The organism is Streptomyces sp. NPDC028368, from assembly GCF_055565615.1.
In genome coordinates this window covers 1-100226 of the sequence record NZ_JBVHTY010000025.1, presented here as the reverse complement: position 1 = coordinate 100226, position 100226 = coordinate 1, and the positions used below count along the sequence as shown (strand labels likewise).

78 protein-coding genes and 17 pseudogenes are annotated in these 100226 nt (G+C 68.8%); 40 read left to right on the top strand and 55 right to left on the bottom strand.

The window, feature by feature from the left end; genetic code table 11:
* Positions 1 to 790: 790 nt before the first annotated feature.
* From ACZ4S3_RS37580 to ACZ4S3_RS37565, 4 genes and pseudogenes are all read left to right on the top strand, one after another.
* Positions 791 to 1792: a hypothetical protein gene (locus ACZ4S3_RS37580; RefSeq protein ID WP_467942981.1), complete on the top strand. Its 1002-nt coding sequence runs from the start codon at positions 791 to 793 to the stop codon at positions 1790 to 1792.
* Positions 1789 to 1971: a hypothetical protein gene (locus tag ACZ4S3_RS37575; RefSeq protein WP_467942979.1), complete on the top strand. Its 183-nt coding sequence runs from the start codon at positions 1789 to 1791 to the stop codon at positions 1969 to 1971. Before ACZ4S3_RS37580 ends, ACZ4S3_RS37575 begins: the two co-directional genes overlap by 4 nt.
* A 365-nt stretch (positions 1972 to 2336) precedes the next feature.
* Positions 2337 to 3038, top strand: a pseudogene (locus ACZ4S3_RS37570) (pentapeptide repeat-containing protein); the annotation flags it as partial.
* Between the two features lie 409 nt (positions 3039 to 3447).
* Positions 3448 to 3711, top strand: a complete 264-nt coding sequence (locus tag ACZ4S3_RS37565) for a helicase associated domain-containing protein (RefSeq protein ID WP_467942976.1) — start codon at positions 3448 to 3450, stop codon at positions 3709 to 3711.
* A 549-nt stretch (positions 3712 to 4260) separates the two neighbouring features.
* Here ACZ4S3_RS37565 and ACZ4S3_RS37560 read toward each other — a convergent pair.
* Positions 4261 to 5364, bottom strand: a complete 1104-nt coding sequence (locus ACZ4S3_RS37560; RefSeq protein WP_467942974.1) for a ligand-gated ion channel — start codon at positions 5362 to 5364, stop codon at positions 4261 to 4263.
* A 205-nt stretch (positions 5365 to 5569) separates the two neighbouring features.
* Positions 5570 to 6259, bottom strand: a complete 690-nt coding sequence (locus ACZ4S3_RS37555) for a hypothetical protein (protein ID WP_467942972.1) — start codon at positions 6257 to 6259, stop codon at positions 5570 to 5572.
* A 509-nt stretch (positions 6260 to 6768) separates the two neighbouring features.
* On the opposite strand from ACZ4S3_RS37555, the gene ACZ4S3_RS37550 reads away from it, so the two are divergent.
* The 5 genes from ACZ4S3_RS37550 (at position 6769) to ACZ4S3_RS37530 (ending at position 10975) form a co-directional block, all read left to right on the top strand.
* A complete protein-coding gene (locus tag ACZ4S3_RS37550; RefSeq protein ID WP_467942970.1) occupies positions 6769 to 7212 on the top strand; it encodes a BlaI/MecI/CopY family transcriptional regulator in 444 nt (147 codons plus the stop codon).
* Positions 7209 to 8144 (top strand): M48 family metalloprotease, encoded by a 936-nt coding sequence (locus ACZ4S3_RS37545; protein WP_467942968.1) that lies wholly within the window; start codon positions 7209 to 7211, stop codon positions 8142 to 8144. The genes ACZ4S3_RS37550 and ACZ4S3_RS37545 overlap by 4 nt, the downstream gene beginning before the upstream one ends.
* A 142-nt stretch (positions 8145 to 8286) precedes the next feature.
* Complete coding sequence (locus ACZ4S3_RS37540) at positions 8287 to 9000, top strand: ATP-binding cassette domain-containing protein (protein WP_467942966.1); 714 nt, start codon at positions 8287 to 8289, stop codon at positions 8998 to 9000.
* Positions 8997 to 10529, top strand: coding sequence for an ABC-2 family transporter permease (locus tag ACZ4S3_RS37535; protein ID WP_467942964.1), 1533 nt, complete (start codon positions 8997 to 8999; stop codon positions 10527 to 10529). Before ACZ4S3_RS37540 ends, ACZ4S3_RS37535 begins: the two co-directional genes overlap by 4 nt.
* A 95-nt stretch (positions 10530 to 10624) precedes the next feature.
* Positions 10625 to 10975 carry a hypothetical protein gene (locus tag ACZ4S3_RS37530; RefSeq protein WP_467942962.1) on the top strand — a complete coding sequence of 117 codons (351 nt, stop codon included), beginning with the start codon at positions 10625 to 10627 and terminating at the stop codon, positions 10973 to 10975.
* Here ACZ4S3_RS37530 and ACZ4S3_RS37525 read toward each other — a convergent pair.
* The 4 genes and pseudogenes from ACZ4S3_RS37525 to snpA all read right to left on the bottom strand — a co-directional run bounded on the left by ACZ4S3_RS37525 (position 10967) and on the right by snpA (position 14253).
* Positions 10967 to 11443: a hypothetical protein gene (locus tag ACZ4S3_RS37525; RefSeq protein ID WP_467942960.1), complete on the bottom strand. Its 477-nt coding sequence runs from the start codon at positions 11441 to 11443 to the stop codon at positions 10967 to 10969. The two genes, ACZ4S3_RS37530 and ACZ4S3_RS37525, sit on opposite strands and share 9 nt — an antisense overlap.
* 475 nt (positions 11444 to 11918) lie before the next feature.
* Positions 11919 to 12323 (bottom strand): annotated as a pseudogene (locus ACZ4S3_RS37520) (serine hydrolase); the annotation flags it as partial.
* A gap of 286 nt (positions 12324 to 12609) precedes the next feature.
* On the bottom strand, positions 12610 to 13146 hold the full coding sequence (locus ACZ4S3_RS37515) for a hypothetical protein (RefSeq protein WP_467942958.1): 537 nt from the start codon (positions 13144 to 13146) through the stop codon (positions 12610 to 12612).
* A gap of 366 nt (positions 13147 to 13512) precedes the next feature.
* Complete coding sequence (snpA, locus tag ACZ4S3_RS37510) at positions 13513 to 14253, bottom strand: snapalysin (RefSeq protein WP_467942956.1); 741 nt, start codon at positions 14251 to 14253, stop codon at positions 13513 to 13515.
* 540 nt (positions 14254 to 14793) lie between these two features.
* Here snpA and ACZ4S3_RS37505 point away from each other — a divergent pair.
* Together ACZ4S3_RS37505 and ACZ4S3_RS37500 are read left to right on the top strand one after the other, a co-directional pair.
* Positions 14794 to 14982, top strand: a pseudogene (locus ACZ4S3_RS37505) (cold shock domain-containing protein); the annotation flags it as partial.
* Between the two features lie 360 nt (positions 14983 to 15342).
* Positions 15343 to 15633, top strand: coding sequence for a hypothetical protein (locus ACZ4S3_RS37500; RefSeq protein WP_467942954.1), 291 nt, complete (start codon positions 15343 to 15345; stop codon positions 15631 to 15633).
* A gap of 366 nt (positions 15634 to 15999) precedes the next feature.
* Here ACZ4S3_RS37500 and cspE read toward each other — a convergent pair whose 3' ends face one another.
* From cspE to ACZ4S3_RS37485, 3 genes are all read right to left on the bottom strand, one after another.
* A complete protein-coding gene (gene cspE, locus ACZ4S3_RS37495; RefSeq protein ID WP_467942952.1) occupies positions 16000 to 16209 on the bottom strand; it encodes a transcription antiterminator/RNA stability regulator CspE in 210 nt (69 codons plus the stop codon).
* A 182-nt stretch (positions 16210 to 16391) separates the two neighbouring features.
* Complete coding sequence (locus tag ACZ4S3_RS37490; RefSeq protein WP_467942993.1) at positions 16392 to 17267, bottom strand: IS5 family transposase; 876 nt, start codon at positions 17265 to 17267, stop codon at positions 16392 to 16394.
* 60 nt (positions 17268 to 17327) lie between these two features.
* Positions 17328 to 17996, bottom strand: a complete 669-nt coding sequence (locus ACZ4S3_RS37485) for a class I SAM-dependent methyltransferase (RefSeq protein ID WP_467942950.1) — start codon at positions 17994 to 17996, stop codon at positions 17328 to 17330.
* 375 nt (positions 17997 to 18371) lie between these two features.
* On the opposite strand from ACZ4S3_RS37485, the gene ACZ4S3_RS37480 reads away from it, so the two are divergent.
* Together ACZ4S3_RS37480 and ACZ4S3_RS37475 are read left to right on the top strand one after the other, a co-directional pair.
* On the top strand, positions 18372 to 19010 hold the full coding sequence (locus ACZ4S3_RS37480) for a hypothetical protein (protein WP_467942948.1): 639 nt from the start codon (positions 18372 to 18374) through the stop codon (positions 19008 to 19010).
* A gap of 402 nt (positions 19011 to 19412) precedes the next feature.
* A pseudogene (locus tag ACZ4S3_RS37475) lies at positions 19413 to 19721 on the top strand (Tn3 family transposase); the annotation flags it as partial.
* Positions 19722 to 19910: 189 nt separating this feature from the next.
* On the opposite strand, the gene ACZ4S3_RS37470 reads toward ACZ4S3_RS37475, so the two are convergent.
* Positions 19911 to 20489, bottom strand: coding sequence for a TetR/AcrR family transcriptional regulator (locus ACZ4S3_RS37470; RefSeq protein WP_467942946.1), 579 nt, complete (start codon positions 20487 to 20489; stop codon positions 19911 to 19913).
* Positions 20490 to 20579: 90 nt separating this feature from the next.
* On the opposite strand from ACZ4S3_RS37470, the gene ACZ4S3_RS37465 reads away from it, so the two are divergent.
* On the top strand, positions 20580 to 21026 hold the full coding sequence (locus tag ACZ4S3_RS37465) for an anthrone oxygenase family protein (protein ID WP_467942944.1): 447 nt from the start codon (positions 20580 to 20582) through the stop codon (positions 21024 to 21026).
* A 122-nt stretch (positions 21027 to 21148) separates the two neighbouring features.
* The gene (locus tag ACZ4S3_RS37460; protein ID WP_467942942.1) at positions 21149 to 21499 is read left to right on the top strand and encodes an antibiotic biosynthesis monooxygenase family protein; all 351 of its coding nucleotides are present in this window, start codon (positions 21149 to 21151) and stop codon (positions 21497 to 21499) included.
* Between the two features lie 480 nt (positions 21500 to 21979).
* Here ACZ4S3_RS37460 and ACZ4S3_RS37455 read toward each other — a convergent pair.
* A pseudogene (locus tag ACZ4S3_RS37455) lies at positions 21980 to 22309 on the bottom strand (transposase); the annotation flags it as partial.
* Here ACZ4S3_RS37455 and ACZ4S3_RS37450 point away from each other — a divergent pair.
* The 4 genes and pseudogenes from ACZ4S3_RS37450 to ACZ4S3_RS37435 all read left to right on the top strand — a co-directional run bounded on the left by ACZ4S3_RS37450 (position 22266) and on the right by ACZ4S3_RS37435 (position 24413).
* Positions 22266 to 22523 carry a hemerythrin domain-containing protein gene (locus ACZ4S3_RS37450; protein WP_467942997.1) on the top strand — a complete coding sequence of 86 codons (258 nt, stop codon included), beginning with the start codon at positions 22266 to 22268 and terminating at the stop codon, positions 22521 to 22523. The pseudogene ACZ4S3_RS37455 and the gene ACZ4S3_RS37450 sit on opposite strands and share 44 nt — an antisense overlap.
* Positions 22524 to 22595: 72 nt before the next feature.
* Positions 22596 to 22763, top strand: a complete 168-nt coding sequence (locus ACZ4S3_RS37445) for a hypothetical protein (RefSeq protein WP_467942940.1) — start codon at positions 22596 to 22598, stop codon at positions 22761 to 22763.
* 61 nt (positions 22764 to 22824) lie between these two features.
* Positions 22825 to 23250, top strand: a complete 426-nt coding sequence (locus tag ACZ4S3_RS37440; protein WP_467942938.1) for a DUF4267 domain-containing protein — start codon at positions 22825 to 22827, stop codon at positions 23248 to 23250.
* Positions 23251 to 23532: 282 nt separating this feature from the next.
* Positions 23533 to 24413, top strand: a pseudogene (locus tag ACZ4S3_RS37435) (hypothetical protein).
* Between the two features lie 337 nt (positions 24414 to 24750).
* On the opposite strand, the gene ACZ4S3_RS37430 reads toward ACZ4S3_RS37435, so the two are convergent.
* The gene (locus ACZ4S3_RS37430; protein ID WP_467942936.1) at positions 24751 to 25179 is read right to left on the bottom strand and encodes a Tn3 family transposase; all 429 of its coding nucleotides are present in this window, start codon (positions 25177 to 25179) and stop codon (positions 24751 to 24753) included.
* A gap of 16 nt (positions 25180 to 25195) precedes the next feature.
* Here ACZ4S3_RS37430 and ACZ4S3_RS37425 point away from each other — a divergent pair.
* A pseudogene (locus tag ACZ4S3_RS37425) lies at positions 25196 to 25417 on the top strand (transposase family protein); the annotation flags it as partial.
* Between the two features lie 60 nt (positions 25418 to 25477).
* Here ACZ4S3_RS37425 and ACZ4S3_RS37420 read toward each other — a convergent pair.
* Both ACZ4S3_RS37420 and ACZ4S3_RS37415 read right to left on the bottom strand, forming a co-directional pair.
* Positions 25478 to 25552 (bottom strand): annotated as a pseudogene (locus tag ACZ4S3_RS37420) (LysR family transcriptional regulator); the annotation flags it as partial.
* Between the two features lie 289 nt (positions 25553 to 25841).
* Complete coding sequence (locus tag ACZ4S3_RS37415) at positions 25842 to 27029, bottom strand: alpha/beta fold hydrolase (protein ID WP_467942935.1); 1188 nt, start codon at positions 27027 to 27029, stop codon at positions 25842 to 25844.
* Between the two features lie 533 nt (positions 27030 to 27562).
* Here ACZ4S3_RS37415 and ACZ4S3_RS37410 point away from each other — a divergent pair.
* Complete coding sequence (locus tag ACZ4S3_RS37410) at positions 27563 to 27904, top strand: DUF4333 domain-containing protein (protein WP_467942933.1); 342 nt, start codon at positions 27563 to 27565, stop codon at positions 27902 to 27904.
* Between the two features lie 439 nt (positions 27905 to 28343).
* On the opposite strand, the gene ACZ4S3_RS37405 is transcribed toward ACZ4S3_RS37410, so the two are convergent.
* The 5 genes and pseudogenes from ACZ4S3_RS37405 to ACZ4S3_RS37385 all read right to left on the bottom strand — a co-directional run bounded on the left by ACZ4S3_RS37405 (position 28344) and on the right by ACZ4S3_RS37385 (position 32319).
* Entirely contained in the window at positions 28344 to 29618 is a 1275-nt protein-coding gene (locus tag ACZ4S3_RS37405) for an APC family permease (protein ID WP_467942931.1), read from the bottom strand.
* A gap of 88 nt (positions 29619 to 29706) precedes the next feature.
* Positions 29707 to 30066: an MFS transporter gene (locus tag ACZ4S3_RS37400; protein WP_467942991.1), complete on the bottom strand. Its 360-nt coding sequence runs from the start codon at positions 30064 to 30066 to the stop codon at positions 29707 to 29709.
* A 210-nt stretch (positions 30067 to 30276) separates the two neighbouring features.
* A pseudogene (locus tag ACZ4S3_RS37395) lies at positions 30277 to 30555 on the bottom strand (hypothetical protein); the annotation flags it as partial.
* A 116-nt stretch (positions 30556 to 30671) separates the two neighbouring features.
* Positions 30672 to 30821 (bottom strand): annotated as a pseudogene (locus ACZ4S3_RS37390) (ArsR family transcriptional regulator); the annotation flags it as partial.
* A gap of 670 nt (positions 30822 to 31491) precedes the next feature.
* Positions 31492 to 32319: a helix-turn-helix domain-containing protein gene (locus ACZ4S3_RS37385; RefSeq protein WP_467942989.1), complete on the bottom strand. Its 828-nt coding sequence runs from the start codon at positions 32317 to 32319 to the stop codon at positions 31492 to 31494.
* Positions 32320 to 32430: 111 nt separating this feature from the next.
* Here ACZ4S3_RS37385 and ACZ4S3_RS37380 point away from each other — a divergent pair, with 111 nt between their 5' ends.
* A complete protein-coding gene (locus tag ACZ4S3_RS37380) occupies positions 32431 to 33144 on the top strand; it encodes an SDR family oxidoreductase (RefSeq protein ID WP_467942929.1) in 714 nt (237 codons plus the stop codon).
* 160 nt (positions 33145 to 33304) lie between these two features.
* Here the strand turns inward: ACZ4S3_RS37380 and ACZ4S3_RS37375 are convergent, their stop codons facing one another.
* Positions 33305 to 33907 carry a TetR/AcrR family transcriptional regulator gene (locus tag ACZ4S3_RS37375; RefSeq protein WP_467942927.1) on the bottom strand — a complete coding sequence of 201 codons (603 nt, stop codon included), beginning with the start codon at positions 33905 to 33907 and terminating at the stop codon, positions 33305 to 33307.
* Between the two features lie 126 nt (positions 33908 to 34033).
* Between ACZ4S3_RS37375 and ACZ4S3_RS37370 the strand changes: the two genes are divergently transcribed.
* Entirely contained in the window at positions 34034 to 34780 is a 747-nt protein-coding gene (locus tag ACZ4S3_RS37370; RefSeq protein WP_467942925.1) for an SDR family oxidoreductase, read from the top strand.
* 272 nt (positions 34781 to 35052) lie between these two features.
* Here the strand turns inward: ACZ4S3_RS37370 and ACZ4S3_RS37365 are convergent.
* Positions 35053 to 35307: pseudogene (locus ACZ4S3_RS37365) on the bottom strand (transposase); the annotation flags it as partial.
* A 25-nt stretch (positions 35308 to 35332) separates the two neighbouring features.
* Here ACZ4S3_RS37365 and ACZ4S3_RS37360 point away from each other — a divergent pair.
* Positions 35333 to 35428: pseudogene (locus ACZ4S3_RS37360) on the top strand (ATP/GTP-binding protein); the annotation flags it as partial.
* A 251-nt stretch (positions 35429 to 35679) separates the two neighbouring features.
* Here ACZ4S3_RS37360 and ACZ4S3_RS37355 read toward each other — a convergent pair.
* From ACZ4S3_RS37355 to ACZ4S3_RS37305, 11 genes and pseudogenes are all read right to left on the bottom strand, one after another.
* On the bottom strand, positions 35680 to 36903 hold the full coding sequence (locus ACZ4S3_RS37355) for a cytochrome P450 (RefSeq protein WP_467942923.1): 1224 nt from the start codon (positions 36901 to 36903) through the stop codon (positions 35680 to 35682).
* Complete coding sequence (locus ACZ4S3_RS37350; RefSeq protein WP_467942921.1) at positions 36900 to 40739, bottom strand: type I polyketide synthase; 3840 nt, start codon at positions 40737 to 40739, stop codon at positions 36900 to 36902. The genes ACZ4S3_RS37355 and ACZ4S3_RS37350 overlap by 4 nt, the downstream gene beginning before the upstream one ends.
* The gene (locus tag ACZ4S3_RS37345; RefSeq protein ID WP_467942919.1) at positions 40732 to 46299 is read right to left on the bottom strand and encodes a type I polyketide synthase; all 5568 of its coding nucleotides are present in this window, start codon (positions 46297 to 46299) and stop codon (positions 40732 to 40734) included. Before ACZ4S3_RS37345 ends, ACZ4S3_RS37350 begins: the two co-directional genes overlap by 8 nt.
* A gap of 27 nt (positions 46300 to 46326) precedes the next feature.
* Positions 46327 to 47589 carry a cytochrome P450 gene (locus tag ACZ4S3_RS37340; protein ID WP_467942918.1) on the bottom strand — a complete coding sequence of 421 codons (1263 nt, stop codon included), beginning with the start codon at positions 47587 to 47589 and terminating at the stop codon, positions 46327 to 46329.
* Between the two features lie 3 nt (positions 47590 to 47592).
* Entirely contained in the window at positions 47593 to 57114 is a 9522-nt protein-coding gene (locus ACZ4S3_RS37335; protein WP_467942987.1) for an SDR family NAD(P)-dependent oxidoreductase, read from the bottom strand.
* Between the two features lie 639 nt (positions 57115 to 57753).
* A complete protein-coding gene (locus ACZ4S3_RS37330; RefSeq protein WP_467942917.1) occupies positions 57754 to 58920 on the bottom strand; it encodes a cytochrome P450 in 1167 nt (388 codons plus the stop codon).
* 256 nt (positions 58921 to 59176) lie between these two features.
* Positions 59177 to 59500: pseudogene (locus tag ACZ4S3_RS37325) on the bottom strand (DNA polymerase III subunit alpha); the annotation flags it as partial.
* A 126-nt stretch (positions 59501 to 59626) separates the two neighbouring features.
* Positions 59627 to 60184 carry a hypothetical protein gene (locus ACZ4S3_RS37320; RefSeq protein ID WP_467942916.1) on the bottom strand — a complete coding sequence of 186 codons (558 nt, stop codon included), beginning with the start codon at positions 60182 to 60184 and terminating at the stop codon, positions 59627 to 59629.
* A gap of 290 nt (positions 60185 to 60474) precedes the next feature.
* Positions 60475 to 60882, bottom strand: a complete 408-nt coding sequence (locus ACZ4S3_RS37315) for a hypothetical protein (RefSeq protein WP_467942914.1) — start codon at positions 60880 to 60882, stop codon at positions 60475 to 60477.
* Between the two features lie 176 nt (positions 60883 to 61058).
* Positions 61059 to 63410, bottom strand: coding sequence for a hypothetical protein (locus tag ACZ4S3_RS37310; protein ID WP_467942913.1), 2352 nt, complete (start codon positions 63408 to 63410; stop codon positions 61059 to 61061).
* An 89-nt stretch (positions 63411 to 63499) separates the two neighbouring features.
* Positions 63500 to 63718: pseudogene (locus ACZ4S3_RS37305) on the bottom strand (helicase associated domain-containing protein); the annotation flags it as partial.
* Between the two features lie 21 nt (positions 63719 to 63739).
* Here ACZ4S3_RS37305 and ACZ4S3_RS37300 point away from each other — a divergent pair.
* Both ACZ4S3_RS37300 and ACZ4S3_RS37295 read left to right on the top strand, forming a co-directional pair.
* Positions 63740 to 64051: a hypothetical protein gene (locus tag ACZ4S3_RS37300; RefSeq protein ID WP_467942912.1), complete on the top strand. Its 312-nt coding sequence runs from the start codon at positions 63740 to 63742 to the stop codon at positions 64049 to 64051.
* A complete protein-coding gene (locus tag ACZ4S3_RS37295) occupies positions 63996 to 64394 on the top strand; it encodes a transposase (protein ID WP_467942910.1) in 399 nt (132 codons plus the stop codon). The genes ACZ4S3_RS37300 and ACZ4S3_RS37295 overlap by 56 nt, the downstream gene beginning before the upstream one ends.
* A 332-nt stretch (positions 64395 to 64726) precedes the next feature.
* Here the strand turns inward: ACZ4S3_RS37295 and ACZ4S3_RS37290 are convergent, their stop codons facing one another.
* The 5 genes and pseudogenes from ACZ4S3_RS37290 to ACZ4S3_RS37270 form a co-directional block, all read right to left on the bottom strand.
* The gene (locus tag ACZ4S3_RS37290; protein WP_467942908.1) at positions 64727 to 65434 is read right to left on the bottom strand and encodes a DUF6262 family protein; all 708 of its coding nucleotides are present in this window, start codon (positions 65432 to 65434) and stop codon (positions 64727 to 64729) included.
* A gap of 8 nt (positions 65435 to 65442) precedes the next feature.
* Positions 65443 to 68142, bottom strand: coding sequence for a tyrosine-type recombinase/integrase (locus tag ACZ4S3_RS37285; protein ID WP_467942907.1), 2700 nt, complete (start codon positions 68140 to 68142; stop codon positions 65443 to 65445).
* A complete protein-coding gene (locus ACZ4S3_RS37280) occupies positions 68139 to 69407 on the bottom strand; it encodes a tyrosine-type recombinase/integrase (RefSeq protein WP_467942905.1) in 1269 nt (422 codons plus the stop codon). Before ACZ4S3_RS37280 ends, ACZ4S3_RS37285 begins: the two co-directional genes overlap by 4 nt.
* A gap of 37 nt (positions 69408 to 69444) precedes the next feature.
* A pseudogene (locus ACZ4S3_RS37275) lies at positions 69445 to 70147 on the bottom strand (DNA polymerase III subunit alpha); the annotation flags it as partial.
* Positions 70148 to 70304: 157 nt separating this feature from the next.
* Complete coding sequence (locus ACZ4S3_RS37270; RefSeq protein WP_467942903.1) at positions 70305 to 71255, bottom strand: TIGR03620 family F420-dependent LLM class oxidoreductase; 951 nt, start codon at positions 71253 to 71255, stop codon at positions 70305 to 70307.
* Positions 71256 to 71362: 107 nt separating this feature from the next.
* Here ACZ4S3_RS37270 and ACZ4S3_RS37265 point away from each other — a divergent pair, with 107 nt between their 5' ends.
* Complete coding sequence (locus ACZ4S3_RS37265) at positions 71363 to 71953, top strand: TetR/AcrR family transcriptional regulator (protein ID WP_467942902.1); 591 nt, start codon at positions 71363 to 71365, stop codon at positions 71951 to 71953.
* A gap of 882 nt (positions 71954 to 72835) precedes the next feature.
* Here the strand turns inward: ACZ4S3_RS37265 and ACZ4S3_RS37260 are convergent.
* Positions 72836 to 74305 carry a UDP-N-acetylmuramoyl-L-alanyl-D-glutamate--2,6-diaminopimelate ligase gene (locus ACZ4S3_RS37260; RefSeq protein ID WP_467942900.1) on the bottom strand — a complete coding sequence of 490 codons (1470 nt, stop codon included), beginning with the start codon at positions 74303 to 74305 and terminating at the stop codon, positions 72836 to 72838.
* Between the two features lie 811 nt (positions 74306 to 75116).
* On the opposite strand from ACZ4S3_RS37260, the gene ACZ4S3_RS37255 reads away from it, so the two are divergent.
* Entirely contained in the window at positions 75117 to 75368 is a 252-nt protein-coding gene (locus tag ACZ4S3_RS37255; RefSeq protein WP_467942898.1) for a hypothetical protein, read from the top strand.
* 740 nt (positions 75369 to 76108) lie between these two features.
* Here ACZ4S3_RS37255 and ACZ4S3_RS37250 read toward each other — a convergent pair.
* The 5 genes and pseudogenes from ACZ4S3_RS37250 to ACZ4S3_RS37230 form a co-directional block, all read right to left on the bottom strand.
* Positions 76109 to 76540, bottom strand: coding sequence for an RNA polymerase sigma factor (locus ACZ4S3_RS37250; RefSeq protein WP_467942985.1), 432 nt, complete (start codon positions 76538 to 76540; stop codon positions 76109 to 76111).
* Positions 76468 to 77242: pseudogene (locus tag ACZ4S3_RS37245) on the bottom strand (UvrD-helicase domain-containing protein); the annotation flags it as partial. The gene ACZ4S3_RS37250 and the pseudogene ACZ4S3_RS37245, both read right to left, overlap by 73 nt.
* 194 nt (positions 77243 to 77436) lie before the next feature.
* Positions 77437 to 77586, bottom strand: coding sequence for a GNAT family N-acetyltransferase (locus ACZ4S3_RS37240; protein WP_467942897.1), 150 nt, complete (start codon positions 77584 to 77586; stop codon positions 77437 to 77439).
* Positions 77587 to 78136: 550 nt separating this feature from the next.
* Positions 78137 to 78508, bottom strand: a complete 372-nt coding sequence (locus tag ACZ4S3_RS37235) for a GntR family transcriptional regulator (protein WP_467942895.1) — start codon at positions 78506 to 78508, stop codon at positions 78137 to 78139.
* A complete protein-coding gene (locus ACZ4S3_RS37230; RefSeq protein ID WP_467942894.1) occupies positions 78505 to 79293 on the bottom strand; it encodes a hypothetical protein in 789 nt (262 codons plus the stop codon). Before ACZ4S3_RS37230 ends, ACZ4S3_RS37235 begins: the two co-directional genes overlap by 4 nt.
* A 1218-nt stretch (positions 79294 to 80511) precedes the next feature.
* Here ACZ4S3_RS37230 and ACZ4S3_RS37225 point away from each other — a divergent pair.
* A complete protein-coding gene (locus ACZ4S3_RS37225; RefSeq protein ID WP_467942892.1) occupies positions 80512 to 80985 on the top strand; it encodes a hypothetical protein in 474 nt (157 codons plus the stop codon).
* Here ACZ4S3_RS37225 and ACZ4S3_RS37220 read toward each other — a convergent pair.
* From ACZ4S3_RS37220 to ACZ4S3_RS37210, 3 genes are all read right to left on the bottom strand, one after another.
* Complete coding sequence (locus ACZ4S3_RS37220; protein WP_467942995.1) at positions 80979 to 81434, bottom strand: hypothetical protein; 456 nt, start codon at positions 81432 to 81434, stop codon at positions 80979 to 80981. The genes ACZ4S3_RS37225 and ACZ4S3_RS37220 overlap by 7 nt on opposite strands.
* A gap of 442 nt (positions 81435 to 81876) precedes the next feature.
* Positions 81877 to 82296 (bottom strand): hypothetical protein, encoded by a 420-nt coding sequence (locus tag ACZ4S3_RS37215; RefSeq protein WP_467942890.1) that lies wholly within the window; start codon positions 82294 to 82296, stop codon positions 81877 to 81879.
* Between the two features lie 39 nt (positions 82297 to 82335).
* On the bottom strand, positions 82336 to 82794 hold the full coding sequence (locus ACZ4S3_RS37210) for a hypothetical protein (protein WP_467942888.1): 459 nt from the start codon (positions 82792 to 82794) through the stop codon (positions 82336 to 82338).
* 1099 nt (positions 82795 to 83893) lie between these two features.
* Here ACZ4S3_RS37210 and ACZ4S3_RS37205 point away from each other — a divergent pair.
* Positions 83894 to 84702, top strand: a protein-coding gene (locus ACZ4S3_RS37205; protein ID WP_467942886.1) for an IS5 family transposase whose coding sequence is annotated in 2 segments (ribosomal slippage) — positions 83894 to 84211 and positions 84214 to 84702 — 807 coding nt in all. Because the reading frame shifts where the segments join, the coding sequence is not laid out codon by codon here.
* Between the two features lie 51 nt (positions 84703 to 84753).
* Here ACZ4S3_RS37205 and ACZ4S3_RS37200 read toward each other — a convergent pair.
* Positions 84754 to 85197: a MarR family winged helix-turn-helix transcriptional regulator gene (locus ACZ4S3_RS37200; protein ID WP_467942884.1), complete on the bottom strand. Its 444-nt coding sequence runs from the start codon at positions 85195 to 85197 to the stop codon at positions 84754 to 84756.
* Between the two features lie 95 nt (positions 85198 to 85292).
* Here ACZ4S3_RS37200 and ACZ4S3_RS37195 point away from each other — a divergent pair, with 95 nt between their 5' ends.
* The 3 genes from ACZ4S3_RS37195 (at position 85293) to ACZ4S3_RS37185 (ending at position 87729) form a co-directional block, all read left to right on the top strand.
* Complete coding sequence (locus tag ACZ4S3_RS37195; protein ID WP_467942882.1) at positions 85293 to 85541, top strand: hypothetical protein; 249 nt, start codon at positions 85293 to 85295, stop codon at positions 85539 to 85541.
* Complete coding sequence (locus tag ACZ4S3_RS37190) at positions 85535 to 86995, top strand: MFS transporter (protein WP_467942881.1); 1461 nt, start codon at positions 85535 to 85537, stop codon at positions 86993 to 86995. Before ACZ4S3_RS37195 ends, ACZ4S3_RS37190 begins: the two co-directional genes overlap by 7 nt.
* Positions 86996 to 87117: 122 nt before the next feature.
* The gene (locus tag ACZ4S3_RS37185) at positions 87118 to 87729 is read left to right on the top strand and encodes a transposase (RefSeq protein WP_467942879.1); all 612 of its coding nucleotides are present in this window, start codon (positions 87118 to 87120) and stop codon (positions 87727 to 87729) included.
* 33 nt (positions 87730 to 87762) lie between these two features.
* Here the strand turns inward: ACZ4S3_RS37185 and ACZ4S3_RS37180 are convergent, their stop codons facing one another.
* Entirely contained in the window at positions 87763 to 88224 is a 462-nt protein-coding gene (locus tag ACZ4S3_RS37180) for a pyridoxamine 5'-phosphate oxidase family protein (RefSeq protein WP_467942877.1), read from the bottom strand.
* 310 nt (positions 88225 to 88534) lie between these two features.
* Here ACZ4S3_RS37180 and ACZ4S3_RS37175 point away from each other — a divergent pair.
* From ACZ4S3_RS37175 to ACZ4S3_RS37165, 3 genes and pseudogenes are all read left to right on the top strand, one after another.
* Positions 88535 to 88720 (top strand): annotated as a pseudogene (locus ACZ4S3_RS37175) (transposase); the annotation flags it as partial.
* Between the two features lie 177 nt (positions 88721 to 88897).
* The gene (locus ACZ4S3_RS37170; RefSeq protein WP_467942875.1) at positions 88898 to 89143 is read left to right on the top strand and encodes a hypothetical protein; all 246 of its coding nucleotides are present in this window, start codon (positions 88898 to 88900) and stop codon (positions 89141 to 89143) included.
* A gap of 122 nt (positions 89144 to 89265) precedes the next feature.
* On the top strand, positions 89266 to 89925 hold the full coding sequence (locus tag ACZ4S3_RS37165; RefSeq protein WP_467942874.1) for a hypothetical protein: 660 nt from the start codon (positions 89266 to 89268) through the stop codon (positions 89923 to 89925).
* Positions 89926 to 90042: 117 nt separating this feature from the next.
* Here ACZ4S3_RS37165 and ACZ4S3_RS37160 read toward each other — a convergent pair whose 3' ends face one another.
* Both ACZ4S3_RS37160 and ACZ4S3_RS37155 read right to left on the bottom strand, forming a co-directional pair.
* Complete coding sequence (locus tag ACZ4S3_RS37160; protein ID WP_467942872.1) at positions 90043 to 92001, bottom strand: hypothetical protein; 1959 nt, start codon at positions 91999 to 92001, stop codon at positions 90043 to 90045.
* Positions 92002 to 92681: 680 nt separating this feature from the next.
* On the bottom strand, positions 92682 to 93584 hold the full coding sequence (locus ACZ4S3_RS37155; protein ID WP_467942870.1) for a LysR family transcriptional regulator: 903 nt from the start codon (positions 93582 to 93584) through the stop codon (positions 92682 to 92684).
* A gap of 188 nt (positions 93585 to 93772) precedes the next feature.
* Here ACZ4S3_RS37155 and ACZ4S3_RS37150 point away from each other — a divergent pair, with 188 nt between their 5' ends.
* Together ACZ4S3_RS37150 and ACZ4S3_RS37145 are read left to right on the top strand one after the other, a co-directional pair.
* Positions 93773 to 94078 (top strand): DUF1330 domain-containing protein, encoded by a 306-nt coding sequence (locus tag ACZ4S3_RS37150; RefSeq protein WP_365020092.1) that lies wholly within the window; start codon positions 93773 to 93775, stop codon positions 94076 to 94078.
* Between the two features lie 544 nt (positions 94079 to 94622).
* Positions 94623 to 94781, top strand: a complete 159-nt coding sequence (locus ACZ4S3_RS37145; protein ID WP_467942868.1) for a hypothetical protein — start codon at positions 94623 to 94625, stop codon at positions 94779 to 94781.
* A gap of 760 nt (positions 94782 to 95541) precedes the next feature.
* On the opposite strand, the gene ACZ4S3_RS37140 is transcribed toward ACZ4S3_RS37145, so the two are convergent.
* On the bottom strand, positions 95542 to 96219 hold the full coding sequence (locus ACZ4S3_RS37140) for a response regulator (RefSeq protein WP_467942866.1): 678 nt from the start codon (positions 96217 to 96219) through the stop codon (positions 95542 to 95544).
* On the opposite strand from ACZ4S3_RS37140, the gene ACZ4S3_RS37135 reads away from it, so the two are divergent.
* Positions 96142 to 96582: a Tn3 family transposase gene (locus ACZ4S3_RS37135; protein WP_467942983.1), complete on the top strand. Its 441-nt coding sequence runs from the start codon at positions 96142 to 96144 to the stop codon at positions 96580 to 96582. The genes ACZ4S3_RS37140 and ACZ4S3_RS37135 overlap by 78 nt on opposite strands.
* Here ACZ4S3_RS37135 and ACZ4S3_RS37130 read toward each other — a convergent pair.
* The 4 genes from ACZ4S3_RS37130 to ACZ4S3_RS37115 all read right to left on the bottom strand — a co-directional run bounded on the left by ACZ4S3_RS37130 (position 96501) and on the right by ACZ4S3_RS37115 (position 99415).
* Positions 96501 to 96902 carry a VOC family protein gene (locus tag ACZ4S3_RS37130; protein ID WP_467942864.1) on the bottom strand — a complete coding sequence of 134 codons (402 nt, stop codon included), beginning with the start codon at positions 96900 to 96902 and terminating at the stop codon, positions 96501 to 96503. The genes ACZ4S3_RS37135 and ACZ4S3_RS37130 overlap by 82 nt on opposite strands.
* Complete coding sequence (locus ACZ4S3_RS37125; RefSeq protein ID WP_467942862.1) at positions 96899 to 97420, bottom strand: cupin domain-containing protein; 522 nt, start codon at positions 97418 to 97420, stop codon at positions 96899 to 96901. The genes ACZ4S3_RS37130 and ACZ4S3_RS37125 overlap by 4 nt, the downstream gene beginning before the upstream one ends.
* Positions 97421 to 97468: 48 nt before the next feature.
* A complete protein-coding gene (locus tag ACZ4S3_RS37120) occupies positions 97469 to 98725 on the bottom strand; it encodes an MFS transporter (protein WP_467942860.1) in 1257 nt (418 codons plus the stop codon).
* A 96-nt stretch (positions 98726 to 98821) separates the two neighbouring features.
* Entirely contained in the window at positions 98822 to 99415 is a 594-nt protein-coding gene (locus ACZ4S3_RS37115; protein ID WP_404053585.1) for a malonic semialdehyde reductase, read from the bottom strand.
* 118 nt (positions 99416 to 99533) lie between these two features.
* Between ACZ4S3_RS37115 and ACZ4S3_RS37110 the strand changes: the two genes are divergently transcribed.
* Complete coding sequence (locus tag ACZ4S3_RS37110) at positions 99534 to 100040, top strand: MarR family winged helix-turn-helix transcriptional regulator (protein ID WP_467942858.1); 507 nt, start codon at positions 99534 to 99536, stop codon at positions 100038 to 100040.
* Positions 100041 to 100226: the final 186 nt, after the last annotated feature.

Sequence of the window (100226 nt, the reverse complement as noted above, 5' to 3'; positions counted from 1 at the left end):
AGGCGACCTACGCGCTCGCGTACGGGGCCCGTGTACGGCAGCTCAACGTACGGCCCCGCGGACTCCACTCCAGCCGATACAGCCACCCAACCCCCAGCGCGTCTACCTCACACGACCAGGTTCGACGACAAGAAGCCCGAACGACTGGGTTCACCGTCAAACGCCTCGCTTGGATGACAGCGGACAACATGCCCTGTGACAGCGAAGGCTGAGTGCGTGCCACGGAAGTTTGACCAGGACAGGTATGCGCGCCCTGGTCATCGGTCCCCCATCAGGAGATGAAGCAGCGTCACCACTCCGACTCCGGTCAAGAGGGCAGTGCCGAATGATGGGTGCTCGAGGGCTGCATACGTTGCCCCGCTGCCGGCGAGCAAGAGCAGCACCATGCGCTGACCTATCTGACCGCCCATAACTCCGAGCCCCTCTCCTTTGCGCACTTCGGGTTGAACAGCACCCGACGGCCCTGGCTCATCGGACTGCGGCCCGATGCACGCCAGTTGCCGACCATGCGGTAGCCGGACAGCAGCTTCCAGGGCCCCGCCATCCGTACGCCCTCCGGGACTTGCAGGGAGTGCACGATCCTGTGCGACGGGCGGCACCACAGGCGGGCCTGACCATGTCGCTGGATGCACTAATCGAGGGGCCACGTGCGCCTCACGGGGCACCGCGGTTGACCTGCACAAATACCCACTGTGGCGGAGGTCACAATGAGATCGCTGAGATTTCTTGTCGGTTGACAGCCCTGCCGGGCCCAGAAGTAGAAGCTCAACTCAACTCTCAAGGAGGCTCCATGACCGCCCCACCCGCCGAGCAACCGCCGACCGCTCCCGCTGCCGCGGCGGACCTGTCGGCCCCACTGCCGGGGCTCTTGCGGGAGGTCGTTGACCTGCTGCTCAAGAATTCGGGCAAGATGCGGCAGTTGGCACCCGGCACTCAGATCGTGGCCGACCTGCGGATCCGGTGGGCAGTGCGATGCGAGGAGCACCACACCCCCGACATCCAGCACGAGTGCGGCTGCCGGGTCTGGAGTGGTACGGAGGGGTGGCCCACCGGGCCCGCGCCCTCCGACGGCAAGCCCTGCTACGCCGTACAGTTCTCCGCCCATGACGGAACGGTGTCGATCGTGCTGCGGGTCCACTCGCACGACCCCGCCGCGGCATGCGTGGTGTTCGCCGCCGCGGCCGCCCGGGACGCGGCGGTCAACGGCCGCGATCCGCAGATCGACAGCTTCGCCCAGCACTGGCTACGGAAACCGGCAGCGAAGCACGACGCGCAGTGGCGGGAGGCGGCCTCCACGGCGCTCATGGGGGACTGGCCCCACGTCCTGGACGAGCAAGGCACCCCCGAGAACGCCGTGCAGCTCATCTCCGAAGGCGCCGTGTTGGAGTCACTAGGCAGGGAGATGAAGACCGTGCACGAGCAGCTCCAGCCGCTGTGGGAACGCAAAGGCAACAAAAGGGGACGCACCGCAATGCTCGGGGAACCGAACGACTCCGGGGGCACTCTTCTGGAGCTGGTGCCCAGCGGGAGCAACACGGAGGATGAGGCGCTAGGGCACTTGGTGGACGACCCAGACGTGGCCGCCGTGCTGCGGGGCCTGCGCCCGGAACAGCGCGCCGTCGTGCTCGCACGATTCTCGGACTCCGGTCGGGGCACCTGGGCCGAGGCCGCCACCACTGTCGGGCTACCAGCGGCCGACGGCGAGAAGGTCCGCCGCAAATTCAATAGCCTCTGCGACCGGCAAAAGGTCCGCACCGCGGCGGCTGCCGCCCGGGGGTGGAAGCGAGCATGACCCTGATCACCCTGCTCCTGGTCCTGCTGCTGGTCGTTGTCACCCTGCTCGTCGGGCTTGGCGCCCTGGTCGTGCTCCGTCAGCACCCTGACTGGTCCGCACCGGTCGCCGGGGCCCTGGCGGCAATGATGCTCATGACCACCGTCACCGGGCTGCTGGTAGCCGTCACCCAAAGCTGAACCCACTCCGGTGGCACCGTCCACACGTGCCACCGGAGTGAATCAACTTGGCCAGACAAGCCAAGTAGGCGCTCAGTCACAGTCCTGTGCCATCGAAGTGGCTTCGTCTAGTTCAGTCGACAGCGTTTGTTCATGGGTTCCGGCGGCGTTTGGCGATCGTCGGCCCTCTGGATTTTCACGGAAAATGCCGGCAGACATGCTCTGGCGCCGTCCGCCGGCAGGCATGAAGCCTTTGAGCTGAGCCCGCTTCAAGGGCGTCGACTGGGGCATCGTGCGGGGCGGTCCGGTGCCGTGCGTGCCCACGGTAGCGACAAGAGGCCAGAAGGGACCGCAACCGATGGCGAGCCTGCAATGTCTGATGGTGCGTGACAGCACATCCACCGAGGCGCCGAACCGAACGGCGCGGCCTGCGCCTATGGCCGGTCGGCACCGTCCGGGTCCTGACCTTCACCACCGTCATCCTCGTGGCAGCTTCGGTGTTCTACACCGGATGGGACCTGCTCGGTGCCCGGGGGCTCAAACCAGAGCACCGCATCGACTCCAAAACGCTGTTCGACCTGGTGAAGCTGTCCTTCGGCGTGGTCGCCGGGGCCGGCGCCCTGGTCGCCCTGGTCGTGGCCTACCGGCGCCAGCGGGTCGACGAGGACGGCTCCCTGCGCGAGGCCACCCGCCTACACACAGAACGCTTCGCCACCGCCGTCGGGCAGCTCGGCAACGATTCCGCCGCGGTCCGCCTCGGCGGCGTGCACGCCCTGGCCGGCCTCGCCGACGACGCCCCCACCCGCGACCTCCGCCAGACCTGCATCGACGTCCTGTGTTCCTACCTTCGACTGCCCTACACCGCTGAGGCTGATCTCCCTGGAGGAGATACGCAAGCGCGCCACAACTACCTAGCTCTGCGGGAAGCCCGGCACACCGTCATTCGCCTCATCCGCGACCGTCTCCGTCTGGATCCCGAACACCCTCACCCTCGCTCTTGGCAGGGCCACGACTTCGACTTCACCGGAGTCACTTTCGACGGCGGAGACTTCTCGGCCGCGACGTTCTCTGGGGGTGTGGTCCGCTTCAACCAGGCGACGTTCTCCAGAGGCACGGTCGACTTCCATGGGACGAGGTTCTCCGGCGCCAGCGTCATCTTCGACGGGGCGCACTTCAGCGGCATCACGAACCGCTTCGGCAGTGTCAGCTACGGCACAGTCAGCTTCGGCGAAGCGATGTGCTCCGGCGGAAGGCTCAGTTTCCTCGGGGCGAAGTTCTCCGGCCCCAGCGTCACTTTCGCTGGAGTGACGTTCTCCGGCGGAAGCGTCACGTCCGAGCACGCGAGGTTCCTCTACAGCAACGTGGACTTCACTGGAGCGACCTTCTCCAGTGGATGCAGCGTGAACTTCACCGGAGCGACGTTCTCGGGAGCAGCTGAGCGACGGACAGCGCGAACGCCTGGCCGAGCTCGGCGTCGAGCCGCTGCCCGCCACCACCGTGGAGCAGGCCCCGGCGAAGGCCACGAAGGGCGGCTCGGCATCGTTCGAGCGAGGGGTTGCGGCCCTGGCCCAGTACAAAGCGCGGGAAGGGCATGTGAAGGTCGCCAGGGGCCACGTAGAGACCGTGATCGTCGACGACCAGGAACATGCCGTGAAGCTGGGGGTGTTTTTGTCGAACACCAAGAGCAGGCGCGGCAAGCTCGCCGCTGACAAACTCCAGCAGCTGACAGCACTCGGACTGGAATGGGCCGGGGGGCTGTAGACCCGCTCGTCGCGCCTGGGGAGAAGACGAGCTGGTGGTCACCAGGTTGTGCTGCTTACCCCTGGGTCCTGTAGGTACAGGGAGGGTGGGGCTCTCGCGGTGTACCCCGGATGCACGACGCCTTGCCTCGCGTCCCCGCATTCCGCCGTGTGGCCTTGTCTATGAGTTCCAGCAGCAGTTGCGCAGCTGTCCCTTCGCACTCAATCGAGTCGTCTTCTCAACGACCCCAGTCATTCGGGCTTCCATCTCAGCGAACCTAGTCGCGCGGCTCAGTGCACTGGGGGGTATGAGTGCGGATGCGACGGCGTCTGCGAGCCTCCACCGCCTCCCGGACCTGGCGTTTCCGACATGTGCGGTGGCCGCGGCGAGGTCGTCGTCCGTGCGGTCGCGGTCCCCCACCTCGGCCGGGGGAGGTTTACCACTACCCGAGGGGGTTCCGCCCGCATGCTCGGCGGATTCCGGAACCTGAGGTCGCAGGGTGATCGCTCGGGTCAGGAGCGCGGCAGCTGCAGAGCTGGCGGCTGCCTCGGCGCCGAGCAGTGCACGGGCTCAGAAGGACACGGTGAGGGAGATGGCGACGATGTTGACGATGAGGTACAAGCCCGTCGCGATGGCGAAAATGCGGTTGTTGAAGCGCCGCGCCGCCGGTCGGGCCATGGGATCGGTCAACAGCTTCATGATGTAGGTGGTGTTGGCGACACCGATCAGTACGTAGAGCAGGCTCATGAAGTGGATCTCTTCGACCAGCGTCACGTTCAGGAAGGTGCCCATCGCCTCGTCGACTGCCCGCAAGTTGAGCATGATCGTGAAGAGCGCGGCACCGAGAATCCCGAGCCGTGCGACCATGGCGACCTCGTTGTCCTTCGACCAGATCAGAAACGAGATCAGGGCGACCAGGAAAGCCACATATACCGGCAGGATCTGCTTGCCGAAATTCGTGATGTCCTCTCGGGTGAGCTGGAACTCGATCACCAGCTGGGAGTAGCGACTGCTGCCTCCTTGCTTGAGCCGGGGATCGCCGAAGTTCGTCCTGTAGGGCGCGTCCACGACACCGATCCGGAATTTCGTGATCTTGAAGTCGTCGGGATGGATCCTGGGGTTGTACGTGGAGTTCTTCACATCCGCCCGGTAGACGAATCGCGACTCGTCCAGCTCGTTTTCCTCAACCTGGATCCGGACGACCTGTTTGTCGAACGGAAAGTCCGTCAGGTCCAAGGTCTGCCGGAAGGTCCCGGACACTTTGACCTGCGTCCAGTACTCGTTGCCCACCTTCTCGCTGGAAGGCGTGGTCAGCGTCGTCCTCGTCGCGTTGGTGAACTCGAGACGCTGGACAGCGGCAAGATCCTTGCGTGGGCATACGCTCCACAGCCACAGGTCCGCGTTCACGGTGCGCCTGACCGGATCCACCGCGTAGAGGTCGGTGACGTAAGCCCCGACGCTGCAACTGGGCACGGCCGCAGCGGCGGGCGTGGCGATGATCGGCGTGCTCAGCACCGCAGCGGCCGCTGCGAGCAGGGCGCCCGCTCCCGACCGGAGCCCGGCCAGGAAGCCACGTCGGCCGTCCGCCGGCCCGCCATACGAACGGGGCATACCCGCGAGCCTCCAAGAACACCAGCGGGAGCAGCAGGAACTGCCCCAGGGGAGCTTTTCCACGCGTGACCATAACCCGGCGGCCGAGGCAAGATCGCGATCACAGCGGCCCACCCCCGCAGACCGGCTCAGGATGCACCCGTTCGGCCCATGCCCAGGGCCACGGCGCGACGCGGCTGCCGACCACGCAGGCGGCATGCTCGTGATCGCCCAGGCAGTGCCCCCTGTGTGGACAGGTGGCGGGGCGGTGCGTGCGGATTCGTCTCAGCTACGTAACCGAGCCCGGGCGGCGAAGACGTACCATGCCGTGTCCAATACGGCCTGAACGACCAGGCCGGCCTTCCGCGCTGAACCCGAGTTCCTGGTACACCCTCAGCGACCTCGGCAGGCGCATCAACTGCACCGTCGACTTCCTGCTTCCTTCCACCTGAGCAAGATCCGGGGCCGTCGGCGCTTTGTCGGCAGCAGTGGTACGACCATGGCAACCCCGGGGCCCGCTGCAGATCTGTTTCATCGCCGCATACGGGAGGAAGGCCACCGTGCCGGCCCAGGCGGCGAGCTGAACCGGCCGGGGTGCGGTAGAGGGCACCGGGGCAGCGGCCGCGACAGGCAGGGGCCGATCAGAGCAGGCGGTGGCCGCGAGTAGGAGCGCCCCGGCCGCCGCCAGCGCGTGGTTCGCCGCGGAGGCCCAACTGTCCACGCCCTGGCCGAACATCAGCGTGATCACATCCATGAGCAGGCTGAACGCGGCGAGTCCGGCCAGGCCGCACACCGTCCACAGCAGCGTTCGCAGTGCGGGCCGCAACCCGTAGCGCGACACCGCCGCGCAGGTCAGTGCCGCCAGGGCTCCCACTGCCGTGACTGCCCAACCCGACGCGGAAGGCCCCAGGACTCCGCCGTGGTGGAACAGATGAGTCCCCTTCAGCGCGCAGACCAGGCCGAATCCGGCGTACGCCATCGCCCAGGCCCTGGCTCCTGCCCGGCACCGTCGGATCGGTGGAGAGCTTGAAGGAACCCTGCAGTTGGGGCTTGAGATCGAACCTCTTCCAGATCCGCCCGATGGTCGACTTCGACAGAGGTGGTGAGCAGGGCCTGGCGGGCAGAGTAGTGGCGGGTGACGTCCTGGCGGGGAACGCTGGTGATGACGCAGTTGGCGCTGTGGGCGCTGGCGATGCTGCCCCTCGGGGCGCTCATCTTCGCTACAGGGATGTCCCGGCACGGCGAACCGGAACTCTCGGCGAGTACTGATCACGCAGGGCGATAGCCGGTCCCCTGGCGGGGCCGGCCTGTGTCGCGGCCCGTCCGACCGGCAGCGATGCCGAGGCGGCGCGGCCCCGCGGCGGGTGCCCATTCCGTCCTTAAGAATGGACACCCGCCGCACATCACTTCTTCGTTCAACATTGCGGCTGACCAGCAAGAAAAATCTGCGATGGCGTGTAGCAGAAAGATACTGCTATGGTGCGTAGCATGTCATTGGGTCGAGGAACTCCGCGCCAAGGCCTGGCGGCCCACTTCGGGCCGCTGGAGCTGGCAATCCTGGAGGTCATGTGGTCGGCGGATGAAATGGACGTCGCTGCATGCGCCGGCCGTCTTGACGGAGGCCAGGCCTACACCACCGTGAAGACGGTCATGGAACGCCTGGTGGTCAAGGGGCTGCTGGCCCGGCGCAAGGAAGGCCGACCCTACGTGTACTGGGCAAAGCAGTCCCGGCACGAGGTCACCCAGCAGGTGGCTGCCGAGCAGGTGCGGCGGGTCATGGACGGCTTCGGCGATCTTGCCGTGGCGAACTTCGTCCAGACGGTCCAGGGGGATTCCGAGCAGCTCACCCACGTGCGTGCTCTGCTGGCGGCCGTCGCCGACCAGGCGGACTCTCCCGACGGCGACTCTCCCGGCGCCGGAGGTGCCCGGTGAGCCTGAACTGGCTGGGATATCCGCAGGTGTTACTTGCCTGGTGGTGCCCGCTGGCCGCCATCGGACTGTGGCACCTGCCGCGCCGACTGTCGGTCCGGCTGCCGGCGCGGGAGCGGCTCACCTTCGCGGTGGCCACCGGCGTCACCCCCCTCCTGGCGGTGGCGGTTCCCTATCTGCCGAACAGCCCCCTCCGGGACGCGCTGCCCTGGAGGGCGCCGATGGCCTGGGGCATCAGCAACGCCGTCACGAACATCGACGGCCGCCACCCCGTACTGGCCCTCGCGGCACAGGTGATGCTGGTCCTGGCGGCCGCACCGCTGGTCTCACTGGTCGTCTCGTTCGCGGCCGGAGCAGTTCAGGCCCTGCGCGCTGCGCGCACCGTGACGGCACTGGAGCCTCAGCGGTGCGGCGATGTGTGGATCGTGGCAGCCGAGCAGGGGGCCCCGCACGATCTGGCCAGCACCGTCGGGCTGATGCGGCCCCGGATCATCCTGAGCTTGGCCGTGGCGGAGTCCGCCGACGCGCCCGCGATCATCGAGCATGAACGCGCCCACGCCAGGGCCCGCCACCCGCTGTGGATCTTCATCGCCACCTGCGCCCTGCGGGCCTGGTGGTGGATTCCCGGGCGCTCGGCGGTGCTCGCCGAGGTGCGGCTCACGGCCGAACTCCGGGCCGACCAGCAGGCTCGCAAGAACACCGGTGCGGCAGCGGTGGCCAAGGCGCTGTGCGCCCGGATAGAGGCCGGGGCCCAGCCGGCCGGCCACGCTCTCTCAGCCACCGGCATGAGCACCGGCTTTCTCGACGCCGGGACCGAACTCATCCATCGCGCCCAGGCGCTCAGCCACCCGCCCCGCGTCATGCCGACCTGGAAGACGTGGGGACTGCACGCCGCCGTGGCGGCCGCCGTGAGTGTCGTGGCCGTCCTGCTGTAGCGCAGGCGGCCCGTGACTGAACAGTAGAACGATCTTGAGGGTGTGGAACGCATTCGCACACCCCGAATTGCTACGCCATGTAGCAGAAAGGAGTGCCGTGCACCCGGCACCGACCCCCCAACCGCCCGCGGCAAACCTCCCCGTGATCGAGACCGCAGGCCTTTCCAAGACCTTCCGCGGCTCGACAGCAGTCGCCTCGGTCGACCTCACCGTCTGGCCGGGCCGGATCTACGGCCTCCTCGGCCCCAACGGCGCAGGCAAATCCACCACACTGAAGATGCTCCTGGGACTGCTGCCCCCCACCGCGGGAGAGGTGAGGTTATTCGGCCAGCCGTTCAACCGGCAGGCCCTGGCCCGCATCGGAGCCACCATCAACGGCCCCAGCCTCTACGGACACCTCTCCGCACGACAGAACCTCACCGTGCACGCGCACCTGCTCGGCGTCCCCGACAGCGAGATAAACCGGGCGCTGGCAGCAGTCGAACTCAGCGCCGCGGACCGCAAGAAGACCAAGAGCTTCTCCACCGGCATGAAAGGACGCCTGGCCCTGGCGATGGCCATGCTCGGCAACCCGGACGTGCTCATCCTGGACGAACCACAAAACGGCCTGGACCCGGAGGGCATGGCCGCCCTGCGCACCATGATGCGCCGCTTCACCGACACCGGCCGCACCATCGTCCTCTCCAGCCACCTGCTGGGCGAAATCGCCTCCCTCGCCGACGATATCGGTCTCATCACCGAAGGACGCCTGCGCTACCAGGGCAGCCTCACCCACTTCGCCCCGGACGGCGACCTCGAACGCGCCTACTTCACCCTGACCGGCGCCACACACGGGCCACGGACGGTGACGTCATGACCACAGCCACCCACCCCGGGCCCGCACGGCCAGCACCCCTTCCCGGCCTCCCCGCCGTCGTACGCGCCGAGTTCGCCACCTGGCGCCGCAGCACCGTCGCCTACCTGCCACTGGGCGGCCTGGCATTCGGCCTGGCCAACACCGCAATGTTCACCGGAGCCGGCACCGGCAAATCCTGGACCGACATCCTCGGCTACCAGAACCTGTGGACGATGTTCGTCGGCCCGCTGCTCACCGCGCTCCTGGTCGCCACCGCCACCCGCATCGACCGCAGCGCACACGGCGGCGGCACCTGGTACCGGGCAGTACACCCCCGCCACCGCAGCCTGAGCCGCTTCACCGCCCTGGCCCTGCAGACGCTCCTGCTCAACCTCCTCGGCGTCGGCACCCCCCTACTGCTCCTCGGCCTGCTGTCCGACATCCCCCCGGTACCAGCGCTGCGTGCGCTCGAAGCCGTCGTCGTGCCCTGGGCCGGGCAACTCGGCATGCTGGCCCTGCTCCTGTGGCTGGCCCGGCACACCCTCTGGACGGTCGTGCTCGCTGCCGGCTTCATCTGGACCATGGCCGGCGTCGGCTTCGCCGAATCCACCTTCTGGGCAGCCCTGCCCTTCACCTGGATGGACCGGGGCGCGCTGCCCGTCATCGGCACCCACGCCAACGGCATTGCCCTGGACACCCACTCCGCACTTGCCACCGCCTCACCGTGGCCACCCACCCTCCTCGGCATGGCGCTGGCCGCTCCGTTCCTGCTGCTGCTGCCACAACTGCGCCTGTCCTCCCCTCGCAACCCCAGGCACCGCACCGCACCGCAGCATGCCGCCTCCACGGCGGCAACGGCGCCCGCGAAGACGGCATTTGGAACGGAATCGTCCGACGGTGCCCACCAGGGCCCCCGCGTGATGGCCGCCGTGGCCGACATGCTGCACCGCACCGCACTGTCGTGGCTGTGCCCGACCGTCATCGGCCTCATCGCACTGTGGCTGACCTGGCACAACCCGAATACCAGCATCCAGTTGTTCACTCTGCTCATCCTGCCCATCGGCACCCTCGTGCTGAGTCTGATGGTCTGGCAGGCCGCGGGGCCGGGCTGGCGAGCCGTTGCCTCCCGCCCCACCGGAACCACCCGGCCGGCTCTCGCGCTCACCGGCATCACCGTCAGCACCGCAGCAGTCATGTCAGTGACGATCACCCTCGTCTACCTGGCCGCGGGAATTCCCGCAGCCCACGCCTGGCCCCTCGCGCTCACCAGCACCCTTGTCAGCGCGATGCTCACCTCCTTCACCCTCTGGCTTGCCCTGCGCACCACCTTGGCCGTCACGGTGACAGTCGCCGTCATCGGCATCCTGTTCGGAGTTCTTGTCGGCGGCACCACCATGCAGCAGACACTGTGGCCGCTGATCCCATGGTCCTGGGCCAACTACCTCGAATGGCACCGCATGCTGGTCACCCTCCCCATCAGCATCGCGGCCTCAGCACTGTTCACCTTCGGCATCACCCGCGCAGCACGAAAGGCGGCCGGCACCTCATGACAACGTCGATCCGTACCCCCCGAACGCGCACCCTGACCACAGCGGCCGCGGGCCCGACCACAGCACTGCTCATCTCGGGCTGCGGCTGCGGTGCAGTGGTCGACGCCGTCGTCAAGGTGCCGCCCGCGAAGACCAATCCGCAGACCGTCACCTCCGAAGAATTCGGCGACGCCTGGCCGGTGAAGGCCGACAAAGGGACGGTCGCCTGCACCGAGACCCCATACAGCGGATACGCCATCACCTTCACCGTTCCAGACGGCACCGTCTATGCGCTCAACAACATCGCCCATGACGAAAAGAAATACCCCGACGCCGACGCCATCGCGAACTCATCACGGAAGATGTGGAGGCTGCGTACGTTCGGGATGCAAGTCTGCACCGTCACCGAACGGGAAAAGCGAAGTCATACACAAAGCGGCTCTTCGCATGTACCCCCTTCACGGTGAGCTGGCAAACAGCCGCATTGCTCCTGGAGTGTTGGCAGCGGGGACGAGGCCGCTCACCTCGCTCTCCCCCTGCCAGCGCCTTCCCTCAACCTGCCAGCCGGGGCGTCTGCGGTCGACGGTGTCAGGTCCGGCACCGGGTCGCCAGGAGGCATGCCTGCTGGGCATGACGAGGCCGAAGTACCCCTTCAGAGCCCCCTCGCTCAGCTCGCCCTCCAGGGCCAGCGCGCCGCGGAGCGCCTTCCCGATAGCTGGGGCGGGAGTCCCCCAACGGCTGTTCGCGGCCCGCATGCTCTCCCCGATCGTCCACTGCGCGGAGTCGGGGTGGTGCCGGACGAACCAGTCCAGCATCTTCGCCACCAGCACTGTCAGGTTGAGGTCCCACCAATAGGGTTCCTCGGTGGCCTTCTTCTCCCGTTTGTCGCGGAGTGAGAGGACGCCACGGTGGACCGGTCGCGATGGAGTCTCCAATGCCGGAACTGCCTCGCACCCACATCATCGAGCGAAGCCGTCACCGCTACGAGGACACCCACCGCCTGGTGGAGAAGGGCCGGAGTTGGTGAGCGCCTCCTTGAGGATGCGGTAGCCCTCGCGCGAGATCAGCCCCGGGACTTCGTCCAGCGGTCCGGAGAGCTGGGCGTCCACAGTCGCGCCCGAGCAGCGCGCCGGCCGGAAAATGGCCAGCTCAAACTCAAGTCCGCCCTCGCGCACTGTCCTGAACTGGACGCTCTGACCAGGCATTTGTGAGGTGAGCGCGCCGGACGTGCTGAATGGCCGAACCGGCTGGGGTGAAGTGTGCGAGAGATGATTCGAGGTTGCGTGCCTCGACGCCGTACGCGAGCGACGGCGGCCCCCGCTGCTGGACTGAACCGTCCCGGGTTGGCCGGCGGACCGACCCGGGACGGCTGAAAGCCCAGCGGAGGGGCACTGAACGCGGTCGGGTGCGTCAGCGGGTTTCGGCGGGGGGAAATTCCGCTTCCAGTACCTTGAAGAAGGCGGCGATCGGGTTGACCCAGTCGCCGTTCACGTTGCAGACGACCAGGCGCTTGCCGTCGCGGGTGCCCATCACGTATGTCCAGGAGCCGTTGAGTGCGCCGCCGCCGCCGAAGACGGTGACGCCGTTGGGCAGGGTCTGCTCGAAGGTGCCCATGCCGTACCTGGTGTTGGGGATCCAGCCCGCGCCTACGGTCGAGACGGTGGCCCACATCTCGGCCTGCAGGGCGGGCGAGAAGAGTTCGCCGCCGAGCAGGGCGCTGAAGAAGCGGCCGAGGTCGCCGGTGGTGGAGACGATGCCGCCGGCGGCCAAGGCCACCGCACGCGGGTTAGGTGCCCGGGGTATCAGGGCTGATCTTCCTCGGGCTCTGCGGTGTGTCCGGCCCGGGTCAGGTCAGGTCAGGTCAGGTCAGGTCAGGTCAGGTCAGGTCAGGTCAGCCAACCTGTAGGCGGCATGCGTCGCAGGCCGCCTACGGCGACGCTGTCATGCTTCCAGGTGGAGTTCTACGAGTGCCTGAGCGGTCGCCGGGATTCCCTGTTCAACCTGGTGGATGCACTGCTGTGCACGGACGGCCCGGTCAAGACACCGGTGGACCTGGCGCCGGCGCCGGAACACCGCCGCGGCCCTGGATCCCTCTACGGCATCACATCTCGAAGTCGGAGAAGCCGTATGAAGCGAGGGGGCGGTAGCCCGACCTCGGTGCGAGTTGCACGGAGTCGTCAGGTCCCACGACCTCGCCGGTGAGAGGTGGCACGTGGGTACGGGCCCAGTCGACAGAAACCGTGACCTTGTCGCCAAGTTCGCCCGCGAACATACGCTCGGAGAGGCTGTCAGCCTCGTTCTCCTCCTCTTCGTCGTCGTCCTCCTCGCCCTCGTCCGCTTCGAAGTCGTAGCCGATCGGTTCGCCCGGGCCCGCGAAGGTTATATCCGGATAGCCCTGGATCGAGATCGTGATGAAGGGGTGGAGGTCGATCGACTCTGCCAGTTCGCCCTGTTGGTAGACGTCCAGCGACAGGCGTGCGCCGTACCAGCACATCAGGTACAGGTTGATCTCTTCGGCGAGTTCGGACGCCAGGTCCTCCTTCACCTCGTCCAAGGTGGCACTGATGAAATGGGCATCTTTGCGGGCTCCGCCCGGGTCCACGCCGAAGGCCAGGTCGTAGAAGCTCTTGTCCAACATACGGACCAACGTAGCGGGCGGCACTGACATCACGTCCCCGGTACCCGTCCAATGCCTCAAGGCGATGGGGCGGCTGCTCCGTCACTGGACCGGAGCATTGAATCCAGCCGGCCGCCGCCAAGCTCGGCCTCCACGAGAAGACCGCCGTGCGCTACGCGGACTCCGTACGGGCCCTGCTGGAACAGGTCGCCGAGAGCGACCCCGCGGGTTGACCGCGAACCCACGGGTCCATCCCCCGGAATCAGGGCACCGCACCCTCGGGTTCACGCTGAAGAACCTTCAGTTTCCGCGAACTCGCAGGGGTCCGCAGGTGTGAGTAGCTGAGGTACAGAAAGTGTCGCTGAGATTGATCTTGCTGGAGTTGGTCTACTTCGTCGGCGCCTCGAGCTGACGGGGCACGGCGCCTGCGCGCCGCTCGCGCAGGTCCGGGATGTGGTTGTGCGGGGTGCCCGGGGCCTGCGCGAGTCCGGTGGCCCACAGCTGGTCGACACGCGAGCGCTCGGTGGCGTTCGGGTAGCGGTTGGTGCAGGACGGGCCGGCGCCGCCGCCCGACATCAGCTCACTGCACGGCCCGCTGTAGTCGTCCGGCAGGCCCAGCACGTGCCCGGTCTCGTGGGTGGCGACGCGGACCGAGTCGTTCTGCTGGTTCTGGGTGTAGTCGAGGAAGATGTAGCCGCTTCCGTGGCCGTTGGTGGAGGCGTAGGACCCGCGCCGGGCGTTGCCCTCGTAGTAGGAGAAGTCGGCACCGTTCGACGCCGCCTGGAGCTTGACGTTGGACTCGGAGCTGTTCCAGATCGAGGCCGCGCTCGATATCTGTGAACGGAAGCTCGGTGCATGGGAGGCGTTGTAGTAGACGGTCACCGCCTGCGCGTTCGGCTGGGCGGCGCGCTTCTCGGCGATCGACTTGAGCACGGCCTCGAAGAATGCCTTGTTGTTCGCAGCCTCCTCAACCGACCCGGCGTACCGCGCCACGGAGGTACCGGCGGCAGCGGACGGGGTGGCGGCACTCTGGGCGCTCGCCGGCACCGCCGCGCCCAGCGCGCTGGAGGCCAGACCCAGGCCGAGAGCGAGGGCGAGGAGTCTCGCGGACGTTCGGGACGACTTCATGTGGGGGCTCCTACTCACTCGGTGACGCCGAGCGCCCGGTGCGCGTTCGACTCTGCGTGAACAGCGGTTCCGAACTGCGGCGACGTCCTGTGGGTCGTCATTCTTAGAACGGCTCGACAGGGAGCGCAAAGGGTCCCGCCACTACGTCGCCTCGTAGGTCGCGGGACCTCGCCAAGGCAGTGCGCGGGTCTCCGGTCCGCACATGGCGGCAGGAGGGGAAACTGTCGCGGCGTCAGAAGCCTCACACCACGGGGCAATGAGCGTGCGGGCCGGCCGGGCAGAATCCCGGGACGCGCAGCGGGATCCACATCCGGGACAAGACGGACAAATCCTCAAATATCTGCCATGCCGTGTCTACTAAGTGTGCCGGTTGGTTGGCGGAGCGCTGTGACCGACGTCATAGAACATAGGCTTCCGTTTCTTTCGCGCCCCACCGGCCCAGGGGCGCCCCCCAGGGAGTCGCCCTCGGCGCTGGGCGGCATCCCTCACCGCTGAGCCGCCGCCGCTCAGTCCTGGTCAGGATGGAGGCCGGGCCCGCCAGGCACGGTTAAGTGGTTCAGCTCGGAGAAGGGCATGGGGTTCATCGCCGCGGACGGGGGTGGGCCGGACCTCTTTGTCCACTACTCCGAGATCCAGGGCGATGGGTTCAGGTCCCTCGAAGAGAACCGGCGGGTCGAGTTCGAGATCCAGACCGGCCGGAGGGCGCAGCGCCTCATACACGCGGGCCCGGGCGGGATGCCGACAGCGGCCGGCATCCGCCGCGGTGTCGGCGCCGGCTTCGGCGACCAGCACGGGCTCGGCCCGCGTGACGTCTGCTCCGGCACCATCCGCACACTCCGCTGCCGCCGCCATCGGCGTGCCTGGCCGGCGACGCATATCCCATGCCGGGTATCTCGGCCGCCAGGCGCTCTACGTGCTTCACCGGCCAAGCACCCGCCGAAGGAGAACTGGCTCGGCCGGCATCACGACCGGCCCGACCTCGACACGGCGGCTTGGCCGACGGCGGTAGCAACGAAGCAGCGGTGGAAGGCGTCCACACCACCATTGCCCGTGTGCCATACCCACACCAGCCAGCGGCGAGGAGAACCCATGACGCAGAACCAGAACACCCCGGACACCACCCGCGATAAGACAGAGCCCGCCAAGGCCGTGCAGGTCAGCGTCAGCGCGGGACTGTTAATCGTCGGGCTCGTCCTCGGCTCCATCCTGGACGAGCCGATCAAGAACAACATCAGTGTCTTCAAGGACACCCCCGACCCCGTCGTCCATGGCATGTTCTTCATCGCCTGGGCCGTCGTCGTGTTCTGGCCCATCGCCTACACCCTCGACCGCACGGTCAAGCGCCGCGCGGCCCGCGCACTGCGACAGGAGCAGGCTTAACCAGCTTCAACGACCAGCAGGAGCCGAAGCTGACCACCGCGGTCCAGACGGCATCTACGCACCACTCGCCGTGATCTCCGGTTTTGGCGCCCTGCGTTGCCGGCTCAGGTCAGCACCGGACAATGCCAACGACCCGCCGAACTCGGCATCACACCACTGCCCGCGCCGAACGAGGCCTCGGCGAAGGCCCGGTGACGTCGACGTGTGCGCGACGGCCGCCGCTGGCACCGCCTGGTTCAACAGCGCCTGAGCGGCCACGGGCCTGCATAGGCAGAGCGGGTTGGAGCCTGTCCGACGGGTTGGGCGGGTGAATAGCAGCGCCGCCCCAGCCAGGCGAAAGCAAGGCTGGGGCGGCGCCCGGCGTTCTTAGATGGCCGTGACGTTGACTGCAGACGGGCCCTTCTGGCCGTCCTGGATCTCGAACTCGACGTTCTGTCCCTCAGCGAGGGACTTGAAGCCGTTGCCCTGGATCGCGGAGAAGTGCACGAAGACGTCCTTGCTGCCGTCGGCGGGCGTGATGAACCCGAACCCCTTGGACTCGTTGAACCACTTCACCTGGCCCTTGATCTTCGCCATGCACGCTCCTTCGGCCATGCCGACAGGCCTACAGCCTGTGGATCTTGCTGAGTATGACCCCGGGAGTCTGCCCAGGTCAGGCCAATCTTCATGCATCGCAGCTGAAGCGCAGCAGCCGACCGGCCAGTGAGTACAAGGCCCACGACCCGTCGGACACGCCCTGAGGCGTGTTTGAGATGTGGTCACAGTGCCTGGCGGATCAGGGTGAGTTGGACGGTGGCTTCGTAGCGGACGGCGAGCTTGTCATAGCGAGTCGCGACGCCGCGGGCCTGCTTCAAGAGTCCGATCCGGCACTCGACCTTGTGCCTGCGCTTGTACATCTCGCGGTCGAAGGCAGGCGGCCGTCCTCCGGCGCTGCCGCGTCGGAGGCGGTGGCCAGCCTGGTCGCGCTTCTCCGGGATGGTGTGCGGGATCTGCCTGCGGCGCAGGTACTCGCGGATCGCGCGGGAGGAGTACGCCCGGGCGGCGAGAACGTGGCCCGGGCGGACACGCGGGCGTCCGCCGCCCTCCCGGGGAACACGGATGCGGTTCATGACCTCGCTGAACACTGGGGCGTCGGCCCGCTGACCGGCGGTGACCACGGCCGCCAGGACGTGGAAGGAGGAGTCGACGGCGAGGTGGAGCTTGGTGGTCAGGCCGCCGCGCGAGCGTCCGATCGCGTGGTCGTCCGGCTCGGCTGCCGGCCCGTCGGGACGCGTCTGGCCCGGATCGGGAGCCCTTTTGCGGGCCCCGGCGGCGTGCTGGTGGGCCCGACAGATCGTGAAGTCGACGGAGACCTCCCACTCGATGTGCCCAGCCGAGTCCGCTTTGACCTGCAACTTTCCCAGGAGCGCGGCCCAGGTTCCGTCGATCTGCCAGCGTCGAAAGAGGGCGTATGCGGTCTGCCACGGCCCGTACCGCTCAGGGATGTCCCGCCATGGTGAGCCGGTCCGCGCCCGCCACCAGATCCCGTCGAAGATCTGCCGTCGGTCCCTTGGCGGCCGCCCCATCTTCGGTATCGGCGGCAACAAAGGCTCCAGCCGCTGCCACTGTTCGACCGTCAGGTCTCCACGAGCAATCCAAGATCGTTCCACGGCCTTGATCGCTATCAAGTGCCCGGCCTCAGGAAACGTCGCCGGTCAGCCGACTGTCCGGGATGCAGTGACCACTCGGGTCCGCATCCACGGCCCACCCCACCACATGCGCCAGCCCAACGAACGGACACCGAGCCCGCTGACCGGCAACGCTCCCAGGATGTCCCCGTAAAGGGGCACGGAGCGGCCGATGTCAACGATCACCAGCCGCCCCCCGGGGTGCAGTACACGTACTGCCTCGGCCACGGCCCGACGCCGTCCTTCAACATCCTTGATGTTGTGGATGGCCAGGCTGGAGAGCACGACATCGAACTCGCCGTCGCCAAAGGGCACGTCCCGCAGGTCACCGGTGCGAAGCTCCACCCGGCTATGGACGCCCTCAGCCTGCGCATTGCGCGACGTGGCGCTCTGGGCGTTGCCCGACTGGTCAACACCACGCCACAAGTCCACGCCCACGGCCCGGCCCTTCGGCAGTCGCCGTGCGCCGGCCAGTAGCACGGCACCACGCCCGCACCCGAGATCCAGGAGTTGCTCGTCCCCCCGCAGCTCCAACTCGTCCAGCAGCTCCTCCCATACCGCGAACTTGCCGCGCCGGGTGGCATGCGCGTACAGCACGAAAGCGACAGCCATCACCAGCGCACACAGAAACGGCAACCAGGCCACCCCCAGCCCAGGCCCCGAGAGTGCGGCGATCCCCGCCACCGTCGGCCCCATGACTCCGCAGGCGAGGCCGAACAATGCATACGGGGCATCGATGCCATATGCCCCTCGCCGTCGCTCCCGCCCTCCGCCGACTCCACTCAGCACAATGAGTCCCCCCTCAAGGATCATGACCAAATGCCGGAGAGCAATCCTACGAGTCGCAACCCTGCACGGCCTGAGCGACTCACGCCGATCCATATTCCCAACACGCCGTAGTTGCGAGGAGCGACCATCCACGGCGGAATCAGCCGGATTGCATGTCAGCTCGGAATTTCCCGCGATGCTCGAGCGGATTGACGCACTCGGTGGGGCGCTCGAGGCGGACGCGGACACGGCCGAGAAACTCGGCACCCAGCACACCGCGCGGGCGTTGCTGGGCGCTGGGGCGTGGGAGCCGCGCTGCCGCAGAACCTCGGCGGCTACGAGTTCTCCCCGCGCCAATTGATAGGGACAGTCGAGCGGGTCAGCTACCACGATGCCGCGGCCGGTTGGACGATGATGGCGCTGCAGTTGATGACCGGCACCACTGCGGCCTATCTCGATGCTGTTGCGGCGGCCGATATCCACAGTGCGATCCAGGTCGAGGGCAGCGGTGAGCTGCGGGTGCTGGCGATGCCGAAGTCGCAGGTGGAACTCGTCGACAACTGGGATGTGCTCGGGCTGCGTGCGACGCACAGTATTGACTACCACTGCACCGATGCGTATGTCCCTGCGACGCACACGTATCTCGCGACGACGACGAACCCGGTCAACGGTGGCGCGATCTACCGCCTCGGCTTGGTCAACATGTCCGCAATCGGGCACACCGGTTGGGCGTTCGGTGTCGGGCGGCGTCTGCTCGATGAACTGAAGTTGGTCGCCGCGGCCAAATCCGGCACACGTAACGCCGCCGTCGACACCGCGCAGTTCCACAAGCCCCACGGTCCTGCAGAACTGCGGGAAATGGCTCAGCGGCGCACAACCCCAAGCACACTGGGAATTTCTCGACTTGACGCCGTGACCAACATCCCGGCCCCGCAGAGCTAGCCCCTTGGGCGAAAGGAAGCTGGGCCTCGCCGAGCCCTGCCTGGAACACCCAGCAGCCACAGCCCTTTCTCCGCTTGGACCGCGAGCCCAGCTGGGCTACCCGGGGAAGCTCGAGGCCGATTCGGGGGTCCCTATACCTGAGCAGGTTGTCCGCCGGGTTCGCCAACCGGTTCGTCAGCAGCGCCTCGGCCAACCGGGCGAAGCCCCCATGACGTGGACCTCAGACCTCTGAAGAGCACAAACTCCGTACCGCCTATAGCAGTCAGCGTGAGAATGACATGGCCATTCGTCACTCATGTCAGCAACAGGTGCGCGCTAACCGTCAGCGCCAACTACCGGGCCACTGGGGCTGCACCACTGACATTTCGGATGACGATGCTCCACTGACACTCCCCCGCAGACCATCAGGCATACAGGACGGGGCAGGAGGACCAACTCGGGGCGCTCGGTCTGGTCCTCAATGCCGCCGTACTCGGGACAACCCGCTACCTCGACGCCGCCGTCGACCACCTGCGGGCCCTGCCGCCCGAGGAGCGGGGGCATGACGTCCTGGACGAGGACGTGGCCCGGGTCTCCCCGCTGAAGCACGCCAACCTCAACTGCCTGGGCCGCTACAGCTTCGCCGCCCGCCCGCCACGCGAGGGTCTGCGCCCACTGCGTGACCCGGCGACCGTCCACCTCGACGAGGACGACGAGGGCACCGGCGAATGACGCGGCGTTAGGGTGCGTATCGGGTCGTGATCAATGAGCATCGCAGCTTCCGGGGCGGGTGCCCGTCCGGGGTACGGGGCCCGGCGATCTGCGGCTGCGCCGTGTGGGCGCGAATGACCGGATGCGATGCCGCAGGCAGGCAGCGGCGGGGCCCGAGGACCCCGGCTGCCTGCCCGCCGGGATGGTGTGTCAGACCATGGCGAGCCGGTCCACCAGCAGCTCCACCCTCCGCTCGGTGTCCTCCGGCGGCAGCCGTCCCGCCCGGGTCAGGGTCGCCACCCCGTGCAGGGACGCCCAGAACACCTCGGTGAACAGCCCCGGGTCGACGCCGTCCCCGGCGACCTCGCCCAGGCTCTCCAGCAGCGCGGCGAAGGCGTCCTTCAGGGGCTCCGGGGTGTCCTCCTGCGCGTACGCGAGACCGCCGTCGAGCTGGAACAAGGCGTCGTAGACCGCCGGGTTGCGTGCGGCGAATTCGAGGTAGGCGCGCGCGAGGGCGGCGACCCGCTCGCGCGGGCTGTTCGCGCTGGAGGTCGCGGCCCGCACCGCTGCGGCCATTTCGGCGGCGCCTTCGAGGGCGACGGCGCCGATGATCTCGCGCTTGCCGCGGAAGTGGCTGTAGAGGACGGGCTGGCTGTATTCGATGCGCTCGGCGAGCCGGCGGGTGGTGACCGCGTCCCAGCCCTGCTGCTCGGCGAGTTCGCGGGCCGTCGCCACGATGAGGCGCTCGCGGCCCGCCCGTTCGCGCTCCTTGCGTTCCTGTACCGACATGATTCGATCCTAGCACCGCTAGACAATCGAGCGGCAGCAGTACTAGCGTTGCCTCATTGCCTAGCGGCGCTAGATCCCAGAGAGGTCGTCATGCTCAACGCACTCGAGGTCATCACCATCGTGGTCGTCGGCGTGATGGTGGGGGTGGAGTTCTCCGTCGCCTTCGTCATCAACCCGATCCTCAACGCACTCCCCGAGGACAGTGGCCAACTCGGCCGCGCCCACGGGGGGCGGATGCTCGGCGCCGTGATGCCGGTCTGGTACATCACCTCGCTCATCCTCGTCGCGGTCTGGGCCATCGCCAGATGGCACCACCACGGCACCGGCCTCGTCGTCACCGCCGGCGCGCTGCTGATCCTCAGCGTGATCATGTCGATCCTGCTGCTCGTCCCGATCAACAACCGGGGCAAGACGTGGACCCCTGACAACCGGCCCGCCGACTGGAAGCAGCAGATGAACCGCTGGGACCGCTACCACTACGTCCGCGTCGCCGTCATCATCGCCGCCTTCGCCCTGCTGGTCGCCGCCCTCACCTGAGCCCACGGGCGCACCCGCCCGGTCGTCGGCCGCAACCGCTCGGCCGTGCGCCCGAAGTGCGGCACCGCCACCTCCATCTACATCCAGGACCCGGACACCAATAGCGAGAGGAAGTACCGAAAATGGCCAAGCTGCAGAGTCTCGACCCGCACACGCCGATGTTCGCGCAGTTCAAGGAGAAGACCGGGCCCATCGTCCTGGCCAACACCTTCGTCGTCCCGAAGGAGAGGACTGAATCGTTCCTGGCCCTCTTTCGGAGGCAGGCGGAGTTCATGAAGGCTCAGCCGGGATTCGTCTCCCTGCAGATGCACAAGGGAACGGCGGGCAGTCGACTTCTGATGAACGTCGCGGTCTGGGAGTCGACCGAGGCGCTCGCCACGGCGTTCGCCAGCCCGGAGTTCCAGCGCATGGCGGCCGAGTTCCCCGACGACATCGTGTCGTACCCGCACATCTTCGAGCAGATCGACGTATGACACGGCAGCTGTAGCCGGGGTAGGGCAGCCGGAGAAGCCCTGCCCTACCCCGGGCAGTCACGCATCCATGCACCATGCCGGGTCGCCAAGGCCGCCGAGCACCCCACCACGCGTAGCCCCGTACCTGAAAAGGAGTCACTATGCCCGTGGAACTGAATCACGCCATCGTCCCCGCCCGTGACCCGCAAGCCTCGGCGCAGTTCCTGGCCGAAATCTCCGGCCTGAGTGTCGATCCGACGGTGGCGCACTTCACGCCGGTCACGCTGGCCAACCAGGTCAGCCTGGACTACGACCAGCTGGACGACTTTGAGCCACACCACTACGCGTTCATGGTCAGCGAGCAGGAGTTCGACGCCGCCCTCACCCTCATCCAGCACGGCGGAATCACCCACTACGGCGATCCCGCATGCCAAGAGGTCGGACAGATCTGTCACAGTGGCCGATGGCGGCCCGGTGGATCATGGCTTCCAGGGCCTGTCTTCAATCTGTGCGGATCCAGATCTTCAGCGCGGCCAGGGTCACGGCCGCCTGGTAGAACTGGGCGGTCTTGTCATACCTGGTCGCGATCCCGCGCCACTGCTTGAGGCGGTTGAAGCACCGCTCGACCACGTTGCGCTGCTTGTAGCGCTCGCGGTCAAAAGCCGGTCGGCACCCGCCCGCTCGGCCCCGCCGGGCCCGGTTGGCCACCTGATCGGCCCGCTCGGGAATGGTGTGCCCGATCCCGCGGGCACACAGGTGCAAACGGATAGCACGGGTGCTGTAGCCCTTGTCGCCCAGCACATGGTCCGGGCGGGTGCGCGGCCGGCCCGAACTGCTGTGGCCGCCGCTCCTGTCCCGGGTCGATCTGGAGGCGGACATCGTCCTGCGCATGCAGGCCCAGCACGAGCGCGTTGAGGCCACGCTGACCAGGCTGGACGCCGCGGTCCCGGCGTGGGCGGCCACCGCCGGAGCCGACGAGCGCGACACCCTCGTGGCGACCCTCACCGATCACCGGGCAGTCCTGCTCGAACACCTCGACGACTAGGAGGCCACCCTCCTTCCGCTCGCGGCCGAGCACATCACCGAAAACGAATGGGCCTCCCTGGGCGACCACCTGGTGGCCAACACGCCCAAGCTCCCCCTCTTCGGCCTCGTCCTGGAGGACGCGAACCCGGCCGAGCGCGCCACGCTCCTGTCCGCCCTCCTCACGCCGGTACGCGGCATCTGGCACGTCATCGGCCGCCCTCACCACGCCCGCCACATCAGCCGCGTCCACGCCGCCTGACCAGGCCCCATACGGCTCACCAAGCTCACCAAGCTCACGAAGACTCGCAAGGAGAAGAACAATGTCGCTGAAGAAGATCAACACCGTCCTGGCCGCCGCCTTCATCCTCTTCATCCTCTGGTTCGGGACGGAGTTCATCCTGAGCCCGGAGACGACGGCGCCGGGCTACGGCCTGCCGAGCTGGCCGTCCGGCGACGGCGACGGCTTCCTGATCATCAAGGGAATCCGCGACGTCGTCTTGGCCCTGGTCCTGGGCATCCTGCTGGTGACGGGCCACCGCCGGGCGCTGAGCTGGGTACTGCTGGTGGAGGCCCTCGCCGCGTACGGCGACATGACCAACGTGCTGGCCCACCACGGCTCCGTGGCCACCGCGCTCGGCGTCCACGGCCTGACCGCGACGCTGATGGTGGTCAACGGCCTGCTGATGATGCACGAGACCCGCAAGGTCGCGGCCGCTCCGGCGACGCCCGCCCCGCAGCCCGCCTGATCCCATCGGTCCAAGGTGGCCCGGACCCCGGCCGGGCCACCTTGGCGCGTGCCGGTATTCGCGCGTCAGCGCCCGCCGGGAAAGGCCAGGCAGACGATCTTCTTCCAGTGAGCGACGACCTGACGGCTGAGGCGGCCTGCTGCACCGCAGCGGCCACGGCCACCTGGACTGGCCGGTATTGGGCATCTGCGCCGCGGTCATCACCATGCCGCACATCACCTGCGCCACCACGGCAACGAGACCTGAGCCGGTTGATTCGAACCGGCCACTTACCGGCCACTGGTGCAGCACGGTCCTGTCCTTACCACCCCACCGCGGCCGCTCGACGTCGCCGCGGTCTTCCCTCAACTGGCCCCGCTGGCACGCACGGCGACCCGGCTGCATCCCCGCCCCGGGTCGCCGTCGCCGTACGACAGTTCGGTTGGCGGGCCGCTGCTGTGGCCTGCCAATCAGCCGGGCTGTACTGCGACAAGTGGCACGAGGGTCCGGTCTCCCCCCTTCTGCCCGTGGCCCAGTTGTACGCGCGCGATGCGCCCCTGCTACGACCGCCCGGCCGGACCGATCTGCTCCAGGTGCTGTGGTGTCCCTTTGAGCACCCGCCTGAGTACAAGCCGCCGATCGCGCTGTTCTGGCGAACCGCCGCCGACGTCACCAACGTCCTCGCCGCGCCGCCCAAGCCGTCCGGGGTGCAGTACGGCTACGTGCCGGAGCCGTGCGTGCTCGCACCAGAGCAAGTCACCGAGTACCCCAACTTTCTGGAGTTGGGCAAGGAGTTGCAGCAGCAGCTGAGCGACTGGGACGCGTAGCAGGCGGCCGGCGTCGCGGTGGATGATTCCTATGAGGTCGCTCCGCAGGAGTTCTACATGGACGAGCTGTCCGTCGCCCCCGGCTGGAAGGTCGGTGGCTGACCCCCGTGGGGCCTCACCGATCCCGTCGCCCGGTTCTGCGTCGCCTGTGGCGCCGCGATGAGCCCGCTGCTGACCATCGCCTCGGACGAATGGGGCGCCAGCAACAAGGGTTGGGTCCCGTACGAGGATCAAGCCCTCGCCGTGCTCGACGACGCCTGCGTGTCGAACCCGCCCGGGGTCCAGGTCTCCGATGCAAACCATCTGCAGCTCTACGCCTGCCTGAAGTGCTATACGCACACCGGCCTGATCCAATAAGCCATTGCTGGAGTCCCCGCGACCCCCGGACAGGCGAAGTTCGCCCCACGCAGCACCCCGAAGCCTGTAAAAGCCTGGGCACAGGGATCGACACCGCGATCGTCTCTCCAGTCAGCAGCCTTCTTCACGACCAGATGATCCAAACGACGGGCCCTCGCTCACACGCCTGGCGTGGACTCGAATGACTCCAGGAGCCACTGCCACCGCGACGGCTGGGGCATGCGGCTGTTCCAATAGCCCTGCCACTCAGCATGTTGCCTGGGACGCTCGGGACGCTGAAGCGTCCCGGGCAACATCGTCTTCACCACGGCTCCGGCCAGGCTCGGTGGTCCGGGTGTCACGCTGGGGTTGCGGCTGCCTCATCGTGCGGGGTGCGCGGACCGGGCATCGCCGCCCGGATGGACAGGTCCAGATCCAGACGGCTGTTCATGTCCAGCTCGAACCGGCCATACGGATTCACATGGGTCCAGAACAGTGGGGAGAGCGCCCGGCGGTCTGCGTTGGTGAGCTTGTTCGCCCACTTCGGATCGGCCAGGACCTCCTGCACCAGCAGCGTGTTGACGTGCACCGGCGCGGACTGAAGCAGGTGCAGCGCGAGCATGGACACCTCTTGGGACTCCTTGTCCGCACCGGCCAGGTCGCCGTCCTTGCCGTAGAAGAGGTCCTTGTTCGCAGAGTTCCAGTTCTCCACCACCTGCAACCCTCGTGAAATCTCCTGGCGCATCTCGACGTCGGCGAGGTAGTCGCAGACGAACGAGGTACGCACCGCCCGGCCCAGCTCCTCGGGCCTCGTCGTCCCGCACCGCAAACGCCCTGGCCGGCCACTGCTACCCGGCGAGGAAAACGACAATGCCGAGCACCGGCGCGTCAGAGCTCGGGTGGAGCACACGTTCGCCCGCATGAAGCACTACAAGATCCTCCGCGACTGCCGGCAACACGGGAACGGCCTCCATCACGCAGCCCAGGCCGTCGCCCACATGCACAACCTCGCCCTGGCCACCTGACGGAGATCGCCGAAATCCGGCCCTGACCTGCCCGATCGCAGCCTTCTGCAACACGCTTCAGTGCCCGGCGACGTTCAGATTCTTGACGACCTGCGACACGATCAGCCCGGTACTGCCGATGACCGCGAACTTCATGACATGCCTTTCGTCGGGAGATGCGTCCGAAATCTGGCACATGATTCCCATACAGGCGTTTGACATGAGGTCAGGGTCGTACATCCGCCAACGTGTTGCTCCACTGGCCAACTCCCGCGCTCAGTGGCCAACTGGAGCGCCCAGTTGCATCGGCTGTGGCTGAGCGCGTGAGTTGGCGAGTTTCGCCAGGCAAGACGCTCAGCCGGACGACGCGATCGGGAGCCAGGTCATCGTGTGGTCGCGCCTCAGAGCCGGCCACGGTGCCGATCTCGGCAGCCTGCGAAGCCTCCTACTCTGCGGGCATAATGACGCCGTCCTCGTCCCGGAAGTAGCTTCCGCTGGAGAGGCCTTCGATCTTGCCGTTCTTGAGCCACTGTCGGGACATGTGGTGAAGGAATTTGGACTGGCGTTCCCAGACCATGAGGTGCCCGGTACAGGCGACGCGGAACATCAGCTTCTTCGTGCCGGGGATGGCCTCGTAGAGCGCGGGGACCGAGAAGTGGAGCAAGGGGCCCGAGGACACCGGCGTGTTCGCCTGGGTGTCGAGCTCTCCGTACACGACGCACACCGGCACGTCCCGGCCGAGCGTGCCGTGCAGCGGCACCGTGGTGGAGTTCCAGCCCCACCAATAGGAGTTCCGGATCCGGTTCACGCCCTGCGCCACCCCGTCTTCCTTGGGTCCCCAGCCACTGCCGAGGGTGTCGTTGTCCATGGTGGCGTCCCACACCACGTCGACCATGCCGGGCTCCCGCTGGTTCGCGCAGTGCAGCTCCCTGTCCCATGCGCTGGCGAAGGCCTCTTTGGTGCCGAGGTTCATCGGGAAGCCGAACAGGGCCGCCGGGGTGGAGACCGGCAGCGCAACCGGTGCTCCGAAATCGGTTCCGGGCTTGCTCGCCCTGCCCTGCGGCGGGAAGATCGGCGCAAGCAGGAGCAGGCTCTCCACGTTCTGGGGGTGCTGCAACGCGTACGGTCCCATCACGAACGCTGCCGCAGACCAGCCGATGAGCCGGACCTTCGACACACCGCGCTGGAGCTTGATGAATTTGATGACGGTGTCCAGCTCTTCCCAGTCGCTCTGCGAGTTGTTCAGCTGAGACGTGTAGACCGGGGAGCACGGTGTCGACAACGGGTTGGGGACCAGGACGTCCTGCTGCTGCGCGGGGTTGGCATTGCACGGATTATCCATCTTCGGGCGCGTCGACCGGCCGGATCCCTGGAGATCCATGATGAACACGTCATAACCCGCATCTGCCAGATCCTTGGACCAGCTGTACTTGTCGTGTCGGCCGTGTTCGAGGTCGAACCCCGGCAGCGCCGGGGTACTCCTGCCGTGCAGCATCAGGACGGCCTCAGGCGAATGGCTCGGCTTGGTGCCGTCATACTCCCGTACGAAGAGCTCGACGCTGTCGTTCAAGTTCGCGGGATTGGTCGAGGTATGCGGGACCGCGTAGTCCTTGGTGATGATGCCCGATGCCATTACTTGCGTTCCTCTCGGTCGGCTCAGCCCGAGACGGACGCCTGGGCCAGGCCAGAATCCGAGGGGCGGCCACCCGATGCCATGCGCACGGCCGCCGGAGCCTCCCGTGTGACCCCAATGGGTAGGTCCATCGCTCCGATCGGCCGAGTGACGTTCGCCTCGCGACAGGAGGATCTCAGCAGCCGTCGTCGTCCGCGGTGAATCCGTGCCGCACTTCAGTGGGGCTGCTGGTGGGGCTGCTGGTGGGGCTGCTCCGCATCCGTCCCCGCCGGGTGCTGCATAGAAGCCGTTGCCGTACCGAGGAGTTCGGCCGTCGGTCGAGCGTGAGAATCCGGCCAGCTGATCTTGGACGGGCCCACGACAGATCCTCGCTCTCCCGTCGCGGAAAGCCCGTCACGCTCACCGCCGATGCGTTCCCTCCCCGCCGCCCCCACGCTCATGCTCCAGAGAAGCCCGCATTCGTGCCCGGAGCGGAACGGACAGTATGCTTCCGGCACCCCTCTCGCCATGATCACGTCAGACTGGATTCCGCCATGCCCATAACTCGGTTGTCCGCAGCAGCTTCGGTCCTGGCCGCCAGCGCGCTGCTCGTCGGCTGTTCGGCCTCGACCCACGCGGAAAAGGCCGAGCCGAAGCTGTCTGCGGGCAAGCTGGCCACCACGGTCGCCGAAAAGCTGGCCGCAGCAACGGGCCGGCAAAAGCCCCACGTCACGTGCCCCGAGGACCTCGTCGGCAAGGTCGGCACCACCACCCGCTGCAAGCTGTTGGCCGACGACGGCAGCACTTTGGGTGTGTCGGTCAAGGTGACCTCGGTCGATGGATCCGAGATCAACTTCAACGTCAAGGCCGACGCCACGGCTTCCCCGGCGCAGTAACGCGAACTGACTGCTGATCAGAGATTGTCGTGGTCGTGCCGGTGCGGGTGAACCCCGTCTTGGTCAGAACGCGGCCGGAGGCCGGGTTGGCGGGGTGGTGCATGCGATCCGCAGTCCTGGACTACGGTTCCCCGGTCAAACACGCCCAGATGCCGGCCTACCTGTTCTGGGGCGACCTGCAACGCCACCACCCGCGATCTCCTCGCTCAATCTTCGGAGAGCTGGCCCTCGCCCTCGGCCGCGAGGACGCCCTCAGGCTAACCCGGGCCATTTGCGACTCACCCCCACCCCCAACCAGGACCGTGCAGTTGGCGGACGGTTGGGCGGAGTCGGTGCCGAACACAGCCACGGTGCGGCTGCCGGCGACCGCCGGCGTGCACGAAGGCGTCACGAGTTCGGCGAAGTCAGGGGTCGACGTCAGTCGGAGGGACATGAGGTGTCAGCGGCTGGGGCGGCTGGTCGCGCCTTTTCGCAGGCCGTAGATGGCGGCCCCGAGGGTGAGGACGGCGGTGCCGGAGATGACGGTGGTCAAGGGTAGGGCGAAGGCGAGGGCCGCGCAGCCGGCCGTACCGAGGACGGGGACGAGCCGGTTCGGCCGGCCCTCTGCCGGGGTGAGGGTCCAGGCGGAGGCGTTGGCGACGGCGTAGTAGGCCAGGACTCCGAAGGAGGAGAAACCGATCGCGCCGCGGACATCGGTGGTCGCGGCGAGCACGGCGACCACCGCGCCGACGAGCAGTTCGGCGCGGTGCGGGACACCGAAGCGGGGGTGGACGGCGGCCAGCGTGTGCGGCAGGTGCCGGTCCCGGGCCATGGCAAGAGTGGTGCGGGAGACCCCGAGGATCAGCGCGAGCAGCGAGCCGAGCGCGGCGACGGCGGCACCCGCGCGGACGACCGGCACCAGTCGGTCAGCGCCCGCGGCCCGGGCGGCGTCCGACAGCGGCACGGTGGCCTGCGCCAACTTCTCGGGGCCCAGCACCATCAGGACTGCGATGGCGACGAGGGCATAGACGGCGAGGGTGATGCCGAGCGCGATCGGGATGGCGCGGGGGATGGTGTGCGCGGGGTCGCGGACTTCCTCGCCGAGCGTGGCAATGCGGGCGTATCCGGCGAAGGCGAAGAACAGCAGGCCCGCCGCCTGGAGCACCCCGCCGACGGTGGCATCCGAGCCGATTTCCAGCCACGCGGCGTCCGCGTCGGCGGAGGTCAGGGCGGTGACCACCACGGCGGCGAGCACGGCCAGGACGACCGCGACGATGGCACGGGTGAGGAGTGCGGACTTCTGCACCCCGGCGTAGTTGACCGCGGTCAGTGCCACCACAGCGGCCACCGCCACCGCGTGCGCTTGGCCTGGCCATGCGTACGAGCCGACCGTGAGCGCCATTGCCGCGCAAGAGGCGGTCTTGCCGACCACGAAAGCCCAGCCGGCCACGTAGCCCCAGAACTCGCCCAGGCGCTCGCGACCGTAGACGTAGGTGCCACCGGATTGGGGATACAGGGCTGCCAGCCGCGCCGAAGACGTCGCGTTGCAGTAGGCGACGACCGCGGCCAGGGCCAGAGCGAGCAGCAGCCCGGAACCGGCGGCACCGGCCGCCGGGCCGAGTGCAGCGAAGATCCCGGCCCCGATCATGGAACCCAGGCCGATCATCACCGCATCGGGCACGCCGAGGCGACGCTTCATCGCGCCCGCGCCCGTCGGGGCTCCCCCTGTGTTCATCGCTTGCTCCTTGCGGCACCGGTCGTCGATCTCGGCGCACGGTAGCGGAGCAAGATGTCCAGACGAGCGGTGAGAGCGTCCTTCGGCGTCAGGAGCGGCGGCTTCTGCGGCGAGCGGTGACGGTGAGGCCCACGAGTGCGATCAGCATCCAACCGGCGAGATAGGAGAACGCTGCAGTCGGGGAGACGGCGGTCCACAGCATTCCCGCGACGGCGGAAGCGGCGAGGTTACCGAGCGACTGGACGGTGGCGAGCAGTCCGAATGCGGACCCGCGCAGGTCCTTGGGGGCGAGCGCGGCGACGGCAGAATGCTGCGCGGTCTCCACCGCGCCAATCCCGACTCCGGCCAGGACGAAGGGAACTGCCAGGGCGACGATTACCGCTCCCGTCGTGGCGAACAGTACGTACGCCACGGCGAAGGCGGCGACGCCGCCCGCCAGTGCGAGCACCGGGCCATGCGCACCGAGCGGTCGGACAGCCGACCGGCGGGAACGGAAGCGATGGTGGCGGCTACGTTGTACGCCGTGTAGAGGCCGAGAGCGATCGTTGTGGCCATCTTCGCCCCGTGGTCCGGGGCGAGGAGTTCGGTCGCCCGCAAGATCAGCAGCGTGGCCGCCACATTGCCGACCTCGAAGGCGGCGACGGCCGCCATGAGCTTCGACGACGCGGGCATCGGCGACCTCGGCCAGCTGCAGTAGCAATCGGTGGGCGGCGGCTAAGAACAGCGGGCCGTCGATGCGGTGCGCGACGATGTTCTCGGCGAGCAGCGCGTGCTCCTCGGCACTGGGGTCGCCCCGGTCGATCGGCAGCTGGTCCAGGCGGGCCTGCAGGACGCCGGCGAGCGCGGCGAGCAGGGACCCGGCACCGGTACGGACGTTGATGGCGGTCCGAGCGATTGCGCCGGTTGCGGGCACACCACCGAGCCACGTGGCTACAACTCGGCCTTGGACGCGTATCACCAGGTCAGCCGCCGCGGCTGACCAAGTGAGGAAGGAACCCCCATCATGCCCACCAAGTGTTAGGCAGTCCTCCTGTTAGGCAGTCCTCGGCTTTCTCAGTCGTGGTTCGCCTCGTCTGTCGCATGGGGAAGCAAGGGGAACAGCCGGGTGATGAGGGCAACGGGTCGGGCGTCGTCGGGCCGGACCGGGGGACGTTGTTCACGGTCTTGGTAGGGGGCGAATGCTCGTCGAATGACGGCCGCTACCTCCCGTCTCCGTCCGCCCGTCAGAGCACCGCACTACACTGTTAATGAAAATGATCCCCATGCCTGAATATGGAGGATCGCCTGTGCACGTCACCAAGACCTCACGGCGGACACCGCCCCCTGACTCCCCGCCACGCCACCCCGCCTCGACTCCCGAAAGGGACGTGGTGATGGCCGAAGTATCGCCCGCGCCGGCAGCCGCCGAGCGCCTTCAGGGCACCCCGCCGTGGTCGAAGCGCCTCGCATGGGAACCAGTCGCCCTTTCGCTGGGCGTGGGGCTGATCGCTGTCGCCGGGCGCCGCGGCGGAGTGCGCGTGCTGGATCTCGACGGGGGCGAGGAGCATGGCCACTTCGCGTTGCCCGGCGGTATCACGGATCTCGTTTTCTCTCCCGAAGGACTTCTTTGTTCGAGTACCCCCAGCTGCACAAGGCGGAAGTATTCCTCCCGCTCACGCCACAGCTTCTTGGTCCCCTGAGCCTTACGGATCTTGCGGACCTCGAAGTCCATCGCACCCCTTGAGCTGGGGTGTTGCGACGACCGCCAGGACTCAAGATGCTCCAGCGGGGCCTCTCGTCTCACGCGCTCGTATGTGCGGTACCGGACCGCCCGGCCGGTCAGGAGCGGTGTCAGCGGCTGCTGACCGTCAGATCACCACTTCGACTCTCGAGTTCAGGCGGTTCCCACGTCCTCGGTGGTCATTGCCAGCAGGACCAGGGCGTCATACTCGGCCGTCCCAGGCGGGGCTTGGTAGATCAGCATGCGCTGACCGTCGCCAGCACGGGTGAGCACCTCGTTGGCGAGCCTGACCGGACCGATCGCCGGGTGCCGGAACGCAGTCTCGCCCCCTCGCTTGACCCACACCTCGTGCCGACGCCACAGAGCGGCGAACTCACCGCTGGCCGAGGACAGTTCGGCAACCAGCGCGGCTGTACGCTCCGGCGCGGTCAGTTCAGCGGTGTGCAGGTGTGCGACGCAGTTACGGGCTACCCGATCCCAGTCGGCGAACAGCATTCGCGCAGCCGCGTGCAGGAAGGTGTACCGGATCGTGTTGCGCTGCCCTGCTGGCCAGTCACTGAGCCCCGGCATCAATACCAGGCCCTCGGGATTGGCTGCCAACACATCGTTGACCTCGTCGAGTACGTACGCCGGGCTGGGCCGGACCGACTCCAGCAGCAGCCGCAGGCCAGGGCCGGCCTGTTGGGAATCAGCCGGCTGGCGACGCGGTGTCCGCCCGGCGACCTGGTCGGCAAGACCGAGCAGGTGGGCGTGCTCGTCAGCGCTCAAGCGCAGAGCCCGGGCCAACGCGCCCAGTACCGCTTCGCTGGGCGCAGTCTCCCGCCCCTGCTCGATCCGGATGTAGTAGTCCACGCTCACGCCGGCCAGCGCAGCCAACTCCTCGCGGCGCAGCCCGGGTGTGCGCCGGATGCCCGGACCGGTGGGCAGCCCGACATCGGCCGGTCCGATCTGCCCGCGCCGGACCCGAAGAAACGTGGCCATCGAGTTCACGGCTTCGATTCTGCCACCGATCGATCTGCGCCTGGGTGGCTGTGTCACACCTAGGAACCATGCGGCCTCCCCTGTACCGATTCGGCGGTGCAGCCTCGCATCATGACCAACGCAATCATCATTGGTGGCGGCTCCGGCATGGGCTTTGCCCTGGCCCGGAACCTGCTCGCCGAGGGCATGGATGTAACGATCGTCGGCCGATCCGCGAGCCGGCTCGCGGCGGCCCAGGCGGAACTGGAGACTGCCGAGCGGGGGGAGATCAGCACGTTCGAGGCCGACCTGGCGCGGGAGGAGGACGTGGCCGAACTGTTCGCGCACGTGGAGCGAGTGGACCACGTGGCGGTCACCGCCGCGGACGCGACGGGCGTGTACGGGCGGACCGCCGACGTCGCCACCGCAATCGCACGGTCCGTCGTGGACACCAAGCTGCTCGGTGCCTGGCTGATCGGCAAGCACGCGGCCGGGAAAGTCACCGGCTCGATCACCTTCACCTCGGGCATCAACGCCTACCGACCGAACGGGTCGAACACGATCATGGCTGCCGCCAACGGCGCGCTCGCATCGCTGGCCTACGGGCTGGCGATAGAACTGGCACCGATGCGAGTGAATGTGATCTCCCCTGGCTGGGTGGACACCCCCATCTGGAGCCAACTCGGCATGGACAAACAGGCAGCCTTCGCCGAGCTGGCCGAGCGACTCCCGGTCCGGCGTGTCGGCACCCCCGACGACATCGCCCAGGCATTCTTGTCGTTGATGCGCAACGGGTTCATCACCGGGACCGTGCTGCACGTCGACGGGGGTCACCGCATCACCTGATCCGGCACCCGGACATCCGAAACCCGAGTTCAGGTTCGTGCCACTGGTGGGCGCAGCGGCAGCGGAGGGCGGCCCTGGATGCCTGTCCAGTGGGGCCTGATGCCCTTCCCGGTCAAACATCCGCGGCAGGTCATGGCACCGCCGCTCCGCGGTGGGGACCTCAAGCGGGGGCCGGCTCGTCTGTGCAGCCCGGCGCGATGAGCGAGTCGGTGAGAAGGTCGGCGATCTCCTCCGTCAGGGGGGCGTGCCCGAGAAGGAAGCGGTACCAGAACACCCCGTATACCTGATCGACCATCAGGTCGAGGTCGCGCCCGGCGGGCAATTCACCGCGTTCCCGGCCGCGGGTGAGCACTTCTCGCAGCACGGCCCGACGGGTGCCGGTGAACGCCTGCATCAACTCGGCGAGATGGGGGTCGCGGGCTGCTTCGCGTACGAGAGTGTGCAGGGCGGGGGCGGTAGACGGGTCCTGGGCGCCGACGAATGTCGCGGCGATGACGGCGCGGAGGTCGCTGTGGAGGCTGCCGGTGTCGGGTGACGGTGCCGCTTCTTCCGCGCGGTCGGTCAGCGCCTCCAACAGGACGGCACCTTTCGAGGGCCACCAGCGGTAGATGGTCTGTTTTCCCACTCCCGCCTCACGCGCGATCGCCTCCACGGTGACGGGGCTGCCTTGCGCGGAAGCGAGCAGACGCAGCGCGCCGTCAAGGATCGCCTGGCGGACGTGTTCGTTGCGGCGTCTACCGGTGTGGGGGCGGTGGTTGTCCATGACTCGATCCTTGGTACTCGGCGGCTAGCCCTCGTCTTGATTCTAAACCCTTGACGAGACCAGCGGTCTCGACAAAGATTTGTCGAGACCGACAGTCTCGTCAAAATCGACAGATGAGGGCAGGCCATGCTTCAGAACGGCTCGGGGGAACTGACCGGACAGCGCGTCGTCGTCATGGGCGGCAGCTCCGGCATCGGCGAGGAGACAGCAGCGCGGTTCGCCGCGGACGGTGCGGAGGTGATCGTCACCGGGCGCAGCCGGGAACGACTCGACCAGGCAGTCGAGCGCATCGGCGGCAAGACGACGGCATACCGGATGGACGGCGCCGACCAGACGGACATCGACGGTTTCTTCGCCGAGTCGGGGCCGGTCGACCATCTGGTGCTGGCGCTCAGCAGCTCTGCGGGTAGTGGCCCTTTCGCTCAACTGGACTTGGCGGACCTCGCGGCCGGATTCGACGGCAAGTTCTGGCCGTACATACGCATCCTGCAGGCCGCCCTGCCCCGGATGCGCCGGGAGGGTTCGGTGACCCTGGTCGGCGCGGCATCGGCACGTGCGGCGTTCCCCGGCACAGCGGGACTCGCCGCGATCAACGGTGCGCTGGAGGCGATGGTGCCGCCACTGGCCGTCGAGCTGGCCCCGCTGCGGGTCAACGCGGTCTCACCGGGCGTCATCGACACCCCGTGGTGGAACCGGGTTCCGGCTGAACAGCGCAAGGAGCTCTTCGACGGCCTGGCCGCCACGACGCCGACCGGCCGCGTCGGCCGAGCGGAAGACGTTGCGAGCGCCATCCGGATGCTCGCCGGGAACGGCTTCGTCACCGGCGTCGTGCTGGACTGCACCGGCGGTGCCAATCTTGCGACCGGCCGCTGAGGCGAAGCCATCGGGAGACGCCTGGGCTCCGGCTCTTGGTTCTCGGGCGTCGGCCTCACCGGTCGGCGCCTTGCCATGAGGCTGGTCGGTCAGTCGGCAGGCAGCCTCAGCTCGATCACTGTTTGCGACAGCCTGCTGAGACTCCGCAACGATGAGGGACTCCTCCATCCCTGCTCTGTTGTCAGTCGAGGCCGGGGCGCCGCCCCCTTGGGTACATCGCCAGTGATCCACGTAGCTCTCGGCAGGCCAACGGAGCGCATGGCCCCGGCGGGTCAGGAGCGGAGCCACAGCCGGATCGCAGCGAGGGTCACGGTCCCGTGAAACACGTGCGCCCGCTTATCGAAACGGGTGGCCACGGCCCGGAAGTTCTTGAGGGCGTTGATCGTTCGCTCAACTTCGTTCCTGCGCTTGTAGATCGTCTTGTCGAAGCCAGCGGGTCGTCGGCGGCGCGGCTGCCGGCCGGCTGGAGATCCGCCCACGGATGCAGCTTCGCGCCGCCCGTGCCGTTCGCCAGGGTCCGGGACGGTTGCTGGGCGGGGGTGGGGTGGGGGGCCCCGGCACGCTCCCTCCCTCCACCAGCGCACCGCCGGCCGCATCGGAAGCCTCACCAGACTCATCCGCCAAGCAGCCATCACTGCCATCTGCGACTTACGCCCTACCGACACCTACAACAAGCCCAACCCTCCTCAACACACCACCAATAATCCCAGCCCATGCCCCTGATCACCCTCCCGAAGCCACTCCACCAAGCCTCTCAACAAACCAACAACACACCAGGCCAGCGACCACCCAACACACCAACAAGCCCCCCTCCGAGCGTCAAAGTCTCAGCCGCGCCGGATCCAGCCGACCTGCCACTACCCACCGGAAGCCGGCAGGCCCCCGGTGGGTAGTGGCGGTCATTCCGGGCCGCCCTGCCAGGTCACGCGCATCGCCACCGCCCCCCGGATGTGCGGCCGTTCCCTCCACGTGATGTCGCGGACGGTCAGCTCCGGGGTTCTGGTGAGCAGCACCCGCAGTCCCTCCTGGAGGTCTATGCGCCCGAGCTGGGCGCCGGCGCAGTGGTGCGCGCCATGACCGAAGGTGAGGTGTCCACCGGGTGGCCGGGTGAAGTCGATCGCGTCGGGGTCCTCGAATCGGGCCGGGTCGTGGTTGGCCGACTCGTTGATGACGGTCAGGGCTTCGCCCGCGCGCACCAGCGTGCCGCCGACGTTGACATCCTCCCGCGCATAGCGGACGAACATGCCGGCACCGGCGGAGGCGTTGTTGCGCAGCAGCTCCTCGGCCGCCGCCGGCAGCTCGGCCGGATTCGCACGCAGGCGGTTCCAGAGCGCACGGTCGCCCCGCGTGAGAACGTAGACGCAGTTCGGAATCTGGGTGATGATCGTCTCGAACCCGGCCAGCAGCAGGGTGAAGACCAGGTCGATCAGCTCGGTGTCGGTGAGCCGGTCCTCCTCGTCCCGGGCCTGGATCATCGCTGACATCAGGTCGTCGCGGGGGCGGGCCCGACGCTCGGCGATGAGCTGCTCGGTGCAGGTGCGCAGGGCACCGAACCGCCGCATCCTGTCCTCGGGGCCGACGCCGCTGCCGGGGAGCAGCGCCGCGCAGGTCGACTCGACCGCCTCCCGGTCCGAGGCCGGCACGCCGAGCAGGTCGCAGAAGGACAGCACGCCTATCTGCCGCGCGTAGTCCACCACGATGTCCATGCCCGGCCCGGCGTTCATCGCCGACGACAGCGCATCGTCCGCCGCCGCGTGCACCGTCGGGCGCTGCGCTTCCATACGGGATCTGCTGAGGGCTTTGAGCAACAGCTTGCGCAGCCGGGTGTGTTCGGGGGCATCCAGGGTCATCAGCGCGGCCACGTCCGTCGCCTCTTCCTGGCGCGGGAAGTCCCGGCCGACCGACATCGCGCGGCTGAACCGCGCATCGCCCAGCACCAGCCGGACGTCCGCGTAGCGGGTGACCAGCCAGGTGGGTTCACCGTAGGCGAGCCGCACCCGGAGCAGCCCTTTGCGCTGCCGCAGCTCCCGGAACCGCTCGTTGACCTCGATGCCGCGGCCGTCGTCGAAGGGGAAGTGCTCCAGTGCCTCTGCGGCGTCGGGAAGATCGGGAAAGGTCGTCATGCGGGCTGCACCTCCGTCAGCCAGTCGTGCAGGTTCGCTGAGATCAGGTCGGCGTGCTGGGACAGGATGGTGAAGTGATCGCCGGGCAGCCTGCGCACGCGGTGCGCCAGTTCGGCCGGGAACGGGTGGTCCTCCGAGCTGGTGGGCATACCCGCGACGACCTCGCTGGCGAGCAGGTGCAGGATCGGCGCCTCCAGCGGGCCGGGCCGCCATCCGCTGAAGATCCTGCTGTAGCCGCCCATCGCCGCGATCTGGCCGCTGGTGGTCACTGTCCGGTCCGGACGGTCGAGCGACATGCCCATGAGGTCACGTCGTCGGATCTGCTCACGCATGAACTCGCTGCGGGTCTCGGTCTGATCCATCTCCTCCTCCGGCAGGTACGAGTCCAGCAACAGCAGCGCGGTGACGGGGACGCCGGTCTGCTCCAGGTGCGCGGCCAGGTCGTGCGCCAGCCAGCCGCCCGAGGAGTAGCCCGCGATGATCAACGGGGTGCCGGCCAGCTCACGGCGCAGCGGTTTCGCCAGCATCCGCATCAGGGCGGCACGGTCGGCGGGCAGCGGAGCCTCACCCGCGAATCCGGGCGACCACAGCGACCACACGTCGGACGCGGGGTCCAGCCCGGTGTGCAGGTAGGAGTAGGGCAGATCCAGGTTGGGGAAGATCGGCGGGGTGAGGCCGACGATCGTGGGGCCACCCGCGCCCGCCCCCACCTGGCGCAGTTCGGCGAGATCGCGCGGATCGTCCTGATCGAACGTGTCGCGGGTCTCGGAGGCCGCGCGGGCCAGGCGGAGGGCGACGTTGATCCGGCCGGTGCGGATCGCCCGGATGTAGAACGAGGCCAGGCTGCCGTCGCTTTCGTCGGCGTTCTCGGGCGCCGGGTCCACCGGCCCGGTGCCGGCTTCCGGGACCTCGTTCCCGGACCGGGCGGTCCCCACGATCTCGTCGAGCGTGCCCTCCTCGGCGCGGGCGGCCAGCTTTTCCAGCACGCGCTCGGTGAGATCGACCACCGTGGGATAGTTCAGCACGTCGGCGAGTTCGATCTCCACACCGGCACCGATGGTGAGGCGATTGCGCAGATCCTCCGCGCCCAGCGAGTCCATCCCGAGATCGCGGAACGTGGCCTCGGCGTCGACCTTGTCCTCCGGTCCGTAGCCCATCGCCCGGTCCAGGCACTCACGAACCAGCGTCTCGACGTGGCCGTTGCGCTCCTGCTCTGGCAGTGCCCACAGCAAAGCCGCGGGCGAGCGGCGATCGGCCTCGTGCGTCCCCGGGTCGTCGGAGATCAGCACCGGCATGGTCCACTCGCGCTCGATCCAGTACCGGCTGCGCTGGAAAGCGTAGCCGGGCAACGGGATACGCCGTGCACCGGCGCCGGCCAGGACGACACGCCAGTCCACCGCCGCGCCCATCACGTACGCGCGGCCCAGCGCGCGCACGATCGCCGCTGAACCGGTCACCGCGCTCTCCGTCTCCTCCGGCACAGCCAGCACGGCGGCACCGTCGGGCAGCGCGGCGGCCATGCCCGCAGTGTCCCCACCGAACACGAGCAGCAGTCGATGACCGTCGGCCCGCAGCTCGCGGGCGACCGAGTCGGATGCTGCAGCCGGCACCATGCGGTAGTCGTCCTCGGCCGGACCGTCCCGCAGCCAACGGCCGGTGTCCCCGCACAGCACCGGCGCACCGGGCGCGGGGGGCGGGACATCCACGACGTCTGGTTCGACGCCGGCGGGACACCCGGCCGCGATCCGCAGCGCCGAGGACAGGGACAGCCATCCGACCGCCCAGGACGCGGCCAGCCGGCCGGATCCGTGTCCCGCCAACGCCGCCGGGCGCACCCCGGACGCGCACCACATTCGTGTCACGCCGGTCAGCACGGCCAGCGTGGCCGGGGCCAACACGTCCGGCCGGTCCAGTGGTGGCACGTCCGGGTCGCCGCGAAGCACGTCCGTCAAAGACCAGCCGACCAGCCCGGCCAGCGTGGCCGCACATTCGGAGAGGTGCTCGGCGAACGGCTCGGCCTGGGCGTACTGCGTGGCCAACGCGCGCACCACGGCCGGGGTGCACTCATGTGGGTACACGAACGCGGTGGTGCCGTTCCGCACGGCGGTGCCGGAGACCACCGCCGTGGCGCTCCCGGTGTCGTTCCGGCCCGTGCTCAGCGCGGTCAGGCCCGCGGCGAGGTCGGCCGGGCGGGAGCCGAACACCACCGCGCGGTGCGGCAGGTGCGCCCGGGTGGTGGCCAGCGACCACGACAGGTCCAGCAGATCCGGGCGCGTCCGGTCGAGGTACTCGTGCAGCGCGGCCGCCTGCGCGGACAGCGCCTGTTCGGTCCTGCCCGACAGGGTCCAGGCCAGCAGTGGCGGGACGGCCCGGTCGCCGGGCTCGGTGTCCGGGTCGGGCCCTGGGTCCTCCAGGATCACGTGCGCATTGGTACCGCCGACTCCGAACGCGGACACGCCCGCCCGCCGGGGACGCCCGTCGCGCGGCCACGGGACCGCGCTGGTGAGCAGTTCGACCCCGCCCTGCGCCCAGTCGACCCGGGGGGTCACCGTGCCGATGTGCAGGGTCCTGGGCAGCGTGCTGTGCCGCATGGCCAGCACCATCTTCACCACGCCGGCGACTCCGGCTGCGGCCTGGGTGTGGGCGAGGTTCGACTTCACCGCGCCGACCAGCAGCGGCGGCCGGTCGCCGCGGTGGCGGCCATACCCGGCCAACAGCGCCTGCGCCTCGATCGGGTCGCCGAGCGCGGTACCCGCGCCGTGCGCCTCCACCGCGTCGACGTCCGTGGGCGACAGGCCGGCCGAAGCGAGCGCGTCGGCGATCACCTGCTGCTGCGCGGTTCCGTTCGGGGCGGTCAGCCCGGAGGAGGTGCCATCGGAGTTGATCGCCGATCCGCGCAGCAGCGCGAGCACCGGGTGGTGGTTGCGACGTGCGTCGGAAAGCTTCTCCAGCACCAGCATCCCGGCACCCTCGCCCCACGCGGTGCCGTCGGCGGCCGAGGAGAAGGGCTTGCACCGCCCGTCCGGCGCCAAGGCGCGATGCCGGGCATAGTCGATGAACAGCAGCGGGCTGGACAGGATGGTCACCCCGCCCGCGAGCGCCAGGGTGCACTCGCCCGCGCGCAGCGACTGCACGGCCAGGTGGATCCCGACCAGGGACGAGGAACAGGCGGTGTCCACCGTGAGCACGGGCCCCTGCAGGCCGAACACATAGGCCAGCCGACCGGAGGTCACGCTGCCCGCGTTGCCGATGGAGAGCTGGCCCAGCATGTCCTCGGGCATCTCGCGGACCGCCGTGGCGTAGTCCGCGTTGGACAGTCCGAGGAACACGCCGGTGCGGCTGCCGCGTAGCCCGGCCGGATCGATACCGGCGGACTCCAGCGCCTGCCAGGTGACCTCCAGCGCGATCCGCTGCTGCGGGTCCATGCTGAGCGCCTCGCGCGGCGAAATGCCGAAGAACTCGGAATCGAAGTCGGCCGCGTCGTCGAGGAAGGCACCGTGCCGGACGTAGGAGCGGCCCGGCGTGCCCGGTTCCGGGTGGTAGATCTGGTCTTCGGTCCAGCCGCGGCCGGCCGGGAACCCGGTGATCACGTCCCGCTCCGCGGCGAGCAGTTCCCACAGCTCCTCCGGCGAGCCGACCCCACCGCCGAACCGGCAGCCCATGCCGACCACGGCCACCGGGTCGTCGACGGGGTTCTCCAGCTCCCGCAACCGCTCCCGGGTGCGCTGGAGTTCCGCGGTGACCCGCTGGAAGTACTTGACGAGCTTCGGATCCTCGCCCACAGCTTTCGATTCCTCTCCGGTCGGCCGGGCGGCCCCGGCTGCTGGTTCACGCATCGCCGAGTTCCCGGTCCACGAAGGCGTAGAGCTGGTCCACGGAGGCCGAGCTCAGCTCGTCCACCCCGAGCCCCGGCTCGCCGTCCAGCGTGCGCAGCGCCGCCCGCAGTTGTCCGCGCAGCGCGTCGCGCTGCGCGTTCTCGCCGGCCAGCGCCTCCTCGACCGCCTGCGCGAGTCCGGAGAGCTGATCCGGGCCGCGCTCGGCAGGGCCGTCCGCCAGTTCCTCCGCGCCGGCGGCATCCGGCGCGACCTCCGTACCGAGGTGCGCCGCGAGGAGGGCCGGAGCGGGGTGGTCGAACACCAATGTGGCGGGCAGGTTCAGACCCGTGGCGGTGTTGAGCCGGTTGCGCAGCTCGACCGAACTCAGTGAGTCGAATCCGAGGTCTCCGAACGGACCGTCAGCGGGCACCTCGTCCGTGGACCGGTAGCCGAGCACGGCCGCGATGTGCCCAAGCACCAGGTTGAGGAGCTGCCGGTCCCGTTCGGTGGGGCTCAGCCCGCCCAGCCTGCGGGCCAGGTCCGCCGGGGACTCGGCGGGCGCGGCGGACCGCGCGGAGCTCCGGCGGCGGACCGGGCGGACCAGATCGCGCAGCAACGGCGGAATGCCCTCCTCTCCCAGACCGGCCACGGTGACCAGATCCAGCCCGATGGGCACCAGGTGGGCCCTGTCCGAGCCGGTCGCGGTGTCCCAGAGGGCCAGGCCCTGCGCGACGGTCAGCGCGCGGATCCCGGTGCGGTCCATGCGGGCCCGGTCCGCGGCGGCCAGCCCGCCGCCCATCCCGTCGGTCGTGCCGGTTCCGCCCTCCGGCGCCCACAGGCCCCAGCCCAGCGAGCGGGCCGGGAGCCCGGCGGCGGCCCGCTGGTTCATGAGCGCGTCCAGGAAGGCGTTCGCCGCGGCGTAAGCCCCCTGGCCCGCGGTGCCGAACACGCCGGCGGCGGAGGAGAAACACGTGAACCCGACGAGATCGAGTTCCCGGGTCAACTCATGCAGGTGCCAGGCTCCGTCGACCTTCGGCGCCAGCACGTTCTCCACTTGCCCATCGGTCAGCGACTCCACCAAGCCGTCGTCCAGCACACCGGCCGCATGGACCACGGCGGTGAGCGGGTGTGCCGCGGGCACCTCGGCCAGCACCCGGGCCACGTCGTCCCGCCGGGCGACGTCGCCGCGCGCCAGCTCGGCGTGCGCGCCGAGCTCGCCGAGTTCGGCGACCAGTTCCGCGGCGCCGGGGCTCTCCGCGCCGCGGCGCGAGAGGAGCAGCAGCCTGCGGGCGCCCCGGCTTGCCAGATGCCGGGCCAGCGTGCGGCCCAGCGACCCGAGTCCACCGGTGATCAGCACGGTGCCGTCGGGATCGGGCGTGCGGGCGGTCGAGCCGCCGTCGCTCTCCGCCGGACCGTCGTCGCGGTGCAGCCGGGGCACCAGCAACTCGCCCGCGCGCAGCGCCACCTGGGGCTCACGGGCCGCGGACGCGACGGCGACCGCGTCGCGCAACGCGGTGTCGGTCGGCTCGTCGACGTCGACCAGCAGGAGGCGACCCGGGTACTCGTTCTGTGCCGAGCGAGCGAGCCCGTAGGCCGCGGAGAGTGCCAGGTCGGGTTCGTCGCCCGCACCCACGCCGAGCGCGCCCTCGGTGCAGACCACCAGCAGCGAACCGGCGAACCGCTGGTCGGTGAGCCACACACGCAGATACCCGGTCAGCTCGGTGAGCGCGGCGCGGACCCGTGCGGTGACGTCGTCCCCGGCTGGACGGGCCGGGCGTAGCACCACCACCGGCGGCACCGGGTCCTCCGCGTCCGCCAGCGACGCGAGGTCGAGCCCATCGATCCCAGGGTCGTGCCACCCACCGGAATCCTCCACTGCGGAGGGCCGGCGCACGGGCACCCAGTCCTGGGCAAGCAGTTCCGCGCCGTCCTCGGCCGGTCCCAGCAGGTAGGACTCATCGGCGGGCAGCGGCCGGAACACCAGGGAGTCCACCGTGGCCACGGTGGCACCGGTCTCGTCCGCCAGCGTGATCGCCACGTCACCGTTCCCGCCGGTGGCGTGCACCCGCACCATCGAGGCTCCGGCCCGAAACAGCGACAGCCCCGACCACGAGAACGGCATCGAGCCGCTGCCCTCGTCGATCCCGTCCAACTGCGGGCCGAGACCGACCGCGTGCAGTGCCGCGTCCAGCAGCGCCGGATGCAGGCTGTAGCGCTTCGCATCCCCCGCCGCTTCGGCGGGCAGGGCGACCTCGGCGAACATCTCCGAGCTCCCGTCGGGGTGGTCGCGTTGCCACAGGGTCCGCAGACCTCGGAACGCGCCCTCGTAGCGGAAGTGCCTGCCCTCCACCTCCTCGTCATAGACGTCCGCGACCGGGATCTCCCGCGCATCCCGCGGCGGCCAGTGCGCGAGGGTCGTGTCCGGCGTCGCGGTGCGGATACCCAGGTAGCCGAAGGCGTGTGACCGCCATGGGCCCGGCTCGGCCTGGCCCACGCCCTCCGGCCGGGAGTACACCCGCACCGGGCGGCGGCCGGTCTCCTCGGTGTTGCCCACCACCACCTGCACCGATACCCCGCCGTGCTCCGGCAGGACCAGCGGTGACTCGACGGTCAGCTGTTCGAGCAGGTCGCAGCCGACGTGCTCGCCCGCGGCCAGCGCCAGTTCCACGAAGCCGGTGCCGGCCAGCAGGGGGATGCCGCGCACCCGGTGGCCCCCCAGCCAGGAGTGCGACTGTAAGGACAGCCTGCCGGTGAGCAGCACGCCGTCGCTCTCAGCCGCGGACAGCATGGCGCCCAGCAGCGGGTGGCCCACCGGGAGCAGCCCGCTGGAACGCAGGTTCAGCCCGTTCCCGTCTGGCACCAGCCAGTACCTCTCGTGCTGGAACGCGTAGGCGGGAAGGTCCGCCGTCCTGGCGGGCGCGGCGGGCAGCACGGCGGGCCAGTCCACCTCCACGCCTTGCGTGTGCAGCGCGCCGAGGGCGAACAGCACGTCCTTGGTCTCGTCACGATCGGCCCCGCGCAGGGTGGGCACCATCGCCTCGTCCGGCCCGGCATCCCGCCCGGCCAGCGCGGAAAGCACCGCGCCCGGTCCCAGTTCGAGCAGGACGCGTGCACCGGCCTCGCGTGCGGTGCGCAGCCCGTCGTGGAACCGCACCGCCTGCCGGACGTGCGCGGTCCAGTACGCCGGCGAGCGCAACTGCTCCGCCGTGGCCATCTCGCCGGTGAGGTTGGAGATCACCGGGATTTCCGGATCGTGCGCCGTCAACCCGGCCAGAACCGTGCCGAACTCTGCCAGCATCGGCTCCATCAGCGGCGAGTGGAACGCGTGGCTGACCCGCAGCCGCCGGGTCCGCCGTCCCCGGCCCGCCCAGTCGGCCGCCAGTTCCGTGATGTCTTCGTCCGCACCGGAGACGACCACCGTGTCCGAGGCGTTCACCGCCGCGACGGACACCCGCTGCGCGCGCCCCGCCAGCCAGGGGGCCAAGTCCTGCTCGGTGCCCTGCACGGACAGCATCGCGCCGCCCTTGGGCAGCGCGGCCATCAGGCGGCCTCTGGCGGCCACCAGCCGGACCGCGTCTGGCAGCGACCACACCCCGGCTACGTGCGCCGCGCTGATCTCCCCGATCGAATGTCCCAGCAGCAGGTCCGGGCGCACACCCCAGGAGTGCATCAGCCGGAACAGCGCGACCTCCACCGCGAACAGGGCGGCCTGGGCGTAGTCGGTGCGGTCGAGCAGGTCCGGTTCGCCCTCGAGCACGGTCCGCAGCGGACTCGCCAGCTCCCGGTCGAACAGCTCGCACGCCTCGTCGAACGCCTCGGCGAACGCCGGAAAGGAGGCGGCGAGCTGCCGCCCCATGCCGGGCCGTTGCGCGCCCTGGCCGGTGAACAGCATGCACATCCCGCCGCCGGCCGCAGCGCCCACCGCCACGTCGGGGACCAGGCCGGTGTCGAGGTGGCCGCGCAGCGCGGAGGTGAGTTCGGCTCGGTCCCGGCCGGGCACTGCCAGCCGGTGGCGGAAGTGGGTGCGGCGGGTGGCCAATGCGTGCGCCAGCCCCTCGGCGGAGGGAGCGTCGGCGGACTCGGCGAAGGCCAGCAGCCGGGTCGCCTGGGCGCGCAGCGCGTCCTCGGTCCGGCCCGACACCGTCCACACCAGACCGTCGGACGGCACGCCGGGCTCCGGCGCCTCCGGCTCGACGTGCTGTTCCAGCACGACATGGGCGTTGGTGCCGCTGATCCCGAAGGAGGAGACGGCGGCGCGGCGCGCTCGACCGGTCTCCGGCCAGGGCATCGCATCGGCGAGCACGCTGACCCCGTCCACTCCCCAGTCCACCTTCGGGGTGGGGCTGTCCACGTGCAGCGTCTTCGGCGCGAGACCGTGCCGCATCGCCATGATCATCTTGATGATGCCGGCCACGCCGGCCGCGGCCTGCGTATGGCCGATGTTGGACTTCAGCGAGCCCAGCAGCAGCGGCTGGCCGGGCGGCCGGTTCCGGCCATAGGTCGCTACCAGCGCGGTGCCCTCCACCGGGTCGCCGAGCGGGGTGCCGGTGCCGTGCGCCTCGACCACGTCGACGTCCTGGGTGGACAGTCCGGCGTCGGCGAGCGCGGTACGGATCACCTCCTGCTGGGCGGTGCCGTTGGGTGCGGAGAGCCCGTTGCTGGTGCCGTCGGAGTTGACCGCCGAGCCGCGCAGCACCGCTAGCACCTGATGGCCGTGCCGCCGCGCGTCGGACAGCCGCTCCAGTACCAGGAGACCCGCCCCCTCGGCCCAGATCGAGCCGTTCGCCCCGGCCGCGAACGCCTTGATCCGAGCGTCCCGGGAGGTGACGCCCTGGCCGCAGAACTCGACGAACGTCTCCGGAGTGCTCAGCACCGTCACACCGCCCGCCAGCGCGATCGGGCACTCGCCGGCGCGCAGGGCCCGCACCGCGAGGTGGGTGGCGACCAGGGAGGACGAGCAGGCGGTGTCCACGGTGAGGGCCGGGCCGTGGAAGCCCAAGGCGTAGCTGATCCGGCCCGAGATCACGCTCATGGTGTTGCCGGTGATGCCGTACTGGGAGAACTGGTCGGTGCCTTGCCAGAGCATCTCGTAGTCGTTGCTGGACGCGCCGACGAAAACCCCGGCCCGCTCGCCCACCAGCGAGTCCGGCAGGATGCCCGCGGACTCCAATGCCTCCCAGGCCAGCTCCAGCACCAACCGCTGCTGCGGGTCCATCACCAGCGCCTCGCGCGGGGAAATCCCGAAGAACGCGGGGTCGAAATCGCCCGCCCCGCTGAGGAAGCCGCCCTCGCGCACGTAGGACCGCCGCGCCTGCTGGGACTCCGGATCGGCGTCGTAGAGCTCCTCGATCGGCCAGTGCCGGTCCCCGGGGAAAGCCGAAATAGCGTCCGTGCCCGCGGCCACCAGGTCCCACAGCTGGGCAGGCGAGGCCACGTCGCCGGGCAGCCGGCACGACATGCCGATCACCGCGATCGGCTCGGTGGACCGCTCGGTCGCGTCACGCAACTCCTCCCGGGTGCGTAACAGATCGGTGGTAACCCTTTTCAGATATTGCCGGAGCGTGCTGACTTCATCGGACATGAACGACTCCCTGCGACGGATGCCGGGTCAGAGTTGGAAGGTGATCCGTTCGGTGTCGAGGCCGCGGACGACCACGTGCCTGCGATAGCTCAGTGAGTCCTCGTGCACGTGGAAGCCGCGCAGCCGGCGAGCCAGCTCACCGAACACGATCTCTGCCTCCAGCCGGGCCAGGCTGCTGCCGAGGCAGTAGTGCGCGCCGGCGCCGAAGGCGAGGTTCATCACGGCCGGCTTCCGGTCCGCGAGGAACTGACCCGCCCTCGGGTGCACCCGCTCGTCCCGGTTGCCGGACGCGAGGGCCAGGGTGACCACCGAGCCCTCGGGGATGTCGAGGCCGTTGATCCGGTCGGACCGCAGCGCGACACGGCCGGTCAGCATGATCGGGCAGTCGTAGCGCAGCGCCTCGCTGACCACGTCGCCGACGATCGCCGGGTCCTGCCGGAGCAGTTGGAACTGCTCCGGGTGGCGCGACATCGCGAGCAGGCCGTTGGTGATCAGGTTCGTGGTGGACTCGTGGGCCGCGGTGAACACGGTCACCACGATGTTCGTCACCTCACGTCGGCTCAGCCCGCGCCCGTCCTCCTGCGTGGAGAGCAGGCTGGAGATGAGGTCCTCGCCGGGGTTGCGGCGGCGCTTGTGGATGAGGTTCGCGAAGTAGCCGTGCAGTTCGGTGGTGGTGCGGATGATGCGGACGAGTTCCTCGCGGTCGAACATCGCGGTGGAGTGGAAGCTGGCCACCAGCGTGGGCAGCTCCGTGGACAGCGCCATGTCGCTGGACCACTCCCGCAGCATCGGGATGTCCTCGCCCGGGATGCCCAGGAGAGTCGCGATGACCCGCAGCGAGAGCACCGCGGCCAGGTCCTGCACGCCGTCGAACTCGCCGTCGGCCAGGCAGTCGCGGAGCAGTTCGTCCACGATCTCGCGAATCCACGGCTCGAAGCGCGCGGTGATCCGTGGCGTGAATGCCTTGCTGACCAGGTTCCGCTGCCGCCCGTGTCCGGGATCGTCCATGAAGAAGATCGAGTTGAGCACCGGCTCGTCGCCGCGGTTGCCGAAGAGTTCCCGCATCCCCGGCGCGTTGAACGTGTCACTGCCCATGGTCGTGTGGCTCTTGAGCACCGCCAGACAGTTGTCGTGGTCGCTCAGCAGCAGGGAACCGTCCGACGTCCACATCGGACCTTGCTCTCGCCACCGCTCGAACAACGGGTAGGGGTTCGCGAGCACCTCCCGGTCGAGCAGGGCGTGCAGCGGGTTGTCAAGCACGGTGGCCGGTGGGCGGCTTGGCACTGACATGGGCTAGCTCCTCTCCGTGGCACGGCCGGCAGTGCGACCGGTGTCCGATTTCGCGTCGTCGAGCACTCCGTCGATCAGCGTGAACATCTCGTCGTCCGTGGCGCCGCTCAGGTCGGGCACCGCGGCCCGCTCATCGGCGGTGCCGTCTTCCTGGCTGCGCAGCAGTCGCCGCAGTGTCGTAGTGATCACCTCGGGGACGGGCACGGACGGACGCCGCCGGAGCAGGGCTGCCTCCAGCTCCCTCAGGCGGTCCAGCACGACCCGCTCGGCCGGGTCGCCCTCGTCGACACCGAGCGCGTCGCCGAGGTACCGGGCCAGCGCGGCGGCGGTGGGATGGTCGTAGACCGCGGAGGCCGCCAGCGGCACTCCGGTGTCCGCGCCGATCAGGTTGCGCAGCCGGACCCCGGCCAGCGAGTCCAGGCCCAGCTCCTGGAACGGCCGGTGCGCGTCCAGGTTTCCGGCCGGCCGGCCCGAAACGACGGCGACCCGGGCGGTGACCAGCTCCAGCAGCACCGACGACCGCCGCTGCGGCGCGGTGGCCGCCAGCCGTTCCCGCAACGCGCTCGCGGGTTCGGGCCCGGTGTCCGCGCCCACACCTGGCAGTCCGGAGCACAGGCGCCCTGGCCGTGCGGCGGCGAACCGCGGCCAGTCCACGGCACCGACCACGTACTGCGCCGCACCGCCGGACAGTGCCCGCTCCAGCGCGTCCAGCGCCCGGTCGGCGGGCATCGGCGTGGCGCCACTGTCCGACCGCGAGCCGACAGGCCAGGACGTGGTCATCCCGGTGTCCAGCCAGGGGCCCCAAGCCAGGCTCGTCGCGGGCAGGCCGCCGGCCTGTCGATGGGCTGCCAGCGCTTCCACGACGGCGTTGGCCGCGGCGTAGTTGCCCTGCCCCGGCGAGCCTGCGGTGCCGGCCAGCGAGGAGCACAGCACGAAGAAGCGCAGCGGATGGCCGGCGGTCAGCTCGTGCAGGAACCGCGCGCCATCCGCCTTCGCCGCGAACACACGCGCCAGCCGGGCCTCGGACAGCGCCTCCAGCACCCCGTCGTCAAGCACTCCGGCGGCGTGCACCACACCGGTGAGCGACCGCCCGGCGAGCAGCCCGGCCAGCGCCTCGCGGTCCGCCACGTCGCAGCCGGCGATTTCGACCTCGGTACCCAGCGCGGTGAGTTCGGCGCGCAGTTCCGTCGCGCCAGGGGTGTCCACGCCCCGGCGGCCGACCAGCAGCAGGCGGTCCGCGCCCCGGGCCGCCAGCCGGCGGGCGACGTGCGCGCCGATGCCGCCCAGGCCCCCGGTGATCAGCACGGTGCCGATGGGCTCCGTCGTGGCGGGTTCGGTGCGGGGCACCGGGACCAGTCGCCTGGCGTACAGCAGCCCGTCCCGGATCGCGATCTCGTCTCTGGCAGCCAGCGCGGCGGGCAGCGCGGCCAGGTCCCCCACGGCCGGTCGCAGCGGCAGGTCCACCAGGCCGCCGTGCAGCCGGGGCGCTTCCATGCCCGCGGCCCGGACCAACCCGCACACGGCGGCCTGCTCCGGATTCGGCACGGTGTCCGCCGTGTCAGCCCGCACGGCGCCGCTGGTGATCGACCACAGGGGCGTATCCGCGCCTCTGGACAGCAGCGCCCGAAGCAGTGCCAGGGTGGCGGCCAGGCCGGTCGGCACCCGCGGCGTGTCCGAGCCCTCGGCCATCGCCAGGAGGGACACGATGCCGCCGCCCGGCAGGTCGGGCAGCAGCCGGTCCCAGTGCTCGCCGTCCACGGCGTCGCCGCGCACGGTGCGGGTCCCTTCGCCCAGCACGCCCGCCACGTCCTCGGTGAGCCGGTCCCAGTCCGCGCCCGGCGGGGCCACCACCAGCCACGGCCCCGGCGCGTCGGCGACCGGGCCGGGGACGGGCAGCAGCGGCCACTCGACACCGTGCAGCAGAGGGTCGGCGGGGGCCCCGTCGTCGTCGGGCAGCCAGAACCGCTGCCGGGTGAACGCGTAGCCGGGCAGTGGCACCGCCCGCCCGCCCGCGCACCAGGCCGCCCAGTCCACGTCGATCCCCCGGGTGTGCGCGGTCGCCAACGCCGTCAGCAGGCCGTGCACCTCGTCGGCGTCCTGCCGTAGCACCGGCAGGAAACCGTCCCCGCCCAGCGCCTCCTGGCCGAGCGCGCTGAGCGTCGCGCCCGGTCCCAGCTCCAGGTAGGTGGTGGTGCCCGCCGCGTCCAGAGCGCGCAGGCAGTCGTGGAAGCGCACCGGTTCCCGCGCATGCCGGACCCAGTACTCCGGGTCACGAAGCTCTTCGGTGACCCGTGCGCCGGTCAACGAGGACACGACCGGAATCACCGGTGTCCGGAAGTCCAGTCCGGCCAGCACCTCCCGCAAGGGGTCCAGAACCGGGTCCATGTGGTGGGAGTGAAACGCGTGCCGCACCGCCAGGCGGTGCACGTGGGCCACCCGCTGCGAGATCTCCCGCACCGCGTCCGCGTCCCCGGCGAGCACCACCGAGGCGGGCCCGTTCACCGCGGCCAGCGCCACCCGGTCCTCGCGGCCGCGTAGCAGTTCCGGCACGTCGGCTTCCGGTACCTGGACCGCCACCATCGCGCCCTCGCCACCGAGTTCGCGCATCAGCCGCCCGCGCTCGGCCACCAGTGTGCAGGCGTCGGCCAGCGAGAACACGCCCGCGGCGTGCGCTGCGGCGAGTTCGCCGACCGAGTGCCCGGCCACCGCGTCCGGCCGCACCCCCATCGTGGTGAGCAGCCGGAACACCGCCACCTGAACCGCGAACACCGCGGCCTGCGCATGGTCGGTGCGTTCACCGGGTCCGTCCCGGAGGATCTCGGCGAGCGGCCGGTCCAGCAGCGGGTCCAGCTCGGCGGCGATCTCCTGGAGGGCCGCCGCGAACACCGGTACCCGGTCTCGGAGCGACGTGGCCATGTCCGCGTACTGCACGCCCTGGCCGGGGAACAGGAACGCGGTCGCGCCGTCGGCCGCCACTCCGGTACTGCCGGTCCCGGCTCGCAGCGCGGCGGTCAGCTCGCCGGTGTTCGTGCCGAGCACGACTGTGCGGGCAGGCAGCCGGGCCCGCGTGGTGGCCAGCGAGTACGCCACGTCCAGCGCGGACGGCGAGCCGTTCCCGTCCTCGTCGGTCAGTCGGCGGAGCAGGGCCTCGGCCTGCGCGGGCAGCGCCTCCGGGGTGGCCGCGGAGAGCACCCACGGGATCAGCGGCGGAGCCGCGGCGGTCGCCGGCTCCGGTTCGGGCTTGGGCTCGGGATCGGGCTCGGGATCGGGCTCGGGCTCGGGCTCGGGTTCCTCCAGGATCACGTGCGCGTTGGTGCCGCTGAGGCTGAACGAGGACACCGCCGCCCGGCGCGGACGGCCCACGCGCGGCCAGTCCATCGGCTCGTCCAGCAACCGCACCGCGCCGTCGTCCCAGTTCACGTGCGGGCTCGGGACATTCAAGTGCAGGGTCGCGGGCAACCGGCCGTGGCGCATGGCCAGCACCATCTTGAGCACACCCGCCAAGCCCGCCGCGGCCTGGGTGTGCCCGAGGTTGGACTTCGCGGACCCGACCAGCACGGGCCGCGCCCGGTCCTGCCCGTAGGTTGCCAGCAGCGCGGTGGCCTCGATCGGGTCGCCGAGTGGGGTGCCGGTGCCGTGCGCCTCCACCGCGTCCACCTCGCCGGGCGCCAGGCCCGCGACGGCCAACGCGTCCCGGATCACCCGCTGCTGGGCCGATCCGTTCGGCGCGGTCAGCCCGTTGGACGCGCCGTCGGAGTTGAGTGCCGAGCCGCGCAGCACGGCGAGCACCCGGTGGCCCCGTTCGCGCGCGGTGGAAAGCCGCTCCATCACCAGCAGGCCGGCGCCCTCGCTCCACGCGGTGCCCTCCGCGGCCGCGTCGAACGGTTTGCACCGGCCATCCGGGGCGAGCACCCCCACCTGGGAGAACTCCACGAACAGCGTCGGCGTGGTGAGCACCGTGATGCCACCCGCCAGCGCGACCGTGCACTCACCGGCCCGCAGCGCCTGCGCGGCCTGGTGCATCGCCACCAGCGCGGAGGAACACGCCGTGTCCACCGTGATCGCCGGGCCGTGGAAGCCGAACGTGTAGGCCAGCCGCCCCGACGCGACGCTGCCCGCGTTGCCGATCGAAACGTCGCCGGTGAGGTCCTCGGGCGTCCGGTGCGCGCGGCGCGCATAGTCGTTGCCCATCAGCCCGAGGTAGACACCGGTGCGGGTGCCCCGCAACGCGGTCGGGTCGATCCCGGCGTCTTCCAGCGCGTGCCAGGCCAGTTCCAGCAGGATGCGCTGCTGCGGGTCCATCGAGACCGCCTCGGCCGGGGCGACGCCGAAGAAGCCGTTGTCGAACTCGGCGATCCCATCCAGGAAGCCGCCGTGCCGCACGTAGCTGCGCCCGCCACGGCCCGGCTCCGGGTGGTAGACCTCGTCCAGGTTCCAGCCGCGATCTGCCGGGAACTCGGTGATCGCGTCCCGCCCGGCGGCCAGCAGCGCCCACAGCTCGTCCATGGTGGACACCCCGCCGGGAAAGCGGCAGCTCGCGCCGACCAGCACCACCGGGTCGTCCATGTCGTGCGGGCCGGGCCCGGCGACCGGTGTCCGGCCGCCGGGTACCGCGCCGGGGAGCTGCCCGGACAGGTACCCGGCCAGGGCCGTGGGGGTGGGGTGGTCGAACACCGCGGTCGCGGGGAGCCGCACCCCGGTCGCGGCGGTGAGCCGGTTACGCAGCTCCACCCCGGACAGCGAGTCGAAGCCGATGTCGCGGAACGCCCGCGCCGGGTCCACCCGGCGCTCTACGCCGAGCACGGAGCCCACCGTGGCCAGCACGAGATCGAGCACCGACCGCTCGCCACCGGAGACGAACACGGGCGCCGCGGCCACGGCGGCCGGCCGGGCCGCGCTCCGCCGGACGCCGAGCAGCCCGGCCCACACCGGAGCCCGCTCCGGGCCTGCCGCACGCACGTTGGCCAGGTCGAAACGGGCGGGCACGGAGCACGCCAGGTCGGTGCCCAGCGCCGCGTCGAACAGTGCGAGCCCGTGTTCGCGGGACATCGGCACGAGCCCGGTTCGCCGCAGCCGGGCCCGGTCGGTGTCGCCCAGCCGCCCGGTCATGCCGGTGTCCTGCGCCCAAAGTCCCCACGCCATCGACGAAGCGGGCAGTCCCCGCGAGCGGCGGTGCTGCGCCAGCCCGTCCAGCCACGCGTTGGCGGCCGCGTAATTCGCCTGCCCCGGCGTGCCGAGGACACCGGCTACGGAGGAGAACAGCACGAACGCGGCCAGGCCGAGGTGTTCGGTCAGTTCGTGCAGGTTGCGCGCGCCCTCGACTTTCGGTCGCAGCACCGCGTTGAGCCGTTCGGCGGTGAGGGAGCGCACCGTGCCGTCGTCCAGCACCCCGGCGGCGTGGATCACCGCGGTCAGCGGGCGGTGCGCGGGGATCGCCGCCAGCAGCTCGGCGAGGGCGGCCCGGTCGGCGACGTCGCATGCCACGACCGTGATCTCGGCGGTGCCGGTCAGGTCCTCGAGACCGGACTCGAGCGCCGCCGCGCCGCCCCGCCGCCCCGCCAACACCAGGTGCCGCACCCCGTGCTCGGTGACCAGGTGCCGGGCCAACTCCCGGCCGAGTACGCCGGTCCCGCCGGTGATCAACACCGTGCCTCCGGCGAGGGCGGGCCGGTCCCCCGTCCGCGTTACCCGAGCCAGCCGCGGCGCGAACGCCTGCCCGCCCCGGATGGCGATCTCCGGCTCACCGGTGCCCAACGCCAGCTCCAGGGCGGAGTCGGCGTCCTCGGGGTCGCCAGGGCGGTCCAGGTCGACCAGCACGAACCGGCCGGGATGTTCGGTGCGTGCCGTGCGGACCAAGCCCCAGACCGCCGCGGCGTCGGGGTCCTGGTCGTCCTCCGGGGCGATCGCGACCGCACCACGGGTCCGCACGATCAAGGGCCCGTCCGTCGCCTTCTCGTCGTCGGTGCCCAAAAACTCGCGGACCCGCGCCAGTGCTTCCTCGGGGCCGGCCACGTCCACGATCGGCGCGTCCACGATCGCCGGGGTGGGCCGCCGCGCAACCGGCACCCAGTCCAGCCGGTGCAGCGCCCGGTCCACGCCCGCCGTCCCCGACCGCACAGGCCCCACGGGCCGGAGCGCGAGCGCGCTGATCGTGGCCACCGCTTCCCCCGCCGCGTCGGCGAGCGCCACGGCGAACGAGTCGTTGCCCTGCGGAGTCAGCCGCACCCGCAATGCTGTGGCCCCGACCGCATGGAGTGCGACCCCGCTCCAGGAGAACGGCAACCTCACCGGCGCGTCCCCCGCATCCAGCAGCAGCGGGTGCAATGCGGCGTCGAGCAGGGCCGGGTGCAGGCCGAACCGCCCGGGATCGACCGGCAGCTCGACCTCGGCCCAGCGCTCCGCACCGAGCCGCCAGGCCCGCCGCAACCCCTGGAAGGCCGGCCCGTACTCGTAACCTCGCTCGTCGAGCTGTGCGTACTCGCCGTCGAGGTCGATCTCCTCGGCACCGGCCGGCGGCCACTCCGTCAGGGTCGCGCCGCCGGACCCCGCGGCCCGGAGCGTCCCCGTCGCGTACCGGGTCCACGGCGCGTCCGGCGCGGACCGGGCGTACATCGCCAGCGTGCCCGGATCCGTCTCGCCGATCGCGATCTGCAACTCGGTCTCGCCCCGCTCGGGCAGCACCAGCGGGCTCTCCAGCACCAGCTCGTCCAGCATCGGCAGCCCCGCCCGCTCACCCGCGTGCAGCGCCAGTTCGACGAACGCGGCCCCGGGCAGCAGCACGGTGCCGCGCACCTCGTGCTCGGCCAGCCAGGGGTGCCGGGTGAGAGAGAGCCGACAGGTGGCGACCAGGCCACCGCCGGCGAGCTGGACCACCGAGTCCAGCATCGGATGCCCGGCAACGGGCCCGGAGGCGGCGGTGGGCAGCATCCAGTACCGCTGCCGGCGGAACGGGTAGGTCGGCAGCTCCACACTCCGGGCGTCGTCGAACAGCCCGTTCCAGTGCACGTCCACACCGTGCACGGCTGCCTCGGTCACCGCCAGCAGGAAGCGGTCGGCACCACCGTCGTCCCGTTTCAGGGTCTCCAGCACCACGCCGCCCCCGTCGTGGTCCTCCTGGTAGTTACTGAGGATCTGCCGCACGCCGCCGGCGAGCACCGGATGCGGGCTCGACTCCAGGAACGTGGTGTGCCCGGCGGCGACCAGCCCGCGCACCGTCGCCTCGAACTCGACCGTGGCGCGCAGGTTGCGGTACCAGTAGTCCGCGTCCAGCCCGGTGGTGTCCACCGGACCGCCGGTCACGGTCGAGTGGAAGGGAACCTCGGCCGCCATCGGAGTCACCGGCGCCAGCAGTTCGCGCAGCTCCGCACGCAGCAGTTCGACCTGCGCCGAATGCGAGGCGTAGTCCACCGGCAACAGTCTCGCCCGTTTGTCCTCGGCGACCAGTGCGGCGGCGAACTGTTCGACCGCCTGGACGGCGCCCGAGACCACCGTCGCGCGCGGCCCGTTGACCGCGGCCACCGAGAGATCCTCGCCCCAGCGGGCCATCGACTCTTCGACCGCCGCTCTCGGCAGCCCCACCGACAGCATCCGGCCCGTACCGGAGAGCGCCCGCAATGCCCGGCTGCGCAGCGTGACGATCCGCGCCCCGTCGTCCAGGGACAGCGCGCCGGCTACGGTCGCGGCCGCGATCTCGCCCTGGGAATGGCCCACCACCGCGGCCGGCCGCACCCCGTGTGCCCGCCAGAGCCCGGCCAGCGACACCATGACCGCCCACAGCGCGGGCTGCACCACGTCCACCCGGAGCAGCGCGTCCGCGTCGGTGAGCACGTCGCCCAGGTTCCAGTCCACGTACGGCGCCATCGCGTCCTGACAGGCCGCCATGTGCCCGGCGAAGACCGGGCTGGACTCCAGCAGTTCCGTGGCCATCCCGGTCCACTGCGTGCCCTGGCCGGGGAACAACAGCACCGGCCTGGTGTCCCGGCAGGGTGACCCGACGACCGTGCCCGGTGCCGAACCGCCCTCGGCGAGCGCGTCCAGTCCGTGCACCAACGAGTCCCGGTCCCGGCCGACGACGGCGGCCCGGTGCTCGAACCTGGCCCGGCCGGTCGCCAGCGTGAATCCGGCGTCCAGCAGGCCGACCCGGTCTGGGCGGAGCCGCTCGGCCAGCCGGCCGGCCTGCTCCCGCAGCGCCTCCGCCGACCGTGCGGACAGCAGCAGCGGCACCGCGGACGCCGGTCGCGGTGCCGCGGCGGGCGCGGGTTCCGGCGCCTGTTCCAGGATCACATGGGAATTGGTGCCGCTGATGCCGAACGAGGACACCCCGGCCCGGCGCGGGAGTCCGGTCTCCGGCCACGGCGTGTCCTCCGCGAGCGGGGTGACCCTGCCGGACTCCCAGTCCACGTGCGGGCTGGGCTCGGTCAGGTGCAGGATGCGCGGCAGCACGCCGTCGCGCATGGCGTGCACCATCTTCAGGATGCCCGCCACCCCGGCAGCGGCCTGCGTGTGCCCGATGTTCGACTTGACCGACCCCACCAGCAGCGAGCGCGCCCGCTGCGGGCCGTGCACCGCCAGCAGCGCCCGTGCCTCGATCGGGTCGCCGAGCGTGGTGCCCGTGCCGTGCGCCTCCACCGCGTCGACGTCCGCCTCGGACAGTCCGGCGTCGGCCAGCGCCGCCCGCAGCACCCGTTCCTGAGCCGGCCCGCTGGGTGCGGAGAGCCCGTTGGAGGCCCCGTCCGAGTTGACCGCGGTGCCGCGCACCAGCGCGTGCACGGTGTGCCCCTGGCGCAGGGCGTCGGAGAGCCGTTCCAGCACCAGCATTCCGACGCCCTCGGACCAGGCCGTACCGTCCGCCGTCACGGAGAACGGCTTGCACCGGCCGTCCGGGGCGAGGCCCCGCAGCCGCGAGAACTCCACGAACATCTCCGGGGTCGCCATCACCGTCACCCCGCCGGACAGGGCCAGGTCACACTCGCCGAGACGCAGCGACTGCACCGCGAGATGAGTGGTCACCAACGACGAGGAGCAGCCGGTGTCCACCGTGACCGCGGGGCCGGTGAGGCCGAGCACGTAGGCCACTCGGCCGGACACCACGCTGGAGGTGTTCCCGGTGATCAGGTACCCCTCCAGCCCGTCCGGGACGGTATGCACCCGGGGCGCGTAGTCGTGCATCATCGAGCCGGCGAACACGGCAGTACGGCTGCCCCGCAGCGAGGTGGGATCGATGGCCGCGTTCTCCAGGGCCTCCCACGCCGTCGTGAGCAGGAGGCGCTGCTGCGGATCGGTGGTCAACGCCTCGCGGGCGGAGAGCCCGAAGAACTCGGCGTCGAAATGGCCGGCGTCGTAGAGGAAGCCGCCGTGCCGGGCGTAGGAGGTACCGGGCCGGTCCGGGTCGGGATCGTAGAGGGCCGCCAGGTCCCAGCCCCGGTCGTCCGGTAACTCGCCGATCGCGTCGATCCCGTCCCTGGCCACCTGCCAGAGCCCTTCCGGGGCGGCTATTCCGCCCGGGTAGCGGCACGCCATTCCCACAATCGCAATCGGTTCGCCCGGCATCCGGTGCCCTCCCAGAGAAGTTTGGACTTTGTCGGCTACCATGGACGCAAAATAATTCACCGAACTCGCGGCCATCTAACCAAACGCCGATAAATCGAGGTGCATCAACATGATTAGCGCCCAGACTCATTCCACACAACACCTCCAACCGACCAAAATCTGGGGCTTTCACTAGAAACTTCGGCCTGTTGTCAAGAATTTCTACCACTACCGCGACGCTTAGCGGATCCCGCCGAATTCCGCTACCCGCCAAAAGCGAGGCAACCATTCCGTCGCACCGGCCATCCCCAGGCGAGCACTCCCTTTGACCGTCGCCGGGCCAGCCGCGGAGAACGGCCAAAACCGCAGGCCACGAGTTCGACCAGTGGCGCCGCTCGATTACCGGGCAGCAGGACGACTCGCCCCTACCCGGAACTCAAATATCAGATTGCACAACAAGTCATGGAAATGCACCTGAACGAGCAGGCCGCCACATGAATTGCCATCACCACAAGCTCTTTGTCCGGAAAACGCGGCGCGGCCCATACCCCCGCCCAAATTTGACCGGCACGAAACGAACTGCCTCTCCCGCAACTCGGTAAACGCATGGCTGACGGCCGGCGCTTTTTGTCTCCGTCACCAAGTGACCGGGAGTGCCGATACCGAGAACGCGGAGCCGTTGACGTAGCGCAGTTCGTCGCGTGGCGTGGCCAGGCGGAGAGTGGGGATGCGCCGGAACAGAGTGTCGAGGACGATGCGCAGCTCCAGCCGGGCCAGATTCTTGCCGAGGCACTGGTGCGGTCCCCAGCCAAAAGCCAGGTGCCTGCGATTGTCCCTGGTGACATCGAACGTGTCCGGGTCGGCGAAGGCCGCGGGGTCGCGGTTGGCGGCGGCGGCCAGGGCGGCGACGCCCTCACCCGTCCGTACCAGAGTGCCGCCGATCTCGACGTCCGCCGTGGCACGGCGCATCAGGGCCAGCTCGGCGACGGAGAAAAACCTCAGCAGTTCCTCCACCGCCGCCGGGGTCAGGCCCGGGTCAGCGGTGAGGAGGGCGAGCTGGTCGGGGTGTTCGAGGAGAGCCAGGACCCCGAGTGCGGTCATCGTGGCGGTGGTCTCCAGGCCCGCGACGACCAGGAGTATGCACAGTTCGACCATGGCCCAGCGGCTCTCGCCACCGCTGAAGAGCTGGTGGCCCGCCAGCCTGCCCAGCAGGTCCTCGGGCCGCTCGGTCATCTTGGTGGCACACAGCGCGTCGAAATACGCGATCAGAGAGCGGAAGGACTCGACGCGATCCGCATCAGCGGAGTCGTGGGCCGTCAGCACCGTGGTGTTGGTGGTGAGCTCCTGCCGGTCACCGGTCGGGATGCCGAGCAGCTCACACAGCACCAGACCGGACATCGGCACGGCCAGCGCGGACACCAGGTCGGCGGGCCCGGCGCCGGCCAGCACATCGTCGAGCAGACCGTCCACGATGCACTGGACCTTGGGGCGCAGTTCTCGCATGCGGCGGATGGCGAACTCGCCGGCGACCGCCCGACGGGCGGGGCCGTGCTCGGGTGGGTCCATCTCGATCAGCGAGGGCCTGAAGCCGGGGAACACGGTCTCGCCGACGCGCATCCACGGGAAGTCCGGGTGCGAGCGGTCGGAGCTGAACCGGGCGTCGCCGAGCACAGCGCGGACGTCTTCATGGCGTGCGGCAACGAACACGGTGCGTCCGCTCGGGCCCGTCAGCCTGGGCAGGCCGGGGTGCTCGCGCAGGCTGGCGTAGTCCGGCGGCAGGGAGAACGGGCAGGTCCGAGACATCGGCCAAGTCTCGGCTCGCAGCGGGCTCTGGTCGTGCATGGTCACCACCTCGGCTCCTTCGGAAATCAAGGACGACCGTATGACTGGTGATACCCGAATTACCCTAGAATCCCGTTGAGGTCGGAACTCAGCCGTCCGTCCGTATCACCCGGGGGAAGCCGTGACTGTGGCCGACGCTGATCCTTCTGGGGCGGCGGGAGGCGTGTTGCGCGGGCTTCTGGACGTCTACGCCCGGTTCCTCGACTGGCAAGCGGACCGCCGTGCCTACCTGCTGTGACAGCCCGGGCAGGAGGGCGAATCGCCACGGTCCGGCGCGGATGTGGGGGAAGGCTTTGGCGATCTGGTCGACGAGGTGGGGTGCGATGCCCAGGGCCATGCCGGTGTCGCGCAGGGCGTGGCGGGCGCGGTAGGTCTCCGGCATGGCGGTGACGGCGACGCGGTCGCTGCCGAAGCGTTCGATGATGCGGTCGTAGACCTCCAGGCGGCGAGCAGATTCCACGTCGATGTCGATGTCCGGCAGGGAGGTGCGCCGCTCGGACAGGAACCGTTCTTTACCGACCACTGAGGTGACCGGGTCGGCCTTGATCTGGGGGTTTGCGTGGCGTGATGTTCTGCGACGGGTGGTGGAGGCTGTGTCAGGTCACTCTGCCGAGAGGTGCCACTGCTACGGCAGCCGTAGATCGTGATGCCGATGCGTTTTCCCTGGTCAGATTTGGTCGTGGCGGTGGTGGCGTTGTCGGTGGCAGGTTTGGGCGACGGCCTGATGGTGGAGTCGCCAGGCGGACCAGAACACCACGTGGTCACTGTCCCGGGCCGGGTGTGGCAGGGCTGACGCGCGTAGCAGCTTGAGGAGTTCGGGGCAGGAGACCTGGGCGAGGTCGGGGGGCCAGTCGGGTGCGGTGCGGGCCGCGGTGGCGGCCCGGGTCAGTGTGAGGACGATCGCGGCGATCATCGAGAACAGTGACCAGCGGTGCCAGGAGTTCCAGCAGGTCACCTGGCCCTGGTCGAGACCGACGAAGGACTTCCCCAGCTGAAATGCTTCCTCGACACCCCAGCGGCGGCAGATCACCTCGATCAGCTTCGCGAGCGTGAAAGGCTGTTGGTGGTGGCAGAGGTAGAACGATGTCTCGTGGGTGTAGCGGTGCCTGCGGACGATCAGTGCGGACGTCCCGGCCTCGTGCCCGTCCGGAGTGTCTTCCGGGCGGATGTCGATCATGGACCAGTAGTACTCGCGGGTACCCTTCCGGCCCTGGCCGGTGGCCATGCGCATCCAGTTGTCGGGCCGTGACTGTCACGCCGGGCAGCTTTTCCCCCTGACCTCTTGGTCAGAGCCCTGGTGATGCTCCAGCAGGACCTTCTCGAACGACTCCTGCCCGCCAGACGCCTGCGCAGCCAGCCCCGCGTCGTGAAGCGCAAGATGTCCAACTACCGACTCAAACGCGCTGAACACCATGCCTGGCCACAACCCACCCGCACCGGCGCGCAAGCCATCCTCATCACAAGACCCCAACCCGCAGGCCCATAACGCAACGGCCTTGGATCTTAGGCGACGCTTCACCGCTCCGGAACAGTGAAATCGTAGGGGTTCTTGGAGGGGATTGGATTCGTAGCAGGGTCGAGGGACCTGCAGATCAACCGGATGCTGGGGTGGAAACCATCACCCAGGGACGGAGAACCGAGCTGACCTGATTCGAGATCGACGATAAGCCCCTCTTCGAGCACGAATGCCGTGGAATGAACGAAAGGGGAAGTTATCCACTCGCTGCGCGGGAAAGATTTGAGGAACTGCACCTCGACCGACCACTTGTCGCCTTTCACCACGAGATCCAGGGGGGGATGGTCGATATTGAGTTCATAGACCCCATCTGCATTACTCGATCCAGTTATTATAACCCGTTGCAAGGGAAATGAGTCGGCGGTGTCCAAAACCACGCGGAATGGCCCGTACAATGTCTCTGCCATAAGAACACGACCTCACGAATTCCCCTTATGAGAACTGTCTAGACCGACAGGTATTTCGACTCAGGATGCGGATGCGGGCGATGATGGTGGTGGAAGGCGGATGCCACATGGCCTGGCCTATGGGGGACCTCTGCACCTGGTGGATCCCTGGAGCACTGACCGACACCATGCGACCATCAGTGCGTCGTGACAGTCTCGGTCTGCAGGTCGGTACGTTCCCCGCTGCCGTCGACGGCCGAGAGCGTGGCGACGAGCGTGACGCGGTACGTGCCGGCCTGGTCGGCGCGAAACTCGTGGCTGCCGGCGATTGGGATGGCGGTGGTGGGGTCCACCACCCCGCTCGGAGAACTGATCTCCAGGCGAAGCTTGGTTCCCGGCGGGTTTCTCGCGCAGTCCCACCGCACGTCCGCGGTGCCACCCAGTGGGACCGTAGACGGCTCGACGCCGAACGTCCCGATGCGCGGTGTGACGACCTCCAGGCCCGTACGCCGGGTGAACGCGCTGCTGAAGCCGTCCAGCCGACCGTTGTCTGTCACTCGGGCAAGTGCCTCGCGCCAGAAGCCGAGGTTGCCGCCGGGTTCCAGAGCACTGTCTCCGAAGATGCGTTCCACCTCTGGCCGCTCGTAGTCGTTGCGTTGGCCCCAGTGCAGGATGGCGTTCATGTTCGGGTTACGGGCCAGGGCGACGGCGTAGTCGACGAGTTCCTGGCTGCCGCTGACGTCCCGCAGACAGGCCACCTCCACCGAACAGGTGCGGTCGAACTTCTGCATGCCGATCAGCGCGCTGGACCGCGCCGAGAATCGCAAGGCCGCGTACCCCACGAATGCCTTTCCGCGGAATTCCTGCATCGTCTCGTAGGCGATCAGCGCGTCCACGAACGCGATCACCTTGTCGTCGAAGGCATCGAAGAACACTTCGACGGAGTCGACATTGACGTTGCAACTCACGTCCAGGTAGTCGTGGGTGTCCATCACTGCATAGCTGATGGCGTCGAAGTCCTCGTCGCCCTGCTGGCTGGAGAACGCCTTGTTGGCAATGAGTTGCCAGGTGAAGACGCCTGCAGCTCGCCGCAGCGGGTTCGGGTCGTCGGGCCCCAGCAGCTTGTTCTTGATGCCCTCCATTGCCTCTCCGAGCCTGGTGTCATCGTCAAAAGCGTCCAGAATCGCCGCGAGGACAGCGAGGATCAAAAATAGTTCGGGGATCAGGAGAAGGAGGCCGGCCCCGCCAGCGGCAGCGACGGTGGCTATGCCCACGCTCACCACCGCGCCGTTGCTCTTCACGAAGTTCTCAACCTCATGGATGGACTCTTCGATCACTCCTTTGAGGAAGCTCTTGTCTGCGCAGGCGCGTTCGAGCATCGAGGGCGCCTGCGCCTGTCCGGGGTGGTCCGGGTCGGGAGTGTAGGCGTGAGTGGTGCCGGCGTTCGTGAAAAGCAGTGACTGGGTCCGCGGGTCGAAGCCCGCAATGTCGCCTACTCGTTCCGCGCGCCCGGGTACGGCGGCTGTCAGCGGCACCTCCCAGCGCCTGGTGATGCCGACACGGTTCATGTGGAAACCATCGTGCGGGGTCAGGCAGACGGCGATCTGCAGGAACCGGGACGGGTCATGCTGCACGCCCGCTGGATCCGTGTAGAGCTCCCCTTCCTGGTCCTTGATCTGCTGCTTGATGTCCTGCCAGTCGGACAGCCGACGTCGTTCGTGCAGCGCGTATTGCGGTACGGCAATAAGCACGACCGAGTAGATGACGCCGAACCGGCCGGCCGACACTAGGACGGCGTCCAAGACGTTGTTGTCGCGGATGATCTCGAAATTGTCCGGCCCACCCAGTTCCTCGCCCCGGAACTGCAGGCTCATCAGGAAGTCGTCGGTGAGCGGTGGGGCGTCCCCGTTGACCCTCTCGATCCAGTAGTGCTTTCCGCCGTCAGTGACGAGGTGCAGGGCCACCACGGCATCGGCCAGCGGCGGGCGGTCCCAGTCCCCGCCGTGCGTTCCCGTACTCAGCGCTCCAACTACTGTCTGCCCGCCGGCGCCACCTAGCGTATGGAACGCCCAAGGGCCGCCGTACCGCGGGTCGTTGAACCGATGGTTCATTACGCCAGCCAGCGTCGTACTGTCGCCGACGTCGATGAGCTGGTCCATCTCCGCGTAGAGCTGGTAGATGCGTTTCCCCGCCTCGACATGGAAGAGATACGTCCGATGCCCCCTCTGCTCGGCAACGTGTTTGGACTTGAGGAAGCCACTGTTAAGGCACCCGGGAACGACATTGTGCAGAGTCTGCGCCATGGCGACGTGAGCGTTGCGCGGATCGTTGGTCTCGATGAACGTGTCATCACTGACAGCCGCCTGTGAGAGCGCCCAGTGGGAGCCCGCCGCCTTCAGCCGTCGGCCGGGCGGGCGGTGCTGACACAGCTCGATCAGTTCCGGCAGCGACCGGGGATAGCCGATTGTGGGGGCGTCTGGGATGTGAGCTGTTCTGGGGTCGTCGTGCTTCCGCGTCCAAGGGCTGTTGAAGACTCTGTCCATACCCATACCGGTCCTCCTCCAGCCGCTCCTTCTAGTGGAACCCGCCCCCGCCACCGGCGCATCTCAGTGCGGCATCCCCGGGGCCGCCTCGGGCTTTAAGCAGCCCAATCCAGACCGAGGGCGGCCAGCGCGGCCCGCTGGTCTCCGGTGAGCTTGTCCCGCCTCGCCTTAGTGTTCGACACCCACACGCCCAGCTTGACGACCACCGGCTCCGCCTCGCCGTCGACGGTGATCTCCTCGGCGTGGCCGCGCGGCACCAGCCGGTCCGCTCCTTCCCGCTCCACCCACTGCGCGAGGGCCGCCAGGCCGCCTTGGTCGAGGTGGGCAGCCATGCGGTGCTGGATGCGGAACTCGCCGGCTGCCGCACCGGGGAAGTCACCCTGGCCGGCCGCCTGCCACGCTCGCTTGGCCCGGGCCAGCTCGTCCTGGCCGACCGTGAGTTCCTCGGTGTCCCGTTGTGGCAGGCCTTCACCGCCACCGGCGCCGATCTGCTGTGGCGGGTGCCTGCCAACCGCGTCCTGCCGGTCATCAAGCAGTTCCGCGACGGATCATGGCTGTCACAGATCCGGGCGGGCAGCGGTCCCGCCCGGCATGAGCCGGTCACCGTCCGGGTCCTGGCCTACCAGCTTAAAGGGCCAGGTCAGTGAGGGTGCAGCTGACGGCTACCGGCTGGTTACGACCCTGCTGGACGCCCGACGCCATCCAGCCCGGCAACTGGCCGCGCTCTACCGCGAACGCCGGGAGGTCGAGTCCGTCTTCGCCGAGATCAAGACTTATCAGCGCGGCGCACGGGTCGTACTGAGCAGCAAGACCCCCGATGGTGTCCGTCAGCAGATCTGGGCGCATCTGCTGGTCCACCACGCCCTGCGCGAACTCATGCTGAGAACGGCTGCCACCCGTGGCCTGGACCCCGACCGGGTCTCCTTCACCGAGACTCTGCGCTCTGCCCGGCGCAGTGTGACTGTCACGCCGGGCAGCTTTTCCCCCTGACCTCTTGGTCAGAGCCCTGGTGATGCTCCAGCAGGACCTTCTCGAACGACTCCTGCCCGCCAGACGCCTGCGCAGCCAACCCCGCGTCGTGAAGCGCAAGATGTCCAACTACCGACTCAAACGCGCTGAACACCATGCCTAGCCACAACCCACCCGCACCGGCGCGCAAGCCATCCTCATCACAAGACCCCAACCCGCAGGCCCATAACGCAACGGCATTGGGCCTAAACCGCCGCAAACCGACTAACAGTGCAGGTCAGGACGTGTGGCCAATGGCGATGCTCAGAGTGGCCAACTAGCGCGCTCAGTCACACGGGCGCATGCCACGGACGTCAGCCGGGCCGCTTTCCGGCCTGCGGGCCGTCGCTACCGGGGGGCTGCCCGCTGGAGCTCCAGGACCTGCATCTCAAGATCGGTGACTCGTTTGTCGGCGAAGCGCAGGTTTGACCGGGCTCCTTCGAGTCGCTCCTGCAGCAGTCGGTGGTCCCGGGTGAGCTGCTGGACACGGTGCTTGAGGTTCGTGTTCTCGGTGACCAGGGCGTCGACGGATTCACCGGGTGCGGTCTGACTGAGGTCCCGCAGGTGGCCCATGAGTTCGCCGAGGCGCTGCCGCTGAACGAAGATCTCCTTTTGTGCGCGGTGAGCTCGGCTTCGGCGTTGAGGGCCCGCTCCCGCCAGGTGGCCTCGATGGCTTCGTGTTCGGCGGCGGTGGCGCGGTCGTGGCGGCTCTTGCTGTCCGCGATGGCTGCCTGGACTCGGGCGCGGGCGTCGGGGTTCTCGTACAGGAAAGTGGCGGAGACGGCTGCGCGTGCTGCGATGCCGCGCACGGTGAGCCGGCCGCGCTCGCGGCGCAACTGGGCGATGGCCGCATCGACGTCAGTCAGCTTGCGCTCCGTCTGCCGTCTCCGGGCGGCGACAGCCGCCGCGGTCTGCCCCGGAACCGAGGCCAGCGAGCAGGTGCTGGCTCCCGCGTTCAGCTCCATGACGCTGGCCGAGGCATCCTCGCCGCTGTTCTCGGCCGCTACGGGTGCCAGGTGCATGTCGCTTGTCACCAGTCTTCCTCCACGTCGTCGTCCATGTCGTCCTCCGGGACGTCGTCGGGTGCGCCGGTGTCGATCGGCATCTCGCCTTCTTGCCGGGCAAGCTCCTGGGCACGAAAGGCTGTGCTCCACACCCTCCCGAAGTAGTCCTGGGGGCGCCGCAGGTCGAGCGCGAGGGCGTCCTCGAGCAGGCCCAGGCTGGCCAGTGCCTTCTCCAGTCCGTCGATGGCCCGCGCGGTCGGCTCGAAGAGCTGGTGGAGGTAGTCGGCGGTGGCGCTGTCCGGCACCCCTTCGGCGAGCGTGCGCCAGTGCTCCCGCTTGCGGTGCCAATAGACGAGGTCCGCTCCGGACATGACGAACTTGTCGCAGTTGTGGCAGTTCAGCTTCCACGGGCAGTTTCCGCCGTCGACCACGGGCTGGAAGGTGCAGAAACCTCCCTCGGCAGGAGTGGACCTGCGGGTGAGGTCCAGGGCGAGGGCCTCGGCCTCCTCCCGGCTCATTGGTGCGCCGTCGGACAGCAGGACGCCGGGCTCGGCGGTGCCGGGGCCGGTGACCCACAGGGCGGTCAGCGCGTCGTTGAGCTTGGGATCGTCGTGTGCCAGATGCACATAGTGCTCGGCCATCTCCTTGGAGATCTGCCCCAGGTAGCGCTTCACGTGGACCAGGTCGGCGCCGTTCTTCAGCAGGTTGGTGGCCAGGGTGTGCCGGGCCTGATGGGGGACGCCGTGACCGAGGGCGAGGGTGACCAGCCACTCCCTGAAGGAATCGAGGAACCCACCGTGGCTGACGCCCCGGAGCAGGTTGCGGTTACGCACCCTGCTCGGGAACAGCGCGATGGCCTTGCACTCCGCTGATGTCGGCGGGCGGCCATAGCGCTGGATGAACAGGGCGCGGGTCTTGGCCTGGCGCTGCTCGATGCGGGCAAAGAGCCGTTCGGGGATGCGGATGGCCTGGTCGTAGTTACCGACCTTCGTCTGGTCGTGCCAGAACAGCGGCAGGCCGGCCAGCCGAGCGATACAGGCGTAGCGAACTTGGAGAACCTCGTTCGCCCGGCGCCCCGTCATGACCAGGGTCTCCCAGGCGTCCCGAAGACCGCGGTCCGTGGGGTCGAAGTCCTCCATCCGTTGCAGGTTCTGCTCGTCGGCCAGGGCGCGCGCGAGGTCGTCGGGAAAGGGCGAGCGGCGCCGAACGGGAGGGCGGTACGAGGGGATGGCGACGATGAAGGCGCGATCCAGGCCGATGGGGTCGGTGACGCCCGCATGCAGGGCGTCGCGCAGGATGCGCCGGCAGCCGCCGAACACGTGCGCCAGCATGTTCGGTCCGTGCTTGGACGGCTTGCCGGTACGACGGTCACCGGGGCCACGGCGCTGCAGACCCAGCGTCGGCAGCCGGTGTGCGGCCCGGTGCCGTTGGTCGGTGGCAAAGTCGATGGCCAGGGCCTTGTCAAGCACGCGCGGGTCGTGCCCTCCGCCAAGAGCCCCGGCTTCGAGGAAGGCGCTCAACTCGACGAAGGCGCGCCGATTCTGGTCGAGGATGGCACCCGAACGCGGAGGCTTGGTCAGCAGCCGCTCCGCCACAGACTCCCACAGCAGATCACGCAGACAGCGCTGCGAGACACCGGTCAAGTCCCAGCACGATGCACGGTGTGGGAAGCGCACCCCGAACTGCTCCGTCTCGATGTAGCCAAGATCCTTGGTGTCCTCCCTGGCGAAGTAGACGAGCCGCAAATACCGCAGCATCGCCTTGGCGATGGACTGATGACGCAGCGGGCGCAGGCCGCGAGCCTCGAGATCGAGGTCCGCCAGCGAGTTGACCTCCTGACGTCGGCACTCCTCGGCGAGCCGCTGAATCTCGGGCAACGCCCACAGCGTCCCCTGCTGCTCATCGGGGACTTGGGTGTGACGGAACATGGCCCACTTGATCTCGGCCCGGACCAGCGGGCGCAGCCCCAGCAGGGTCAACTTGCCGTCCGAGCGGTAGAAGGAACTGGTCCGCCGACACCACCGACGGAACTCCGCCTCGTCCGCGTACGAGATGACCGGAGTGGACTTCTTCCACTCGGTCAGCATCCGGCCCCAGTTGTTCGGGACGCTCGCACCCCCCGGCTGTCCGTCCTTGCCGTAGACAAGAAAGTGGCGCCGACACAGACCCAGCAGGTGTACGGCGGCCTCCGGGCAGGCTACGACCTGGCACTGTCCGAAGTGCGGCAGCCGAGGCTGCTGCGCCGCCCACTCATGCAGGTCCTGCTCGATCCCAGACTGCTGGCGAGTCTCTCTGCGGTAGGTTCGCCAGCGGGTCTTGTGCAGGAAGCAGAGTGGGCTGTTGCCCCAGGCCGGCACATCGACACAGATCAGGCACTGAGGCGGCGTCCTGGCCCATAGGCGCGGCTTGAGCGGCTGAGCATCGCGCAGAAACTCCGCCAACGTCGCGTCCGTCCCGTGCTCCTTCCGCCTGCGCGTCCACTCTCTGTAGTGGGTCGTGCAGAACTCGCGAGTCTCCTGCACCGCCCGCTCGCAATCCGGAACTCCGCACTGCCACGCGAAGGTCGCGTGGTCAGGCGGCATGACGATGACGTCATCACGCAGCAGCGCTTCGAAGTTGGGCGCCGCGATCAAGGCGGTGAGCAACTCCAGCCGGTCCGAGGTGGTGCGACTGCTCCGCGTGCCGAGATCTACGACGGGCAGGAGTTCACGGGTCGGTTCGCTCATTCGTCCTCACCCCAGACCGCCGTCAATGCGGCCTGAAGCTTCGGCGAATGGAGATCGGGATGTCCGTAGACCTCGTCGACCATCCGGGTCGAGGACCAGTTGCCGACCACCTTGGCCACCATCGAGTCGTTGCCGGTGACGTCCATGACCTTGGCGGTTGTCGAGTGGCGGAAGCTGTGCGGCTTGATCCGTCCGGGCAGGCCAGCCCGCCGCCCGGCCCGGCGCAACACGCCGCGGGCCGCATCCGTCGTCCAGGGCTCGCCGCGGCGTGGTCCGGCCAGCTGGATCAGCAACATGCCGTGCCCGCCGGCGAACCTCGCGTACTCCGTCGTCATATACGTGAAGTAGGAGCTGATCATCGCCGGGCTCGCTCTGAAGATCTCACCGCCCGAGATGACACCGTCGGTCAACTCCCAGTCGGGCTCGCCTTTCGCAGCAGCCCGGTTCGGGTTCGACCACCGGTGGCACACGTGCACGTGCGGAGGCCCGCACTGTCCACAAGCCGCTCCGTCCCGTAGGTGCAGATCGACCAGGTGAAGCCCGCACAGCGCGCCGATCCGCATGCTCGTGTCCGACAGCCACGTCACGACCATGTCGTCGCGCGCGGTGTGCACGACGCGCTGCAACTCGGGCCGGGCACCGTCCGGCAGCATCTTCGGGTGTCGCCTACGGGTACCGCCCTTCGGAGCCAATGGGTTCGCCGGCATCGACGACTTCACGTGGCCGAGCAGCGCCCGGTCACGATCGGCCTGATCCGGCAGGCGGCTGACCGCCAGCTCGGCACGGAGACCCTCGTTCGTGCCCAGCTCCGCGCACTGGTGGAGGTAGAACCCCTTCAGGCACGCGGCCGTGACCTGGAGAGCCGAGGTCCCGTAGGGCCGCTTCGGCGGCAACCGCCACGGCTGTCCGTACGGCAGCGTCACCTTGGCGCCCACGGCCCCCATGTAGCGGTGGAGATCCCGGATGGTCACCTCGGCCGTCGTGAGCCCTTCGCGAATCCGCCATCGAAGGTGATCGACGAGGTGGTACGCGTACGTCTTCTGCGTCCCCTTCCCCTCGTAGAGCTGCAGGAAGCGATCAGACTCCTCCTCCACCGTCCCGTCCGGCCAGACGATCGTGTAGGACAAGCCACCCCCTGCTCGTGGCATCACCTGGACCCGCAGGTCCCCGAGGACCATCACACTTCGCACTCCGCACCTTCCGACGAACCCGCACGTATCGGAATGAACTGCGGTAAAGGGGAACGCCATGAACTCAGAAGCCACCTGAATGCACCATGCGGGCGCTGGGAGAGTGGTCGGTAAACCGCTCGAAGAGGAGGTTGTGCTCGAGCGGGTTCGCCGTGGCGATGTGCAGGGCGTGGTTGACCATGCTGCCTGCACCGGAGCCGCGCGCGGCAACGCGAATCCCCATCTCCCGCACGTCAGAGACGACCTGCGCGACGGTGAGGAAGTAGGTGGCGAAACCCCTACGACCGATCACAGCCAGCTCTTCGTCCATCTGCTGGAGGGCCGCGGTGTCGTGGGCGAGGCTGCGACGTGCCATCCCCGCCGCACAGTGCTCGCGCAGCAGCTGATCCGCCTCCCCCGCGCCGGGCCCGGCGCCGACGGTGGCTGGTTCGGGAAAGTGCGGTGTCCGATGGGGGGCAGGAGGCGGGCAGCGTCCAGGACGTCGGGCAGGCGGTGTGGGCGGGGTCGGCGTAGCGCACGGCGTTGGTCGGGACGGCGGGGATGTGGAGGCGGTCGGCCAGGGCCAGGGTGCGGCCGGCCGGTCCGATCCCGGGCCACTGCCGGGCAGCCCGTAGGAGAGGACCTCCAGCCGCAACGTTGTTCCCGCCCGCTCCAGTTCGCGCCACGGGGCCAGGAGCCGTTCCGCCTCGTCGGGCCGGGCGACGCAGGGCGCGCACGGGTTCGGATACGGGGCCCAGCAGGACCGCCAGGCCCTCCCGCGCGTGCTCGACCAGTGCTTGCCACGGGAACACCGGCCGACCGCCGGCGGAGACCAGGCGGCAGAGTCTCGCCCACCCGGCCCGGTTCTCGGCGAGCTAGGTGACACCTGGTCGCGACAGTTGACACCTGGGCCGGCGGGAGGCAGAGCGTGCGGAGCCGCGGGTGCCCCGTCGCCTTTCGGGCGGCGGATTCACCGCTTTCCGCATCTGGCGGTCAGGCTGTTCGGCTTGGGGTGGCCACCCGGTCATGGCGGGGCATCAGAACGGGGGCAAGCTCGCGCCATTCTCGTCGCGGCAGCCTGGCTGGGTCGGCGGTCAGTACTTGCAGGCAGACGTGGTTGGCTCCCGCTTGGAGATGCTGCTGAACGCGTCGGCGGATCCCTTCCGTGTCTCCGTAGGCGACGATCGCATCCACTAGTCTGCGACTCGGGCCGCCGACGATGTCCTCGTCTCCGAAGCCGAGCCGGCGTACGTTCGCCTCCTGGTGCGGCGCCATTGCCAGGTACCCGGTAACGTGCGCCGTGGCCACCTCCCGGGCCCGGTCGAGGTTATGGTCAAGTACGACGGCCTGCTCCACCCCGAGAAACGCATCCGGCCCCATGATCTGGCGTGCCCGTGCGGTGTGCTCGACGGGCACGAAATACGTGTGCGCGCCCCAGGTGTGTTCGACGGCCAGCTTCAGCATCTTCGGGCCCAGGGCGGCCAGCAAGCGGCGCGGGGCCGGGTCAGGTATCAAGCCATGGGCAGGTGCCGCGTTCATGGCTTCCAGGTAGGAGCGCATGGTGGTCACCGCCCTGGCGCGGGCCGGTACGGGGTAACCGTCCACTTCGTGACCGGTGCTGTCGACGCGGTGCCCGCCCAGGCCGAGTACGTAGCGTCCGGGGAACGCTTCGCCGAGCGTGCGCGCCGCGGCGGCGGTGGTATTCGGTTCCCGGAAAGCGATATTGGCGATGCCGGATGCCACGGTGATGCGCTGGGTTGCCGACAGCAGCAGCCATGCCTGGCCCACCGTGTCGCGGCCGAAGGCCTCTCCATACCAGAGGGCTCCGTAACCCAACTCCTCGATTTCCGCAGCCGATTCCCGCACACGTCCGGCGGGCTGCCTTTCGTAGGCAAAGGTCCAGATCCCGACCCGGCCGAGCTCTGCCGATGGGCCGTCCGTCATGAGACTCCTCGGTCAGTCGTTCCGGAGAGGCCCTCCGGTTGAGGTTCGCTACAATACGGAGAACCTCTCCGCTTTGTCATCCCCGGAGGCAACAGAAGGGCAGGACGATGACGACCGGACACCGCCATGCCGTTCAAGAGTTGAGGCGTAAGGATGTGCGCCTCAACCGGGAACGCCTGGTAGCCGCCGCGCAGGAAGTGTTCGCCGAAGCCGGCCCCAGTGCATCCCTCAACGAGATCGCCCGCCGGGCCGGTGTGGGCCCTGGGACCCTGTACCGTCACTTCGCGAACCGGCAGGCCCTGCTGACCGCAGTGCTCAGAGACCGGGTTCAGGCCCTGTGCGAGCACGCGGAGAAGCTGCGCACCTCGGGCTCCGCCGACGACGCCCTGTCGCAATGGCTGGGTACGTTCCTGGCCCATGCCCGTGCCAACCAAGGCATGGGCAGCGCGCTGATGGTCAACGAGCCCGACGCGCCGGGCCTCGACTGCCATCAGCTGATCCTGAACGCGGCAGACAGTCTGCTCACCCGGGCGCAACAGCACGGAACCGCTCGTGCCGACCTGACCGCCGGGGACCTGGTCCAACTCATCACCGGGATCGCGCTGTCCACGACCCGTAACGAGGACGCCGAACAGGCCCACCGGCTGTTGGCTCTCGTGCTTGATGCCGCACACGGGGCACCACGCCGAAGCAAGTGATCTCCGCCGGTCCGGGCGCGCGGACTTCTGTCTGCCGGAGCCACCTTGCCGAGTACGCCGACACCGATCTCGAAGTAGTGTCAACTGTCCAGAAAAGCAGGCGAAGGTAGCAACAAGAAAAGACCTTCTGGTGTCAAGCAGAGCGATCAGGCCAGCTGGAGCCCCAGGCTAACTCGGTATCGCGGTGTCATCTGCCGTGAAAAGTCGCAGCCCCGTACTCTCCGGCTGTGATAGTTCGCTGCGACCAGGTCATCAGCCCCACCAGTGGTGAGACCGTGCCGGATCATCCCGGCATACGAATCGGAGAGGAGTATCCGGTTCTGGAGGTCAGCACCACAGCAGGTCAGTCCCTCCTGCGCCTTCCAGAGCGCGGTTACGACGGGGGATTCAGAGAGAGTCCCGGGCTTTGGGACGCGGCCATGTTCACTGTCGTGGTTGACCGAGTTCCGAACTGCTGGGTTGCCCAGCTCGACGACGACCGATTGACGCTGGCGCCCCCCCGAGTGGCAACGCCTTGGATTCTGGGAAGAGTACTTCGACGACGTGCCGCGAGCGGTCGCGGAGTACGACCGCCGAAGGGCCCAAATCCTTGCTCAGGCTTGACTTGCGCCTTGTGAGCAAGCATCCGCTTGAGAGTCATGCTCAACTGGCCAACTACCACAGCTGGCTGTGTGTTCTGCGCCATCGATTGCTCATGCCTTTCGTCAACCTGTCCGAGCAGCTTCGCGGGCGGTCAGGCCGGCGACGGAGCGAGGGTCGTAGCGACGGACCGCTTGTGAAGTCCTTCCGCCAGGTGCGCCATTTCCACGGACGTGCTGACCAGACCGGCTCCAGTCAGGTCGGCGGCCGTCAGCCGGCACCGAGCGGCGGGGCTCTCCTGGGTTACCCGCAGAGCTCGCGGACCACAGCCATGTCGCTGAAGGGGAGCAGCTGGTCCCCGATGATCTGATACGGCTCGCTGCCCTTTCCGGCGACCAGCACGATGTCGTCCGGTTCCGCGGCGGACAGCGCGTAGCGGATCGCCGTACGGCGGTCGGCCTCCCGGCGGAAGGGGGTCCCGGTGGCCGCAAGACCGGGGGTGATCTGGTCCAGGATGGTTTCCGGGCCCTCGTTGCGCGGGTTGTCCGAGGTGAGGACACACAGGTCGGAATGCTCCCCGGCGATCTTTCCCATGGCGGCACGTTTGGTGATGTCCCGGTCGCCTCCGCAGCCGAAGACGGTGATCACCCGGCCGGTCGCGAAACTGCGGATCGTGGCGAGGACCTTCTCCAGCGAATCCGGGGAGTGCGCGTAGTCCACGATGACGCAGGCGCCCTGCGGAGTTCGGTAGCGCTCGAACCGGCCAGGGGTGGGCGGCATCCGCTCCAGGGCGCTGACGAGCGCCTGGAGGTCGTGGCCGAGCAAGTGGCATGCGGCCAGGGTGGCCAGCGCGTTCGCGACCGAGAAGCGGCCCGGTACGGGGATGGCTGCGGGGTACTTGCGTCCGTCGTGGTGGAGCGTGAATCGGCTGCCCGCGGCATCCACGACGAGGTCGGTCGCCCGGTAGTCGGCCGATGTGTCCACTGCGTACGTGGTCACCGCTCCGGGCATCAAAGCCAGGATCTGTGCGCTGACGGGGTCGTCGGCGTTGACCACCGCGCGGTCGCACAGCCCCTGGAAGAGGCTCAGTTTGGCGTTCTTGTAGTTCTCCATGCTTCCGTGGTCGTCGAGATGATCCTGGGTCAGGTTGGTGAAGACGCCGACGTTGATGAACACGTGGTCCAGTCGGCGCTGCAGCAGGCCCATGGAAGTGGCCTCCAGCACCACGCTGCCCGTATGCCGGTCGCGCATGTGACCCAGCAGGTATTGGAGGTCCGGCGATTCCGGGGTCGTCAGGACCGACCGCGGCATCGGAATCTTCCGGCCGCCGATCCGGCTGCCCGAAGTGCCGATGACGCCTACCTTCGCGCCTTCGGCGATCCGCAGGGCCGACTCGACCATGTACGAGACGGAGGTCTTGCCGTTCGTACCCGTGATCGCCACCACGTCCATCGCACGGCCGGGATGCCCGTAATAGCGGGAGGCGGCGACCGCGGCGACTGCCCGGATATCGGCCACCCCCACCACGCACACGCGCCCGGACAGGGTCCCGGGCGGCGCGGCGCAGTCTTCTGCCAGCACGGCCACCGCTCCCCGCTCCAGTGCCTCTCCGATGCGCCCGGGACCGCCCTCCTCGTGGTCCGGGACCGCGATGTACAGCGAGCCGGACGTCACCTGGCGGACGTCAAAGGTCATCCCCGCGCTGATCGGCGTTCCCAGGTCACCCTGAAGAACGTGGTGGTCGTACCCGTCGAGCAGTGCACTCAGTTTCACAACTATCCCCTCGAAGGCGGCCGGCGGCGCACTGCGCGTGCCCGGCCTGAAGGCAGGGTGACGGCGAACCGGAGACCGCGTTGACCATGACCCGGCGGCGCCGGGGTCGTGCTGACCGGCCGGTGCCGACCGCTTCGGCGCTGTGCGGTGCACATGCGGCGCGGAAGCCGGAGCACCGGCGGCGTAACGCGGGAATACGAGCGGGCCCCGCAGGGGGAGATCTGCGTGCGAGCCGGAGGGCCGGATCGGCCGAGGACCGCTACCTGTCACTACGCAACCGACTGCGGCATACGACCGGGCCGGCTCGGAACCGTGTCACGGGCCGGCCGGAGTCCAGGGGCACAACCTTCTGGCCCGGCCACGGAGGGTTGAATACAGGTGATCGGACGGAGCAGGGACCTGCCCGACACCACTGCAGTGTATGTCCATCGTCAGAGGCGGGATTCGAGGTGTGGTCCCTGTCGCCAGGATGTCCAGCCCTCGGTCGGTCTCGTCAACGCAGACGGTCAGCTGTCCGGTGAGGGTGGTGGCGCTGTGCCGGGAGATTCTGGCTATAACAGCGCGGGCCCATGGACCTGATGGCCGCACTCGAAGCAAGCGTCCGGGCCGCACGGTCACGCCGGGACGATCACTCAGGAAACCGGGAGGAACAGCGCACTGGTGCAGCACCGTTCCGGCGGCCCATGCGGTACGGGCGTGGGAGGCGCTGAGCGCGCGGCAGCGCGCGGACGTGTGGCAGGCCGCGCGAAACGGTGCCCCGACGCCGGACCCGCGAATCGCCCCCGTGGTGGTTGCATAATACGGCCGGGCCATGGCGCGTGCCACAGACCCCCGGTTGGCACTGACGCCCACCTTGGCATCCCTTGCGATCGTGCTCGTCATGATGGGGCTCGTGGCGCTGGGCCTGCCACCGGTGTTCACCCCGTTCGGCATCGTGGCCATCGTGGCGGTGGACATCGGGTACCGCCGAGGTAAGTGCCGTCAGGCCCGCGAGTACACCAAACTGGCCCGCAGCGGCCTCCAAGCGATCAAGGCAGCCCGGGGCACGGCTCACGACGGGTAGCCACTCAGCCCGACGGCAACCGCAGCCAAGCGACATACGATCCCCGCCCCAGCACGAAGGTGCCGACGACGGAGTGGACCTCGTACGACTGGACGGAGCCGGCCTCCAGGGCAGCATCACCCCGGCATGCGGTACGTACGCGATCACCGCGGTGGCGGCGGCAGAGAAGTGCGCATCGTCTTCGCGCAGGAATTCCAGAATCCGCAGGGCCGCCATCAAGTCCCGTCGGTCGGCCCATTCGGGAGTGCGGGGGATGTGGACCTCCAGGCCGGCCTGGTCGTAGCAGAGCCGCGCTTGTCGCGCCTCCCCCAAGGCCATGTGGTGCAGATACAGGCAGCAGGCGGCGCCGGTGTCGCCCGCGCCGGCGGCGAACTGCCACCAAAACTGTGCACTGTCCACGCGATCAGCCAGGTGCAGGACACAGCCCAGCACCCACGCAACCTCGGGCTCCAGGATCCGCCGGGAGAGGAACGTGCCGAGTTTGTGCAGCTCCTTGGCCACCACCGTCTCGCACAGGGTACGCAGGTGCCGGTGAAGGGCCCGGCGCGGCAGGCCGGCCCGCTCTGCAGTCCGTACGGCCACGGCGCGAGCGGGTTCCATCTGGTCGTCAAAGGTCAGCGCGCCGTGTCACATGCGCTGGGTGATCCGCGCGGTCAGCCGTGCCTCGGCCTCCTCGGTGCCGGTGTAGGGCCGGCGCGGCAGGCGCGCCTTGGCCAGCGCTCGGTCGACAGCTTCGCTCATCACATCTCCTCCCCCTCGGTGCGGTTGTCGGTGTCCAGGATTTCGCGCAGACGGTGGCGGGCGTAGCGGGCGGTGGAGCGTACGCCGGCTTCGCTGACGCCGAGGATGTCGGCGGTCTCGCCGACGGTGTAGCCCAGGCAGTGGCGCAGGACGATGGTGTCGTGCTGGCGCTCGGGCAGCGCGCGGATGGCCGTGTAGATGTTCAGGCTCTCTTCGAGTTCGCCGATCTTGTCGACGGCGTCCCGCAGTGCGGTGGTCTCGAAGGCAGCGGTGTCGATGAGAGCGGGGCGTTTGCCGCGGGCGCGGGCGCAGTCGGTGGTGCGCTGTTTGACGACCACCCATGCGTAGGCGTTGGGCTTCTCCTTGGCCAGGACGTCGGACCAGTCCAGGAAGAGCTGCTCGAAGGCTTGCGAGGCCCGAAGCGGAAGGATTGCGACAAGGCCAGGTGGGCGCCATCGGAGGTGGTCATGACGTCTTTGGCGCCGCGCCATTGGTAGATGGCCTGGGCGGAGTCGCCGACCATGACGAGCTGGGCGTGGCTGCGCTGGTTGTTGAAGATCTGTTCGACGACGGGGTTGGTGTCCTGGGCTTCGTCCAGGAGGAGGAAGTCGGTGTCGATCTTCGGGTTCGTGAGGGACCAGATCTTGAGGTACTGGTCGTGGTCGAAGCGGACTTTGCCGTCGTCGCGGTGCTGGAGGTCTGGCCATGCTTTGCGGGCGAAGGCGTGATCAGTCGGGCGAGTTGGTCGTGCAGCGAGGGGTCTTCGAGGCCGCGGAGGCGGGGGACGTGATGGTGGCTGATGGTGGGGTCGGCGGAGTGGCAGAAGCGGGTGACGGTGCGCAGGGTGGCGTAGGAGAGGGTCTTGGGTGAGAGGTCGCGTTCGCCGATGCGGACCGGCTTGGTGATGCCCAGGTCGCGTCCGGTCTGCCCGGCGGGGCGGCGGGGGGCGTTGAGCCGGCGGGTGTAGCGGTGGCCGACGGCGGCGAAGGCCAGGGAGTGGGCGGTCTTGCAGGTGACGGTGTTGGGGAAGCGAGTGGCGGCCTCTTGGGTGATGGCGCGGTTGTAGACGAGGGGCGGCCGCGGCGTTGGGTGCCGTGGGCGAGGAGGGCGAGGGTGGTGGTTTTGCCGGTGCCGGGTGGCGGTGGGCAGGCGGGGGTGCATGTGGGAGTGGTGGAGCAGGGGTCGAAGACCTCCCACTGGACGGGGGCGAGGTCGGCGGCCTGCGGGGCGGCTGCGTGGAGGGTGCAGCGTTGAGCACGCCAGCGCAGCTGTTCGGCGTAGGGCAGCGGGCCGAGGTCGTAGACGGCCATCTCGGATGTGGGGAGGGTCAGCCTTCGAAATCGAAGCCGACGCGTTCCAGCAGGCGGGCCGAGGGGGTGTTGCGGGCGTCCCATTCGGCGGAGACCCGTTGCAGTCTCCGGAAGAGGTGGCCGAGCGCGACACGGATGACTTCGGTGGCGTACCCCTGGCCGACCACACGCCTAACGTCTGCGGGGCCCGGGATCGTAGGCCGGCCCCAGGGCATGGGAATGGCCGATGAGCCTGCCTGATCCGGGAGCATCCATCGGTCGGGCAACTGCACATCGGCCGGATGATCGCTCATGCCGCTCGGGCGAGCCTGGCTCCTCCCCGCGGATTCCCCGGCTTGTTTCCGGCCCGGATTCCCCGGGTGCAACGCAGCACAGCGGATACCCGAATGCTTACCCTGCCTCGGATACCCGCCGGTGAGCAGGGCTTCTTCGCTGCGCGCCGGACACGGGCATCACAGCGCCGCAGCGCATCGGCCACTGCGCCGTGCGCTGCACATCGCACCGCCATGACTGACCGGCCACCGTCGGCCATGGCGCATGGCCGACGCCGGTACACCGGTATATCGGCCATCGGCCATGCAGCGGGGACCGGCCATGGCCGATGCGACGCGAACTCGGCCATCGCCGGTGTGCTCCTCTTCAGCCACCGGCCATCGGCCACGACGCCCATGAACGCCGGCCGCGACCGACTACGGCGGGCCGCACCCCGCAGCGACATCAGCCCAGTGCGGCTTGTACTGCGGCGAGGATGGCTGTCTCGTCGGCACCGGTCGCGCGGGCGGCGGCGACGTATCCGTGAGCGAGCTGGGTGAGCTGACCGGTGTCGGCGCCGGCGGCCCCGGGCACGGCGGCGACTCGGGTGCCTGCTCCACGTTTGGTGCGGATGAGGGCTGCGGCTTCCAGCTCCTTGTAGGCACGGGCCACGGTACCGGTGGCCAGCCCGAGGTCGGCGGCGAGCTGGCGGACGGTGGGGAGCCGTTCGCCCTCCGGGAGGCGGCCGCTGCCGATGAGCGCGGCGAGTTGGGCCCGTACCTGCTCGTACGGCGGGACCGGGCTGGTCGTGTCCACACGCACGGTCGGACCGGTCAAGGCTGCCTCCGGGGGGCGGAGAGCGGGGTGGCAAGGACGAACAGGGACCACACGGCCGTGCAGCCGGCCGTCACTGCGACCGGCAGCAGGATCCAACCGACGGTGTGGGACGCGGGCCCGAGGCAGGAAAGCGAACGCAGCGCGCCTGATGCGAAGAACGCGGCGCCGGCGAGCGGAGCGGAAACCAACAGTCCCCACGCGGCGGTCACCGCGAGCGCCCGGTCCCGGCGCTGTTCCTCGTCGGCGGCGAGCAGCGCCGAGTCGCCGTCGAGGGCCGGTCGCCGCGTGATGCGGTAGAGGGCGTAGCCGCAGGCGGCGCTGCCTACGCCGAGGGCGCCAAGGATCGGGATGCCGTAGAAGAGGCCGGGCCAGGGGCCGCGTGTCTCGGTCAGTTGGCTGCAGGCCGCGCTGAGTGAGCGGCCCGCCCGGCCCATGTCGTCCGCGGACGCGGTGAGCGCAGCGCCCGTGAGCAGGGCGATGAGCGCGGCGGCCTGGGTGGCCAGAACCAGGGCGAAGCGCTTTGGGAGGAAGTCGCGGATTCGGCGCGGGGTGAGGCCTGCCCGGCGTACCGGCCCCTGTTGCTTGGGCATCAGGGCGTCTGCGGCCAGGACGCCCGCCACTGTGCAGATGCCGAAGACCGGGATGGCGTGGAGGATTCCGAGCCCCAGGCGGGCGCTCTGGGCGATCCCCCAGGCCAGCGCGGCGCCGAGCGCGAGACCGCCCCACCGGGCGAGCAGATCGGCGCGGGCTTGTCGGTGCGGGTTGGTCAGGGTGGTATCGAGCATGGTGTCCCCCGTCGTGGCGCTTGTATCAAGTATCGAGTACAAGATGACGGACACCGCGTCTTGTGTCAAATGAGTGACACAAGACGCTCGACTGGCGTTGGCGGTACCCCGACCTGCCGGTACCCGAAAGCTCCACGCCCCACCTGCTCGATGTACGCAGCGCCGAGGTCGACCACGTCCACGGATACGTGCACCACCGTGCCGAATCAGTCGGCACGACCCCGCGGGCCGCATCGCAAGCCTCACCCGCCTCATCCGCCAAGCCGCCACCACAGCCACCACAGCCACCACAGCCACCACAGCCATCTGCGACGGCACCGAAAAACACCAAAAGCTCGCTCGACGCCACCCGCCTCGACCACCTCACCGAAACCCACCACCGCCCGCGCACAGCCAACCACCCACACCGACAGCCGGTCCCGGCTCGCCCCGACCGAGCCCGGCGACAACGCCAGGAGCCAGGCTGCGCCGCACCCTGCTCTGTGTCGTCACAAACCCCAGCCGTCAACTCCCCGCCCTGACCACTCCCCCACCCTCAGCCGAAAACCACCGAGGACCGCTCACCGTCGAAGCCCTCAGCCAGGCCTGGGACTGCACCCTCGCCGACACCGCAGGCAAATCACTCTGGGCCCACATCCAGCTAACACCGCCCATCGCCCGAGCCAACGCGCGCTTCGCGGACCGCCACTGATCCACGCACAGGGACGCAAGCAGTATCAGCCCACCGCGTCGGTCGATTGCGAGCCCCGTCATCAGTCCCAGGCGCGAGCGAGGGCGAGCCGGATGGTTGCAGACCGTCCGGACCTCCAGCGGCCACATGCCCGGCGCAGACCCCAAAGGCACCATGCCGTGGACGGATGGCCGGCTATGTACGTGTGAGTAGCGGTTCAGGCTCAACTTCTGCGGAGCTGCTCGAGTCCGTACCCGGGGCACTCTCCAAGGTAGGTGCTGACCTGACAGTCTGTGACCACACCTGCTCAACCGACCGGTGCCGCGGCACCGACACCGACACCGACACCACAGAAGTTGAGCCAGAACCTGAGTAGCGGCTCTGGCCCAAATTGTGTGGAGCGGTTGCTCTCCGTCGCAGTAGTGCCTCGGACAAGCGCTCAGTCGGTGAGATCACCGGTTTCGGACGGTCCACCTGATGCACCGTGGTCGACGAAGCGCAGAAGCTTTGGGCCGGCATGTCGGAAGCGGCCAGTAGCCTCAGGCACCATGGGCATTCAGATCGATGCAGTGGTGGGTTACCCGATCAACGATGAGGTGGAGAGGGTGCTCGGGTTGGCCGAGGCGGTCGGCGAGCCCGTCACTGTCACGTTCATGTGGGAGGGGCGTGAAGAGGCAGAACGCGCGGTGCTAGTGCCCGCGGCCACGCTGGCGCTCTGGGAGCACTGGGCCCCCACCGCCTACCCGATGACTGGCACTGGGGAAGAGAACCGGGCTGTGGCGGAGGAGCCGGAACTGGCCCACCCAGCGGAATTCGGCGCGTTCACACTCTTTCGTCGCCGCGTAGGAGGGCGCACGGCGGTTGCTCGCAAAGGCGTGGTGGTCGCCGAGCTACTGGACCCCGACGAGGCGCACTGGCTCCAGGAAAAGGCCCGCAATGTCCGACAAGGCTTCATGGATCCGAAGCAGAAGGCGGCGTTCGAGGAGTTCCTCGCCCGGCAGGCATCCCTCGACGATCAGTGACGCGCCGACTCATGCTTCGTGGCTTTGAAATTGATCTTCGGGCTCTGGTCCGGTCCGTATGGTGTGGTGACGCCCGGCCACGCCAACAAGACACGTTTGCGGAGGAGTTCGAAGCCTGCGCGGCCGAACATCTGACGCTTGAGCATCTTGATGTGGTTGACATGGCCTTCCACGACACCAGAGTGCCAAGGCAGGGTCAGGCCGGCGGCGACGACGTCAAGGTCGCGTTCAAGGTCGGCGTGGAACCGATCAGGCAAGGTGGCCGCCAGACTCTGCAGGCCCTGCCCCAGGCCGAGGGCGGAGCCGCTGAGGGTGAGGAAGTCAGGGCTGTAGCCGCCCGGCTGCGCAAGCGTGAGCAGAGCACGGGCCGACCTGCCGAGCCGGCGCAGCGTCCGCCGCCACCAGCGACCGAACACCCGCACGCCGTCCCTGCCTTGGAGTAACTGCATAGCAGGACCGCCCACAGCGCGTCGGGCCGCTCGGCTATATACGTCCTCGCGAGCTCTTCCACACTGAAATGAATGCGTAAGGTCATCCGCGCCCCCCAGCTCCCCAAGCACCCCAACGCCCCGCTTCCCTGCTCCAGACACCGCCAGCGGCAGGAGCCCCCGGCGGCGCGGCTGGGTCGGCGCCCTGGGTAGGGCCGAGGGCATCGTCGCCATTTCCCTGTTGGATCGACGTGTTGAAGCGGATCGAGCAGGGGTGGACGCGTGCCGGGTTGGCGTACGTACCGGGTGCCGAGGGACCGCTCGGTGGCGGGGGATCGCGTGCTCGGCGGCCGGGGGGTGAGGGGCGCTGCCGACAGTGGGGCGCCCTTCCGCGGGGCGCACTTGTCGCCGCCCCGCGAGAGGGCGCAGTTGTCCGGGCCGCTGAGCCTGCCGGACCCAGGGCCTACGGCACGTACTTCTCCCAGGCGCTCCAACCGCCGGATTCGAGCTGGGAGTAGATCCGGGTGCTCCCCGCGGTGACCGCGTAAATCCGGTGCTTGCCGGTCGGGCGGATCTCGTACGTGTCCATGGTGTACGCGGCTCCGTTGCTGACCCGGACGGGACCGTTACTGCTGCCCGAAATCCGGTACACGTAGGAGTTCGGCGGGCTGACGAAGAACACTTCGTCCCTTATACCGTCGCGGTCCCAGTCGGCATTCACCCACTTTCTTCCGCACACCACGGGAACGCTGTGCCCGAATGCCTCGATCCGGCACTTAAAGTCCGAGGACGGGCTCTGCGGAGCGGCTTGCGCGGGCGCCGCCGACATGGTGATCGCCCCCATGGCACATGCGGCCAGCATGGCCAATGTGCGAGAGTTCACTGTTCATTCCCCCTTGTGATTACCGACGTACGGGGTCGGCTAGCCGCGCAGGTGCGGATTCCGCACCCATTTCGTGTGCTGCTTCTCCTTGGTCCGGGACCCGAAGAACTCGACACGCGCATAGGCCAGCCGCTCGTCCTGCGCGAAGTAAGTGAGGAAGACGTCACGCCATTCCTTGCACGCCTTGTCCCCGATCGGAACCTGGAAGATCGACGGGGCGGTTCTGGTGCTCGCGGCACCGCCCATGGTGACGTACCCCTGGAGCTGGGCCGTCGCCTGGTCCTTGTCCCCCGGCGTCGCGTCGCACAGCTGCAGAGTGATGTCCTCGAGGCGGTTGGCGTTCGCCCACGCGCCGCTCCAGTCCACCCTGATGTCGCCGGCCGTTCCAGAGGGAAACTGTGTAGCGGCCAGAGCCGACCCGGTCAGCGCCGTCGTTGATACGGAGATGGCCGCAGCGATTACAGCGATCCCCTTGGCCGCGGTCCTGTTGATTCTCATATTGCAGTCCATCCCCCGGAGTTGGTCGTGTGGCCCTTGCGATCGGCCAGCGAAGACGCTAGCAGCGGTTCGCATACAGGGGTAGAAGGAGACAAATTCCGTAGCGTCGCCTTCCGCATGCCCGCTGGCGGGTGGCCTACCACCCGCATCCCCCCCGCAGCGCCCTCCCCAGCAGCATCGGGAATTCCTCGAACTCCGGTGCCGCAGCCCCCGCTGCCTTAGCCCCGTCGTCCCACCGCCGCAGCCCTCCTCGCTGGTGGAGCAGCGTTGCGCACACTCCGCGCGAGGTCCAAGCGGTGATGCGCCTTCCTCTCGAGATCATGCGCACAGAAACCGATCAGAGGTAGGTGGAGGCGGGCGAGGAGAAGTCGAGCGGCATATCCGCGGCCTGCTCGCTGAGCTCGGCATCGAAGTGACGTCGTGAGCACGGCCACCGGCGTACGCGTCGCGGCGTTGCACCGAGCCGTGCTACCGACTGAGCTGTCTGCCGGGCGAGCCACTTCACTTCAACACGCTGAACTTGACAGAGGCTTCGGCTTCACGCTCGCAGACTTGTCGGCCGTCGGCGGACCGTCGTCGCTTCCGCAACCGGTCAATAGAGCCGCGGTCAGGACCAGAGCCGTCCCGCTGATGAATTTGCGCATATCTGCCCCTTGCAGACGAGTAAGTGATCTTAGGTCTGCGTACTGCTGCCATGCGTACCAGGTCTGGTCTGCCGACCTCACGGGCATGGGCATGAAGCGCGGAGGGGGCATGAGATCAACGCCCACGAACGAAGCAAACGCCGCCGCTCAGGCGCAGCGCAATGAGAATCCGCCAACACGCACGAGAACGAGTGAGAATCCGACAGCTTCAATGGGGCAGGACACGAGTAGAGACTTCGCGGGGCCGTTGAGCGACAAGTTGATGACACGTCACTTGGACAACGACATGACGGATGACCTGTGGGGTCGGGTCGAACCGCTGCTGCCGGTTCGCACTCGGCGGGAGCGAAATACGGGCCGGCTGCCATTGGATGACCGTAAGAGCTCGTAACACGATCTTGTTGAGGTGTCCTGGTCGGGCGTGACTGGTAGGCCGATTCGGCCGTTCGTGGAGTGTGAGTACTCGGCCGTGGATCGTGGACGATGACTTTTGGGTGCTGATCGAGCCGTTGCTGCCACTCTGGCCGGAGAAGGCGCCAGGCCCGCAGCCGGTGCCGGACCGGCTGTGTCTGCAGGGCGTCCTGTACGTCCTCCACAACGACATTGCCTGGCAACTGCTGCCGTTGGAGCTGGGGTTCGGCTCGGGGCAGACCTGCTGGCGGCGCCTGGACCGGTGGCAGCAGGCCGGGGTCTTCGACCAGTTGCACCGCATCCTGCTTGCTGAACTCAACGCTGCCGGCGAACTCGACTGGTCACGCGCATGTGTGGATGGTTCTCACATTCGGGCGAAAAAGGGGGGGCCGGCACCGGTCCGTCGCCGGTCGACCGGCGGAAGACGGGCAGCAAACACCACCTGATCTGCGACGGGAAGGGCACGCCTTTCAAGGTCATCACCACTGGAGCCAATGTCAACGACGTCACCCAGACCCTCACCCTCGTCGACGGCATCCCGCCCGTGGCCGGACGGCCTGGCCGCCCGCGCCGCCGCCCCGACTCACTTCTCGGCGACAAGGGCTACGACTCCAACCCCAACCGGCGAGAGCTGCGTAAGCGCCGGATCCTGCCGGTCATCTCCCGCAAAGGCGCCCCGAACATCAAGGGCCTGGGCAAACTCCGCTATGTCGTGGAGCAGACCTTCGCCCTCCTCCACCAGTTCAAACGTCTCGCCGTCCGCTGGGAACGCCGCACCGAACTCCACGATGCCTTTGTCTCGTTGGCCTGCGGCCTCATCTGCTGGAGGCGATTGAAGAAGCACCGATCGTGATCGTTACGAGCTCAAACGGAGGATGCCGTCCGGCACCGACGGCCGAAGGAGTCAGTCCGGGGGCATGTCGATGAGCAGGCGAATACCGTCGATCAGCGCCTGCGCCTGCCCATCGGGCCAGTCCGCGATCCGGCCCGCAAGATGCCGGGTCAGCGCGTTGCGGAGCCCAGTGACCGCGGCGCGACCCGCGGGCGTCAATGCGAGCAGGGTGACCCGGCCGTCGCAGGGGTCGGGACTGCGCTCAAGCAGACCCGCGCTTTCGAGCCGGTCGGCATAGCGACTTGCGCCGGATCGGTCGATACCGACCTCGTCGGCAAGCCGCGCCGCCGATTGCGGTCCGAGCCGAGCTAGCCCACTGAGTACCGGGTAGGTCTGACGATCGACACCCGTCGGTGCCGAGTCGAGGACCGCGTCGTAGAGCGCGCTCCGGTTGCGCCGCAGCAACAGCTGTCCCAGCGCTTGCTCCAGGTCCTGTGCCAAACCCGTATTCGCCATCCAACAATAATACGTGCGAAGCGCACGGAATGGCGTAGGCTGTTGCGTGCAAGTCGCACGTACTTCTCTTGGGAGGTCTCATGGTCATAGGTCATGTGCTGACCCGGCGGATCATCGGTCAGCCGGACGACGCTGCGGTCGACATCGCGCGCTACTTCCAGCCGTCCGACGTTCAGGTCACCGATGGCGTCGTCAGCGACTACTCGGAGTTCGTCGAGCACATCACGCAGGTTCTCCGAGGCGCGTTGCTCGGCCTTGCAGACACGGAGCTCGCGGCACTGATCGGCGCGGGCGAGGTTGTTGAGCGACTGATGGGCACGCGGCGGACCGAGGGGGCATGGTGATGACCGCGAGGCGTCGCAGCGCACTGATCGGGCCTGTGCTGGTGCTGGCCACGCTGGTCTCCAGCATCATCAGCTCGTTTGGTGCTCCGCTGATCCCCACTGTTGCTCGCGATTTTCATGAGTCGCTGAGTACGGCGCAGTGGTCGCTGACCGTGGCGCTGCTGGTCGGCGCGGCGAGTTCCCCGGTCCTGGGCCGGCTCGGCGACGGCCCGCGACGGCGAGTGACGTTGCTCGGCGGCTTGGCCGTGGTCACGGCGGGCGGTGTCGTGGCTGCGCTGGCAGGTGGCTTGGGGATGCTGCTCGTCGGCCGCGGACTGCAGGGCGTCGGGCTCGGACTGGCGCCGTTGGCGATGGCCACCGCCCGGGAAGAACTGCCGCAGGCCAAGGTCGCGCCGATGATTGCGCTGTTGTCGGTATCGGCGGGGGCCGGCCTCGGCGCCGGTTACCCGATCAGCGGGTTGCTCGCCGAGGCGTGGGGATTGGCGGGTGCGTACTGGTTCGGCACGATCGTGTCCGGCCTCGCGTTGATCTGTGTCGCCGCAGTCGTACCGTCGAGCGCGGGGCGTAGCGCCCCCAACCGGCTCGACTGGGGCGGCGCCGTGCTGCTCGCGCTGGCGATGGTCACCGCACTGGTGGCAGTGGCAGAGGGGACGCAGTGGGGCTGGGGCTCGCCGGCGATCATCGGCCTGTTGGCCGTCGGCGTAGTGCTCTTCACGGTGTGGGCCGTGCAGCAGCTGCGTGCCGGGAACCCGCTGGTTCAGCTGCGTCTGCTGCGCCATCCATCCGTGCTTTCCGCCGATGCCTGCGCCATGGTGCTCGGCGTCGCGATGTACATGGTGCTTTCGGGGGTGACGGAGTTTGTGCAATCCCCACGCTCGGGCGGATTCGGGTTCTCCGCATCGGCCGTCGTGGCCGGCACCGTCCTCATCCCCCTGTCCTTCTTCATGCTGATCAGCTCCCGCACACTGCCGGCCTTGGTGACACGCATAGGGATCCGGGCGGTGCTGACGCTGGGCTGCCTCGTAGCCGCGCTGGGCTGCGGATTCTTCGCGGTCTTCCATGGCGCCCTGTGGCAAGCCTTCGTGATGACGGGTGTCCTGGGAGTGGGACTGGGCACCACCTTCGCCGCGATTCCCGGTTTGATCGTGCAGTCGATCCCCGCCCGAGAGACAGGCAGCGCCATGGGCTTCTACCAAGTGGTCCGCTTCACCGGCTTTTCCCTGGGCAGCGCGCTCACCGCCACCATCCTGGCCGCTCATGTCAGCGGCAACGGCCAGCCAACGGTGGGCGGTTACACCATGGTGCTGTGGTTCTCCGCCGGCTTCTGTGTCCTCGCCGCCGCCCTTGCCTGGTTCCTGCCCGCCCGATGCACCCGGCTCACGCCCGCGGAGCGCCTGCCCGCCGACGAGGTCCGGCTACTGGAACAGACCGACGGCGACGACGTCTTGTCGTAGGCAGACGACCCGCGCCAGGACGTCGTCCACCATGCACGGCCGAGTACTCACACTCCACGAACGGCCGAATCGACCTAGGGCGTGTATCGGAAGTGGATCTTGAGGTGGGATGATCTCGTTCTGTGGCACGTGGAGATCTGACGGATACGCAGTGGGCCCGCCTGGAGCCGCTATTGCCCAGGGGCAAGAAGCCGGGCCGTCCGCTGATATGGACCAGGCGGCAGCTGATCGACGGCATACGGTTTCGCACCCGCACTGGCGTCCCGTGGCGAGACGTCCCGGAGGGATACGGGCCCTGGTCCCGGGTGTACGACCTGTTCCGCCGCATGTCCATCGTGATCACCGCTGGACAGCGCGGGGACTCCCCGCAGTTCGAGCCCGTCCTGAAGAAGGTCCGCGTAGCCCGCCTGGGCTCCGGCCGGCCGCGGACCCGGCCCGACCGGGTCCGCGCCGATAAGGCGTACGCCTCCCGCAAGAACCGCGCCTACCTGCGCCGACGCGGCATCCGCTGCACTATCCCGGACAAGGTCGACCAGGCCCGCAACCGCAAGAAGCTGGGCTATCGCGGCGGTCGGCCGCCCACATTCGATGCCGAGGACGACAAGGCTCGGCATGCGGTCGAGTGCGGCATCAATCGCCTCAAAAGGCACCGCGCCGTGGCCACCCGCTACGACAAACTCGCGGTCCGCTACGAGGCGACTGTCCTCGTAGCGGCCATCAACGAGTGGCTGTGACCAGCACATTCGAACTACGCTCAGGGCCCCGTGCTATCCCAGCCACGCCCCATCGCGCATGACGACCCTGCCACGCAGTTCCGGTTCTCCGCGCCAGGCGCGCACTGTCCGCGGCGCCACGCGCAGGTACAGGAAGGGGGTCTCTTCCGTACGCGGATCCCAGCCGAACTTGCCCGCGAACGCATCTGCGGCATCCTTTGGCACTTCCCGCGCGGGATAGCACTCCGCCTCCCCCTGCAGCAGCACCACATCGACGGTATCCGGCAGCGCCAGCCGTACGCGCGGTTCCTTGCGTACATTGCGCGCGGTCGCGGAGTCTGCGCCGGTACACATCCACGCCGCTTGCCCGTCCCACAGGAACCAGAGTGGCACCTGGTGCGGGCCGTGGTCGGGGTGGGCCGTCGACACCCATATGTCGCACTCTGAGCCGAGCCGTTCCAGAGTGTCCCGCCTGCGCTCCGCCGCGTTGCGGCGAATGATCTTCGTAGCTTGCATGGACGCCGACCTTAGCCAGCAGGTTCACGGTGCGCATGGGGCGCAGGTCCTAGGCCCGGAGACGGACGGCTGTCCAGGCTCCCACCAGCAGCGTCACCACGAGCGTCAACATGGCGGACAGAACGCGTCACAACACGACCGGAACTGAAGCCCAGAGATGCCAGGACATTCGATACACGCCCTACCAGTCACGCCCGACCAGGACAACCTCAACAAGATCGTGTTACGAGCTCTAAGTGCCTGTAGGGCATCCTGTTCGTGCTGCACACGGGTTATCCAATGGCAATGGCTGCCCCAGGAGCTCGGCTTCCGGCGCGGCACACCGCACGGCTCCGGCCTCGGCGTTGTCCGCTGGGTGGTAGAGCGCACGAACGCCTGGATCCACGGATTTCGCCGCCTGCGGATCCGCTGGGAGATCCACGACGACATCCACGAAGCCTTCCTCAAGCTTGCCTGCTGCGTGATCACCTACCGACGTGTCAGAGCATTCTGTTAGCTCCTCTGAGCCCATGAACGCGCAGCTCGCTGACCTGCGCAGGAGGAGAGGTAGGCGAGAGGTTTCGTAACATCGCCGGACGGCGCCGGCGGTACGCCCAGGTGCGAGACGGCAAGGTCATTCACAGCGCCCCGGTGAGACGAAACGGTCTGAACAGCCTTCCTGAACACGAGCGCTGTGCCTGGTGCGCGCAATGGCAGAACCCGGCCGGACCTCGGCCGGACCTCGGCCCGTCTTTCGGCGATGGTGGCCGAGGCCGAGGCGGTCATGTGGGAGGAGCACGGCCACCAGGGCGTGACGACGCTCCTCATGCACACGGCACTGCTGACGGCGGAGACCGTGCAGGATCTGGCGGCGGTGTCGGAGTCTCCTGCTGAGGCGTATGTGGATGCGGTCGAGCTGGGCAAGCGCCCGGAATTCTGATGACGGACGGCCGGCGCCCGCGTCGAAGATTCCCGCATCGGTCACCGGCCGAGGGCGTCAACGCCGTCGTGTTAGCGTCGCGTCCGGCGCGCAGCTGCCAACCCGACGCAGGGAGGTTTCCGATGGCCGACAGTCTTGAGTGGATCGGACAGCACACGTACGGTGCACCGTCCGCGCACGGGATGTTGGGCGGGATCTCGTTGACCGCAGTGCACGGGATGCCCGTCGCGGATCTGCTGCTTCAGCTCGGCGCCGGCCAGGATCAGATATCCGCGGCCGTCCCCTACCGGGACTTCGACCGGAGCGACGGGGCGCCCTGCATGTACGGGACATCCGGTGACTGGTCCTATGTCCTGGAGGACCGCGGCCGGTGCACCTGGGCAGAGTGGTTCCACGACGGGGGTAACCGGGTCGACGTCGGGCCCGAGGAACAGCTGATCTGTCTGAACGCGAACACCGCCGTCAACCCCAGCTATCTTGCGTACGCGCCCGGGGACGGCGGGGTGCACGTGCGGAACTTCGGCGACGACCTGACGTCCTACCCGCAGGCCGTACCGGGCGGGGGCCTGGCCCGGCTGGGGCAGCGCCTCAAGTCGGCAGGCGCCGTGTGCCCGCCCGGCTACACGATCCCTCAGTGGCATGCCCTGCTGGACGACAGCTGCGGGGGGCTGAATGCCCTGGTGTGGCAGACCATCGGCGAAGCCCTGGGTATCCGCATCCCCCGCGCCCAGGTCGAGGCCGGGCAGCTGTCCGCCGTCCGGCTGGCCGGGCCCTACGACTGATCCGCCCCGCCCCAACGACAGCGGGACCCCACCGGATCCCTGTCCGGTGGGGCCTCGCTGCTGTGTGCCGTCGCGCTGCGGGTACGCCCCGCTGTGGCCGTACCGGCAGCGCCCAGGTCAGGGCTGCTTGATGCCCATCGTGCACCGCCAGGCGTCAGCCGTCGCGGTCGAGCAGCTGCCGTCGATGCCGGTCTCCAGCCAGTACGCATCCTTGTCCATCAGCCGCATGTTCGCGACAAACCCCATGGAGAACGCCCCCATGGATCCGCGGTTCTCGCTGCCGGAGATGGACGACCTGCCGCACACCGACGAGAAGTTCGCCTTGTAGCCAGGCAGGTTCCTGATGTGGATCTTCCCGTCAACCTTGGTGGCGTACGACTGGATGCACTGCGATCCGGACGTGACGGGGTTCAGGCCGCCCAGGTTCGCGGGCTGGCCGCCGCTGTTGTACGACGCGTTGAACGTGAACTCATCGCAGTCAGGGACGTCGGTCGAATCCCGCATCGCGGCCGGGTCGTAGTTGGTGCGCGCCCATCCGTCCTCGTCGCAGATGACGGCGCGGTTCTTGCCGTCGCGTCCGCCGGGCAGGTAGTACAGCGGGGTACCCATCGTCTCCAGACCAGGCGTCTTGGGCGTGGCCTGCTGAATCAGCCAGGCGTGCGCGGCGGCCTGCGGATTCTTGCCGGCGTTGAACGTGTACGTCGGCGCGTAGTTGGGGATCACGCAGCCCGGTTTGGCGAACTGCGCCGTCGTGTCGCAGCGGATCGTGTCGTAGTCACTGACCCCGCCGAGCGACCACTGATAACCGATGGTCTGAATGGTCTCCTCGCCAACGGGGTCAATGATCCCGTTGATCTGCACGTCCGGCTTGAACTCATAGATCTTGTCCGGGACTTGATCTTCCCACAGGTAGCCGGACGTCAGCCAGGCGACGTGGGTGTCACCGGCCGTCCACGACGGCTTGCCCTTCCACGCCGCCGGGTCCGACTCGATGGGCTCGCAGTTGTCCTCGCACAGGTGCTGATAGACACCCAGCTGGATTTCCTGGAAGTCCGCGGGGATGCTGATCGGCTTGACGGTCAGCCTCTCGGAGAAGCTGTTCACGCCGTCCAGCTGGATCAGCCGCTGGAACAGGAACCACGCGGTTGCCTGCACCTGCCCGTCCTTGCGGAAGAACGCAGGCACACGCCGGTTCTCGCACAGCAGATCACGGGTGGCGCGGACCAGCGTCAGATCGTCCTCGCACCAGTCGGCGACACCGGCCGCGCCGCCCTGGTCGGATGCGGCCGGGACGCTGCGCGCGATCTTGGGCGCCTTGGACGTGGGGACCGGCGCACCGAAACACACCTGCCCGCCGTCCTTGCTGACGGGGCCGCACTGCTCCTTGCCCTTCTTCGCAGTGGCGGTCTTGGCGGCCAGCGGCGTCGGGTTGACCACGTGCGGCTTTTCCGGGTTGCTGCTGGGCAGCTGAATCGTCTGGTTCGGGTTGGGGCTGGTGTCGTCCCGCGCAGGCAACGTCAGGTCGATCCCGGCCCGGATCGTGAACGTCGCCCACGGCGACCAGGTGGTTTCGTACAGGCTGCCGTCGAAGGCGTTGGTGTGAAACATGTACGTGGTGTTGTTCTTCAGTCGGCCGGCGGCCACCTTGATTTCGGCTTTCTTGCCGGAGTCCACGTACGGGGACACCTGCACGCCGTACGGGTTGGTGTCGACCAGCTTGACCTTCGTGCCTGGCGTACCGTCCGCGTTGGCGGTCCACACCTCGAACGTCAGGTTGGCTTTGTCCCCGTCCGGATCGGTGACCGTGTTCCGCAGGACGGGCGTGATCGTATTGACCTGCCACTTGCCGCTGACGTTGCGGAACGGCTGCCCGGCCTCGGGCGTGCGCCCGGACACGGGGCGGCCCCCGGCAGCGACGGCTGCGGGTCCGACGGCCTCGGGTCCGTTGACGTGGGGTGGCGCGGTGGACGGGGCGCGCGGTGCGGGTCTGGCGGTGGCGGTTCCGGCGGCGGCCAGAACGAGCACGGCACCGGCTGCGATACAGCGCAGCGCGGCCCTTGTGCGTGCGGCTTGCATGATCCCCCCAGGAAAGGAATGAATGTTCGATCCAATCCGATCCGATCACGCTCAACTCGCTTAGCACAGAGGCGAATTCACCGACCGGTGCACCATCCAGTCGTGTGGTCCCACAACGAGTCCGGATCCGCGACGCCCCCAGCAGCGCGTCGCCTTCGCCCGGCCAACAGAGAGGCGTTTTTCTGGGCGCATGCTTGCGATTGGTGTCGGTGATCCAAAGCGGCCCAGTGTTGGTGTGGCGATGCTGAGCTGCGATGGGTGCGAGGTGCGGCATGGCGGAGATGTGGACGTGCCTCCCCGTGGGTCACACCATGATTTCGGGCCCTGTCATGAACCGTGAGGCAATGGAGCGGGCCATGTCCGAGTGTCTTGCGCGCGTCGCCTACGCGGGCCGGCACATCGAGCGAGATGACATCCAGAAGTGCCCTGGCTGCCGACCGCAGGGCTGTCGAGCAAACTCCGAGACCGGCACGCTTGGTGCCTGTTGGGAGTTGTGAGAGCGGGACCAGCCTCCTTGACGCCAGTTTGGCGTTATCGCAGCCAGATTCAGCGTCAGGATCGGGGAGCAGGCAGCGTCGGCTCTCCTCTGGCGATGAGGGAGCCCCGTCCGGCCGCCTGCAGGGCGGCGATCTGTTCGGCCTCGCCACCGCAGGCGTCCGTCTCGCTTGACCTCTTGCGCGTCAGTCCGGCAGCCAGTGCAGCTCGTGCGCCAGGGTTTTGGCGACGGCACGGATGCGGCGGTGTAGCGGCGACTGCTCGCGTGGGAGGACCAGGTGGATCGTCAGGCTGGGTGCGCCCCGCAGCGGTCGCCAGGTGAGACCGGCCGGTTGTGCCGTGACCGCGGCTTCTCCGGCCGGGGCGAGGGTGACCCCGTCGCGCAGGTCGCGCTGAGACATGTCGAAAGAGACTGCGGGCGTGTGGAACCGGGGGTGTGGTCGGGTGTCTCGGAACAGTGCGGACAGCTGATCGTGGATCACGGGGTTGGCCGCACGGTCCGGGAGTCGCAGCGGATACGCGGCCGCGTCGGCGATCTCGATCTCCGGGTGTTCGGCCAGCGGATGGTGCTGCGCCAGCTGGACCCCGACGCGCATACGCCGCAGCAGGAACCGGCGCACGCCACGGCCCGGCTGTTCACCGCGGGTGATCCCGGCATCGATGCGGCCGTCGGCGACCGCGGGGGAGATCTCCGGTGTCGCCATCGGGACCGCGCCGACCTCGAGTCCGCTGTTGCCGCGAATCAGCCTGTCCACCAGGGCCGGTGCCGTCTCGGCCCCGGCGCTGAGGCTGTATCCGATGCGCAGCGTGCCCAGTTCACCGGCCGCCGTGCTCCGGGCGGTGTCCCATGCCCGGTCCAGCGCCGCCAGCGCGGGCGGCGCGGACTCCGCCAAAGCCACACCGGCCGTGGTCAATACGACGCTACGCGTGTTGCGGACCAGCAGGGCCGTACCGAGTTCCGCCTCCAATCGGCGCATCCGGGCGCTGAGTGCGGGCTGTGCGATACCGATCCGTGCGGCCGCGCGGGTGAAGTTCAACTCCCGCGCCAGCACCAGGAAGTACCGCAGGCTCACCGTATCCGGCGCCACGTGCCCTCCCTGCCGATTGATAACGATCCGTTCTGAGTCTATCCCGTACCGGTCTTTCCCTCGACCGCACATCAAGCCCTAACCTGCACATATGACGATTCAACTGACCGCAGTACCCGTCGCCGGGATCGATCGATCTGAGTGTCAATTCGAAGTCGGACGTGTCCGGCCGAACACAGGAGGTTTCCATGGCTAAGGGCTACTGGGTCAGTGTCTACCCCGCCATTTCCGACCCTGAGAGGCTGACTGCCTACGACAAGCTGGCCGGTCCGGCTGTCCAGGCTGGGGGCGGGCGCGTCCTGTCCCGGATCCCGTCCCGTGGCGGTCGAGTCGTCGCCCACGAGGCCGGAATCACGCAACGCGTCGTTCTGATCGAGTTCGACAGCTTTGAACAGGCCGTCGCGGCATACGAGAGCGAGGCATACCAGAAGGCGCTGGTGGCCCTCCCCGACGGCGTCGAGCGCGACTTCCGCATCATCGAAGGCATCGACTGACCGGCGGGCCCAGCCATCGCTGAGCATCCGTCACCTGATACGCACACGGTGCTGAAGGACGACTCACGAGACGAGTTCGAAGCCATGCCCCGCGTCCCAGTTCGTCGTCGACGTCCTCGACGGCCTGACTCTGTCGGGCGGATCGAAGAAGCGACGCGACGTCCGGGCCAGCTGGACTGTCTCGCTGACCTCGTCGACGAAACTCACCCTCGCCCGAAGCGAACCGCGAACCGCTTCTCACACGACAGATCGGTCCAGCGAACACAAGGCTTCGATGACCAGGGGCGCATCCTGCATCCATCTGCCGTGTGCCCCGTCGGGGCTACTCAGAGTACTGATATACAGTTTGAAGAACCGCAGGTCAAGACCTCTTTCGAGGGGTTTCGATCTGCGGTTCTTCTGTTGTTGAAGTAGCCCAGGGGCGCGCCTGGCTGCGCCAGGATGGCGCACTGGAGCCGGCCGCCCTGCTTCGGGGATCAGGTGGTCATGCCACAGATCTACCGCGAAGGCCCACGGCGGACGCCCCAAGGTCATCGACGAAGACATGCTGACGTTCGCGCAGGCGCTTAAGGACAAGGGCGTCCCCGTGCCCGAGATCGCCAAGAAGATCATGATCAAGACCGGCAAGAACGCCGGGCGACATCCCTCTGTCGCCTCGCTGTACCGCGCCTTCGCCGACGCCGAACCGGACAAGCACGGGTAACCGGCGGGAACGCCCGCCGTCAACGGCGTCCATGACGTCGGTCAATGCTAAAAGCCAACCACTGTTCCATTGCTCCCCGAGGCCGGGATCGGAGTGAGACACAACCCGCTGCTGCGACGCTGACCATCCGAGGAGCAGCCCTCGATCACGGGCGAGACGGTCTCACATGGACACGTCTCATGCCGGGCTATCGGGCGTATCCGATCCGGGCGCCGACGGCCGACGCGAGGAGAGCCGTCAAAGGTTGTTGTCGGCTGACGCTCACTCAGCAGGTGTTGCCATGCCGCCAGCTGACCAACGAGGTCCATCAGTTCCCGACACCCCGTTCTCCGGCCGCTCTTGGCAAGTTGGCGGCTCCCCAGCGCCCGGCAGAGCTACGACCGCCCCCCGAAGGCCAGGCCGAGCTGCCGCTGCACGCCTGTGACTGAGCGCTTCACCCGGCGGGGATCGCCAGCTCAACCGCTCAGTCCCGCCAAGTCGATGGCTCACCCACCAGGCGAAGCGCTCATGTCCTGTCTCGGCGAACCGAGTCGACGTCACACGCAACCCAGTCGCCAGGAGGCCCTAACGGGCTGGAGCAACTGAGCGGCCTCGCGACCACACTGGAGCAAAGCTGAGCGGCCTAGCGACCACATTGGCACTCGCCGCTCCCGCCGCGGCGGTGTACGAGCAGGCGCCCGAGCTGTGCGAGGGCGGGGTCCGTGTGCGTCTGCACCCCACGGCACCCGCGTCCTACACCAGCTCGGCTCCCGGAGTGCCCTCAGTGCGATCCGGCCGAGACGAGGCCCAACTCGTTGGCGGCGATGACCAGTTGGGCTCGGTCTCGGCAGTCGAGTTTGGTCAGCAGACGGCTCACATGGGTCTTCACGGTGGGCAGGCCCAGATACAGGCGGTCGGCGATCTCGCTGTTGCTGAGACCGCGGGCGACGAGGGTGAAGACCTCCCGCTCCCGTTCGGTGATCCCGGTCAGCTCCGGGGCCGGGGTGCGCGTGGGATCGGCGCCACCGGCGAACTCCGCGATGAGGCGGCGGGTGACCGAAGGGGCGAGCAGTCCGTCGCCGGAGGCCACGACGCGGATGGCGGTGAGCAGTTCGCCGGGCGGTGTGTCCTTGAGCAGGAATCCGCTGGCTCCGGCACGCAGCGCCGCGTAGACGTAGGCGTCCCGGTCGAACATGGTCAGCATGAGGACACGGACGTCCGTTGTGGCGGGCCCGTGGCAGATCTGCCGGGTGGCTTCGATGCCGTCCGTCTCCGGCATCCGGACGTCCATCAGGACGACGTCGGGGCGCTCGCGCCGGGCCGCCGCCACCGCCTCGCCGCCGGTGGCGGCCTCACCGACGACGCTGAGGCCCGGCTCGTCATCACCGACAACGATCCCGTCGAGCAGGAGAAGACCGCGAAGTTCAACGCCCTCCTCAGCAACGCGGAGATCTTCCATAACGCTCTCGACATCGCCGAGGTCGTCCGTCAGGTGCAAGCCGAGGGCTGGGAGATCGGCCCGGAGGACCTGGCGCAGGTCTCGCCGTACCTCACCGAGCACATCCGCCGCTTCGGCGAATACTCCCCCATGGACTCGGCCTCCAGCCCGAGGCGTACGACCCGCACCTGGACATCGACTTCAGCCCGCTCCGCGGCGACGGCCCGCCCGCACCGGACGGCTACAGCAAGGCGTCCTGATCCAGGCGAGCGAGTCCGCCGTGCCGCTGTGAGGCCGCGGGTTCAGATGGTCCAGTTGCGTGAGCACAGGACGAGCAGGTACCCGTCGGGGTCGGCGACGGTCACGCCGTACTTGTCCCAGTAGGGGTTGTGCGCGGGAACCCTGGTGCCCCCATTGGCCTCCAGGCGGTCGACCAGGGCTTGGTCGACCGGGGCACCGAGGTAGACGACGAACAGATCGTCCACTGTCGGTGTGGGCTCGAGCGGCCGTTCGGGGTCATGTGTGAGTTCGAAGTGCCAGGCGGCGCCCGGCGGGCCGACCATCAGGAGGTCGTGCTCACCCGTGACGCGCTCAGTGGAGCGCCACAGGATGTCCAGGCCGAGACCGTCTGCGTAGAAGCGCTCGGCGGCTGCGAGGTTCCGTGAGGGCCGGGCCACCCGGATCCGGGTCGTGGAGTCGATCACGTGGAACGCTCCAGGGCGGCGCGCCAGGCCGGGCTGTCGACGTAGTGGTTGTCGAAGCGTTCCGAGGACTCGGCGATCTCCTTCGGGTCTGCCTCGCCGCGCATCACCCGGCCGAGCAGGCGCAGGTAGTCGAACCTGCCCATACCGGGGGTGAAGACGAACAGGACATCCGCTTCGCAGCCCGGGGCGGCCGCGAAGGCGTGCGGGGTGTGGGGCGGTACGGCGAGGAAGTCGCCTGCCTTGAGGACGGTGACTTCCTCGCCCACCAGGACCTGCAGGGCTCCGCTGATGACGAAGAAGAGTTCTGATGCCCGGGTGTGGAAGTGGGCGGGCGCACCTATCGCGCCCTTGGCGAAGGTGGATCGGTAGCTCGTGCAGCCGCCTGCGGTGCCGTCCGAGTCGGCCAGCAGGGTCATCACGCTGCTCGGGTCGGCACAGGTCTCGGCATCTGCATGGCGGGTCAGCATCGCCTCGAGCGGGGTCGTGGTCGCGGGCATGGTGGGAGTTTCCTCGTTCATGTTGGTGATCCTAAGTGCGAGGGTGGGACGGGACTTGGGCGAGGTGTGTCAGCCGCCCAGCGTGATCAGGGCTGCGATCGCCGGGCCGAAGGCGCCGCCCAGCTGGTAGCAGAGGTTGAACAGGCCGATCGCTGTGGGGCGTTGAGTGGTCGGCGCGGCCTGGGTGGCGTATACGGCGAGCGTGGCCTGGCCCGCGCTCGTGGTGAAGACGGCCAGCGTCGCGACCAGCAGGAGCAGCGGCGCCCAGGGGGTCAGCACGGCGGTGAGCGGGGCCAGCGCTCCGACCGTGAGCAGGATCGTCAGGACCCGTGGGCGGCCCAGCCGGGCCGAGGCCGCGGCCAGCACCATGGAGAGCGCGGAGCCCGCGAGGAGGGCGACCAGTTGGCCGGTGCCGATCGTGGAGGTCGACCAGTCGGTACGGTCGCGCAGCAGCTGCGGGATGGTGAAGAGCAGCGTGAAATACGAGGTCGCGAAGGTGCAGGCGAGCAGGGCGGAGAGGGCAAAGGCCCGGGTGCGCAGCAGCGTTGCGGGGACGAAGCCCGTGGGATTGGACCGGATGTGCAGGGCCAGTAGCACGGTCATCAGCAGCGAGGCGGCCACCGCCGGGAGCGGATAGCGCGGGATGAGTACCAGGGCCGTCGCCGTCAGGACCAGGAGGGCGGCACCCCGGCCGTCGAAGGGGGTGGTCTGCTTGGGTGCGGACAGGTCGGCGCGGCGCATGACCGCCGGCAGGGCCAGGAGGGCGACCACCCCAACAGCGAGGGACACCCGCCAGGAGGCCGTGCCCGCGATCGCCGAGCCGAGCAGCGGTCCGACCGCGCCCAGCGTCCCGAAGCCCGCCGTGATCACCCCCATTCGGCGGACCGAGCCTGCCAGGCTCATCGCCGCGGTGACCAGGCCCGCGCCGCCCACCGCCTGGGCCGCCCGGCCTGCCATGGCCAGCGGCAGCCAGGGCGCCACGGCGACGACCGCGGTGCCGGCCACGATCAGGGCCGCGCTCAGCCGGAGCGTGTTGCCCAGGCCGCGGCGGCGCAGCAGGCCCGCCATCAGCGGGGTGCCGACGGCCATGGCCCAGGCGAAGACCGTGACGAGCCAGGTCGCCGTGGCCGTACGGATGCCGAGCGAGTCGGCCATGTCGGGCAGGATCAGGACCGGGCTGTTGGCGCTCGCGGCGACCGGGGTGGCCAGCAACGCCAGCCATACGGACGGGACGTGGCGCGAAGCCGGCGTGGCGGGCGCGGTGGCGGGGGCCGGTGCCTGCGCGGCCGGGCGGGGGCGGGGGCGGGGGCGGGCGAGCAGAGACATGGCAGGCTCCGGAAGGTGAGGGGGTCGGCGTGGAGGGCTCAGGGAAGTCAGGAAGGCGGTTCAGGCAGGCCAAGCAGCTCACGCAGCTCGGGCGGCTCAGACCGTGGTGACGACCTCGTGGTAGGCGAGCCGCGGCGAGCGCGGGAACCAGGCGTCCGCTCCGGGGCGGCCGATGTTCACGACCATCAGAGGCGTGTGGTCGTCGTCCAGGAACTCCTTCTGCACACCCGGGAAGTCGAAGCCGGTCATCGGCCCCGCGGCCAGCCCCGCCGCGCGCACACCGAGGATGAAGTACGCCGCCTGGAGCGTCGCGTTGAGCAGCGCGGACTCCTCGCGGACCGGGCGGTCGGCGAAGAGGAGGTCCTTGGCCTGTGGGAAGTGCGGGAGCAGCGCGGGGAGTTCCTCGTGGAACTCGTTGTCGGCGGCGAGGACCGCGATCAGCGGCGCGGCCGCAGTCTTGCGCCGGTTCCCCTCGTCCATGAGGTCCACGAGCCGCTCGCGGGCCTCGTCGGAGCGGACCAGGACCACCCGCAGTGGCGACTGGTTGTAGGCGGTCGGGGCGTACTTGACCAGGTCGTAGATCGCCTGGACCTGGTCCTCGGTCACCGGCTCGGCGGTGAAGGTGTTGGCGGTGCGGGCCTGGCGGAAGAGGAGGTCCTGGGCGGTGGGGTGGAGAGCGAGCTCGGACATCGGTGGTGCTCCTGTCGTTCAGCCTTGATAATCTCAACGTTGAGATAAAAGCAGCTCGACTCTCTCAACGTCAAGTGTCTTAACGTTGAGAAGATGTCCATTGAGAGGAGTGGCGGCGATGAGCGATGCCGTGGACGCGATCATCGGTCAGTGGGCCAAGGAGCGCCCCGACGTGGTGGACGACCTCTGGCCGGTGCAGCTCTTCGGGCGGATCCAGCGGCTGGCCCGGGTGGTCGACAAGTCCGCCAGGGCCGCGGCCGCCGCACACGGCGTGGAGCACGGCGAGTTCGACGTGCTCACCACGCTGCAGCGCTCCGGGCCGCCCTACACCCTCACCGCCGGGGCCTTCATCAAGGCATCCATGGTGACCTCCGGTGCGATCACCAACCGCATCGACAAGATGGAGGCCAAGGGCCTGGTCGAGCGAGTACGTGACGGCGACGACCGGCGCACCATCAAGATCCGCCTCACCGAACACGGACACGAGGTCACCCGGGCCGCCTTCGCCGACCATCTGGCGAACTACGCGCAGCTGCTCGCCGACGTGGACCGCGACCTGGTCGACAAGACCTCCGAGGGCCTCCGCCAAGTGCTGGAGACCCTCGGCGACACCACCATCAAGTAAGGACTGTCCGACAGTCCGGGAATGCACACGGTGAGCCGGATGTGATGGCCGTCGCACCCCGTTCGTGATGCCGCCAGTGCGCGACGTCCGGCTAATACTGCAACCGCATGTGGCGTGACGGGTGGCGGCGGTGTTCGTTGATGTGACTGTGTGAACAGTCGCTGACGGTTGGGCAAATCGAGTCGT

What these genes read in the sequence shown, in the direction of transcription:
- ACZ4S3_RS37580 (WP_467942981.1), top strand. Translation starts at nt 791, where the DNA reads ATGACCGCCCCACCCGCCGAGCAACCGCCGACCGCTCCCGCTGCCGCG.
- ACZ4S3_RS37575 (WP_467942979.1), top strand. Translation starts at nt 1,789, where the DNA reads ATGACCCTGATCACCCTGCTCCTGGTCCTGCTGCTGGTCGTTGTCACC.
- ACZ4S3_RS37555 (WP_467942972.1), bottom strand. Translation starts at nt 6,259, where the DNA reads ATGGCGTACGCCGGATTCGGCCTGGTCTGCGCGCTGAAGGGGACTCAT.
- ACZ4S3_RS37550 (WP_467942970.1), top strand. Translation starts at nt 6,769, where the DNA reads ATGTCATTGGGTCGAGGAACTCCGCGCCAAGGCCTGGCGGCCCACTTC.
- ACZ4S3_RS37535 (WP_467942964.1), top strand. Translation starts at nt 8,997, where the DNA reads ATGACCACAGCCACCCACCCCGGGCCCGCACGGCCAGCACCCCTTCCC.
- ACZ4S3_RS37515 (WP_467942958.1), bottom strand. Translation starts at nt 13,146, where the DNA reads ATGTTGGACAAGAGCTTCTACGACCTGGCCTTCGGCGTGGACCCGGGC.
- snpA (WP_467942956.1), bottom strand. Translation starts at nt 14,253, where the DNA reads ATGAAGTCGTCCCGAACGTCCGCGAGACTCCTCGCCCTCGCTCTCGGC.
- ACZ4S3_RS37500 (WP_467942954.1), top strand. Translation starts at nt 15,343, where the DNA reads ATGACGCAGAACCAGAACACCCCGGACACCACCCGCGATAAGACAGAG.
- cspE (WP_467942952.1), bottom strand. Translation starts at nt 16,209, where the DNA reads ATGGCGAAGATCAAGGGCCAGGTGAAGTGGTTCAACGAGTCCAAGGGG.
- ACZ4S3_RS37485 (WP_467942950.1), bottom strand. Translation starts at nt 17,996, where the DNA reads ATGGGGCCGACGGTGGCGGGGATCGCCGCACTCTCGGGGCCTGGGCTG.
- ACZ4S3_RS37470 (WP_467942946.1), bottom strand. Translation starts at nt 20,489, where the DNA reads ATGTCGGTACAGGAACGCAAGGAGCGCGAACGGGCGGGCCGCGAGCGC.
- ACZ4S3_RS37465 (WP_467942944.1), top strand. Translation starts at nt 20,580, where the DNA reads ATGCTCAACGCACTCGAGGTCATCACCATCGTGGTCGTCGGCGTGATG.
- ACZ4S3_RS37460 (WP_467942942.1), top strand. Translation starts at nt 21,149, where the DNA reads ATGGCCAAGCTGCAGAGTCTCGACCCGCACACGCCGATGTTCGCGCAG.
- ACZ4S3_RS37440 (WP_467942938.1), top strand. Translation starts at nt 22,825, where the DNA reads ATGTCGCTGAAGAAGATCAACACCGTCCTGGCCGCCGCCTTCATCCTC.
- ACZ4S3_RS37415 (WP_467942935.1), bottom strand. Translation starts at nt 27,029, where the DNA reads ATGGCATCGGGCATCATCACCAAGGACTACGCGGTCCCGCATACCTCG.
- ACZ4S3_RS37410 (WP_467942933.1), top strand. Translation starts at nt 27,563, where the DNA reads ATGCCCATAACTCGGTTGTCCGCAGCAGCTTCGGTCCTGGCCGCCAGC.
- ACZ4S3_RS37405 (WP_467942931.1), bottom strand. Translation starts at nt 29,618, where the DNA reads ATGAACACAGGGGGAGCCCCGACGGGCGCGGGCGCGATGAAGCGTCGC.
- ACZ4S3_RS37385 (WP_467942989.1), bottom strand. Translation starts at nt 32,319, where the DNA reads ATGGCCACGTTTCTTCGGGTCCGGCGCGGGCAGATCGGACCGGCCGAT.
- ACZ4S3_RS37380 (WP_467942929.1), top strand. Translation starts at nt 32,431, where the DNA reads ATGACCAACGCAATCATCATTGGTGGCGGCTCCGGCATGGGCTTTGCC.
- ACZ4S3_RS37375 (WP_467942927.1), bottom strand. Translation starts at nt 33,907, where the DNA reads ATGGACAACCACCGCCCCCACACCGGTAGACGCCGCAACGAACACGTC.
- ACZ4S3_RS37370 (WP_467942925.1), top strand. Translation starts at nt 34,034, where the DNA reads ATGCTTCAGAACGGCTCGGGGGAACTGACCGGACAGCGCGTCGTCGTC.
- ACZ4S3_RS37355 (WP_467942923.1), bottom strand. Translation starts at nt 36,903, where the DNA reads ATGACGACCTTTCCCGATCTTCCCGACGCCGCAGAGGCACTGGAGCAC.
- ACZ4S3_RS37350 (WP_467942921.1), bottom strand. Translation starts at nt 40,739, where the DNA reads ATGCGTGAACCAGCAGCCGGGGCCGCCCGGCCGACCGGAGAGGAATCG.
- ACZ4S3_RS37345 (WP_467942919.1), bottom strand. Translation starts at nt 46,299, where the DNA reads ATGTCCGATGAAGTCAGCACGCTCCGGCAATATCTGAAAAGGGTTACC.
- ACZ4S3_RS37340 (WP_467942918.1), bottom strand. Translation starts at nt 47,589, where the DNA reads ATGTCAGTGCCAAGCCGCCCACCGGCCACCGTGCTTGACAACCCGCTG.
- ACZ4S3_RS37330 (WP_467942917.1), bottom strand. Translation starts at nt 58,920, where the DNA reads ATGTCTCGGACCTGCCCGTTCTCCCTGCCGCCGGACTACGCCAGCCTG.
- ACZ4S3_RS37320 (WP_467942916.1), bottom strand. Translation starts at nt 60,184, where the DNA reads ATGGCCACCGGCCAGGGCCGGAAGGGTACCCGCGAGTACTACTGGTCC.
- ACZ4S3_RS37315 (WP_467942914.1), bottom strand. Translation starts at nt 60,882, where the DNA reads ATGGCAGAGACATTGTACGGGCCATTCCGCGTGGTTTTGGACACCGCC.
- ACZ4S3_RS37310 (WP_467942913.1), bottom strand. Translation starts at nt 63,410, where the DNA reads ATGGGTATGGACAGAGTCTTCAACAGCCCTTGGACGCGGAAGCACGAC.
- ACZ4S3_RS37295 (WP_467942910.1), top strand. Translation starts at nt 63,996, where the DNA reads ATGAGCCGGTCACCGTCCGGGTCCTGGCCTACCAGCTTAAAGGGCCAG.
- ACZ4S3_RS37290 (WP_467942908.1), bottom strand. Translation starts at nt 65,434, where the DNA reads ATGCACCTGGCACCCGTAGCGGCCGAGAACAGCGGCGAGGATGCCTCG.
- ACZ4S3_RS37285 (WP_467942907.1), bottom strand. Translation starts at nt 68,142, where the DNA reads ATGAGCGAACCGACCCGTGAACTCCTGCCCGTCGTAGATCTCGGCACG.
- ACZ4S3_RS37270 (WP_467942903.1), bottom strand. Translation starts at nt 71,255, where the DNA reads ATGACGGACGGCCCATCGGCAGAGCTCGGCCGGGTCGGGATCTGGACC.
- ACZ4S3_RS37265 (WP_467942902.1), top strand. Translation starts at nt 71,363, where the DNA reads ATGACGACCGGACACCGCCATGCCGTTCAAGAGTTGAGGCGTAAGGAT.
- ACZ4S3_RS37255 (WP_467942898.1), top strand. Translation starts at nt 75,117, where the DNA reads ATGGCGCGTGCCACAGACCCCCGGTTGGCACTGACGCCCACCTTGGCA.
- ACZ4S3_RS37230 (WP_467942894.1), bottom strand. Translation starts at nt 79,293, where the DNA reads ATGCTCGATACCACCCTGACCAACCCGCACCGACAAGCCCGCGCCGAT.
- ACZ4S3_RS37225 (WP_467942892.1), top strand. Translation starts at nt 80,512, where the DNA reads ATGGGCATTCAGATCGATGCAGTGGTGGGTTACCCGATCAACGATGAG.
- ACZ4S3_RS37220 (WP_467942995.1), bottom strand. Translation starts at nt 81,434, where the DNA reads ATGCAGTTACTCCAAGGCAGGGACGGCGTGCGGGTGTTCGGTCGCTGG.
- ACZ4S3_RS37210 (WP_467942888.1), bottom strand. Translation starts at nt 82,794, where the DNA reads ATGAGAATCAACAGGACCGCGGCCAAGGGGATCGCTGTAATCGCTGCG.
- ACZ4S3_RS37200 (WP_467942884.1), bottom strand. Translation starts at nt 85,197, where the DNA reads ATGGCGAATACGGGTTTGGCACAGGACCTGGAGCAAGCGCTGGGACAG.
- ACZ4S3_RS37190 (WP_467942881.1), top strand. Translation starts at nt 85,535, where the DNA reads ATGGTGATGACCGCGAGGCGTCGCAGCGCACTGATCGGGCCTGTGCTG.
- ACZ4S3_RS37180 (WP_467942877.1), bottom strand. Translation starts at nt 88,224, where the DNA reads ATGCAAGCTACGAAGATCATTCGCCGCAACGCGGCGGAGCGCAGGCGG.
- ACZ4S3_RS37165 (WP_467942874.1), top strand. Translation starts at nt 89,266, where the DNA reads ATGGCCGACAGTCTTGAGTGGATCGGACAGCACACGTACGGTGCACCG.
- ACZ4S3_RS37160 (WP_467942872.1), bottom strand. Translation starts at nt 92,001, where the DNA reads ATGCAAGCCGCACGCACAAGGGCCGCGCTGCGCTGTATCGCAGCCGGT.
- ACZ4S3_RS37150 (WP_365020092.1), top strand. Translation starts at nt 93,773, where the DNA reads ATGGCTAAGGGCTACTGGGTCAGTGTCTACCCCGCCATTTCCGACCCT.
- ACZ4S3_RS37145 (WP_467942868.1), top strand. Translation starts at nt 94,623, where the DNA reads ATGCTGACGTTCGCGCAGGCGCTTAAGGACAAGGGCGTCCCCGTGCCC.
- ACZ4S3_RS37140 (WP_467942866.1), bottom strand. Translation starts at nt 96,219, where the DNA reads ATGGAAGATCTCCGCGTTGCTGAGGAGGGCGTTGAACTTCGCGGTCTT.
- ACZ4S3_RS37125 (WP_467942862.1), bottom strand. Translation starts at nt 97,420, where the DNA reads ATGAACGAGGAAACTCCCACCATGCCCGCGACCACGACCCCGCTCGAG.
- ACZ4S3_RS37120 (WP_467942860.1), bottom strand. Translation starts at nt 98,725, where the DNA reads ATGTCTCTGCTCGCCCGCCCCCGCCCCCGCCCCCGCCCGGCCGCGCAG.
- ACZ4S3_RS37115 (WP_404053585.1), bottom strand. Translation starts at nt 99,415, where the DNA reads ATGTCCGAGCTCGCTCTCCACCCCACCGCCCAGGACCTCCTCTTCCGC.
- ACZ4S3_RS37110 (WP_467942858.1), top strand. Translation starts at nt 99,534, where the DNA reads ATGAGCGATGCCGTGGACGCGATCATCGGTCAGTGGGCCAAGGAGCGC.